This window comes from Planktothrix paucivesiculata PCC 9631 (assembly GCF_900009265.2).
GTDB lineage: Bacteria > Cyanobacteriota > Cyanobacteriia > Cyanobacteriales > Microcoleaceae > Planktothrix > Planktothrix paucivesiculata.
Genome location: NZ_LR735018.1, coordinates 398,387 through 491,403, shown reverse-complemented (window position 1 = coordinate 491,403; position 93,017 = coordinate 398,387). Strand labels below are relative to the sequence as shown.

Below are 93,017 nucleotides of genomic sequence, written 5' to 3'. Positions count from 1 at the left end.
CCTACGGCGTTATTCGCCATTTGCGACAGGTTTTTTCGCTCACTTTCTCCCAATAATCCCCCTAAATAGTTCCTAAATTCCCGTTTTTGGGCTTGATGGCCGAAAATATCGTCAAATCGACCACACCATCTATCGAAGCAAGGGGGCATCGCTGCCGGGGTTGTCTCTTTCATGGGTTATTCTTTAACGTTATTTGCTTGCTCTATAATCATTATCATCTATTTCCCTCCTTATTTTTGTTTAAGTCCCACTAATCTACTTGTTTTGAGATAGTTGAGAAACATTGGTAAACCGATTGAAGCTGAGATACCAATAATGACGATAACAACTAAAAGTTCAGTCAGAGATTTGCCGGATTCAGAAGATTTCATGGTAATTACAAATAAAACAACTGCCACTTCTGCGCGATAGCGTCTTACTCCTAAATCTTTAAATTCCTAAGTCTTTAAAAGTCAATAAAAAAAACCCCAGATTGCTCTAAGGTTTTTAGTTATTTAGTTATTTAGTTATTTAGTTAAAGTCAGAAAGGTTCGTCAGGTTCAGTGAAGAAGTCAACTGAATTAATATCGTCATTGTACGGTTCAATTACTTTTATAGAAACTGATTCAGATTCAATTTCAAATTCAAGAGGTTCGATAAGACTTGAATATCTTGAAATCAGCTTGCATTTTTCCCGAAATTCTATAACTTCTTTAGTGTCTTCAACATTTTCAATATCTTCAACATTTTCATCCCAAAGATAATCATAAGGAGATGGTGAATTATCAGGACAGAAACAGGGTTTTCCGCCACAATCTAGCCATTGACCATTGAGTTCATTCATGGTAATATTTATGTTAGTTAGAAAAAACGACAAAACACCTATCTTTAGCGGTAGCTACCTCACAAATAACTACAGCTAAAGATTTAATTAGATTTAATTAATTAAGACAACACGGCAACGTTTACCAAGTTGTTTGATATTTCGTTTAGTTCCAGGGCTTTTACCATCCCAAATAGCTAAACCAAAATCAGCTTGATAGTGCATTAATTTATCTCTAAGGCTATAACTTCCTTGGNTCAATTACTTTTATAGAAACTGATTCAGATTCAATTTCAAATTCAAGAGGTTCGATAAGACTTGAATATCTTGAAATCAGCTTGGATTTTTCCCCAAATTCTATAACTTCTTTAGTGTCTTCAATATCTTCAGTTTCTTCAGTATCTTCAATATCATCGTCCCAAAGATAATCATAAGGAGATGGTGAATTATCAGGACAGAAACAGGGTTTTCCGCCACAATCTAGCCATTGACCATTGAGTTCATTCATGGTAATATTTATGTTAGTTAGAAAAAACGACAAAACACCTATCTTTAGCGGTAGCTACCTCACAAATAACTACAGCTAAAGATTTAATTAGATTTAATTAATTAAGACAACACGACAACGTTTACCAAGTTGTTGAATATTTCGTTTAGTTCCTGGTGATTTACCATCCCAAATAGCTAAACCAAAATCAGCTTGTTGGTGCATTAATTTATCTCTAAGGCTATAACTTCCTTGAACTTTAACGGTTCCCCAATTACCAACATTATTTCTGAGGGTACTAAAGGCAAACCAAACTTGAACATTATCGTAATTCACTGAATCAAGATAAGTTTGAACTAATAAATCAACACCAGGAGCATCACCAATTAGAATCTCGTAATTAAGCTCAATTATTTTGTTGATTCTAGTTAGGGATTCAGGATTTAGAATTGTGATTGAACGTGAACCGGAAATTGCTACAGTGATTTTCATTGATTTAAAGTTAAGTGAATTAGAAAAACCCCTAATTAACTAGATTGGGAATCTAATTAATTAAGGGTTTATTGATTAGGGTTTAACGAGATTCAACTTAAAACCTAATTGCTTCAATAGTTCGTAGAAGGCTTCGGGTTGCATTTTGTCAGGGGAATCAATACCTCCTAATGGGGCTAGGGATTCAATACGATGAACAAAACTAACTGCTCGAATGATTATTTCTGCATAGGGCCGTTGCTCCTCATCCTTAATCAATAAAGCTATCTGCTTGTGATTCATTGCCATACTTCTCAAACACTTAAATTCTCGTGTTTGCTTTTCGTCTAATCGACTGTTCTGAATTTGATGCCAGAGATTCTCCCGAAAACTTTGGGGAGTATAGCCAAAAGTCTGAAATTCTTTCCCCATATCAACTAAATGTTTTCGGTTTTTACGGGAAACTATTTTGATGTCAAGGATTGGGAATTGGAAGCTAGTCATTTATTTAGTCCAAGAAACTTCACGGACTCTTTGCGATAGCATCCCCACTCTTTTGCTCTAATTCAAAAAAAGCCTTAATCTCACAAGGAGACTAAGACTTTAATTAGTTGGAGTTTAGAAATTAGAAAGGTTTGGGGNTTTACCAAGTTGTTTGATATTTCGTTTAGTTCCAGGGCTTTTACCATCCCAAATAGCTAAACCAAAATCAGCTTGATAGTGCATTAATTTATCTCTAAGGCTATAACTTCCTTGGACTTTAACGGTTCCCCAATTACCAACATTATTTCTGAGGGTACTAAAGGCAAACCAAACTTGAACATTATCGTAATTCACTGAATCAAGATAAGTTTGAACTAATAAATCAACACCAGGAGCATCACCAATTAGAATCTCATAATTGAGTTCAATGATTTTGTTGATTCTAGTTAGGGATTCTGTATTTAATGTTTCGATTGAACGTGAACCGGAAATTGCTACAGTGATTTTCATTGATTTAGTTGTAGTTGATAATTAAAGAAAAAACCCCAACTAACTAGATTNGTGATTTTCATTGGTTTAATTGATAAGTTAAATAGAGAAAACCCCCAACTAAATTGAATCTAATTAGGGGTTTATTTAGAAACTTAGGATTCGATGATACCGAAACTGGCTAGAAGCTCACGAAATTGTAGATAATCGAGTTCTTCCTGTTTGTTCATCAGGAAAGCTAGAAAGTTAGCCGCCTTAACAACAACTTCAGCATGGGGACGATAAGCCTCAGATTCAATTAGCAAGATAGGTGTAACGATACCCATACAAGGAATAGAAACCTTATTGTTGTTATCAATCCCTGCTCTTGTTAGATTCTGAATTGGATCACTAAAACTGGATTGGTCTTTCTTCCAAAAACAACGCTTGAAGTCAGCCCAGATATGTTGCCGTAAAGATTGGGAATCACCACGCCATTTCAGGGTAGTTGCAATAAGGTTTTTGGGCTTACGATTAGCACCGAAGTAAACTGGATTGTAGTAAATCTCAGAATCATAACCATCGTTATTATAAACTTTGAGGCTTTCGGGATTAAAAACTTCAATTTTGATGGTAATAATTTGTTTAATTGTAGTAGCCATTGATTTACTCCAAGAAACTTCATAAACTATTTGCGATAGCTCCCCCCAGCAAAGCCCCAATAAAAAAAGCCTTAATCCCACAAGGAGACTAAGACTTTAGTTGGAGTTTAGAAATTAGAAAGGTTTAGGTTCGTATTCAGAATCAGATTCTTGATATTTTGATTTCAGTTGACTGACTTTTGATTCAGTTGATTCAGTTGATTCAGTTGATTCGCGTTTGGATTGGTAATTGGCTTGTTGTTTCCGATAATCAGCTCGGATTTGCAGAAGTTCTTCTTCGGAGTAACCCATTTCCTCAATAAATTTTTGGATTTTAGCTACATCCATTTTGTGAATTTCATGCTTAACCCAATTGGCTTTAAAGATTTCATAGAGTTCTAAACCTTTAACTTCTTTACCTTCAATTTTCAAGCCTTTATTGGTACTCTTATAATGTTGCCAAGCAAGGATTCGGAAGCAATCAACGAGGGTTGAGGCTGTCTTTTGGGCTTTAGTTTGAATAACGATAGACATGATGTATTTAAGGAAAAGAAACAACGCCTATCTTTAGCGATAGCTACCCTATTCAGAAACTTTGAAATACTCGATACTCCAAATAGAATAAAGCAAAATTAGTTTTACTTTACGCTTCTTGGTTCGCCCCAAATAACAACCAGGGAATCTTACCCAAATCCCATTATTGGCAATGGCAAATATTATCCCAAATTTCCCGATAAGGTGAGGATATTCTCCTTCAGAATCTAAGCCTTTAATCTTGACTTTCTGGTTTCGTTTGAGTTTTGGAAATAAAGGTAGTTCTAGTTGAAGGAATTGAATAGATTTAAGGGGTGAACTTTTCATACAACGTCTTCTCCAGTTGTTGAATCAATTCATTGCTTCTTTCAATAAATTCTGCATGAGAAACTTTGGCAATTCTGTAAATCTTAATCATTGCCCATCTATCTTCAGAATCTATTTCAGGGCCGCATTCACCACAACTTTCGATAATCTCAACTGAAACATTCTTTGCCCATATCGTAACAGCAATATTGTATCGGTTAAAATCATCGTTATCAGGCATGATGAATTTAGAAAATCGAATAAACGGAATCTCTTTACCGTCTGGTGATTCCCAGGTATCTCGTTCTCCTTGCCAATCTAATGCTTGACAAATTTTGATTACTTTATCTCTCATTTGTGTTATCCTTAATTTGCACAGAATTGAACGCAATAGCAAAACCAATAACGTTATTCCCTTGAGTAACATTATTGATTTTGTTATTTGTTATTGAATTTATTGAAGTTCATTAAATAAGTTCAACAAACTATCAACAGAGAGTTCTTTAACTTTAAATTCAAGAGGAAAATGTTGATTACGTTTAGAATCACGGAACTCCTGAATGTGACCGCCATAGAATTGAATTTGGTCATAGAGGATTGATTGTTCTTCGGTTGTCGAACCAATATAAGCAATAAAACTGGTAAATCCCGAACTAAAATCAGGAGCCTCTGACCAATTAAATTGATTGTTTTTGGTTCCCACAATCGTAATGCGATCGCAAAGCTCGACAACCCAATAATTGCCATGTGGAGATGATTTAAGAACTTTACCTTTAATTCCTGCAAAAGTTATGGTATTCATTGATTTAGTTAAGAGAAACAGCAACAACTTTGAGCGGTAGCTAGAGCATCAATTCTAATTACCGCTTAATTGAATTAGATTTGAGCTAAGATTGCTCCAATTCTGTTGTAATCATCATCTCTGCCATTCTCATAGTTTCCATAACCTGCACCTGTATAGTAGAAAGTGTTCTCAGTCGGCATGAAGATAATGCAAGTGTGACGGTACAAAGGAAATAAATCTTTTAAATGGGGTTCAATATTTTCTCGTTCCCATTTAAGCTTTGCATTCAGTCTTTCAAAAACACTACCTTTGGATTTATCGGGTTCAGGTTTAGGAACTTTAGAACCGAATTTAGGTGGAATTCTAATCATTGATTTGGTTCAAAAAAACTTCATTAAATTCAAGCGGTAGCCAAGTCATTAACTTAATTAGCGCTTAAAGTATTATTTATTTAGATTCAGATTGGAATTTAGATTGAAATTCAGCTTAAAGCTCAAATAAACCCGCGTGTTCAAGGTTGAATTGTTTACGGTACTGGCGAACAATTTCAAGCTCAATGGAACGTAAATCTAAATCATTAGGTTCAGTAAAGAGATTGAAACAGTCAAGGGGTCGTTCATCACTTCCCATATTCAATGGTTCAATTCGATAATTAATCCCAGCCTCTTTGAGCGCCGATTCAATAGCCTCTTGTTCAAAGCAACAAAAACTTGAATACATTTCTAATTCAGTCTTTAATTCAGTCATGGTTTTAGATAAATAAACTTCATTAAATTTAAGCGGTAGCGTCTTATAAATTGAAATAAATATGCTATTATTATTCTGTTCTTATGATTGACGCAAAAAGGAGCCGACCTCATGGTAGCTCCTTCTTAACCTTTAGAATCTAAATTAATTAAATCTAAATAAACCTAGAAAAAACCGGATGTCGAATTGAATGAGTTTTAGTAAAACCAAGATGGATTACTTCAAGCTGTCGTCCCCGATAGTTTGATTGATTATTCCAAATCTCCAAACGTTCAGCATCCGTAAATCCACTTCCAACCCTAGCAGCTACAGGAACGCCAAGGATATTAGATTGAACAGATATTTTACCAAGGCTTTGAGAGTATTTGCCAGTACCTTTAAAGAAACCAGTACAAGTAAATATGTTTTTCTCAAAGTTCTTGACTTTCAATAAATCATTGCTTCTACCCTCGTAATAAGCAATATCAGGATGCCGGAGGATTGTGCCTTCATTGGATAGACCGTTATCTTTATTGAATTGATTCTGAGCTTGAATAGACGTGGGATTATTTTCAATTAAAGTATAGGGATTAGCGACAATAATTGATTGTTCTGTTGGTAAGTAGAGTCCCCGTACTCCATCAAGTTTCGGTGAACTCCACCAACTCGAAACCCCATAGTTTTTGGTGGGATAGTAGGTATTTGCCAGTTGACAAGATAGTGCCATTTTTGTTGTCCTAAAAATCAACTTTATGATACGATAATACTATCAAATTACCAGGTAAAATTATGGCTGCGGGGAAATTAAGTTTCACTCAAACTGAGTTTAGAATCCGAGAAGATGGAACTTATATTGGAGCTAAAGTTAGTGTTGAAAGAATTGAAGGAAATACAGGATTAGTTTCGGTAAAAGTAACAAATAGTTCGGCTTCTAGTCTGGGTCGCGGGACTCGAAAATTGGATTTTCTTCCAATTAACCCAACAACTTCTACTGGGAGTTCTCAATTATTAACTTGGGCTGATGGGGAAGATGGAATAAAAACCCTTGAGTTTCAAATCATTCAAGAAAATTTAGTTGAAGGAGACGAGTTTGTTCCTTTAAGTTTGGGAAGTTATAAAGGCGGTGCGGTTGCTGGTGCTATTCCTAAATGCAATCTAATTATTATTGATGATGATTCGGCTAAAGGAGAGAAAGGTGATAAGGGTGATAAGGGGGATATTGGTTTACCAGGGATTCAAGGGATTCAAGGAGAAAAAGGCGAAGCAGGGGCAGGATTGAAATGGAAAGGAAATTGGGTTTATGGGAACTATGAAGTCGGGGATTTAGTTAATTATTTTGATGCTGTGGAATGGGCCGTTTATATCTGCACTAATGGGACTTAAACAAAAATAAGGAGGGAAATAGATGATAATGATTATAGAGCAAGCAGATAACGTTAAAGAATAACCCATGAAAGAGACAACCCCGGCAGCGATGCCCCCTTGCTTCGATAGATGGTGTGGTCGATTTGACGATATTTTCGGCCATCAAGCCCAAAAACGGGAATTTAGGAACTATTTAGGGGGATTATTGGGAGAAAGTGAGCGAAAAAACCTGTCGCAAATGGCGAATAACGCCGTAGGGGTAACTTACCACCGATTACACCACTTTTTAACCGAAGCTCCTTGGTCAGCAATGAAACTGAATCAGCGTCGGCTGGAGGTAATGAATCAGTGTAGGCAAACCCAGATTAGTCGGGGATTTGCTCTAATTATTGATGATTCAGGACATCGAAAAAGCGGGAACTTTACCGAGGGAGTGGGACGGCAATACATCGGAGAAATCGGAAAAACCGACAATGGAATTGTAGCAGTAACGAGCCATCTATACGATGGTAAAAAAAACTTACCATTAGATATAGAATTATATCAAAAAGCCGAGTCATTACCCTTAGGAAAAGCTGACCCGGAATTTAAAAAGAAACCGGAAATAGCATTAGAATTAATACAGAGGAGCTTAGAAAGAGGATATCGACCGGGAATTGTGCTAACAGATGCCGGGTATGGAAATAACACAAGTTTTCTACAAGAGTTAGAGAAAAAAGGATTAAAATATATAGGGGGAGTCGCTAAGAATCGAAAGGTAATCCTCAAAAAAGGGGAAGATGAAACAGAGGAAACTCGATTAGATAATTTAGCTAAATCGTTGCCCCAAGGAGCTTTTAGTGAAATTCAACTCCCAGTAGAAAAAACCAAAACTGTGTGGGTAGCAACACAAGAAATTGAATTATCAAAGTATGCCGGGAAGAAAGTAATAGCCATCGTCATGAATGCTGCCACTTTCGACCAAGCCAGTGATATTGATTATTTAATGACTAATGTTGAGGTTTCAAAAGCCACAGGAGAATGGATAGTAACGACCTATTCACAAAGAAATTGGATAGAAGTTTTTTACAGGGAAGCTAAGGGCTGGTTGGGGCTGAAAGAATATCAAGTCCGAGATAAAAGAAGTTTAATCAGACATTGGATTTTGGTATTTTGTGCCTATACTTTTATTCTCTGGCATAGTTTAACTGGAGGGTTAAGACGTCGATGGGCGAACAAACCCTTAAACACATTTGTTGATGCCCTTGAAGCCTTTCGCACAGCGATTTCTTTTCGATTTGTGGAGTGGCTCCAACATAATAGGGATGTATTTGCAGCCTACAAAGCAAGTTTAGGCTTGATTTGGGCTTGATTTTTGTTTAAGTCCCACTAGAGGCTCAAAAAGTAGCGATAGAGGGCGTTTGAGGATTTTCGGAGATGTCTAATAGTCATCCGATCCTGATTAATGATGTGTAGCCAACATTTAGGGATTTCATATTATTAATTTCTCAACCATCGGAATAGGGGCAAAATGAAATAGTGAGTTATTCCCAAACAGAAAGCAGTTGTGCCACTAAGTAATGCCATAAATCCTAAATTGTCCCAAAATTGCGGTAAATTAAAGTCTTGCATTTGGGTGGGAAACTCTAACATTCCTTGAGGCAAAAATTGATTAAAACCAAAAAACACAGTAGTAACGGTTAATAAAACAAAGATTCCCTGAAAAAGTTGATCACTGCGTAATCCCAAACCTAAAGTGACTAACCCGGCGGCTATTCCGAAAGGGAGTTGCTTAAACAATTCTAATTCCCATTCCTGAAGACCTATATTCCCTAACTTATTGATCAGTTGTTCACTAGCTCCGCCCACAATATAGCCTAACATTCCCATGATCCCAGCTAACCAATAACGGCGACGTTGCCCGAAACCTCCCGCATCGGTTAATCCAATTCCGGCGCCTAATCCAGCTAATCCCCAAACCAATACTTCCGCGCCTAAACTTAGGGGAACATTCGGTAAAATCTGGGGTAATTCTTTGGCTAAAACCAGAGTGATTTTTTCGCCTAAACCGTAAAAATCAACTAATATTGATCCAATTACTGTTCCCACAATTGATCCCGTTCCGGCTAAGGCAATTTCCCAAGTTGTTTCTACTAAACCCCGCACAGAATGTATTGTTAATTTTCCTAGTCCAAAAATCAGTTGGATTAATCTTTGATTCCATTGAATTAACGTGGTTGTGAGACTATCTAATAACCGTTGATGGGTCGATATCATCCGTCGAGGATGTTTTTTCTCTCGAATAATTCTAAAAATATCCGTTTGAATGGCTTTAGCGGTTTGGGGACGTTGACGGGGATCAAGTTGCACCATTCGCTCTAATAAATGACCAAACCCAGGACTGACCCGGGTTTTTTCTCGCCAACGCAATTCCCCGGTATAAGCATCATCTAAATCTCCGGGAAATTGACCCGTTAATAAATGAATACAGGTGCGTCCCAAGGCGTAGAAATCTGATGGGGGCCCGACCATCACCCCCATGACCTGTTCTGGGGGACTGTATCCGGCGGAAATCAGGCGGGTACTACTGCGAGGACTGGTTTCGCGATCGCTATGGGCAACCGGGCCAATTTGTTTAGCCCCTCCAAAGTCGATCATTACCAATTGGGTGTCCCAAACTTGGGTCGTTTTCATCCCTAAGGGGGGGGTCATCCTTAACATCATGTTTGAGGGTTTGATGTCCCGATGAATAATTTGATAGCTATGCAATTCTCGTAAGATATCAAGGGCTTGGGAGAGCCAACTGATCACCCAGTCTTCGGGACAGCCTTGGGGGTATTGATCCAAAATTTCCTGTAGGGTGGGGCCATTAATTTTTTCCATCACCAAACAGGGAAGATGGCCCTCTGAGCGGTTGCCTTTTTTGAGATAAAAATAGCCATCGGCTTCCACCCGAGGTACTCCGGGATGGCGTAACTGACCTAAAACTGCCGCTTCTTGTTCAAAGAGTTCTAAGGCTTTGGGGGAGGGTTCCACCAGGACTTTTAGGACTTTTTCAGTTTGGGTTTTGAGATCCCAGACGGTATAAAGGCGGGAAAATCCCCCGGTTCCTAAATTGTGTAAGGGAATATAGCGTTGGTTCAGTTGTAGGGGAGCGCCACAACTCTGGCAAAATTTGTTCCCCCAAGGTTGATTTGAGGGATGGGAGCATTGAGGATTAATACAATGGATGGTGGGTGAAGTCACAATGGGCGGTGAACAGTCAGTGGTATTGGGCTAACAACCATCTTAACGAACAGTTCTACGCAAAACCCAGTTTTATTATGATTCACTTAAATCAATTGTTAATAAATTTACTATAGACTGTAGACTATCTATTAAAATCAGGGATAAAACTGTTACCGATCTGAAGGGGACAAGACTGAATTTCCCTAGTCTAACTTTAAATTTGAAATACGAAATTAGTGATAATGTTTTGCTTGACAACGGACTATGATTATGCAGTCTAAATTTTAGAAAATAGTTAAGTAAAACCACTTATTCTGTTAACCAGAATTTATTTCATAAGACTTAATATAAAAAAGTCATTTTAGTGGTATGTAAGGGGAAAAAACACGGGGATCTAAGGCAAATGTTCCAAAACAAGAAGAAATATAAACAAATGTTATAAAAATATTAAAAAGATTCAACGTTGCAATGACTCGTTTGTTGATACTATTTTAATCAATTGCCAATCAGTGCATAAAATAATCGATTCCTAAACAAAGGGAGCTTTAAGGGAGATATGTCTTACTCTCAAACACAAACGAAGTCCAAATCTGGCTATAAAGCTGGTGTACAGGACTATAAACTGACCTATTACACGCCTGACTATACACCAAAAGATACAGATCTTCTGGCGGCCTTTCGGATGACTCCTCAACCTGGAGTTCCCCCCGAAGAAGCGGGTGCTGCTGTTGCTGCTGAATCCTCCACTGGAACTTGGACAACGGTATGGACGGACTTGCTGACTGACCTCGACCGCTATAAAGGTCGTTGCTATGAAGTCGAACCCGTTCCCGGCGAAGATAACCAATATATTTGCTACATCGCCTATCCTCTGGATCTGTTTGAAGAAGGTTCTGTCACCAACTTACTGACCTCTTTAGTCGGTAACGTGTTTGGTTTCAAAGCTCTGCGGGCATTGCGTTTAGAAGATTTGCGCGTCCCCATCGCTTACCTGAAAACCTTCCAAGGCCCTCCTCACGGGATTACCGTTGAGCGGGATAAATTAAACAAATACGGTCGTCCTCTCCTCGGTTGTACGATTAAACCCAAACTCGGTCTGTCTGCGAAAAACTACGGTCGCGCCGTTTATGAAGTGCTGCGCGGTGGTTTAGATTTCACCAAAGACGACGAAAACATCAACTCTCAGCCTTTTATGCGCTGGCGCGATCGCTTCCTGTTCGTTCAAGAAGCCATCGAAAAAGCTCAAGCTGAAACTGGGGAAATCAAAGGCCACTACTTAAACGTGACCGCCCCCACCTGCGAAGAAATGATGGAACGGGCTGAATTCGCTAAGGAAATCAAAACCCCGATCATCATGCACGACTACCTGACCGGTGGTTTCACTGCTAATACCACCTTGGCAAAATGGTGTCGTCGTAATGGCGTGTTACTTCACATCCACCGTGCTATGCACGCTGTGATTGACCGTCAAAAAAATCACGGGATTCACTTCCGTGTGTTGGCCAAATGCTTACGGATGTCTGGTGGTGACCACCTGCACTCGGGTACTGTCGTCGGTAAACTCGAAGGCGAAAAAGGCATCACCATGGGCTTCGTTGACCTGATGCGCGAAGATCATATTGAAATTGATCGCTCCCGTGGGATCTACTTCACCCAAGATTGGGCTTCCATGCCTGGTGTGATGCCCGTGGCTTCCGGTGGGATTCACGTTTGGCACATGCCCGCCCTGGTGGAAATCTTTGGCGATGACTCCTGCTTACAGTTCGGTGGTGGAACCCTCGGACACCCCTGGGGTAATGCTCCTGGTGCTACCGCTAACCGTGTGGCCCTGGAAGCTTGTGTCCAAGCTCGTAACGAAGGTCGTAACCTGTTCCGTGAAGGCGGCGACGTCATCCGTGAAGCTTGCAAATGGTCTCCTGAACTGGCCGTTGCTTGCGAACTCTGGAAAGAAATCAAGTTTGAGTACGAGTCGATGGATACCGTCTAAATTGATTGGAGATTGAGGATTTTGGATTTTGGGTCAGACTTGACAAATCAGGTCAGTTGTGGTTACAACTCAATCCAAAATCTAAAATCTAAATCCATAATCAAGAGGGTTAGAGTCAGCCTATGGACATCAAAGAAGTTGCGAAACAGACCTCAAAAGTGCTGGCAAGTTACCTGACCTATCAGGCTGTAAGGATTATCACGGATCAACTATGGGAAACGAACCCTGGACAAGCTATCTGGCTGAGTGGGTTTTCCTCAACCGGGAAAATTCAGGACGGAGAAGCCTATCTGGGAGAAATGCTCCAAGAAAATCAGGAGATGGCGTTTCGGATTATGACGGTACGGGAACATCTCGTACAAGAAGTTGCCGATTATTTGCCAGAAATGGTTCGTGAAAATATTCAAAAAGCCAATATAGATTATCGACGTCAGTATTTAGAACGAATTACGCAACTGAGTAGTGTTGAATCTAACCCGGAGATAGAATTACAAGCGGACTCAGAACCAAACCCCGACCTGCGGTGAGTTCAAGCATGATGACCACCGCGATCGCCTATTAACCTTTAGTCGATTTAACTTCAGAAACAACAATGCGGACATTACCAAAAGAACGTCGTTTTGAAACGTTATCCTATCTTCCTCCCTTGACCGATGCCCAAATCGTCAAGCAAGTCCAATATATTCTGGATCAAGGATATATCCCCGGTGTGGAATTTAGTGAATCTTCTGAACCCACCCAACACTATTGGACTCTGTGGAAACTGCCTTTATTCAATGCCACTACTTCTCAAGAAGTGTTGAATGAAGTCCAAGCTTGCCGCCAAGAAAACTCCAAATGCTATATCCGAGTCATGGGTTTTGACAACGTGAAGCAGTGCCAAGTGTTAAGCTTCATCGTCCACAAACCCAGTAGCTCTTTATACTAAGCTAGAGTCTTGAGACTGCATGAGTTAGGGCGACATGAATCATCCCCTAAATCACTAATTTCTTAAAACGATTGAGAATTTGAGCCAAAGTTGAGCAGGGATTTTCCCTGCTTTTTTTAATCAAAAGTAACCCTATAGATAGGGGCAGTTCATGAATTGCCCCTACTCTCTATACAGGTGATCCGTAAGTCCTGTAAATTTTAGAATCTAACCTGATCCAACTTAATTTAAACGGATGTTATGCCCCGTCTCTGGAACTTTTTCAACAGAATTCGCCCTCAAGTTCTGAGGTTATTTTTAATAATTGTCATTATTATTGGTGTTGCTTTTCGATTTGTGGCTTTAGATGGAAAAATCTATTGGCATGATGAGGTTTATACTACCTTGCGGGCTGCTGGATATACGGGTCAAGAATTTACTCAGGAATTCTATCAGAATCGCATTGTTTCCCCCATTGATCTCCTCAAATATCAACAACTGAAACCGGGTAGTACCCCCCTAGATACCCTTAATTCTTTAGCCACAGAAGATCCTCAACATTCTCCGTTTTATTTTTTATTAGCACGGGTCTGGATGTTTTTGTTTGGTCATTCTATTATTGCTTCTCGGGTTTTACCCGCTTTAATTAGTTTAATTTCCCTGCCGTTTATGTATTTATTGGCTTGGGAATTATTTCAATCTTCCCAAACCGCTTTACTGGCTACGGCTTTTTTAGCCCTATCTCCCTTTGATATTTTATTTGCTCAAACTGCCCGACAATATAGTTTACTGACTTTACTGGTGATTGCTAGTGGTTATGCTCTACTCAAAGCAGTTCATTGGCGTCATCCTTTATTTTGGGCGGGTTATAGTTTAGCCTGTATTTTTGGACTCTATACCCATGTTTTATTCGGATTAACAATTATAGGTCATGGGGCTTATATTCTGTTACTGAGTATGGAGTCTTCACGATCTTTTAGAAATCGAAAACGCTTTCCTTTTTCTCCTTTATTATTGGAATTTTTAGCGGCTATTGCGATCGCAATTCTAGCTTTTAGTCCTTGGTTAATTATTTTAATCAGTAATTTACAACGGGCGATGGATGTTACCAATTGGTCAAGCAATTCCATCAGTTTACTGAATTTAAGCAAGTTTTGGATTTTGAGTTTTACCGCTTTATTTGTTGATATCAACTTCGATTTCAACAGTATTCAGATGTATTTACTCAGACTCCCCTTTATTTTATTAATTCTGTTGGCATTATTTCAAATTAGCCAACAAACAAACCGAAAAACTCGCCTATTTATTTGGACATCTATTTTAGTTCCCTTTTTCATGTTAGCCTTACCGGATATTCTTTTAGGGGGAGGGCGTTCCGGGGTAACACGCTTTTTGATTTCCTGTTTTCCCGCGATTCAATTAGCTGTGGCTTATCTGTTTTCTACACATATTAAAAGTAATAAAAATTCCTTAATTGATGGAGAAATAATTTGGCGATCGCTCCTAGCTATCGTTTTTACATTTAGCTTAATTTCTATTAGTATGAGTGCCAACTCTCAAAGCTGGTGGCATCAAATTCCCAGTTATGAAAATCCTCAAATTGCCCAAGAATTAAATAAAAATAAATCCGCCACTGTCATCGTTGATCACGGGAGTTATTATACAAATTTAGGGAATATTATTTCTCTGAGTTATGAATTAAACCCTGATATTAAACTACTGATGGTTAATTCCGAACCCAATCTATTATTACTCCCCATAGGGCCAAAGGTTTTTGTTCTTAACCCCTCTGAGGAATTACGCCAAACCATTAAAAATGAAAACTATCAATTAGAAAAAGTAGAAAAAGTTGATCAAAAATCACGACTCTGGGAACTCAAGTAACAAAATCTTGCAATTCTTCTCGAAACTGCTATCGGGTTAATCACCTGAACTAACATAGAGATATCGGGTTCAATAGGTTAGAGTTATGGTTGTATTGCATCACTCCCAGGAAAACACAATTCAACGGTTTCGAGAACTGCAAACTCAACTTCGGCAACGCTTTCAAAGTTTAAGCGATCAGGAATTAGAGGATCAAGATGTCGTAGTGATTCCGTCGTTGAGTTTAGATAGCCACCAATTAGAAAAAATTCCGGGTTCCCATCAGTATGAAGAACGATTACTGTTTTCTTTAATTCGATTACGCAATCCTAGAATGCGGTTAATTTATGTGTCTTCCCAACCCATTCACCCCACCGTAATTGATTATTATTTACACCTAATGCCTGGAATTCCTATTAGTCATATTCGGGATCGTTTATTGTTATTTTCAACCTATGATACTTCTCCCAAACCCTTAACCCAAAAAATTTTAGAACGTCCCCGTTTAATTTCTCGAATTCATCAAGTTTTAAGACCGAATCAATCCTACATGATTTGTTTTAATTCCACACCCCTAGAACGGGAATTATCTGTACAATTGGATATTCCGTTATTTGGGGTTGATCCTGACTTAAATTATTGGGGAACTAAAAGTGGCAGTCGGCAAATCTTTGCCGAAGCAGGTATTCCCCATCCCGACGGTAGTGGTTTAGTTTTTAATACTGAAGATTTAACTAAAGTAACCTTGGAGTTATGGAGTCGTCAACCGAACTTAAACCGAATTGTGGTTAAACTAAATCAGGGATTTTCTGGAGAAGGAAATGCCCTATTAGATTTAAGACCTTTGAAAGATTTAAACCCACAGGAAAGACCCAAACTTCTTGAAAACTACTGGAATAAATTAAGTTTTCAAGCACCGAATGAAACCTGGGAAACTTTTCGCGATCGCATTTCTCAATTAGGGGCAATTGTAGAGGTTTTTATTGAAGGGGAGATCAAAGAATCTCCTAGTGTTCAGTGTGAAATTACTCCCAATGGCAAGACTCAAATTATCTCCACCCATGATCAAATTTTAGGGGGCCCCGATGGTCAAATTTTCCAAGGTTGTCGATTTCCAGCCCAAGCCGCCTATCGATTAAAATTGCAAGAAATGGGAGAAAAAATTGGTCAAAATTTAGCGAATAAAGGGGCTTTAGAACGGTTTGGTGTAGATTTTATTGCGGTCTATCAACCGGACAGTTTAGATTGGGATTTACAGGCGATAGAAATTAACCTGCGTCGAGGGGGCACCACCCATCCATTTATGACTTTAAAGTTATTAACTAATGGGTATTATGATTTACAAACCGGGTTATTTTATAGTCGAAAATCTCAACCTAAATTTTATATTGCTTCGGATAATTTGCAACATAACAAGTATCAGGGTTTATTACCTAATGATTTAATGGATATTATTGTTAATCATCAATTGCATTTTGATAGTAGTACGGAAACAGGAACGGTTTTTCACTTAATGGGGTGTTTATCTCGTTATGGAAAGTTAGGATTAACTTGTATTGGTGATTCTCCTGAACAGGCGCAAGACATTTATGATCGTGTCGTGGATGTTCTCAATGAAGAAACGGAAATTCAACCCTTTAAGAGTTGGGAAAACTATTGTTTATCCACAGCTATCCCTCCAGTTTTTTGATGCTTAATTGTTGTAAGCGATCGCCTATTCTTAAGTTACGACCTAAAGAATGCAATCTCAACGCCAATTTCTCACCAAAAAGCCCAGTTTCTCCCGTGAATCATACCTTTTTCAGAACTTTAAATCGTGTATAATAAAACTGCATTAGATTATAAAAGGATAGTTCTATGACCGCCAACTTAATTCAAGCGTCATCTCCATCTATTGCTAAATTGACTTATCCTGTGTTAATTCAACAACAAGATCAAGAATATATAGTAACAGTATTAGGTTTAGATTGTAAAGCTAAGGGTGCAAGTCGAGAAGCAGCTTTAGAACAATTATTAGAACAAGTTAATGCCATTCTGAAACAGGGTGAAATTGTGCAACTAGAAATTCCTCTACCCAAACCGGAACATCCTTGGATGAAGTTTGCAGGAATGTATAAAGATAACCCGCTTTTTGATGAAGTACAAGATTATATAAAAGCTGATCGGGAGCAACTTGATGCTGAAATGGAAGAATATTATTGTCAACTTGAAGCAAAGGAGGAAGTAAAGTGAGTTTGTGGGTACTAGATACAGATCATATTACACTTTTTGAAAATCAGCATCCTGTAGTTATACAGCGTGTTATGGAAACTGATCCTGACGAGATTACTGTTACTATTATTACAGTAGAAGAACAAATGAAAGGATGGTTAAATGCGATCCAGCAATCTTCTCAATCTAATCGGTTAATCTGGGGTTATAAAGGTTTACAGGATGGATTAAAGTTCTTTCAAACAATTCAAGTATTAGATTTTGATCAGGATGCTTACAATTGCTACATAGAGTTAGTGCGTCAAAAAGTGAGAATTGGTACAAGAGATTTACGCATTGCTGCAACTGTAATTTCTAAAAATGGAATTTTAGTAACACGAAATCGACAGGATTTTGAACGAGTTCCTGGGTTGAGATTTGAAGATTGGAGTATTGAAAATATGGGTGTTTAAAGGGTGCGACCCATTGACTAATTTTTAATTCCGCTATCAATTAATAAACAGACTCTAATTTGGCTTCATTTATAATAATTTTAGGTTGATAATGGGATAATAATTCTTTATAAATTACCGCATTAAAGGGATAGGTAAATGAATAATTTGATTTTGATATTCTTCTTCAAAGGAACCAGCCGCTATTAGGATTAACTCCTCTATTGTTTCTCCAATTCCCATTTCAGAATTAAGAATAAAAATCCCTGGTATATGACGACCTAGCCGTAAATGATCCGCTAAATGTACAGGCATTGATGTACGGTTATTTGTGACAAGGACAAAGTTATAAACTTCACACCAAATCAAAATTTCTGGATCTAATGTTCCTGTTGGCGGAGTATTAGGTTCTCCCACAGAACGAATTACCAAGTCGGGTTCTCTCCGTCTTAGTTGATTAATATAAATTGGGTTAACATTTTCATCCATGAGATATTTAAGCATTTTTCAATTTTGTGGCTTCCTTTTCTGCTTTCAATTTCATTAATTTTTGAACAATAGGGGATGGATTTTGTCGTTGTTCTTCTCGCATTTTGTGTCCCCATTCCAACCCGTCAGTAATATACTGACTTACCCATTCTTGATGCTGTAAATAATATAAAATTGTGGCATAAACTTGATCTAAACTTAAAGAAGTGTAGATTTTAGCGATTTCCTCTGGAGTTCGATTTCGATAAATGTACTCATAAAGAATGGTTTCGATGCCAATGCGTGAACCTTTCAAACGAATATCATCAGGGGCTAAAAAGTTGAAATAGTCTTCCAGTTGCATTGTTAGACCTTAGAGAATTTACTGACTATAACTATGGTTATTATACCACAACACGGGCTTAAAGTTTAAACACGAATGGTGATGTTTGTTGATTAAACCTTGCTTTAATTCTAAGGTGATTATAACATTTTCTACTGATTGGGGTAAGTTGGGTAAGTGCGATCACATCTTTAAAAAAATAATACACTCAAAAGATTAGAAAGGATCATTAAGGATATTTTATGGCAAAATAAAGACTTATCATTCTAGTTTAATCCCCAATGCTGACTCCCCGAATTCATCCAGAGACAATAGAAGAAGTCAAAGAAAGGGCGGATATTTATGATATCGTGTCCGAGAAAGTTTCGTTGAAACGACGGGGGAAAGATTTTGTGGGGTTGTGTCCTTTTCATGATGAAAAAACCCCTAGTTTTACGGTGAGTCCCACGAAACAAATGTTTTATTGTTTTGGATGCGGGGCGGCGGGAAATGCGATTAAATTTATCATGGATTTGGATAAAAGTTCTTTTAGTGAGGTGGTTTTAGAGTTAGCTAAACGGTATCAAGTTTCAGTTAAGACTTTGGAACCTGAAAAACGTCAGGAATTACAAAGACAGATTTCTTTACGAGAACAATTATATGAGATTTTAGCGATCGCTACGGGTTTTTATCAATATACTTTAAGACAAGCGGAAGGACTGCAAGCTTTAGATTATTTAAAATTAAAACGAAATCTGAAAGAAAATACCATTCAATATTTTCAGTTAGGATATGCTCCCCAAGGATGGGAAACACTTTATGATTATTTGGTAGAACAAAAACATTTTCCGGCGGAATTAGTCGAACAAGCAGGGCTAATTGTACCTCGAAAAACTGGCAATGGATATTATGATCGGTTTAGAGATCGGTTAATGATTCCAATTCATGATAGTCAGGGAAAAATTATTGGATTTGGAGGCAGAAGCTTAGGGGATGAACTGCCCAAATATCTCAATTCTCCCGAAACCGAATTATTTGATAAAGGCAAGACTTTATTTGCCTTAGATAAAGCAAAAAATGCCATCGGTAAACAGGATCAAGCGATTGTTGTCGAAGGCTATTTTGATGTAATTGCGTTACATACCGCCGGAATAGAAAATGTTGTGGCTTCTTTAGGTACTGCATTAAGTTTAAATCAAGTTCGGCAGTTAGTTCGGTACACAGAATCTAAACAAATTATTCTCAATTTTGATGCAGATGCCGCAGGGAATAAAGCCGCCGAACGGGCGATCGGAGAAATTGAAGATCTGGCTTATCAAGGTTATATTAATTTACGGATTTTAAATATTCCTTCTGGTAAAGATCCCGATGAGTTTTTAATTCATAATTCTGCTGAAGATTATCAAAAATTATTGGTTAATGCGCCATTTTGGATTGATTGGCAAATTCAACGGTTATTAATTGGAAAAAACCTAGAAACCGTTTCCCAGTCGCAGCAAGTCTCAAAACAAATGGTGGAATTATTAAAAAAAATTGAGAATGGAATGCAACGCACCCACTATATTCAATATTGTGCTGAACTTCTGAGTCAAGGACAAAATAGGTTAGTTTCTTTATTAGCTAAAAATTTACAAACTCAAATCAATCAGCACCATTTAGAAACAGTAAAAAATAAACCATCTTCTGATAATTTACTTAGTATTAACTCCGAGCGTAGTTTATTAGAAGAAGCAGAAGTTAAACTCCTCAGAATTTATCTCCATTGTCCCGAATATCGTCTAAGTATTATGGATGGTTTAGAAGCGAGGGATTTACAGTTTAGTTTAGCTCATCATCGGTTTTTATGGCGAGAAATTGCCCAAATTGAGGAAAGATCTGAAAAGAGTTTAAATCCGGTGGATTTAATTCTGGAATTGCAACAAGTTTGTTTAGAAAAAAATCAACAAACCAAACAATTTTATCATCTATTTTATTTGGATGAACATACAGAAATTGATATTTGTCGCGCCCAATTAGTCATCCGCAGTTCTATTGCATCTATTGAAACCGTTATTTGTCAAAAAAGACGAGATATGGCTTTAAAATTATGGGGAGAAACCGATATTGCTCAACAGCAGAATTTAGCTCAAAAATATTATCAACAAATTGACGCAGAAACCAAATGGATGTGGGAGTTAAAACGAATTAGAGATACTCAATTTCATGATTTAATTTCTGTTCCTTTAGGGGGAATGAATATGAATTAAGGGTAATTACGAATTACGAATGGGTAATAAACTGGTAACTAATGACTAATGACTAATAACTGATAACTGATAACTGATATCCCCACCTCTTTTATTAATTATCAGTAGCAAATATTTAAGTATTTTATAAAAAAATTCATAGATAAATAAAAAGTATTCCTGATCTACAAATTTGTACTAGAAAAGTAGAGTGTTAAGACTGGAAAACTCAATTATTCATGAACTGGGTAGTTTAGGTTGAAGTCAATAACACCCCCACTTATTTTAGAGGAATAAAATCCGTTTATTAACCCCTTCTTAATTAAAATTTTAAGCCCGTTAAAACCCTTATTTGTGTGCAGTAATTCATGGGTTTAATAAGCGGATTTATTCTGTCATTGTACAAAAAGGAGTCTGATTATGTTACGCCAAAGTCTGATCTCTTTAACCCTAATCGGGTTATCGGTGATTACAGCAACTCAAGCAAAAGCTTCAGAGTTGACTATTTCCAATTCTATTGTTAAGTTTCCCTGTAGCATTCACAATAGTATTACTCTTTGTCCTCAAGCTAGGGAGGAAGGTCAAGAAATAATCAAAGATACGGGTAGACCTCCGCGAGATTAATATTATCTCTCCTTTGTCATTGCCAGGGAAAACTTTGATTTTCCCGAAGCTAAAAGAGATTAAATTTGTTAAAATCCCGCGACATGACAAAAGAGAGATTATACAATCTAAGACTAATAAACTAGAGTATCATAACCCATTATTCAGTCACTTTTAAGACAATATCCATGACAATTATAATTCTGACCCACCCCACAATAGAAAAATTAGAGATAATACAGAAAGAACAAAATTCTATTATTATCCTAAAAATCCATGAACCCCGTTGATTATCTTCGTATTAGTTTGATTGACCGTTGCAACTTCCAGTGTCAATATTGTATGCCCGAAGGCACAGAAATAGATTATATCCTACGAGAGAATTTATTAACCCTGGATGAACTTTTAACCCTGTTACAAGAGGTATTTATCCCCGTTGGATTTACTCGATTTCGCTTAACCGGAGGTGAACCTTTATTGCGTCCTGGGGTGGTAGAATTAGTTAAACAAATTAACGCTTTTCCTGAAACAAAAGATGTGGCAATGACCACCAATGGTTTTTTATTAGCAGAAATGGCAGAGGATTTATATAATGCTGGACTGCGACGAATTAATATTAGTTTAGATTCCCTTGATTCTGATATTTTTGATCAAATTATCGGCAACCGAGGGCGCAGCCGATGGCAACAGGTTTGGGCAGGAATACAAGCCGCTTATCAAGTCGGTTTTAACCCCTTAAAATTAAACGTGGTAGTCATTCCTGGGGTGAATGAGCATGAGGTGTTAGATTTGGCAAAACTAACCATAGAACGACAATGGCACGTTAGATTTATTGAATTTATGCCCATTGGAAATAACGATTTATTTGCCGATCGCGGTTGGATTTCCTCAGAACAATTAAGACAGCAAATTCGCGAAAAATGGGGTTTAGAAGCCTCACAGGTGAAGGGAAACGGCCCTGCGGATGTATTTCAAATACCGGGGGCGAAGGGAACATTAGGATTTATTAGTCAGATGTCTGAATGTTTTTGCGATCGCTGTAACCGCATGAGATTTTCTGCCGATGGTTGGTTACGACCCTGTTTACTCAATGAAACCGGACAAATAGACTTAAAAACTCCTCTGCGTCAGGGTGCGACGTTTGAGGAGTTAAGAGAAAAGGTAAGTAACCTATTAGGAATTAAACCCGATATTAATTTTAAACAACGGGACTCTGGTACAACGGGAAATTATGCCCGCACCATGTCCCAAATTGGAGGATAGCAGCCTGATTGATTTTGGATTTAGGGCTTAATAATAATTAGGTGGGGTACGTTATTTTTAGTCGATAACGCCCCACACAAAATAGAACGGTGAGGAACTCTTAGGCTTGACGTGAATAAAATTCAACGACTAACAGTTCATTAATTTGTAAAGCCACCCATTCCCGTTCAATGACGCTATTTACCTTTGCAGTCAGTTGTGCTTTATCTAACTCCAGATGGCTAGGAACGTTGGCTAAACCGGGATATTGTAAATTGGCTTTGACCAATTCACGGGATTTTTCCGTATTTCTGATCCCAATTATTTCACCGGGTCTGCACTGATAGCTAGGAATATTAACGCGATGACCATTCACAGTCACGTGACCATGGCTGACTAACTGACGAGCCGCTGGAATTGTGGGGGCCATTCCTAAACGGAAAATGGTGTTATCCAACCGCATTTCCAAGGTTTGCAGCAAGACTTGACCCGTGGAACCGGCGGCGCGACGAGCTTTACGGACATAACGCAATAACTGACGCTCGGAAACGCCGTAGTTATAGCGCAGTTTTTGTTTTTCTTCTAACCGGACTGCGTATTCTGAACGTTTACGACGGGCTTGGCCGTGTTGTCCAGGGGGATAGGCCTTTCTGGGGGATTTCCGAGTTAATCCAGGTAAATCGCCCAAACGACGAACGATTCTCAGACGGGGGCCTCTATATCGAGCCATCTAACTTTTTCTCCGCATAAAATTTTTTGCACCAACCTTTTATTATAGTATGTATCTAATCAATATTTCATAGCTAGTCTCGTGCTTCTAAAGAAACCGGGTTTTTTGAGCAAGTCTTGGTTAGGATGCAGAAACCAGCGCAGAAAAACGGTTTCTCGGTACTTGAACGAGGGCGATCGCTACTCTATGCAACGAAAACCTTTTTCTACTTTCAGCTTGCTATCAAAACTCACTGTTTCTGTACAACCTGCTTGACGGGCGATCGCTCCAATTAAATAATCAGAAAAATCGGCTCTACCTTGTTTATAAGGATATTAGTATCAAGTCCAATCATTGGCTCCCTCAGAGATAGCAATGTCCATTTCTTTGAGAGTAGCTTTTTTCATACCCGGTCGGTGTAGGATTCCTGATAGCTCTTGGACAGGAACATTCAGGGGAAAGAGTTTAACTTGTCCGTCTTCATCAATAATGAAGCTGATTTTACTGCCGTTAACCAGTTTCAGGCGATCGCGAATTTCTTGAGGAAGGGTAATTTGTCCGGTCTCGGTGACAGTTGCACTGAGCATGGTAGGAATTTTTTTGTAGGTATGGTTTTGGCGATATTTTAGCGCGAAAGTTGTATCGCGCAGAAACCGGGTTTCTTTGCACCAAACCCGGTTTCTGGGTTGATTTTAGAGGCAGGTAGCAAGAGCTTGTTGGAGGGGTTCTGATAACTCTATGGCCATAAAATAATGACTGGGGTATAGGTAGTCTTCTCCAGATTCATCAATGACGCGAATCATTTGATGATTGTTGGCTTGAGGGTCGAGTAAAACTTGATAAATTTTGCGAATTTCTCAGGAAGCTGAATAGTCTTTGTTATTGATGCAAACGACAAATTGCATAATCTTTACTCCAAAATATAAATGATTTTAATGTGATGAATTTCTCCTAAAATTTCAAAGTTCAATTGATTTTTACTCCCAATTTTTTACTCTTTTTGGATTTCTAGGTTGGCGAAGTGTTCTTGAACGAGGCGATGGATGAAGCGGTAGCGGTTGCCGACTCGTTGCAGGATTAGGCGTTCTGTACAGTAGTCGAGGAAGCGGGTTATATTCCAAGGCATATAGCCACTCAACCCAAGGATAAGGCGTAGTGCAAGGTATTCTATGCAACCCCACCATGCTAACGAACTGAAAATTAATCCTATAATAGTCCCATTGCCCAGTGCTGTAATAATCCCCATGTTTAAGCTGGGAATAAATCCTGAAAGCATTCCTACTGTAAAGAAAACAATAGAGCCGAGAAACGAGGTTAAAAATATATTGTTAGGTCTGCTTGTAATTTTATCTTCGTACAAAAATCCTACCAGAATTCCAAAACCAGTACCAAGCGAAATAATCCAGACTAACCAACTATTATTTCCTTGAACTACAAGAGCAAGCGAGTTTGGCAAAAAGAAGTTAAAAAACACAACAAAAACAACAGCAAATGCTGTCCAAAACCAAGCTAAAAGTAGACCTAATGGATTAAATTTTTTTAGCTGGAAGAAAAAAAGCTCCCCTTTCCAGTTAGAGTAGTTTCCTCCCCAGAAAACAAAAACTATCATTAGCAATACAAGAATAAATGCTTTCATTGTTACATTCCATCCTATACTCCAAAGTAAAGGATTTGTTTGATTCATCATCACCCATAAATTCCAAATAAAAGGAACAATTGCAAGCCATGATATTATGAAAAATAGAGTAATTATTAGAAAAATAATACTTGCTATTGACACAACAATAGCCCTCATAATAACATTTATTCCTTTTGCTAAGGAATTGACATACATGACGAGACGTACACCAAATATAATGAACCATATAGGACATACAAATGCGAATGCTCCTAGCATCCCAATTATCAAAAAAAGAATAAATCCTAGGGGAAATCCAATGAGGATATCATCAACCATTGGAATTGAAATCTGATAATCTCTAGGGGTAAATAAGACTACAGAGAAGAAAATTAAGAAGGAAAGAGAAAAAATTAACAATATATGAATATTTCTTTTTTTTTCTGGTAAAATGTATCCTTGTAATCCGTCTACTCTAAATTCTTTTTTGGGATTTTGCGTTTTATCCAGATATTGAGCTAATTGTATTAGAATATTTTGAGACTTCCAAGCCAAAGGTTGCTTTCTGGAGTACCATTTGCTTTTTGATGTTTTGCGAAGCCTTTCCACTCGATAAATACCAAGCAAATAATCAATAGCTTTTTCTTCTGTATTACAGTTTCTCCACTCCTCAACATCAATCTGCTGATAAGCAATACTTGTAATGGCCAAAAATAAAGGCTGACGAATAAAATTGACAATCTTCTCAGAATCCTTAATACTCTCCCAGAACTCCCCAAGATTGACACTGGCGAAATAATGACGCATTTGCTCTACACTCAAATCTTCCAAACAAATCGCACCATTTAAGTGCAGAACTTCCTCATATTCCTCATACTCCTCCTTGCGACTGTTTACCACCAAATGCAGAGGAGAAAATTCACTATCTAAAAACTTATTAATTGCCTGGACACACTTCGCCTGACGTTCCGATGGCAACTCATCCAAACCATCCAAAAGCAGCACTAACTCTTTATCCCGAATCCACTGCTCTCCGATTTCCTGACTAACTCCCTTACTCCAAAGCTGAGAGAGAATCCACTCCTTGATTGAAGGGTCGTATTTTTCTTTCTCTCCAAAAGGTAAAAACTTTCTTTTTGTAACTGTCTGCCATGCCGAAAGCTCTAAAATTACGGGGATGGGTGCATCGCTATCCGTCTGGGCACGCTCAACCAAGGCTTGAGCTAACTCTAACAACGTCGTGGTTTTCCCACCTCCCGGTTTTCCCAAAATCAGAAACTTGCCGTTAATGGCTGGATTCTCAAACACCTCCAGAATATTCGTCTGTGAGGGTAACTGAAACGATCGCGCTTCCCCCACCTTCACGGAAACATCCCAAGGGCGTTGCACTTGATGGGGTTGCTGTTCTTTGCCTAAATTCAGCAAAACCGCATGGTGTAACGACTGTGCTAAACGGCTTTCAACTTCAGTCCCCATCTGAGACAATAACACCTGACGGTTGCGATACTCATGTTTCGATAACTGCCGCCCCCTCGGTGCTTCCAGTCTCGTCAGCTTTTCATCTAAAGCATCTAGTCTTTTCTCTAAATTCTGTAACAATCCGGTGATATTGGTTTCCATCACTCCCAACTGTTGACAGACTTCGGCAAAACCAGAATCTATGTCCTGGGAAATTTGGCTAAAAAATGCCTGCTGCTGGGCGACGGTTCCCCGTAACTGGGTTTCTAACTGCTGGAACTGTTGGAGAATTTGCGTTAATTCGGTGGCATTCACCGCTAGATTGGTGTTTCGCAGTTGTGTCAGTTCCGCTTTCATTCCCGTGAGTAACTGCAAGGTTAATCCGGCAAAAGCTTTGCCATCGTTAGCAAAGTCTTCTTTGAGGGTTTCTCTTAAAGCTTTGGGGAAGGTGGTATGGAGTAATTCGGCTACTTGGGGATAGACTTCTGGCGGGAGTTTAAAGCCACCCCCTTTACAGGCTGCCATGTTTAAGCGGATGAAAATATCCTGCCATTCTTGGGGGGTGAGGTTGCCATCTTGGGTGAGGCTGTATTCTTCTGGGGTGAGGAATTGGTCGAGTTTGGCTTCTCTTAATTGGGGATAGCGTTGCTGGGTGAGTTCCTGTTGAGCAATTTTCACCCAATTATTTGTAGCTTGGCTGGCAATTTTTTCTAGGTTGTCGTGGGTTTTGCCTTGGTTTTGAAGGGCTGCTAGGGTGATGACGGCTGCGATCGCTTTTCCTACTGCTTTAGTTAAATCTTGATTCTGCAATGATATGCGATCGCCATCTTTCTTGTCGATTAAGGCATCAATGGCATTAGCAGTATTCCCAGCAGCAACACTGGCTAAAGCAGTCGCCAAGATTGTCCCCCAAACGATCCCATCGGCTGCCAGGAGTGGCGGAAATGCCAAGCCACCGACTATGCACCCAGTACCAATAGTTAATTTAAGGAGCGATCGCGTAACACCCATATACCCTTCATGCTGACATTGTTTGATTTCTAGGATAGACGATCTATAGAACGAGAAAAAAAATCACCCTGCATTCACGCCAGGGAGTGTTAAAGATGATGTTGAGCAACTATCAACGGTCAACTGCTAACCCATGATATCATTGTGCAAAACTTGAAACAGCTATGAATCTTTCTATTGTGATGTTTTCTGGATTAAAAAAAGCACTTCTGACCAACCTCCCACGCCATCAGCGTTGGTTATCCTTAGTGGCGACGGTGAGTTTGTTCCCCCTATTTGTTCCCGTGACTCCTGCTGAGGCGTTTCCTTCCTTTGTCTTAATTCGCCGACAGGACTATAGAAACTGCACCCAACAGTTAGTGGCGGCCGGGCTATCGGTGGAGTTAGCAACTCAAGGCTGTGGAATGGCATCACGGCCCCGGAATATGGGATATTGTGTCACCCAAATGCAAAGAAATGTAGCCGCCCTACCCGTAGAACAAATTCTATCCGGTTGTCTACAGGTTCGACGTCCCGATGAATTAGCGAATTGTGTAGTTAATATTAGCTTAAATACTAGCTCATCCGATCCGTTCAATGTTCTTGATAGCTGTCGTCGGAGTGTGTTACCCGAAACTTTCTCAAATTGCGTTGTGGGTATGAACCAAGCTAGTACAAATTTAGGAGTTGATCAACTCTTAAAAACCTGTTTAACTCCTCCTGAAAATGTTGTGAAATTGGAGCAGGAAAATTCTGTTGATTTGGAACTGAATACACCTAATCAGTAATTTAAAAACCCCGTAGAGACGTTGCATGCAAAGTCTCTACGGGGGGGGGGAGATCATATTAGAACAGGATTACATCATCAGGATTTAGGGTTGTTACACCCGTAACTCCTTCTAACTTAGCCAGAATTCGAGAATCATTCCCGGTTAAATTATTGCCATTGCCATCATAAATTAAGTAGGTATCCTTACCACTATCAAAGGCAAATAGACCTGGGCTATTTCCCGATAGAACATTTGTTGAAAGATTGGTTTGTACCGTCAGCAGAATATTAGTAGTACCCGCAATTAAACTGGTAGATAAACCAATTTGATCGCCTCCAACCTGACCGAAACCCTCAAAATTGTTAATAGAATCATAGAAACCACTACCAATTTGAGCATTAATTCCTGTTCCCACCGCATTAAATCCGATACCACCCCCATCTAGGGAGTCCGTATAAATAAACAGGTCTTTTTCTCCAAGACTACCACTTAAGCTATCCCGTCCTAAACCGCCCTGAAGTGTATCGTTTCCAGTTCCGCCCTGTAACAGATCGTTTCCACTTCCTCCCGATAAACTATCATTCCCAGCATCTCCTCGCAGGGTATCATTGCCATCCAAACCGCTTAGGGTATCATTGCCACCCAGACCATTGAGGTTATCGCTAAAACCACCTCCGGTGAAGGAGTTGGGGTTATTATCAGCAACGGGTAAGAGGTCAATTGTAATATTAGCCGTAGCCGTTCCCCCTTGACCATCACTAATAATATAGTTGAAAGTATCTGGCCCGGTCGCAGTTCCCAAACGGGTGTACTGAACTAAGGAACCCCCTCGAGTTACTAACCCCTGGGCGGTAGGTGGACTATCCACCGAGGTCAAGGTGAGAACCCCGCCATCGGGGTCACTATCATTATCTAGGGGAGAAATAGCGAATTGAATACTATTGTTCGTAAAAATTGGGCCATCATTAACCGCGATCGGAAGATCATTAATCTCCGTGATACTAATAGTTATAGTTTGACTCACCGCCGGATTTTGACCATCACTAACACTATAAAGGAAGACCCCCGCCGCCCCGCTAATATTGGGTTTAGGAACAAATTCTACCTGACTAATTTCAGCGCTGGTTAAGGTTTGACCAATAATAATCGAGTTAGTTTGACCCGTAATTCTGACGATACCCTTATTAATATCGGGAATACTATTAACCGTAATAATTAACGGATCATTATCGGGATCAATCGGAGGTACAATCCCTAAATTAGTGATCACATCTTCATTAATATTAACGGTTGTATTCCCGGGAACAATCGGAGAACGATTCAGTCCAGCAATTCCAGCAAAATCATTCACATCAAGGGTTGTAACTCCATTAACATTGTCTAATTTAGCTAAAATTCGGGAATCATTTCCCGTGATATTATCCCCATTTCCATCGTAAATCAGGTAAGTGCTACTACCATCATTAAAGGCAAATAGACCGGGATTTGTACCGGGAATCACATCCGCAGTAATATTAGTTTGTACGGCTGTTCCAATACTCACAAAAGAGGCAATGACCGTTGTAGCAAAACTAATTCGATCTCCAACCGGAGCCCCCAACCCTTCAAAGTCAGTAATTGTATCATATAAATTACTCCCAATTCGGGATTTAATCTCAGTATTAGAACTGGCATTAAACCCAGACCCGCCGCCGTCATCAGCGCTATCATAACGGAATTGGTCATTTCCGGCATTTCCCGTCATGCTATCGGCGGCTAAACCCCCGTTGAGGATATCGTCTCCAATTCCGCCCTGTAACAAGTCGGTTCCACTTCCCCCCAGGAGTAAATCATTCCCTGCATCTCCTCGGAGGGAATCCTTCCCATCCAAACCACTTAGGGTATCATTTCCGCCCAGACCATTGAGATTATCGCCAAAACTACCTCCGGTTACTGAGTTTGGGTTATCATCGGCAACGGGTAAAAGGTTAATGGTAATGGTGGAACTACTGGTACCTCCCTGACCATCACTCATACTGTAGTTGAAACTATCCAACCCCGTCGCAGTTCCTAAACGGGTGTACTGAACTAATGAACCCCCTTGAGTTACTAAACCTTGGGCGGTGGGCGGATTATCCACCGAGGTCAAAGTCAGAATATCTCCATCGAGGTCAGTATCATTATCTAGGGGAGAAATCGGGAATTGGATGCTATTGTTAGCAAAAATTGGGCCGTCGGGAACCGCCACCGGAGGCTGATTCAGAGCAATTACCGTAATCGTGCTGGCGGCTGTATTACTATTGTTGGTTCCGTCATTTACCTTCACCTCCACTGTGCGGGTAGCGGTATTGGGAGAATTAGCCGTATTGTTATAGATAATTTGTCCGATCGCGGTTTGATAAGCACTGATCGCAGCATTCCCGGTTAGAGTTAGAACCCCCGTGGTGCTGTTATAACTACTGGCGGTAATCCCCGCAGGTAACACACCGTTAACCGCTAAACTTTCTGAACTGCCATTCAAGGGGTTAGTTAAGGTAATAGTAGAGGACTCGGCGGTGGTATTGTCAGGATCGGTAATCACAATATTAGCGGCATTGGCGATCGCAACGGCCGGCTGTCTTTGCTCAAAGGTTGCTTGAGTATTATTTCCCGCTTGACTACCATCTAAGTCTAGGGTTGGGGGTTTATTGGGATTAACCGTCACATCCACCGTGGCGCTGCTGGTTCCCCCATTCCCATCACTAATAGTATAGAGGAAACTCGCTGGCCCAGTATGATTAGCGGCAGGAGTAAATAGAACATTACTATTATTCAGAGTCACTGTCCCATTAATCGGATCGCTTACTTGAGTAATGGTTAAGGGATCATTATCGGGATCGGTATCATTAGCCAGTAGAGTTGAGGAGGCGATCGTCAAGAGTACGTTTTGTGTTCCCACTACACTGTCATTTACTGCATTTGGTGGCAGGTTGGGTTGATTAATCGCAATTGTACTCGCCGTTTGTTGCGGGCCACCACTACCGGTATTTCCTTGATCGGTTGTTACCACTTGCAGGGTTGCTGAGGTGGTAAAGGCTGGGGGTGGGGTAAAGGTTAAACCATCCAGGGCTGTATTTATATTATCAATTCGACCAACTAAGGTAATAGTTGTGGTTCCATCCCCAGAAATTGTTACATTATTCGGTGTTGTACCTAAAGTCAAGGTTCCGGTACTAGCTGTTAAAGTAACCTGTACGGGATTAACGCCAGCATCAGGATCACTAATAGAAATTTGATTACCGTCCGCTTGACTAAATATAATGGGTTCGTTGCCGTTGGCGGCTTGCGACCCGGGAACCGTATTTACAGGAGGATCATTAACCGCATCAACTGTAATCGTGCTAGTCGGAATATTACTATCATCTTGGCGATCGCTAACAACAACATTAATGACCCGATTTTGAGGATTGGGATTTTGGGAACTATTGCTATAAACCACTTGAGAAAGTGCGGTTTCATAACTGGCAATTGGGGCAGTTCCAGTTAGGAGAATAATTCCGGTTGCTGGGTCATAGGCTCCAGCCGTAATCCCACTGGGCAGGGTTCCCAGGATAGATAAACCTTCTATTCCACCATCGGGAATATTGGTTAAAGTAATAGTAGCAGATGTCAGTTCCGTATCATCCGCATCAATAATACTGACACTTCCAGTAATGGCAATAGGAGTTGTCCCTTCAACAAAAACCGTGCTGTAATTATTCCCGGGTTGAGAACTGCTGAGATCCAAAATCGGAGGTTCATTAACCGATACCACATTCACCGTAACCGTTGCCGTTCCTGTTGCTCCGTTATCATCTCGGATCTGATATTCAAAAATATCAAAACCGGAAAAGTTTTTATCAGGAATATAAGTAATTGATCTTGCATTTCGATTTAAGCTGGCTTTCCCATTGGCAGGTTCCGTAATTCCGGTGATGGTGAGCAGCCCAACTCCGGTATCATTAACGATGATGGTACTATCGGGAATATCTAACAGAGTATTCTGTAAACCCGATACTGTGTCATTCTCCATCGCTAAAATTGCCGGAGTCGGCGGTTCCACCGGGGGACGAGTGGGTTGAGAGGGAATTGGTGGCGGTGGTGGCGGCGGTGTAGTTGGTGAGCTAGTTGGCGGAGTTGTGGTTGGTGGAGTTGTGGTTGGTGGAGTTGTGGTTGGTGGAGTTGTAGTTGGTGGAGTTGTGGTTGGTGGAGTTGTGGTTGGTGGAGTTGTGGTTGGTGGAGTTGTAGTTGGTGGCGTGGGTGTGGGTTCCGGTGTAGGTGTGGGTTCCGGTGTGGGTTCTGGTGTGGGTTCTGGTGTGGGTGTGGGTTCCGGTGTAGGTGTGGGTTCTGGTGTGGGGGGAAGGGGAACAGTGGGGTCAAGAACAAAACTATCTTCTGTTAAGACACTGGCACTAACCCCCTGTAACACCGCCAAAAATTCGCCTGTATTCTTATCTCTGATAATGGTATTACTGGCATTAGAGGCTTGACCTTGGGCAATTTCCAGATCTTGAAATGTCAGTCCTCCAGATAGCCCAATCTTGTCGTTGGTCGTAAAATCCGTAACAATATCTGCTAAATCAACGCTAGTACCGCCTGTAGTTCCCGTAATAAAACTACCACCATTAGGTGCTTGAGTAATCACATAACCGAGAACAAAAATATCATCTCCCGTACCTCCGGTCAGGGTATCTACCCCGGCTTCCCCGGCTAATAAATCATTCCCAGCATCACCGGAGAGGAAATCTCGACCTTTTCCAGCATTGAGGATATCTTCCCCCGCACCGCCATATAAACTATCGGCTCCATCATCGCCATTCAGAACATCATCCCCGGCATTCCCAAATAGTTGATCATTATCATCACCGCCCGAAAGGGTATCATTTCCTAAATCTCCATAGAGAATATCAACTCCTTGACCGCCCACTAAACTATCATCATCTCCGCCGCCAAAAAGTTGATCATTTCCAGCCCCTCCATTCAGGAAGTCCTGACCGGAATTACCATATAAAATATCGTCTCCGTCTGCACCAAAGACCGTATCGTTTCCAGTATCACCCGATACCATATCATTGCCTTTGTCGCCATAGAGGAGGTCATCGTCTCCCCCGCCTCGAATACTATCATTACCCTGGCCGCCATACATTGTGTCGGCCCCAGCGCCACCATTCAAGGTATCATTATCCCTATCCCCAAAAGCCAGATCATTCCCGGCGTCTCCGAAGATTAAATCATCTCCTTGTCCTCCCCGCAGACAATCATCCTCTGACCCTCCGACAATGGCATCATTGCCTTCATTCCCATTAATTTGATCCTGTCCAGCATCGCCTTGCAGGAGGTCATTCCCTCCTAATCCAAAGATGGTATCGTTCCCTTCTAATCCAGCAATCGTATCATTTTGACCACTACCAATAATGGTGTCATCTGATTCTGTTCCTGTCCCTGCCCCTTGAATTTGAATCGGTCGGGCTTGGGGTTCGGGACTAGGAGTAGCTGTGGGACTGGGGGTTTCCGTGGGACTAGGAGCATCCGTAGGACTAGGGGTAGCGGTGGGACTGGGGGTAGCGGTAGGACTGGGGGTTTCCGTGGGACTAGGGGCATCCGTAGGACTGGGAGTTGCCGTCGGTGCCGGGGTTTCCGGGCTAAATCCATCGGGAGTAAAAATAAAACTTCCGGCCGGCCCGGTTTGAACATCTCCGGTGATTTCACCATTTAAACTTTGAAATTGACCAGTTTCGGTTTCAGCTAAATAAATAGGTGTATTAGTTTCAATCGATATTGCTTCTAAAATCGGTTCCCTAGGTACAAAGATCACTCCCCCTGTCGCCCCAGGTAAAGTAGTTCCAATGCCATTAGAAAGGGGAACGAAAGACTGAACATCTGCGGGAAAAGTTTCAAATCTTCCTGGAATTGATGTGGCAAAAATTAAGACTGAACTTCCTGTATTGTACAGGTCATTACTCGGTAAAACTCTTAACGCTAAATTTGCCGGAGTTGTATTGATAACAGAACTGGTCATAATTCAGAATCCTTTGCTGGGAATAGGGATATCGAATATTCAATGTGTAGTAAGCCCTTTAGGGCTATCTTCAGACGACGCTGAAGGACTTACTACATAATCCTTAGATAATCACAAAATCACTAGGCCCGATTAGGGTACTAATATTATTAGTCTGTGGGTCAATAGAGGGTAGAATCCCTAAATCAAAAGCAGGTAAACTATCATCACTTAAATTCGGATCATAGCCTACAACATAAGCACCCGGAAAAGCTGAATAACTCAAGTTATTGCGATAAACAAAGAAGGCTGCACCATCAACCGATCCTTTTTGATTTTTCAAGGCGGCATTCACCGCTTGAACATTATCAAAGGTATCTTGGAAAATGATCACCTGTTTATTACTAATATCATCCCCTTCCGAACCCAGGTTAGAAATAATAATGCCCTGTAGGGGAACAACGGTTCCTTCTGCGGTGGTAAAACCGGGGAAACCTAAAGAACTAAATAGGAATCGATCATCACCATTAATATTAAATTCGGTGATCACATCAACACCTTCTGTCGGAGCTAAATAATAGTAGGAATTATTCCCCACATTTCCAATTAAACTATCCGCACCGCCGCCCCCGGCTAAGGTATCATCATCTTCACCCCCAAACAGGGTATCGTTGCCCTCATCTCCAAAGACTAAATCATTGCCAATTCCTCCAAATACCGTATCTAAACCATCGCCAGCAAAAATACTATCGTCCCCAAGATCAGCCACAATCGAGTCATTTCCAGCACCGCCAAAGACAGAATCATCTCCAATCCCGGCTAAGAGTGTATCGGCACCGTCGCCACTATTTACGATATCGTCCCCATCACCGCTAATAATAGAATCATTCCCCGTTCCACCAAATACGGTGTCATTATTTTCGGCCGCATCGATGCTATCGTTCCCCGGGCCACCGAGAACTAGGTCTCGACCGACTCCAGCAAAAATTAGGTCTTCTCCATCTTCCCCATAGAGGGAATCATCTCCGGCATTCCCGGTTAGAGAATCATTGCCACTTCCCCCTAACAGGGTGTCATTGCCAATGCCACTAATCAGGATGTCATCATTATTACCACCTGAAAGTAAATTACTATCGTCTCCAGCAACTAAGGTATCATTTCCATCTTCTCCTAACAAGGTATTGCGACCTGCACCGCCATCGAGAGAATCGTTTCCTTGACCCCCAAATAGGGAATCATTGCCGACTTGACCGAGGAGCGTATCATCTCCTTCTTCTCCTTGCAGGACATCATTTCCTTCTCCCCCATCGAGGGAATCATTTCCCGTTCCCCCTTCAATAATATCTCGGTTGCCCGCACCGGCGAGGACATCATTTCCGGCAAATCCTCGGATATTTTCACTTAAACCACTGCCAATAATCAGATCATCCCCATCCGTACCAGTGATAATATCATCTACAATAGTGATACTAAAAGAACTTTGAGCCGTCGTCCCAATATTATCAGTTAGGAGAAACAGGAATTGATCTCCTCCTGATACGTTACGAGCATTAAACTGAATCGAACCTGTATCAATATTTTGTTGAGTAAAAGCGCCCCCGGTATTAATTCGTTGGGGTGTAGATCCGACAATTTGTAAATTCCCTAAGTTGGGTTCTTGGGTAACGCGGTAAAAGATTTGATTGGGGGGATTATCCGGGTCTACCGCAAACAGATTGGCGGCAGTAATATTTTTTTGATCATTAAGTAAAACAATAATCCCATTATTGACTAATAAGGTTGGCGGAACATTAACAGCAATGATAATTTGGGCTGTGGACGTTAAGCCATAACTGTTTTGAATGGTATAGCTAAAGGTTTCTGGCCCGGTAAAACCCGGGTTAGGTATGAAGGTAATATTTCCGCCAGCCGTAATCGATGCACTCCCATTAGCGATTGTCCCCACACTAACTAACGTCAGTTGACTTCCTTGGGGGTCAGTATCATTTGTCAGTACGTTAAATGTCACCGAACCATCGGGAGTCCTTTTTACGGTGTCATTTTGGGCAATGGGTGGCTGTAAAGGTGGAGTCGTGGGTGTTGGTGGGGTGGTTGGTGTGGGTGGAGTTGTCGGTGTTGGTGTGGGGGGTTCGGGTGTTGTTGGTGTGGGTGGAGTTGTCGGTGTTGGTGTTGTTGGTGTGGGTGGAGTTGTCGGTGTGGGAGTTGTCGGTGTTGGTGTTGTTGGTGTGGGTGGAGTTGTGGGTGTGGGAGTTGTCGGTGTTGGGGTGGGAATTGGAATGATCGTACCGGAAATGGGAGTAAAACTATCGGCCGTGATGGTGTTACTATCCACACCAATTAGAACTGCAATATAATCTCCAGCACTACCGTTTCTAATAATAGTATCGCCCGCATTTTGGGCACTTTGACTAATAGATAAGTCACTAAATTGTAAACCGCCAGCTAAACCAATGCGATCGCCCAATTCAAAATCATTAACAACTTGAGCATCTTCTAAATTCGCACCGCCACTTTCTGAGGTCATCACAAAGGTGTCATTTCCTGACCCTCCGGTTAGGGTATCGAGACCCAGACCGCCAAAGAGAAAATCGTCCCCGGTTTCCCCGGAAAGTTGGTCATCTCCTTCGCCCCCAAATACTACATCGTTGCCAATACCACCAAAAATCGTATCGTTTCCTTGGTTTCCATAGAGGTTATCGGCGCCGTCATTACCAAAAATTAGGTCTTCTTCTCCACCACCATAGACGGTATCATTCCCGGCATCGCCCCAAAGAACATCACTGCCTTTATCGCCAAAAACAAGATCATTGCCTTCGCCGCCCCTAACACTATCTGCGCCTTGGCCTCCATAAAGGCTATCGTTGCCTATATTGCCAATAACGGTATCATTACCCAGTTGTCCAAATCCGGTATCGTCTCCAGCACTGGCATCGAGGATATCATTATCTTTACCCCCATTGAGTTCTTCGTTCCCTTCACCTCCGGTGAGGGTATCATTGCCTTCGTTGCCGTAGAGGGTATCATTGTCCTCATCCCCTCGCAGTTCGTCATTTCCTGCTAAACCAAAGATAGTATCGTTTCCGGCTAAACCATTGATCACATCATTGCCAGAGGAACCTGTAATATAGTCGCTGGTTTCTGTTCCTTTACCAATGCCTTCAATAATAATCGGTTGATTCCCCGCCAACACTTGAATAAAAACTTGAGCCGGGGCAGTTCCATTTGTGACAGTATAACTAAAACTATCTGTCCCAAAGAATTGGGGGTCGGGAGTGTAAGTAAAAATTCCTGCCCCATTAAATACTAAGGTTCCGTTTGCTGTCGAACCAAATTGATTAACGGTAATACTGGTGCCATTTCCACCAATAATAATATCGTTTTCTAGGACATTAAAAAATGTAGCTTGTCCTAAATTAGTTTGAAAAAAGTCATTATTAGCAATCGGAGCAGAACTTGTGCCTCCATTGTCTGAAGGAGTTGGAGGAGGGGGTGTGGTTGGGGCTTCTGTTGTGGGTGCGGGAGGCGTGGTTGGGGCCTCCGTCGTGGGAGTGGGAGGCGTGGTTGGGACTGCCGTTGTGGGTGTTGGTGCTGGGGAATTTTGAGGCACAAAAATGACTTCTCCGTTAGCGCCAGGAAGGGTTTCCCCCACTAGACCACCGAAGCTTTGAAACAGACCAGATTCCGTGGGAAATATTAATAGAATGTCCTGAGTATTAATTACTCTTGCCCTAACGGTATTAATTACTGAACTTGTCATTTTTTAGTTTCCTCATGAATGAACCCACACGATCAAATCAACGTTCGACACCCAGACCAAGGATTAATCTATAGTATTCCCAGAATAGCCGATGATATTAACATCTATCACTGGAAATTAATCAGATTAATTTTCTGATATTAAAAATAACAATAACTTGCTTTGTTTTTAATATCATTAGTATTGATTTTAAGTCCTTGATTTAATTTTTTATAAGTTAATTAAACCTTCTTTATGTATTTTTTTACAGACAATGATATGAAAGTTTGGTTAAAACTATTTCCTATATTATCTGATGGTTTCTGGGTTTTAATCTGGGTTTGAAGATCGCCCTCAAGGGCTGACTACGTGAACGAGAGGTAAAAGGGGGCCAAATTGTTCTTGACCATTGACCGCCAAATCACTGTGACAGAGAATTAAGCGATCGCTCACCCGACTTAATAAATCTACAATAATACGGTGCAATCGTTGTAGATCAGCCGACCTTGTATTTGCTTCTGTCCCCGGATACTCCGGTTGTTCCTGGAGAAACAGAGGCGCTCCCCACAGAATACTCGCTCCTCCACTCAACCACAAGGGAGATCCCACATCCAGCCAAAAGTGCCAAGGATGGGAAGCTCGACTGGCCCGATACTGAAAAATTGTCCCCAAAGTCACCGCCGCAGGTTTAATCCCTAAACTAGATACCGGATAAGGGTTAGCAGAAATCACCCCCTTTCGCAATAACTGAATAAACTGGCCTACTTGTTCGCAGATGATCCCATCGGTTGGCATCTGTAAACGATTCTGCACCTGCCAATAGTGGAGTGCGGTTTCCATCAACTCCCGCAGTGCCGATAGTTGGTCGTTTCTCAAGATGCTATATCCCAGGGTTTGACCCGTGCCATTACCCATAAAAAAATGCTGAATCCCTCGATCTAACAACACCGCCGGACTGGCTAATAACTGGTTTTGATAGTCTTCCCGTTGAACTTCCAGCCAGTTCAAAATCCGGTTATAGGCGACCGTCGCCTGACACCCTAACCGATCCCAACGGGGAAAAGCATTCACGGTCAGTAACCTAGGATTCTCTAAGTCAGGAACAAAACAATGATCGGCTAATAACCCAGCGCGTACGGGGTCGATGGAGGGAGGGGGGGTAGGGGAGGCAGGGGGAGCAGGGGAGGCAGAGGGAGAAATAATTGACTGTTGGTTTTGGGTGTTGTCTGGGGTGTGATGGGTGTAACGACTCAGTGTTACGAGCATTTCGGCGATCGCATCTCGATGAACTAGATGACCATTGCCCGGATAGACCAGTGCCATTAGGGTTAATAACCCTCGCACCAGGGGCGAACTGATTAGGGGGCGTTGTTCTTGCATCGACTCAACGGGGATTCCGGCATGGTTGAGGAGTTCTCGAAGGGTATAACGGGCGATCGCATCTAAACCAGGGCCAATCAGGGCAATTTCATCGGGCCTTACCTGACCAGTTTTAACCCCGGCGATAATCTGTTCGGCGGTTTGGCGGAGCAAATCAGCCCGCGATACGGTTTGAATCGATTGAATATGAGGGGAAAACAAGAGGGAGTCGGGAAAAGCAATGGCATTCTCAAGCACCAAATCTAAAATCGGTTGGGCCAGGTGTTTTCCTAAACCCCTGGGTCGGTCTAAGGTTTCGGTATGACATCGCTTTTCTAAATCCAAGAAAGCCATCGGGTCGGCCCCTAACCCCAAACGTACAGACCCATTAGGATTGTAGGTAAATGCAGCCATTTTTCCCTGCTCCAGAAAGAATTCAAACAAGTGACGGGCCAGGATGGGATATTCGTCCACGTCGTCAGCTAAAACTACCGGATATCGACGCAGTAGGTGTTTTTGATAGGTGGGATGATGCAGCAGGTGTTGACCATAGAGATCGGCAATAATCCCATAGGTGAGTAACCCCCGCTCTAAGCACCAGTCCCGCCATTGTTGCAGCCACTCTCCGATCTGGTTGTAGGGGGTTTCGATGTCGCCCGTGGGGAGAAATCCCTTTTCTAAAATCTGGGGAATGGCTTCTATGGGGGTAAGGCTCAGGGCCGCTAGTTGCAGAATATCCAGAATTTGCCGCACCATTCGGTTAAGGCTGACCCCTGGACGTCTGAGGTTACTGATTTCCAAATCTCGACTCCAAAGCCCTAGGGCAAGTTCCTGTTCGGTTTCGGGGCGTAAACCTAGGGGAAATTGGGCTTTTAACCCTAATTTTTCGACTAACAGGGGCCAAAACAGCATCACTTCATCTTGAAAAAACCCTAAAGGGGTTGTGGAGTAAAAGGCGTATTGTCCCTCGGGAGTGGTGGTTAAACGATTAACCAGGGCGATGCGGTTATCGCCATTGGCGGCAAAAATTAAGGTCGTAGTGCCGACGGACTCAGGATTTAACCTGGGTTGAGGTTGGGGGGGGTGGGGAAGGGTTCCCAGTAAGGGTGTCCACTCACAAAATAATTCGATCAGGCGAGTGGTTTTGCCACTTTGGGAACTTCCGGTAATCCAGATAGCAGGAGAGAGCACGGCAATCGGTCTAAAATTTGTTAAGATACCTCGTACATTGTACCGATGTTCCCCAAGAACGTCTTTAATTCATACTCACTCTGATTATTCTTAAGAGGTCTAAACCATGGCCGCTGCTGATTCCAGTCTATTTCAACAGTTATTTGGTAATGCTAATCAATGGTTTCGTGGTACACCGGAACGAGCTTTGGATCAAGCGTATGATGCTGCCTTAAAGATTCGTTCTCTTGAGAATGAGCATTTCCAAGGTGAGAAAATATCCCCAGAATCCCATCCTGAATATAGCGATCGCGCTCTTTCTTATTTTAATTCTGAACTAAAAAAATATCTCAAAATTATTCAGACTCGCTTAATAGTATTTAATGCCAGCCGTTCAGTTTTGGGATGGTCGGAACAAATCAATCCCTCCTCTGGGATTAACCTGGAGTTAGAACAAAAAGTTACCTCTAATGGATCATTACCTCACCCGAAAATAGTTTCTGCTATTTGTGAAAAACTCGATTATATTGATGCGGTAGTTAGCCGTTATCAATCGCCAGATTTTTCTGTCAATTCCTCCACCTATTCTCTCGAAAACTCTCTATCATCAACCGCGACTGAAAATCCTCGAAATTCAACCCTGAATCATGGCTCTGAAAACAAGAATTTTTTGAATAATAACCCTCCTCCTATTTCTAAAAAAAAGACAAAAATGGGTTTCAAAAATAAGAGTTCAACTCGGGTTTTACCCCGTTCTTTATTGAGAACTTTAAGTCGAATTAAACAGGAACTCAGACCTGGATCGGAGTCGGAAATTATTGAGAGTTATAAACAAACTCAAAAAAGAACCTTAGAGTCTGTCCGATTTATTCTATTGTTGATTTTAATTCCTTTACTCACTCAACAATTAGCTAAAAATTTTGTGGTTGGGCCGATTGTTGATCGGGTATTTACAAATAAAGAACAAACACCTATTTTTATTAATGTTGATATGGAGGAGGAAGCCTTTATTGAATTAAAACAATATGAAGAACGTCTTAGATTCAAGGCTTTAATTAGTAAAGCTCCTCCTTTGACTTCAGAGGAATTAGATGAAAAACTTAAGGAAAAAGCCCAAGAAATAGCGGAAGAATATAAGGGAGATAGTGGTGGTGCTATTAAGAATGTTTTCGCGGATATTATCTCGGTTTTGATGTTCGCTGGTATTTTAGTTTACAACCGCAGCGAGGTAGAGACTCTCAAATCATTTATGGGGGATTTAATTTATGGGCTCAGTGATAGTGCGAAAGCTTTTATTATTATTTTGTCTACGGATATGTTCGTCGGGTTTCACTCTCCCCACGGTTGGGAAGTGATTTTAGAAAGTACCGCCCGACATTTTGGACTTCCTGAAAATCGAGAATTTAACTTTTTGTTTATTGCGACCTTTCCAGTTATTTTAGATGCGGTGTTTAAATATTGGATTTTCCGTTATCTCAACCGCAGTTCTCCTTCTGCTGTTTCTACTTATAAAACTATGAATGAATAAAAGGTCTGTAGGGGAGGGTTCAAGTTAATTTTTGATATCCATAAATAATTTACCTAAACCCGCCCCGATCCTATCGCCAAATCCCCAATTAATTGAATATTCATGGTGAGAGTTGGGCGGGTTTATCAGGATGTTTTGTGGGAATCAGAAATTTTTACAGAACCCGCCCCTACAATGGGGATGATAAATTCATCTAATTGAATATTAATGGTTGGCTTGGTTTTCTTGGGGTAATAATTCTTTTAAGACTTTGACTTCCTCCTGTAATAATTTAACCTGTTCTAATAATTGTTGATTACTCTCGGTTAAAATTTTGGTTTGACTACTTAAATAGGGATCACTTTCCCACCAATTAATCCCAATTTCCCTAGCTTTATCGACAGAAGCAATTAACAAACGAATTCTAATATTCAGGAGTTCGGTGGAACCCACGGAAACGGAAATATCTCCGGCGATGACAATTCCCTTGTCTAAAACCCGTTCTAAAATATCCGCTAAACTCGATCCTTGGGTCGATGTGGGAACACCCCGTTGTATATTTGAGGGACGTTGCTGTGAGTTCATGGTTGAATTAATTCTCCTTGTTTGTGCACCGCAAAGAAACGATTATCCTGCTGTTTCAGATGTCCTTGTTTTAACAAAGATCTCAATATATTAGTGGTTTGGACTCGATTTAATCCTAACGCCACTTCAATTTCTGAAACCCTGGCGCTGGTGGTTTTCTGTAAGTATTGATAAACTTGTTCTTCAATCTCTAAGTGATTATTTTCAGTTAATCCCGTTTCTGAGGATGGCAAAAAACTGTTAGTTGATGTGTCACCATCGGTTAATACGGTTTTGATCACTTTTTCTAATTTATTTTGAGCTTCTGTTAGGGATAGGGCGGTACGCGATAATAAGATATCGGCACAAACTTCGATAAAGTCGTGATTATTTTCCTCGATAGAAATATCATGTTCATGACAGATTTTTGCAATAATCAATCCGGGTCTTAATCCCGAGGCTTTGTCAATATGGGGTCGGGCAGCTTTACCATTTTGAACGGGTTTAATTTCTTTTTTTTGGGTAGTTATTTCTAAATAAATTTTGACTATTTTAATAATGCTTTGGGCATCTTCGGGAGAAATTCCGATTTTTTGAATTAAAATTTCCTGCTGGGTTGCGTCGTCAGGTTCGGGCATATCAATCGTAATTAACCGATCTAATAACGCATCTTGAGTTCCATAAACCCCACAATATTCCTCGGGGTTGGAGGTGAAAATTGCTCTAAAATGGGGATTGACTCGAATATATTCTGAACGACTATTATTGGGAGGCAGCACTAATAATTTTTCTTCTAAGGCAGACAGTAAAACGTTATTAACTTCGGGACGGGAACGGTTAAACTCATCATAAACCAGGGTAAAGCCTTCTTTACACGCTAAGGTCAGACGAGAATCAATCCAATTTTGTCGTAATTCATCTTCTAATTTAACAACACTATGAATAAAATTATCAACGACTTTCTTCCGAGTATAGCCCAGTTGGTTGCCAATTAAATCGGAGGATTTGAGCTCATCATCGCCAAAAATTAAGACAATGGGACGGTTTAATAAATCGGCTAAGTGCATCGCCAGGGTGGTTTTTCCGGTTCCGGCGGGCCCCCTTAAATGCAGAGAAAAGCCACTCTGAAGATACCTCAAAGCTCTAACAGTAAGTTGTTCAATGGCTGGCGTATTAACAAAGCCTTTAGGACGAGCTTGAAGCACGGTAGTCATATTTTTAATGGCGTTATTCAGCTAAAATACTGCCGAGTTAGGGATGGACGGCAGGTTTAATTTAATCTTATAGCAGGGAACTATCCATGGGGGAGAAACCCTCAACCCTAGGGTTTTTTCGCGGGAATATAAACGCGATCGCGTTGAGTAATCTGTCCCTGTTGTAATAATACCCGAATTGCATCCACGGTTTGTACCCGATTAATGCTCAGAGCTTGCTCAATTTCGGCTAACCGAGCCCCGTTTTGATGGGTTTGGATATACTGGTAAACCCGTTGCTCCGGGGTAGCTGGTTGAGCAGGAGAGGGGGTAACGATGGGTTGAGGTTTAATTAAATGGGGGATAGCCTGGGGTTTCGCAGGAGTTTTGGGTTTTAAAGGAGGCTTAGACGAAGGGGCTGTTTTATGAGAAACGACGGGTTTTTTGGGAGAAATAGATCGGGGTGGGGTGACAGATTTTCGGGGTTGTCGATGGGAATTGCCCCAAACAGTTTGTTGAAGTTTCAGGTGATAATCTTGCAGTTCTGCACGAAATAGCCCTAAATCTTCAAATAAGGTTTGAACAGCGTCTTGTCGTTCCGTCCGACTCTGTTGGAGTTGTTGTTGCAATTGTGCAGCCATTTCCTGGTGCAAAAGATCTAACTCTACTAAATAGTCTTCTACTTCCCGAGAGAGGGTTTGGCGAAAAATAGCTAAGTTCTCAAGTAAGGATTCCCGGGCTTCTAGGCGCTGTTGCTGATAATTGGCTAACAAGTCTGTAACCTGATATTCCAGATCTTCTCGAAATTCGGATAATTGCTGATGCAGTTGGGTGGCGACCTGTGAGCGTTCTTCCGTGGTTTGTTGCAAAAACTCGCCCACTTCTTGGGACAACTGGCCGATAAAGTTTTCCAGTTGTTCTCGTTGTTCCTGGGCAACCCAGAGACGTTCGGTGCTGATGTTCGCCAATAAATCTTGGGTTTGTTGTTGTAAACTCGCGACAAACCCCTGTCGAGATTCTTGATCATCTAAGGCTTGATTTTGGCGCTCTTGTTGCCAAAGGGACAGGGTGGTTTGAACGTGCTGTTGACGTTCTTGAACGACCTGTTGGCGTCCGAGGCGCGACCGTTGCCACTCGTCTTTTAAGGCCATAATTTTTTTAAAACCCTCGTGTCGGTGGGTTGTGTATTAGTGTGCATTGGGTATGGGCTTTTAATTCCGTTGATTATACTTACACCCTGACCATCAATCGGTAAAACATTACACCCAGCAGCAATGACTTACCTGAGTCATTGTGCTTTTTCTGCTCCATACCCGTTGCCTATTCTGTCAAGTTTAGACCGAAGGAACAGCCGCCTGGGCGGTTAAACCAACGGCTTCTGCGTACTTGAGATAGGTTTCAACAGAAGCAATCACGATTCTGGCTTCTATGGATAAAAGTTCGATTCCGACGAGGGAAACCCGCACCCAAGCGTCAATCACAATGCCCTTATCTAAAATCCGATCAATTACTTCAGCCAGACTGGAGGATGAGTTCACTTTTTCAACGGCCATGAGTCTATTACTCCTTTTTGGTGGAAAGAACTGGGTATATGCTGATACAGTCCTTTAGGCTAATCATACCCCGAAAGTTGGTAATTTTGATTTTTGTTTGTTACTTATTTTTACAATTTCTGAAGATCGATTCATGCCTGGGAATGAATCTGTGAAATAATTTATTCCGACTTCAAGAATTGTTGCAAAAAAAACTTAAAAATGCTATAATACATTGCGCCGTTTTAGTTATCAGTTAAAAGTTGAAAATTTAAGAGTTAAAAGTAGAGATTTATATTTGATCTTTACTGTTTACTGATAACTGATCGCTGATTATGCCCAAATCACCAGATTAAATGATGCCCCGGATATTAGTCATAGATGATGACCCCGCAATTTCGGAACTGGTAGCCATAAACCTAGAAATGGCTGGTTATGAAGTCAGTCAAGCAGAAGATGGGATTAAAGGACAGGCTCTGGCGATGCAATTGTTGCCAGATTTAATTATTTTAGATTTGATGTTACCTAAAGTGGATGGGTTTACCATTTGCCAACGTTTACGCCGGGATGAACGCACGTCAGATATTCCTGTATTGATGTTAACTGCTTTGGGACAAACCCAACATAAAGTTGAAGGGTTTAATTCGGGGGCGGATGATTATTTAACTAAACCTTTTGAATTAGAGGAAATGCTGGCTAGGGTGAGGGCGCTGTTGCGAAGAACGGATCGAATTCCCCAGGCGGCTAAACATAGCGAAATTCTCAGCTATGGGGCTTTAACTTTGGTTCCTGAAAGGTTTGAGGCGATTTGGTTTGACACTACTGTTAAGTTAACCCACTTAGAATTTGAACTCTTACATTGCTTGCTGCAACGTCATGGCCAAACCGTTGCGCCCAGTGAAATTTTAAAAGAAGTTTGGGGTTATGATCCCAATGATGATATTGAGACGATCCGAGTTCATATTCGCCATTTACGCACAAAGATGGAACCCGATCCCCGTCATCCCCAATATATTAAAACAGTCTATGGTGCAGGATATTGTCTGGAACTCCCCACGGGTAAAGGAAAACTAGATGATCTTGCTATTCCTACAGAGTCTTCTATAGACGGAAATGGAGCTAAGGGGAAGAAGAAATAGGGGAGTAGGGGGAGCAGGGGGAGCAGGGGGAGCAGGGGGAGCAGGGGAGGTAGGGGAGAAATTATTAACTTTGGTTTTTTGTCCTCGGTTTTTTGTCCCCCGTCTTTTGTCCCCGGTCTTTTTGTCCCCGGTCGTCTGTCTCCTGTCCCTATCTTAAAGTTAGTCGCCTGTAACTTGTTCTTTGTAGGATTTGAATTCTTGAACTAATTCTTGACGGGTTGAGGCTTTGAGCAGGTAGCGGTAGACAAACCAAGCGGTATATCCCATACCAATTAACTCAAAGGTGGGAGCTAAAAGGGGAACATCATTCAGAGCATCGATTACCGCAAACAACACTTTTAGAGTCACAAGGGCGGATAAAATCAGAACGATGGTAATAATCGGTTTTTGGTAGGAGCCAAAAAAACTGGAGATGTAACCCGGAAGTTCGGATAAGACGACTACAACTTTTTCTTTAATTTCCTCAAACTGGGCATTGGTTGAAGGGGAGGTGATAGCACCGCCTGTTTCCACAGTTACCTCTATTTTTGCCTCGGTAGGTATGGATGTGTCTGTGATCTTCGTAGGTTCTTGCATTTTTCGTCTCCTTGTTTAAAAAAATATGCAGTACCAATCGATTTTAAGCTAGATAGAACAGGTTTTTGCCAGAATTAGACTATTTGACAGAAAAATTATCAGGAAGCGAGCCCCTGAATTGATTCTTATGGTAACTCTGAAGGGAAATAAATTCCCCTTCACTCATCTTTTTTTGGATATATTCAATTAACAAGCTTTAGGGATTGGAGGTTACTGCTTTACAATCACCTTCTCCAACCTGAGCAATATTGGATAAAATTTCAATTAATTTTTGATAATCAGCCTCGGATAATTTTTGTTTAAGGGTCGATAAATCTGCCACTAATTGTCCATTTTCAGCCATGGCTGCTAGGGGTTCAAAACCTAAAGCATTGCTATTGAGTTTTTCCGTAGCATTTTTATTTTCATCTCCAAATAAATAATCAAAATGGAAGGTTGCTTCTAAATTTGTGGTTCCCCCAGGTTGCAAAATACCCTTGGGTTCTTCTCCGACATAATCGCCACAAATAAACTGCATTTCCCGATCAAATTTGAGAACAAAAGGTACTTCTTTATCTCCTTTAGTTGCTACCCCTTCTATAACCATAACTTGATCAGCTATGGCTCCTTCTATTCCCTTTCTGAGATTCCATGAAATCGCATTATACTTTCCCGCAGGAGCCGGAACTTCATTCACAATAATTGGCTGTGCTGTGTCATCTCCTTCTGCTAAATCCACGATTTTTTTCACCACTAAACTAATACTGGTTTTAGCATTGGGTTGAGTTCCTGTTTCTGCATTATAAGGCGGATCAGCTTGATAAGCCATGGCATCAACAAAGTTGACATAAACATGATCAAATTTGATCGTCCAGCCGTCCTTAGAAACTAATCCTTTTCTTACAAAATCTTTTCCATTAGCTTGAAATTTTACTGTTCCAATTTCCCCGGTTTGTGCTATATTTGGAGTATTCTGAACTTGGGGAGTTTCAGGTTGAGAACAGCCCATCAGAGAGGCTATGATTAAACTGATTAGACTAATTTGTTGTTTTTTCATTTAAAATTGGGTCAATAAAATCCTTACTTCTATAGAAAACAAGTTTTTCGGTAAATTTGCAATCCCCTAGGGGGGGATTAAATCTAATATAAATATTCAGAATTTCTGATGGATACAGATAAAAATTTTAACTGATTATTCCCAAGAGGATAAACTATTGTCATAATAAGTAAAGTATGTTTTAGGTTAAAGACAAAGTATGAGAGATCTGAATCTACCAAAAGCGATTGAATTGCTAAACACGATTATGGAATTCGAGTTAGCCGGGGTGGTGCGTTACACCCATTATTCTTTGATGGTAACTGGGCCGAATCGTTTGCCCATTGTACAGTTTTTTAAAGCTCAAGCTACGGAATCTTTACTTCATGCTCAACAAGCGGGAGAAATTCTCACGGGTTTAGAAGGACATCCTAGCCAGAAAATAGCGCCGATTGAAGAAAGTTATCAGCATTCGGTCAGGGATCTTTTACAAGAAAGTCTAGCTCATGAACGTAAGGCTTTAGAATTGTATAAAGATTTGCTAGAAGTGGTGGAAAATGCGAGTATTTATTTAGAAGAATATTCTCGCACAATGATTGGTCAAGAGGAATTACACAATATTGAAATCAAGAAAATGTTACGAGATTTTAGTTAATTTCCGATAATTTTCAGGCTGGTTAATTCCAGCCCATTCACAAAAAATAAATTAACTCAGCATACAATTTTTATGAATATAACAGAAGCATTGCCTACGTTTTTTATTACTTTAAGAGAAGGGTTTGAAGCGGCTTTAGTCGTGGGAATTGTTCTAGCTTGTTTGAAAAAAGCCGAACAAAGTGATCTGAATCCTTGGGTGTTTTCTGGAGTGGGCGCGGGGATAATTGCCAGTGCTATTTTTGGTGTTTTATTCGGCTGGTTAATTCAAGGAATAGGAACTTCTGAACATCCCTACGCCCCGGTTTTTGGGGAATTTTTGGAGGCGGGAATTGGATTATTTGCGATCGCCATGTTAAGTTGGATGTTAATTTGGATGACCCAACAATCTAAATCCTTAAAATCGGAAGTGGAAGGGGCAGTTAAAGCGGCTATTAATCAAAATAAAACGGCAGCCGGATGGGGAATTTTCGGCTTAATTTTTATTGCGGTTTTACGGGAAGGTCTGGAAACCGTTGTGTTTATCTTAGCTACTTTTGAACAGGGAATTACGCCTGCTATTGGGGCGGTTTTAGGCTTATTAGTAGCTGCGGGTTTGGGAATATTGCTGTTTAAGTGGGGAGTGAAAATTAATATTCGATTGTTTTTTCAATTTATGGGGATTTTTCTGTTATTAATTGTAGCCGGGTTGGTAATTTCAGTTCTCAAACATTTGGATGCAGGAGTGGGAATATTAGCTCAAATTAATCCTGAATATACAAGATTATGTCTGACTCAACCGGCATCCTGTTTATTAGGAAATTTGGTATTAAATTCCCAAGGATTTTTACCCGATAAACAATTTCCTGGGATTGTTTTAAAAGCCTTATTTGGCTATCGCGATCAATTATATTTGGTTCAAGTTGTCAGTTATTTTCTGTTTTTGCTCACCGTGGGCGGATTCTATTTACAGGAAATTAATGGACAAGTGATCGCACCTCCAAAAACAGAAAAAGCGGCTTCTTGATATAATTTTAAATGGCGCGATTACCCATGGGGTTAAAAAATTGCTCGATTGTTTGATCCCTGGGTAATATTGGGTATACTAACAATAGTCATCAATTTATCAACCAAGAGTAAGTTATGCTAAAGTTTGTGATTGCAGCTTTAGTGGCTTTGCAAATAGTTTTGCTGAGTTCCTGGGTGATTCCTTCTGCTAATGCCACCTCCCCCGACTCAGTGGTGTACGTTTGGGATTATGCTGCCGTTGGAAGTAGCCAAGTCGTCTGTAAAAAAGTCGTTTTCCATCCCGAAAATCGCCCCCTCCCTGACGGTGTTGAAGTTCAACCCGCCCGGATTAATTCCACAATTGTGAATGATGCGGATTGTAGCCATTTAACAAAACCAATTTCATCATAAAATATTACGGGAAAGGAAGTTAAAATCATCCTCAAATTAGGAAGATTAAATTTCCTTTCTTTTTTAAATAGCGCTTTCAATTAAACCGAATAACCGTTTCTAATGCCGTCAGATGGGAGGTATCTCCATTGAGTTCTAACTTCCATTCCTCTCCATTTTTAACAATTTTAACTAAACAACAAAGGGAGGCTTTAATATCCATTTCTTGTAAGGTGGGAATCAATCCCATGGCTGTTCCTAATACCGAAGCACCATGTCCTACCAATAATAAATTATCTTCGGGAAACTTGTTAACTAAACGTTGGGAAGTTTCAGCCGTTCGTTGTAAACAATCTTTCCAAGTTTCAGGATAATTAGGAACTCCCAGAGGATGGGATAAATCAATTTTAGGGAATTTTTTAGCTAAAAATTCTGGGGATAATGTTTCGGGACAACTCATCCATTCTGGGTTTAACCATTCTCCTAAACCCCAATCTAATTTGAGGGGTAAATCTAATTTTTTAGCCACTGCATGGGCGGTTTGTACAGTTCTTAAAAAGGGAGAAGCAATAATTTGAGTAATTCCTTCCCCCACTAAACGATTTGCTAATTGTTGGGCTTGAATTTGACCATCCTCGGATAAATGGGGGTCGTAGGGTCGTTGGGCGGTATCAAACCAGGCGGGATTGACAAAATCGATCCGATTGCCATGGCGGGCTATCCATACAGTTCTAGGCATAGTTTAGGGTGATAGTATTGACCTAACTTACCTTAACCTAATTCGGGCAAAATTAATATTTTCCGATCCTACCAAGGACTACCAATTAATGTAAATGCCGCCCAATAATAGGGATGGGAAAGATTATCATTTCCCTGTTGTACAATTTCCGGTGGTAAAGCAAGTTCACCCCGGGATGATAATAATTCTCCCCGTTGTAAACGGACATTTCCTTTTAACATTTCAATTTGAGTTTGTTGTAGGGCTTGGGCTTTAGTAGCAGTGGTTTTTAATTGTTGATAAAACTCGGTCATTAAGGCTAAAGTTCCCGTGTCGCTAACATACCATAAACTTGCTAAAGCTGTTTTAACCCCGGACTGAAACGCTAATCCCGCAAATCCCAATTCCGCCTCCGTATCCCCAACGGCGGTTTTACAAGCACTTAAAACTAATAATTCAATCTGAGGATTTTTCCAGTTAAACTGACCCATTTGATCGAGTTTTAGCTGTTCATTCCAAAATTGAATATAGGAGTTTCCGGGTTTTCCGGGTTTAAATTCCGCATGGGTCGCTAGATGAATAATTCTATAGGGACTGAAGGATAATAGACTTCTTAAACGATCTACTGTAAACTTTTGATTCAGAAAAGATTGTCCTGGCCACTGTCCTGAATTATCCTGATTTCCAATCGGAAAGATGACCCCATTCATTCCATCGGAGTTAACAATTGTAGATAACTCAAAAGGAACCGCAGGTAAGGGATTTTTATCTTGAAATTCCGAGGCTCCCATGGCTAAAACTAGAGCATCTTTTAGGCTTTCATAATCGAGATTCATCAAATTAAAAGCCGGAATTCGAGTCAGGGCATATTTTTCAATTAAAAACCGTTCTCCATCATGTAAAACTGCGAGGGGGAGTGTTCTTAATCCCTGACCCAAACAAAACAAGATTGTATCAATTTTTGCGGCTTTTAATTCGGCTTCAAAGGGCTTAATAATCAGATCATAAAGTCGTTGAGATGATTCTAAATAAGATCGACTTTGTAAGTTTCGAGGATTGGTGATTTCCTGATATAAATTGATGGCTTCAGCTTTTAATGTTTCGGTTTTAACATTGGGTTGAATTAAACCTAAAGGTTCTTTTCCGGGGGTAATTAAAGCTAACACTAATCCTATGGGTTCGGGAACCACCCAGAGAACGGCGTGTTGGGTTTGGGTTTTTTGGCTAATTTCTGTTAAAATCTTGGCAATATCGGGAGCTTGAAGTTTACTATCGGTTAAATTCCGACTAAAATAGGTTTCATAGTCCAATTCCCATTTTTTTTCCATCGTGGTAATGGGATTATTGCCGTTAATACTGCGAATTAATTGTTCTTGGGAAAGTGGGACGGGTTCACTCAAAACCGGACGACCAAAGGACAATTTCTCCCAATTGACGAGACTCGACCCCCAAAGTCCAATCACAACTAAACTGAATAGAACTATCGGTAGGGTTCGTCCCAGGGGTTTGTAAATCCTAGGATTCGTCAAAGCAGAACCTAAATCCTTTAAAATATCTAAAAATAGCAGGCGATAACGTTGTATTCTTTTCATAAGATTGAAGATGACAAAACAATGGGGGAATTAATATCAATCCTTTTTTTATCTCGATTTGCGCCTGGTGGTTGTCCCATCTAATCTAACGTCTAAATCTTGAAGTAGAATAGATGTTGACTAAACATTGATCATGAGTTTTCAAAAATCCCGTCCCTTGAGAATGGGCGGTTTTTAACCCTAGTTTAACGCTTACTGGTAATTATGACGCCTCCCTCAAATTCGGAGACACCGGAATCTAACTCTAACTTAAACCCCGTTTTACCGGAAAATCCCGAACAAAATTCTCCTAACTCTCCCTCTGCTGTCTCTAATCTTGATGCTATTTCTCAGGATATTAACTCATCGGTGATTGATGGGGTTGAGTCGGTTTCTGAATCTTTGCAGTCAGATATTGAAGGTGAGGAAATTGGAAATTCCGCCGAATCTATCGCAGTAGATAATATTAATTTGATATCTTCGGACTCGATAACTGAATTGGAAGAAGAAAAGGAAAATCAGTTATCCTCTGAACCCCAAATCTCCCCACCTCAGTTTTATCTTCCTGTCCCTACAACTACAACAGATGAAGCGGATGAAATTCCCGATGAAGTTGAGATGGGGTTTTTCGACCATTTAGAGGAATTAAGACAACGAATTTTTTATTCTCTCATTGCGGTTTTTATTGGGATTATTGGTTGCTTTGCTTTTGTTAATCCGATTGTGCAGTTATTACAACGTCCCGCATCGGGGATTAAATTTGTTCAACTCGCCCCCGGAGAATATTTCTTTGTTTCCTTAAAAGTAGCGGGTTATAGTGGGTTAGTCGTCGCAACTCCGTTTATTTTATATCAAATTACCATGTTCGTTTTACCAGGATTAACGCGAAAAGAACGCCGTTTATTAGTCCCGACTTTATTGGGTTCAAGTGTATTATTTTTATTGGGTTTAGGCTTTGCTTATATTGCCTTAATTCCAGCCGCATTGAACTTTTTTGTTAGTTATGGCGCGGATGTAGTTGAACAATTCTTTTCCATTGAAAAATACTTTGAATTTGTTTTAGTCCTATTATTTTGTACGGGAATCGCCTTTCAAATTCCCGTGATTCAAGCCATTTTAGGCGGATTAAAAATCGTATCTTCCCAGCAAATGTTATCCGGTTGGCGATATGTTATTTTAGGAGGAGCCGTATTAGGGGCCGTGTTAACCCCATCTACTGACCCCCTCACCCAAAGTTTATTAGCTGGCGCTATATTAGGGCTTTATTTTGGCGGAATTGGGATTGTGAAAATGATTGAAAACACCTCAAAACCTTCTCCCAATAAATAAAAAATAAAGCCCCATTACCCTGTTACTGAGCGAAGTCGAAGTATTACCCATTCGTAATTCGTAATTCGTAATTCGTAATTCCATCTTATAAAGATTGACAAAGGGCAGCTTTCCGAGAATCAAATAATTGAACAATTCCATCGGTGACAGCGTTTTTAACATCCGTGTCAAAACCCGCCAAAAATTCTTCATGGCCAATTTTCTCTTGAAAAAATTCCTGGGCGCGGTTGCGTTGATGGATAATTTCATCAAACCCTAAACATTTGACCATATAAGTCGTTAAGGGTGAATTTTTAATATCATAGGATGAACTTTGGGTGCGTCCCTCATCTAATAACGTTAAAACCAGTTTTTCTAAGTCCGTTGTCGGTTGGTGTGGGTGGGGAATAGGGGGCAGAAAATCCACTAAAGAAACCGCAGAAAATCCTTCCGATGGCATTTCACCCATTAAAGTGGAAACCGGAATCACTCGCCCAAATCGTAAGGATAGCGCTTCTAAAAAGGCAATTGTAAATAATTTACTCACCAAATAAAGCCGCCCCACCTCAATATTTTTTCTCGCCATCAAGACTAGATTATTATAGGTGATATCATCGGGATATTCTCTAAATTGATGAAAGATAATTTCGGGTTTAATAAAATTCATAAACCCTTCCATTTTTTGCAAAGCTGTCCGATATTGATTAATGGTATAGGAACTAGAATTTTTGAGATAATGATTGGTTTCGGGTAATAAATTCCAGGTATTATCTAAAAATTTTGCTGCACTTTCATGGGCAAAACTTCCCACATCTCGATTAGAAAGTCTCACAGAACGTTTAATGGTTTCGATTAAATCCTCATCAGTTAATTTTAAATCAAACCGTTCACAAACATCCTTTAAGCGTTTATATAAAATATCACTATTAGTTCCTAATTGTGTTTTGGTTCTAAAGGGAATCGTCGCTTCAATACAAGCTACTACTTGTACTAATAATTCTAAAGATAACAAATCTTCTAATACTTTACCCGCGACTAATGCACTTAAAAACTCATTCTGTCCCGTCATCGGAGATAGGGTTTGACCGGGAACAAAATCAAAAATTTGTCTGACCATTTCAAAGATCTGATCCTGGGGTAATTCCTGAGCATCACGGATGACTAAATGTACCTCCACTTGTCGCACAAAAGGAGCAATATAATAGGTTAAATTAAAATTAACACTCTGATCCACCTGCACATAGACAACATCATGGAATAAGGCCGCTAAAACCTCAATCGGGTCATCTTCCCCCCCTACCTCAAAAATATGATTGGGGGTGTGAAAATAGCGCCAAGGCCCGGTCATTGTTTGTACAATCAGTTCTGCTATTTTAGGCAGTTCTGTATAATCCATATCAATATTGAGCTTTTGCATCGCCCAAATTAGCTTTTCTAAGCACTGTTGATTGTAATCGGTGTTCATACCCATTTTTACCAATAAACCTTATATACTAAACTTAAATTATTGATATCTTATTATGGCTTGACTTTTATGGGGAGTAGTTGGTTAACCCCCTCAATTTACTATATTAACTCCTGAACAGAATAGCACTGGTTAGGGACAATTCCCCTATAATATTTATACGACCGGAGGAAGGCGGTTTATCAAGCGTGATTGGGTCGGGTCAACGGCTCGATCAATATTGTCACCAAACTCAAACAAGTCGAAAAATATTCATCAAGCCGTGATCGCTATTTCCCAAGAACAAAATTTTGAATTTTGGCTTGTTGATGTTATATTAGTGAGATCATGAAAACAGCATTTTTAGGTTTAGGGGTCATGGGTGGCCCCATGAGTGCCAACCTCGCAGCATCGGGATATTCTGTTAAGGCTTGGAATCGAACGAGCGATCGCCCCGGTGTTAAAATAGCATCGGAAGCGGGTGCTAATATTGTTTCTTCTATTCAAAAAGCCGTTACGGATGTTGATATTATTTGTACCTGTGTGGGGGATATTCCTGACGTTAATGCCGTGATATTAGGCGAAAAAGGTGTGATTAATTTTGCTAAACCTGGGGCTATTGTGATTGATTTTAGTACCATTGGTTCAGAAGCTGCCCGTCGCATTTCCCAACAGCTTGAATCCCATGAAATTCAATTCTTAGATGCTCCGGTTTCCGGTGGTGATATTGGAGCCAAAAACGGCACATTAACTATTATGGTCGGAGGGGATCAAAACACCTTTGAAACGGTAAAACCCCTATTAGAAACCATGGGAAAAACAATTCGTTATTGTGGAAAAGTTGGCAGTGGTCAAGGGGTAAAATTATGTAATCAAGTTTTGGCTTCTTTAAATATGGTGGGTATTTGTGAAGCCCTATTATTAGCAAAAAAACAAGGTATTGATCCTAATTTAGTCGTAGAAATTTGCAGTACCGGAGCCGCCGGATCTTGGGCTTTATCGAATTTAGGATTAAAAGTTGCCGAGGGTGATTTTGAACCGGGCTTTATGATTAAACATATCCTCAAAGACCTCAGAATTGTTCAAGAAACCCTCAATTGTGATCCCGCTTTACCCGGGATAGAATTAGCGGATCAATTATTTAAAATGGTCAAAGAATTAGATCAAGGATTCGGTGAAAATCAAGGTACACAAGCCATGATTCGAGCCTATAAAGAAGCCGATAGTTAAAGGTTTTTTGACTTACAAAATTGAATCTTTAGATGAAGAAGTCAGTTGAATTATAGTTCTATTAACTCCCTAATTCTGGGACATAATTAACTGTAAAGGATAAACTTCTACCTGGGTTAAAACTTCAGAAATAATCGTTTTTACAAATTCAGATCTTAAGGGTAATTCTTCTAATTCCTTTAAGGTAAACCATTTCGCGCCTAGACTTTCTTGATCTGGTTGACTTTTGGGTTGAGTATTACCTTCAGGACGGGCCAAAAAAAAGACTCCCAGACGGGACTTTTCCCTCGGATGGGGAAGATGCTGAATTCTCAAAATCCCTTCCAGGATAATAGGAATTCCCGCTTCTTCTAGGGTTTCCCGTTGAGCCGCAGCAGTAAAGGTTTCATCCGGTTCCACTCGTCCGCCTGGAAAGTACCAGGGACTGTTTCTCTTGACCTCCTGAATCAATAAAAAGCGGTTGTCAGAACGCACGACAACCACCACAAACAACTCTGTTGAGATCAGATTAAGGGACATAGACAATGACAGTTTGAGGTCGATTCTCTTTATTCTAGCTTCCCTTGAAACCCAATTTTAAGGAGAAAATGGCTAAAAGCTCTATTTCTCACAAACCCGGTTTCTGGCGGCATAGTCTTTGAATTATAACCCTAAATCCAGTTTCCAGTATTTGAGAGTTCCCGTATTCTCAGGAATAGCATCGATAACTTTTAACTGCCAATTTCCTTGGGCGGAGACATTAATAAATTGTCTCAAATAGAGGGTGTTTTGTAAGTTATAGGTCGTTTTCAACTGAGTTTTAACCCCTAACGTTCGATTTTGGAGTAATACCTGATCTCCATCGGGTGCAACTAACCAAACCTCGATATCTCCTAAAAAACTATGTTCAATCTCAACCGTCACCTGAATATCCTGAATCGGACTGGTTTCTGTAATCGCAATTAAACTACTAACCCCATTCGGGTTATTATCAGGAATCGCCACACTTTGAGTATTTTCCTTGGAAATATTGCGAGAAATTTGTTGCTGAACCATGCGTCTATTCTGTGCCATTTGCACCGCTTTAAACGCATTTACTTTGCCATAGCCAAACCATTGAGAATAGCCATTTTTATCATAATTTCCCATCCGAATTCCCAACTGAGGATCGGGATCGGAATCCACTATTTTATCCGCACTTTGTTCAAGAATTCGACGAACTTCTTGAGCCGTTAAGGTCGGATTCACCGATAATACTAAAGCCGCCACCCCAGCCACCACTGGAGTCGCACTAGAAGTTCCTCCAAAATAGGCGGTAAACTCCGATTGATCATAACCCGCAGCCCCCATACGGTCAGTGGTAAACACCCCCAAACCGGGTAAGGTTCCCTTGAGGACTGGCGGCGTACCAATATAGCCCGTTTCCTGTAACCACATCCCCGGAGGAGCATTATTACTGGGAGCGCAGACCGAAACCCCAACTCCCCAGTTACTATAAGCAGATTTCTTGCCTAAACTATTAGAAGCAGAAACCGTAATCACATCGGGGTGAACCGCAAATCCTGCCAACCATTTCACCCGACCGCTAATAATATCATTTGGCCAACCGGATTCATCGAGCATTCCATTCACCGGACGGTTCGCGTTTCCAGCGGCAAAAACCACTACACAGCCTTTACCCTTACGGCCTTGGGTTACGGCTTTACTAATCGCTGCTTTTTGTCGGGCTGAGAGGGGAAAATAAATCGCACTAGCCCCCCAACTACAGGAAATTACCGATGCTCCCTTATTAATCGCCCAATTAAAAATCTGTTCCACCGATTCATCGTCTAAAAATCCCGTTGTCCGAATCGGCATTAGGGCACAACCGGGAGCCACTCCGACAATTCCAGCGCCGTTTTCTTCAGCTACTGCCACCCCCGCACAGGCCGTTCCATGATTATCGGTAGGCGCGTCTGGAAGGGGAATACTATCTCGACCTTTTAAGTCTAAAGGGGCAACAATTTTGCCGACGCCTTGGAAATCCGGGTGATTGATGTCTACAGAATCATCACTAATAGCCACCACCACAGAACGAACGCCCCGGGTAATATCCCAGGCTTTTTCACTAGAAATATGGGAACCGGGGGCGAGTTGGTTGCCCCCATTATGGTTGAGATACCATTGTTTACTATATAAAGAATCCCGAGGAACATAATAGGGCTGACTTCTAATCACAATATTGGGTTCAGCCAGTAAAACTTGAGGATTACGGGTTAAACGATTAGTGATTTTCAGAGGATTCTCAGAGGAGTTAGCCGTCATTTCATAAACAAACGCATTCGATAAACTATCGATGGGTTTTAACTCTTTTAATCCAAATTCTGAAGCAATGGACTCGCGGATTGAGGGTTCAATTTCTTCTTTAAACTGAATGGTAAGCTGATTAGTTAAATAGACAACGGAGCTAGGATCGTTATCGAGTTGGTAAACATGACTAGCAAAGGCAATATTGTCAGAATTCCGCGCTAATTTCATCGCTTCATCGAGTTGATTAGATGCAACTTGTACCTCCTCCAAAGAAGGAGGAACACTGCTGGCGTGTTGCATCGGAATCGGCGGTTGGGGTAAGTCTTTGATTTGGGTGTTAGGAGAGGATAGTTTGACGGTAAAGCGGTCAGGGACTTTATTGACGATTAATTCTTCGCCCCCCCGTTGCAAAACAAAGCCGATACTGCTGTCAGGAACGCCAATGCCCTGATAGTTTTGTTGGGGAACGTTTGATGAGTCAATTGATGATGTCATATTTAATCTATCCTTTCTCCTTAAAAGTTTAAATCTTGATTCAGAATGTTCAGATCTATTTATTCTCAACGGTGTGGGAGAAAATCCATCGATTCATGATCCCCACCCCTGACAAAAAATATAACCCGTATCGGTCTCGCGGTGGATCAGGTTATTCGTACACTATGGGATTGGTCAAGATCAATGATAAGATCCGTGAAGTTTAATGTTTTTTTTTATCGCGTTCGCGAAATTGAGTCATGGTATCCTCTGGAACTGTTAGCTTCCTTCGACTTACAGCTTATCTATCTATCCCCTTGATGGTGGCTTGGGGTGTCTTGTTGCCGTTTCGGATTAATGCTCAAGAATCTTCTCCAACTGTCGCCCAGGGGAATGTACAGATGGGGGATGAAACAGCAACACCAGATACCCAGCCATCGGGTGATTTGGCGCCTCTCAATCCTAATGATATTCGTCCTTTGTCCTTAGATAGCAGTTTTTTGAGTATTGAGGGCGGAAAACGGCTGATGCAAGAAGCTGATAGCGCCGTTGCCCGTGAAAATTATGCCGAGGCAGAAAAAAAATTCCAGGAAGCCCGTCAAGTTTTTAACCAGTTATCCAATTTTTATCAACAGTTAGCGGGTAGTTTTTCTGGCGTCGATAACCGAATTGCCGATGGTTTTCGGAATTCAGCCCGGGACACAGCACAAATGCGCGATACCGCCACCTATCAGTTAGCCCTACTCCACCGAGCCAAAAATCAACCGGAATTGGCTGTCCCTCTGTTGATTCAAATTATCCGCTCCCAAGCCCCCACCCGGGACTTAGGGAAAAAAGCTTATCAACAATTACTAGAATTAGGATTTGTGACTGACCCCTTCCCCCGGGCGGGTAGTGAAACGACTCCACCGACTGCGGCGCAATAAGAGAGCGGGGGGAGCAGGGGGAGTGGTGGAAATTATTAACTTCTGACTCCTGACTCCTGTTTCCTCTAAAATATTTACATCTACTAAGGTTTGGGAATGGCAATGATTACACTGAATCAAGTTGAAGCAATGATTAAGTCAGAATTACCGAATGCGGTGGTTCAAGTTCAAGATTTAGGTGGTGGCGACCATTTACAAGCGATTGTGGTATCGGCTGAATTTGAGGGTAAAACTTTAGTAAAACAACACCAAATGGTTTACAAAGCTGTTAAGGAAGCAATGGCAACGGAAGCCATTCACGCTTTAGCCCTGAAGACCTACACCCCCCAAGAGTGGGAACAAGCCAGCCCCGGTGCTTAACGCCTAAATTCTCAGAAATAGGTTAAACTCAAATCTGGGATTCTATGATCGTTTTGCCGATCAATTAACCTATCCAAACCTACCTCATTTTATTAATAAACCATGACGACAGACGCACAGGAAAAAATTAAAGATCTGATCACGAAAAACAAGATCTTTGTTTTTATGAAAGGAACAAAGCTCATGCCAATGTGCGGTTTTTCTAATAATGTTGTGCAGATTTTAAATAGTTTGGGGGTTCCTTTTGAAACCCTAGATGTTTTAGAAGATTATGAAATTCGCCAAGGGATTAAAGAGTATTCCAACTGGCCAACAATTCCCCAGGTCTATATCAACGGCGAGTTTATTGGCGGTTCGGATGTGCTGATTGAAATGTATCAAAAAGGTGACTTACAGCAACTTGTAGAAGTGGCTTTTGCCTCATAAAAGGGCTGTGGGGTTTTGGGTATGGGGTTGGGGTTGAAGTCGATTCCTCCCTAACCCTCTATCCCGTTTTCCCCTATTCCCAATCCTTTAGATGAATTTCTCAGTTAATAATAATCGACCTGACGTTGAGGCATTGGCATTTCAAAATTTGAGGGGTCGTAAATGTAGCGAGTCGCTTCTTCCTCCAAACGACTGATTAAATAGGGTTCTAAGTTATTCGTGTGTCTGAGGGCGGCTAGGTAACCGTCTAAATATAACCTGAGATCATCATAACGATAACCTCGGTTCCACATCTCGACGAGGGCGTCGGTGAGTTTCTGATAATGGCGAATCGTTAAGGTGTCCTGAAGCATGGTTTGAATGGGGGTTAAGGGGTGATTAATCGATGGACTTAGGAGGTCAGGCCGGATTACGGGAGTAATACTTGTCTATCTTTATGTTAACTCTTTCCATCTTAACTTTCAGATCGAAATTACCTCCGTTGGCTTTTATACTTTTAATAGAATCAGGTGATTAGTAAGTAACAGTAGCTACAAAATCAGAGAGATTACCCTGTTACGCTTGAACTCAACATTGAAGAAGGAAGCTCGCATTCGTGGGATCTGCTTGTATATCAATTATTGAGGGAAACCCGCATTTACGGTCGCTCTTGGGTTGGCATTTACAGCACGTCGGTTATTTGGTTCATCAGGCTGCTGATTTGCACAGTGCAAGAGATATCTTCTATGCTCATCAACCCAATTTAGTGATTCTGGATGCTGAATTACCAGAGGGAAATAGTTTAGAGTTTTGCCAATGGCTTCAGCAGCAACGACAATCTTTGATTTTGATGTTGTCGGCTCGCACTACGGAATCGGATATTGTCCGAGGCTTGAGAGCGGGAGCGGACGACTATTTAGCTAAACCTTTTGGAATGCAAGAGTTTTTGGCAAGGACAGAATCCTTGATGCGTCGCAGTCGCACCATTGTTCCGCCAACAACCTTAGATTATGGATCTCTCAAAATTGACTTAGTACAGCGTCGTGTGCGCTTACAGAGTCAATTGATTGAACTCACTCCCCAGGAATATAGTCTGCTCTATGTTCTCGCTCAAGCCTGTGGAGAACCTTTAACCCGTTCAGAACTATTGCGACGAGCTTGGCCAGATGCTATTGATAATCCTCGCACGATTGACACCCATGTTCTTTCGTTACGGAAAAAGTTAGAAACTGACCCCCGCCAACCGAATTTAATCCAAACAGTTCGGAATATTGGCTATCGTCTCAATTTAGAAATTCTGAAAGCGGAAACGGTTCGCACGGTTAGACTTAATGGTAAATATCCACCCATTCGAGGGGTGAAAACAGAGAGTAGTGCTTGATCTGATGGAGATCAGGGAATAATCAAAATCTAATCCTTTACTTTGATTATTCCCGATTCTCTGAGGATTATTTCAGAGTTATTTAAGGGTGAGGGCGGTGGAAATTGTCCAAATATCTACTAGGCCTAATAATAAACTACAGCCCAATAAAATAAAATACATCCAGGGTTGAGCCAACGGACGCACATCGGTTGTATCAATTCCGGTTTTTTCTTGGACAATTCCTACAAACTTGGCAAACCCAGCCATTCGCATAGGCAGTAAATAGCCTTCTCCCGTGTGACTGACGAAATAATAAACCAGTCCTCCTTGTCCGGTGGTTCTGGGTTTCAAGGCTTTGATCTGATTCCAAGGTAACGACCAACCCCGACGGAATACCAGGGTAAACCAAGAAACATAACTCACCTTAATCCCATTGTTATCTACTATTACCCTTTCTGTTAAAAGTGATAATAAAGCGATCGCTCCGATCCCAATTCCCAGCCAAAGTACCATCGGAGAAACGGGAGAATTGACAGCTTTTGACAAAAAAGGTAGGGGGATCATCAACACCGTATATAAACTTAACAGCGTGATTCTAATAATTGGAGACAGACGAAATATAACGGGACTGGATAACGCTACGGATTCTACTGTTTCAACATTCATTTTTAAACAGCTTTTAAAATTAACCTCCAGAAACCCCACCACGATATTTTAAGTCGTAGTGGAATCTCTCCGGTGAGTTTTGAGATGCTTTTATTATGGTTTTTTGGTAAATTAATCAACAGAAGTTAAAGCTGGAGTTGTTAAAGGTTCCGGTTTAACATTACGCTTACCGGCAAAATTTCTGGATTGAGAATTCAGAGTTAACGGTTTATCCTCGTAGCTGATAGACTGTTGATCGATCTGGAGCCGATCACAAGGAATATTATCAGCAATAATCGCACTCGCCATACTTCCGGTATGGATTTCCAAAGTTGCTTGTGGAATTGCTTCAAATACTAAGCGTTGCCCGGGGAAGACTACACGCTCAAAGTACCAATTGGGAACATTAGTAATGCGGGCGATCTGAATATGGCTGGTAGCATTGACATAGCAGCACAAAATTCGACCAGAACTATTTGACGGTAGGGGATCAAGAATTTGAGCCATATCTGAATCTAGGGGGCTTTGAGCTAAAGATTTCATTAACTACTTGTCAGGTTAACACTTACCGATCCCCATTGGTTGTAACCCCGACTACCAATCCGTTATTGTACTCATCCAGTTTATCAAAAATTAGAGATCCCAAAAGTTGCGATTGGTATTGTCGAGATGGGTCGGCCGTTGTCCCATCGACTTATTGAAACTTAACTAATTTCTCAGATCAGCGACCCTAAAGTGCGGAAAATTCGTTATAGTATTAAGGAATATTAAACAAAGTCGATATAACTTCACCGATTTTTACCTAAACCCCGCCTGACTCACAACAGCATCATGGAAGATAAAATCCTTTACGTCCGCCTTCCCTGTAACCCTATTTTCCCGATTGGGGTGGTTTACCTGTCTGACCACGTTCACAAGCTATTTCCCACCGTCCAACAGCGCATTTTTGATTTAGGTGCTGTTCCTCCCTTGGACTACGCCGCCGCCTTGGATGCTTGTGTTGATGAGTTTCAACCGACATTATTAGTATTTTCTTGGCGAGATATTCAAATTTATGCTCCCGTGGGGGGACGGGGTGGAAATCCGCTACAAAATGCTTTTGAATTTTATTATGCTAAAAACCCTTTAATTAAGTTACGAGGGGCTTTAGGAGGATTACGTTTAGCAACATCCTACTATACGGAACTTTGGCAGAATTTAGGATTAATTAAACGGGGATTATCCCGTTCTCAACGTTACAATTCCCAAGCGCGGGTCGTGGTTGGGGGCGGGGCGGTGAGTGTTTTTTATGAACAGTTAGGAAAGAGTTTACCCCAGGGAAGTATTGTTTCGGTTGGGGAAGGAGAAAGTTTATTAGAAAGGCTATTAAGAGGGGAAGATTTAGCCGATGAACGCTGTTATATTGTGGGAGAAACTAAACCTCGCGATCGCTTAATTCATGAACAACCCATGAATTTTGAAAAAACCGCCTGTGATTACAATTATATTGAAACCATTTGGCCAGAATTTCAATATTATTTTCAGGATCAAGACTTTTATATTGGAGTCCAAACAAAACGAGGTTGTCCCCATAATTGTTGTTATTGCATCTATACGGTTATTGAAGGAAAACAAGTTAGAATTAATCCCGCCGATGAAGTGGTGGCAGAAATGCAGCAACTGTATCAACGGGGAATTAGAAACTTTTGGTTTACCGATGCTCAATTTATTCCCGCCCGTAAGTTTATTAATGATGCGGTGGAATTATTGCAAAAAATCCTTGATTCCGGGATGACGGATATTCACTGGGCGGCCTATATTCGGGCGGATAATTTAACTCCAGAATTGTGTGATTTAATGGCTAAAACGGGGATGAATTATTTTGAAATTGGGATTACCAGTGGTTCCCAGGAATTAGTTAGAAAAATGCGAATGGGGTATAATTTGCGGGTAGTTTTAGAAAATTGTCGGGATTTAAAATCCGCCGGATTTAATGATTTGGTTTCCGTGAATTATTCGTTTAATGTGATTGATGAAACCTTTGAAACCATTCGTCAAACCATTGCTTACCATCGAGAACTAGAGGCGATTTTTGGGGCGGACAAAGTGGAACCGGCGATTTTCTTTATCGGGTTACAACCCCATACCCATTTAGAAGAATATGCCTTTGAGAAAGAAATGTTAAAACCCGGGTATGATCCCATGAGTTTAATGCCTTGGACGGCGAGAAAGTTACTCTGGAATCCCGAACCTTTGGGATCATTTTTTGGCGAAATCTGTTTAGAAGCCTGGAACCGTAACCCCAATGATTTCGGGCGGACGGTGATGGATATTTTAGAAGAAAAGTTAGGACGTGCGCCTTTAGAAGAAGCGCTAAGTGCACCGTTGGGTGGTGGAAAAGGTGGAAAAGAGTTAGCGGGTATTCGTTAATTTTGGGTTGAATTATGGGGTGTGGTTATGGCAGAGATCGCACTTTCCCCTATGATTAAATCCCTGAGAAACCGGGTTTCTAATTAAGTTAATTGCCACCAATCAAGATATATTGAGAAACCGGGTTTCTAATCTAATTTAAGATATATTGAGAAACCCGGTTTCTAATTAAGTTAGCCCCTAATTATTATTAGTCACTGGTTTAACCTGTTTATCTTCGGTTTTAGATTGGCTTTCTTTCTCGGGTTGGGCCGGGGCGATCGCTACATTCACCACCACCTGCCCGACTCCTTTAATCTCTTTGGCTAAGGGATCAATGCGGTCATATTGGGGTTGATTGGGTACGGTGCCAGATACCGTTACCACCCCATCTTTTGCCATAACGGTCAGTTGACTCGCAGGTAAATTCGCTTCTAATTTAGAGCGAACTTCACTTTCTAAATCACCATCGGCTCGCATAGCATCGCCACCGGTCACATTATTCCGTTGTTCCCGTGCTCGAATATCTTCATTAAGCTGACGTTTTCGCACCTCACTTTGGGCATCTTTCTGATTAGCTTGGGCATTTTCTACCGTTGGGGTTTCTGCGGTTTGGTTCGACCCACCCGGCGCGCTTGTGCTGGTTCTAGCGGCATTTTCGCAGGCGACGGTGCCCAGTAGTAAGAAACTACCCATGAGCAAAGCGGTTAATTTTTTCATGATGGAAACTCCTAAACAAAAATATAAAGTAGGGAACACCGGAACAATAAGAGTTCACCCCGTTCTGCTGTTCCCAATTCCGGCATTAATGGCTTTTAAACAGGGAAATTAGTGCGATCGCGACCAAGGGACGTTAATGGTTTTGTGGGGGTAGTTTCTATGGGCTCATAGATGTGCCATTCTTCAATTTTGTGATTGCGGAAAATTGGCGCCGCCCGTTGAACTTCATCTTTTGTACCACTGACAATCACAACGGAGTCACCCCGATCTAGGCGATCACTATAAATTTTGGTATGTTCCACCGGGATGCTATATCCAATACCATCAAAGCGATCGCGCATTTCAACATCTGTCACACTATGTCGTTGCGGTTGATGAGAGACTAAACGAATCCGACTCAAGGGGAAACCTGTATTTCTTAAATCCGTAATCGCCTGTTCGGTATCCTGTACATTGGAGAACACACCCATCGCCTGTTTATTTCCGTTGGCATTCAGGGAATGGTCTGGATCAGAGAAAGTAATATCTCGGTTCAGGTGTTCCGGGGTCATCGAAGCCATACCGGGGGCATCATAAACCCTGTATTCCCGAATATTATGGCTTTGTAGAATTTGATGGGCGCGGGCAATATCCGCCTCGTTGCCATCAACAATAACCAAATATTCACCGCGACCGATGCAGTCGTTATAGATTTTGGCATCTGCTTCGGGAATTCCCAGGCCAATCAATCCGCCTAACAACCCTCCGGTGGCAACCCCAATCGCTGTCCCCGCTAAGGTAGTTGCGATCGCTGTAGCAGCGGCTCCTGCTAACATAATCGGGCCAACTCCTGGGATGGCGATACTGCCTAAACCGACTAATAACCCGGTCAATCCACCTAAAACCCCCCCAGTGGTCACTCCTAAAGCTGCCCCTTCTTCGGCTTTATTATCGACTCGGTTGGCAACGTGATCCTTGGAAACAGAATCACTAACATCGGCTCCAGCAATGTTGTCATCATGAATCGCATCTTTTGTCATCACGGAAACCTGATTCATCGGAAAACCAGAGTCTCTTAGGGTATGGAGGGCTTCCTCAGCCGTGTTCCGGTTAGGAAACACACCTACGGCACGCCGATTTTTAGCCTCTACAGAATTAGACTGATTAATGACCATAATATTCTTCCTTGAAAATAGCTTATTTGTGTTTTTGGCTTCAATAAGATCGACTCAAATTGTTAGGTTTTAGTGCTAAAGTAAAATGAAAAATTTCGTCGTACTGATCAACACTATGATTTTTTTAAGTGACCTTATATCCTCAAAACGATCTGAGGTTTACAGATATTTACTTAAGAGTCTTAACTTCCATAATCACTACGTTAACGAGATTACAGATATTTGTCCTCTGTCTTTAGAGACAAGTTTTTTCAGTCATCAGTGATCAGTTATCAGTTATCAGTGTAAGAGTGATCAGTCATCAGTTATCAGTGTAAGAATGATCAGTTATCAGTGTAAGAGTTAGCGGTTAAGAGACTGTCTAGTATTCACTTCTTGACTGTTTACTGATAACTCCTTAACTGATAACTCCTTAACTGATAACTCCTTAACTGATAACTCCTTAACTGATAACTGATTATTAAGTTATGTCTAAAGAATGATGATTTTCCTGATTATTTGTTTTATGATGCGAAGGTGTGTATTGACCCCATTCAAACAAAACACCGAAAATCTTAGGTAATTCAAGCAAATGCAACACAATAAACTCCCTAACGATCCCCTGTGGTTTAAAGATGCCATTATTTATGAAGTTCCAGTTCGCGCCTTTGCTGATAGTAATGGGGATGGCATTGGAGACTTTATTGGATTAACCGAAAAATTAGATTATTTACAGGATTTAGGAGTAACGGCCCTTTGGATTCTTCCGTTTTTTCCGTCCCCCTTGCGAGATGATGGTTATGATATTGCCGACTATATTAATGTTAATGGAATTTATGGGAATTTAGAGGATTTTAAAACCTTTTTAAATGCCGCCCACGATCACGGAATTCGCGTGATTGTCGAATTAGTAATTAATCATACCTCTGATCAACATCCCTGGTTTCAACGGGCAAGATTAGCGCCCAAAGGAAGTAAAGAACGGGATTTTTATGTCTGGAGTGATACCCCGGAAAAATATCCAGAAGTCAGAATTATTTTCCAAGATTTTGAAACCTCAAATTGGACTTGGGATAGTGTGGCAAAAGCCTATTATTGGCATCGGTTTTATTCCCATCAACCGGATTTGAATTATGAAAACCCAGAAGTGATCACCGCCATTTTAGAAGTCTTAGATTTCTGGATGGAAATGGGGGTAGATGGAATGCGACTCGATGCCATTCCCTATATTTTTGAACGGGAGGGCACCAACTGTGAAAACCTACCCGAAACCCATCAACTATTAAAGCAATTACGCAGTTATTTAGATACTAACTATGCTAACCGAGTTTTCCTTGCTGAAGCCAACCAATGGCCGGAGGATGCGGCGGCTTATTATGGTGATGGGAATGAGTGTCACCTGAATTTTCATTTCCCCTTAATGCCTCGATTATTTATGGCATTACGGATGGAAGATAGTTTCCCAATTATTGATATTTTAAATCAAACCCCCGCAATTCCCGATAACTGTCAATGGGCATTATTTTTAAGGAATCATGATGAATTAACCTTAGAAATGGTAACGGATGAAGATCGGGATTATATGTATAAAGTTTATGCTCAAGATCCCCAAGCTAGAATTAATTTAGGTATTCGGCGTCGTCTTGCACCCTTACTCGGAAATGATCGCCGTCAAATTGAATTAATGAATAGTTTATTACTCTCCTTACCCGGAACTCCCGTACTTTATTATGGGGATGAAATTGGCATGGGAGATAATATTTATATTGGCGATCGCAACGGCGTTAGAACCCCCATGCAATGGAGTCCCGATCGCAATGCTGGATTTAGTCGGGCGAATCCGCAAAAACTCTATTTACCCTTAATTTTTGATTCTGAATACGATTATAAAGCCGTTAACGTTGAATCCCAAAGTAGTAATCCTAATTCCTTTTTATCTTGGATGAAACGGATTATTGCCATGCGAAAACGGTTTCAAGCCTTTGGACGAGGAACCTTTGAAATCTTACATTCAGAAAACCGCAAAGTTCTGGTTTTTGCTCGCACTTATCAGGGAGAACATCTTTTAATTGTTGCTAATTTATCTCGATTTGTACAATCGGTGAATTTAGATTTATCCGCCTTTAAAGGCATGGTTCCCGTGGAGATTTTTGGCCGGACAGAGTTTCCTAAAATTAGCGATTCTTCCTATTTTATTAGTTTATCTCCCCATGGATTTTACTGGTTTATGCTCCAGTTTGATCCAAAAGTAGCTTTATTGCCCCGACCTCAAGCCCAATTACCCACTTTTATTGTTCAAAATAATTGGCAAGAAATCCTCACCCAACCCAACTTAAAAACCCGCCTAGAGTCTATTTTACCCGCCTATATCTATCGCTGTCGCTGGTTTCTTTCTAAATCTCGCATTCTCCAATCTGTAAAGATTACAGAAGCCATTCCCATTCCCTATCAAGACAGTCAAGCCATTATTGTTTTATTGCAAGTGGAATATACAGAAGGATTCCCAGAAATCTATCTTGTTCCTTTAGCTTATGCGACGGATAAATTAGCAGAAACTCTGAAAATAGAAACCCCCCAATTTATCTTAGCAACGGTACAACAGAATACAGAAACCGGAATTTTATGGGAAGTCGGACAAAATCTTGACTTTTTAAGTTTACCCTTAAAAATGATTATCAATTCTGACCGTTATGCGGGTCGGTCTGGTAATTTAATTGCCACCACAACAGCAGCCTTAAAACAACAGAATTTAGAGCAAAAATTAGATCCTCATTTATTAAAAGAGGAGTATGATAATTCCTTTGTAATTTATGGCGATCGCTTTCTCTTTAAACTATTCCGTCGAGTAGAAGAAGGTATCCATCCCGAGTTAGAAGTGCGTAAATTTTTGGAACAAAAACAACACTTAGGATATACAACGCCATTATTAGGGGGATTAGAATATCGTCGTCACCGAGGAGAATCCCTCAGTTTAGGAGTTCTTCAAGGGTATATTCCTAATGCTATTAATGGTTGGAATTATACCTTAGATAGTTTACGGGATTACTTTGATCGAGTCATCCTACAACCCAGTCAAGATTTAGAGATTTTATCTACATCCGGTTCTTTTTTTGACCTCTATCAACACCCCATTCCTGAAGAAGTTTTACTTCTAATTGGTTCCTATTTAACCAGTGCCGAACTCTTAGGAAAACGCACCGCCGAGTTTCATATTGTTCTAGCGAGTGATCCCCATAATTCTAGTTTTGCCCCCGAACCATTTTCCACCTTTTATCAACGCTCAATTTATCAATATTCTCGCAATTTAACCGGGCAAGTCTTGTTGAAATTCAGGAAACAACTGGACACCTTACCCTTGGAACTTCAACCCCTAGCCCAACATATTTTGAGCAATCAAAACTATATTTTAGGTCGGTTTCAAAGCCTATTAAATTTAAAGATTACCGCCCTAAGAACCCGATGTCATGGCAACTATTCTTTATACGATGTCTTGTATACCGGAAAAGAGTTTCTGATCATTGATTTTGAGGGAGAATCCTATCGGTCACTTAGTGAAAGACGGATGAAACGTTCCCCCCTGCGAGATGTTGCGGGAATGTTACAGTCCTTTGATTTTGCTACCCGTTTCGCCCTGCGAGAAGAAGTGAAAAATGGCATGATTCGCCCGGAAAATTTAGCCCAGATGGAACAGTGGAGCAAATTATGGTCAAACTGGGTCAGTGCGGCTTTCTTGAATAGTTATTTAGAAACCGCATCCCAAGATCGTTTTTTACCCCAAGGAAAACAAGAACTGAATGTCTTGTTAGATTGTTATTTGTTAGAAAGAATCATTCAGGAATTGGGCTATCATTTAGATTATCGCCCGGAATTATTAGATATTTCTCTCAAGCGATTAGTCTCTAGTCTTCACTAAGTTATAGGAGGGAATAGGCAAAGCCAAAGAAACCGGGTTTCTGATGAGGGACTGTTGGTAAAAACTAGATATTGATAGAAACCCGGTTTCTGACTTTTGGGGCGATAGCAACTAAAAATGAAAGTCAAGAATATAGGAGATAAACCAATGGAATCAGAATACGATTATAATCCTCTAGCTTCTAAATCTATGTTACAATAAAAAAATAATCTGGAGATGCAAAATGGCTAATTCTGTTGAATTTAAGGCAAAAATAAAACAGGGTATCATTTTTTTTGATTCCAATATATGGTTATTGCGAGCCTAAAACATAACTATGAGGCAAATGAATAATTTGGTCTTGATATTCACCTTCAAAAGATACCTGTGCTAAAAAAATCAATTCATCAACATTTTGCCCCACAGTTAACTTAACATTGAGAAGAAAAATTCCTGGTATGTGACGACTTTTGTTGATGTGTTCAACCAAGTGGGCAGGCATAGATTTACGGTTATTTGTAACCAGGATAAAATTATTTTCCTCGCACCAAAGTAAAATTTCTGGATCTAAAGTACCTCTAGGGGGACAGTGAGGTTCACCCACAGCCCAAACGATTAGATCAGACTCAATTTTACTTAATCCCACTTTGTAGATCGGATCTACATTTTCATCCAGTAGATATTTTAAAGGCATTATGCTTTCTGAATAGCCTCTCTTTCGGCTCTTAGTTTTCTCAAGCGAATAGCAGAAGGGGATGGATTAAGTTCTTGTGCTTTTAGTTGCTGATGACTCCACTCCAACCAATCAGCAATGTAGTTACTAACGGCCTCTTTATTGTGCAGATAATAAAGGATAGTAGCATAAACTTGTTCCAAGTTAAGAGATGGATAAGTTTGAGCAATTTGTTCGGGAGTGCGAGCGCGATGAATGAAATCATATAGGATAGTTTCAATGCCGATTCGTGTCCCTTTAACCCGAATATCATCAGGTCGCTGAAAGTCAAAATATTCTTCCAGTTGCATCGGTGAATACTCCTATTTTACAGTTGGTGGAAATTTACTCGCTAATATTATATCCTGTCAAAAGGAGAACAGCTATCTATTACCCATTATTGAGTGTTTTGAGTGGGTTGATGTTGGGGAAAACTGGGAATTTTGACCTGACTCCAATCCACCGTAAATGCTAAAATAATTGCTGTAGCCGTTACCATTCCTGCAATCATAGAGGCAGCAATTTTTAACTGACTATAGGGACGTGCTCCTTGTACTTCTCCCGTGCGAGCATTCACTAAAACTTGATATTTTTGATTTCGATAATGATAGGAACAAAGCCAAACCGGAAGCAAAATGGGTTTAAAAGCAATATCTTCATATCGAGTTGAAATATGATCAACTTTTTGTTCATCGCCACCAATATTACAGCACACATCTCGATGAATTTGACCCGCCATAATCTGCTTGGCTTGTTCAAATCCCTCCTTTAAACCTATTTGGGGACGTTGGGCTTCAAATCCTGCTAAATAAGAAGAATTATAGGGTTTCAAAGATTGTTGTAAATCCCAAGGTTCTAAGCCGTTTAAATAGGCTGTATCCACTGATTTTGTAGCCGCCACTAAAACATCATCAAACCAGCGATTGACCCGCCCAGATGCCGGACACCATCGGGTATGTCTGACCTCCCTGGTTCGTTCTTCCTCCTGTTGTTTTCCCTCCGAATCTGTTACCGTAACCCTGTAGGTTTCCGTGACATAATAATAGTCTCCCCGTTCCCCCCGATAATCACTGGTGGTGTCAGCATCGTAAGTCCAAAAGGGCAAATAAATCCCATGAATTTTTTCCTGTTGTGCCAAGTATTTCAAAGCAGATGGAGCAAACCAGCGACTTTTAATCCACTTTTGAATTTCATTTCGCGCCTGTTTTCCCGTGATTTGAAATGGAATAATTCCCTCGGGAATCACGATGGGATTCGCTTCTTGCGGCTGGGTAATTAAAGCGGTATTGCAAAACGGACAATTCTTGGCTACCGAGGAGGGTTCAAACAAAATATTAGCCCCACACCCGGTACATTTGACCTCTAAGGCCGTTTCCGATAGGCCCGCAACGGGGGTAGAGTCCCAATCCAAAGAATCGTTATAGGAGCGTTCTTGCACCCCTGTTTCCGTCTCTGGAATTTCCTCCATCGACCCACAATAACTACATTTGAGTTTTCCCCCCGTCGGGTTAAACTCCATCGGCGCACCACAACTCGGACAGGGAAAATTTTGGATTGATGCCGGGGTTTTCATAAACTGTTCTAGGTCACAACGCTGGCGGGGGCGGAGGCGGCAAGATTGCGACTAATTCTGGAATTTGGGCCGCGGCTGTCCAACCGGGGAGTCCCGAGTGCCAAACTAGGGTATCGCGTGTTAGTCCCTGCTGGCGCAGTTGGTCTGGGGTCAATGGCCCGACGGGTTGACCATTCTGGGCAATAAACCATTGAATGATGGGGGGAGGAGGGGCCGAAGCCGGGGTATTAAAGGTATTATTTAACTTTTGTGCCATTGCCATTCCCACCCCAAATTCTAAACCCATGTTACCCGAACCTGGATTTTTAGCCGATTCCTCAATGGCATTGGCGGCTTGATATTGGGCATAGTCTTGAAGATTGCCTAAAATTCCCATCGAAGACCGTTTATCAATGGCTTCTTCAACACTAGGAGGAACCGAAACATTTTCAATATATAATCCGGTGAGTTCGACCCCGATTTCTTGCATTTGGGGTTGAATTCCTTGGCGTACTTGTTCCCCAAAATCTGCATAATGGGAAGCAAAATTTAACAGGGGAATTTGAGCTTTTCCTAACCAAGATGCAAACTCGGTTATGATAATATTACGGAGATGATCTTGAACTTCATCGACTTGGAATAACCCATCTGTACTTACTAGGGTTTTTAATAAATTTCCCGGTTCATTAATCCGAATACTATAGTTTCCATAGGCACGAATCCGCACAACCCCAAAGTCTGCATCTCTCATGGGAATGGGGTTAGACGTTCCCCATTTTAAGTTAGTGAAGGTTTTGGTATTGACAAAATAAACTTCCGCTTTATAGGGAGAATTAAACCCATAGGGCCATGCTTTGAGGGTACTTAAAATGGGTAGGTTTTTCGTGTAAAGTTCGTAGGTTCCGGGTTGAAAAATATCGGCTATTTGCCCTTCATTCACAAAAATAGCTTGTTGTCCCGGTCGGACAATTAGTTTCGCTCCCTGTTTGATTTCGTTATTATAGCGCTGAAAACGGTAGATTATTGTGTCATTTGTAGAGTCAAGCCATTCGATAACGTCAATAAATTGACCTAAAATATTATCAAATAATCCCATGGATTTACCTCAAATTCGTCAGTGCAAACTGCTGATTATTCTATTATATAGCAATCCTCAATAGGTTGTAACACCTTAATACTGATATGAAAAAATCAGTATTATTACCCCTGTTCCCTATTCCCTCAATTATCTGTACATGAAGTTGCTAATAAAGCCACGGGAAATACTGTTAAAATATCTCCGATATTCAAGGAATGATTGCCTTTAATCCGTTGGTTTGTAATCATTTCTTTCCAATCATTTGTCCAATCTTTCGGTAATTTAATTGCCGTATCTTTCCAAATATTATTTCCTAAAGGAAACTGTTTGGGTTCGACTAAATTCGTTAAAAATCGAGGAACAATGGTAATCATAATCGTCTGACCATAGGTACGACCAAAGGCTAAAATATGTTCTCCATAGTCTCCCGTTACCTCTAAAGGAATGTAAGTACCCTGTTGATAAACTTCCAGATATTGTTGACGGATGGCTAACGCTTGAGTCGTTAAAAATAACTTAATCCTTCCATCTTCCGGCGTCTGTTTTAACTCCTCAATTAAAGATAAAATATTCTTTTGAGAACGGGTTTTAATTTCCTTGAGATATTTTATCCGTTTTTGATAATCAACCGGACGACGATTATCCGGGTCAACTAAACTAAAATCCCAAAGTTCTGTTCCTTGGTAAAAATCTGGTAAACCCGGGCTGGTAATTTTAATTAAGGTTTGGGAGAGAGAATTAAAGATTCCATAAAAGGCTATTTTTTGTTGAAAAGTTCTGAACTGTTGTAAAAACTTATTGTTCTCATAAGGATTCAAAATTTTATCAATAAAAGCTAGATAACCTTCCTCATAAACCGAGTCAGGACGTAACCAAGCCGTATGAAATTTTGCTTCTCGGACGGCTTTAATTGCAAACTGTTTAACCCGTTCTACAAATTCGGGATATTCAATTTCATCAAAGGGGTAAGAACCAATTAAATTTTGATACAAGAAATATTCATCATTCCCGTCAGGAATAATTCTTCCATCGGTTTCGGTTTTCTGTTCTCGGTTTAACGCCATCCAAGTTCTAACTTGGGCTTCCCATTCATCAGGAATTTCAGAAATAACGTTTAACCTGGCGCGTAAATCTTCACTGCGTTTTGTATCATGGGTTGAGGTGGTATTCAGGGTATGGGGCCAACTTTTTGCCCGTTTTTTATTAAATTGATGCAGGGTATCGGGACTAATTCCAAAGTGATTTGGTGCGCCACCGACTTCATTTAAAGAAACAAAACGGTTATAAACATAAAATAGGGTATCTTCCACTCCTTTTGCAGTTAATGGCCCGGAAAACTGTTGGAATTTCATCACAAAATGCAGCCATAACCGTTTGTTTTCATCACTTAAATAGGGGTCATATTCTAGTAAGAGAAACTTTTCAATTAAATTCAGTTCGTTAATCAGTTCAGGGTGTTTTCCTTTAGCTTCTTGAATCGCAAATTGCACATAATATCGATCGGCTTCGCTAACTTGTCCTTCATTAATATAGGTTCGATAGACTGGAAACCGGACTAATACTTCTAAAATAGCGGTTTGTAATCCATGTAAGGTTAAGTCTCGTCCGTAACGATATTGACCTGCGATTTGCTTGAGTAATTGGGCTAAATTATCGGCATCTCCGGCTAAGTTACGATTAGCAATTAAGCGTTTTTTGTTAATTAATAGTTGTTTAAAGGATACGGCTAAACCCGTTGCATCTCGATAAATTTGGCTAAACCGATCTTCATTTTTGGTTTGACAAAATAAACTATTAACATAAATTAAAAATTCATAACCGGAGGTTCCTTCAATTGGCCAAGGACTCAGTAAGTCTTCCTCAATTTCTAAAATTTTCTCGACGGTTAGATAAATATTTCCGACCTTTTCTCGAATAGATTGTAAGTATTGCAGGGGGTTATAGAGTCCATCAATATGATCAATTCTAAGTCCGGTAAATTTTCCCGATCTGACTAATTTAAAAATTAGATCATGGGTTTTATTAAATACTTTTTCATCTTCTACCTTGACACTAATTAATTCATTGACGGTAAAGAAGCGTCGATAGTTCAATTCTTCCGCGCCCACTTTCCAATAGGATAATCGAAAAATTTGTTCAGATAATAGTTTATCTAAAAAGTTAAAACTTTCAGCATCTCCGGTTTCCCCATTCAAATATTGAATATTTTCATCAATAATTTTTTTAATATCAGCGTTTTCTTGATACAATCCCCAGAGTAATCCTTTAGCAAATAGGGCTTGCGATCGCCGATCTTGACTGGAGGTTTCATTGGGAATATTTTTAAGAACATAAAGCACCCCTAAAAGTTTAATGACATTCGGGTGTCTTCGTCCTAATCTTTCTTCTAATTCTTTCAGGCGATGACTGACTAAATAAGTATAGGATTCAATTTTTAAGGGGAATTTTAGGTTATAATAATTTACACATAATTCTTCTTCTTCGTAGCTAATACTTAACTGTCTATTCTCTAAACAATTACCATAAAAATCCCCTAATAAGGGAGCTAAAACACGACCTTTAAAGTCAGCATGGGAATGTTTCCAGTCAATATCAAAAAAATCTAAATAATCGGAATCATAACCATATTGAAAAATATCAGTTAAATATTTATTTTGGCTATCATAGGCCATGTGATTAGGAACAATATCCTGTAACCATCCCATCCCCTGATTTTTAATTTCTTCCATTAATTGATCAAAATCTTCCGGGGTTCCTAATTCGGGGTTAAGTTGATTTTGATCAACAATATCATAGCCATGGGTACTTCCAATTCTGGCTTTAAAAATTGGAGACGCATACAGGTCGGAAATTCCCAATTCATGCAAATAATTAATAATTGCTTGAGCATGATTAAATGGGAAATCGCTATTAAACTGAATTCGATAGGTCGCTAGAGGAATTCGCATAATAATTTTGAGATAAAACTTTAGACAACACTTTAATTTTAACCTGGATTTTTGATTGGTGTTATCTATCTAAAGATTGAAGATGTTGTTTGGGCTGATAAATCTCAAATATTATGGGATTTTTTCAGGCTTGTCATATTAGAGATAATCTCAGCACTAATTGGGTTATATTCTAATCAGGGAATATCCGCATAGTTATTACTCGTAACTTGGGTTAACCAATAACCTGAAGTTATTAATCAATTTATAGCCAGACAAGTGGAGCCAAATGTTACTAAAATCATCTAGTTGGTCTTCGTTGGTGCAAATTTCGCCAGAATTAGAAATATTGCTAATTTGTGCTAACACTCAGGTAGACACCGAAAGCAGACAGCGACTGAAAAATCTACTACAAGAAAATATAGATTGGGCTGAGTTGATACAAATGGCAAATCAACATAAGGTGATGCCACTTTTATACTCGAATCTGAACGCGATTTGTCCTGAAATGGTTCCCAAACTAACTTTAAAAAAGTTAAAAATAGAGTTTCAGTTTAATACCCGTAAAAGCCTATTATTGAGTGGTGAACTGGTCAGATTGTTGAATTTGTTTGAAATACAAGGAATCCCAATTCTTCCTTTTAAGGGGCCTGTTTTAGCTGCTTCTGCCTATGGTAATTTGCTGCTGCGACAGTTCAGCGATTTAGATATTCTCATTCATTCTCAAGATATTGAACGGTCAAAGGCGCTGTTTTTATCTGAGGGATATGGGATGAAAATTGAGCGTGTTGAGTTAACACCGGAACAGGAAAAAGTGTTTTTGCAATCGGATCAAATCTATCAATTTGTCCGCGAAGCTGCCTATCCATTTCTTCACCCCCAGAAAGAAATATTGGTAGAACTTCACTGGGGAATTATGCCGAAGTATTTTTCTTTTCCTATTGATGATCAGGGGTTATGGGAAAACTTAGATTCTGTTGTTATTGCTGGAAAAACTATACCGAATTTAGCACCAGAAAATGCAGTATTAGCAATTACAGGACACGGAACTAAAGAGTGTTGGACACAACTGGCTCGCATCTGTGATTTAGCTGAATATATTCGCTCTCATCCCCAATTAGATTGGTCAAAATTAATTGAGAAAGCGACTCAGAAAGGCGGTCAACGAATGCTATTTTTAGGTCTAATACTTGCCCATAATCTTTTAGGAACAATTCTACCCCAGGATATTCTGCAAAAAATACAAGCCGATCCAGAGGTTGAATCCCTAGCTGATCAAGTATACAAGCAGCTTTGTTCTCAAGTCGATAGTTCGTTTAAAGATGGTTCAACGACCCGCTTTCATCTCAAAGTAAGAGAACAATTTCAAGATCGGGTGCGATACTTTTTGAAGGTTGCAATGACACCAACAACGACCGATTGGTTGGTACTTCCCTTAGCAAAATTTCCCGCTTTTATTTACTATCTACTGCGACCCCTGCGGTTAATAATAGAGCAGGTCGTCAAAAGAGTTAAGAAATAACTGAACATTGCTTCAATTTCCTAAAAGCTATTTGTGTATCATCTACCAACTTCTTAAAATAGGAATTTTGCTCCTTTAACTATTTAAAGGAGGGTAAGCATTTGGCTTTTTTAAATTCAGTCAAAATAAACAATATTTTTTTGCGAATCGAATCTAAAATTTACCTTAAATGAACTTGACATCTATCTAAGGAAAGACTATGATTAAGATAGTTAAATATCAATGAGTTAATCCACCTAAAAACCAGATCAGAAATGATAAATCCAGGCGAAAAATTTAATGCCAATACTCCGAAAGTTGTTCATGAAAGCATTGATGGTGAAGTTGTCGTCGTCAACTTGGAGCAGGGAGATTATTTTAGTTTAGTTAAAGTCGGTGCAGATATTTGGGACGGTTTGATTAGAGGTCTTTCGAGAGGCGATATTGTATCAGAAATCATTCAGCACTATGAGGGTGAGCACACCGTTATTGAAAATGCTGTTAACAATTTTATCGAACAATTACAGCAGGAAGAACTGATTGTTGTCAATACAAAAGATGCGGTAGAAAGCCAAAACAACGATAAAACTCAAACCATTCCTAATGAAGAAAAGTTGAACTTTGAACTTCCCAGCTTACAAAAATACACAGATATGGAAGAACTACTGGCTTTAGATCCCATTCATGAAGTTGACGAGCAAATCGGTTGGCCGAGTGCTAAAGTTGAAGCTTAATTCTTTCAAAAAAGGGAGGGGTTTTTCCTCCCAATTTTTTTATAATTATCGCTGAATCCCAAAAATCAGATGCTTACAAATACATTTGAAAATCCCGATCATTCTGCTCAAACTGCTCAGAAAGACCCTTTAGATTTTTTCAATACTGTTTATGAATTATATGAAAAAGCTGAGGTTTCTGCTGAGGGTTGTATTGACCGTTTTTACTGCATAGCAGGGTTTAAAATTCGGTTGCGGTTTGCAGGGGAAGCGTTAATTCCATACATGACCCCCGCTTTAGGACACTTAGAAACAGAACCCTTTTCAGATCCAGCACTTACAGTTTGTTTGTGGGATAGCGCCTCGACAAATACCGTAATGCCACCTCCACCTTGGCAGAGGAATCAACATCATCCCAAGCGCGGAGAAATTCACGGTTACAATAGCGATCGCATTCATACCAGTTTCCAATGGGGTGCTTTTGCGCTTAGTCTGTTAGATAGCGATCGCAATCTAGGAATTTATTGGGTTGAAACAACCGAACAAATTCCTTATTGGGAAAAAGGTTCGCCGCTACGGACAATTTTAAACGTCTGGATGAGTAAGCGCGGCATCCAGCTAGTTCATGCTGGTGCTGTCGGACTCCCATCAGGTGGCGTACTGCTAGTCGGAAAAGGAGGTTCTGGTAAATCGACAACAGCGTTAACTTGCCTGAATTCTCAGCTTTTTTATGCCAGCGACGATTACAGTCTCATCTCCCCCGAACCAACCCCGACGGTATTTAGCATCTACAACACGGGCAAAAAAAATGCCGATGATCTGGATAGATTACCATTTCTGGCCCAGGCTATTAGTAATAGCGATCGCCTTTCCGACGAAAAAGCACTTTATTTCATCCATGAACATTTCCCCGAAAAAATATTGATAAAATTCCCCATCCGTGCAGTTTTAATTCCCCGCATTACTGGTAAAACAGATACCTCCTTAACAGCTACCTCTGCTGCTGCTGCTTTAGCTTCACTCGTACCGAGTACCATGATTCAACTACCAGGTTCTGGTAAAGAATCTTGTCAAATTATGATGCAAGTTTTGCAAAAAGTTCCTGGTTATTATCTAGAACTCGGTACTGATTTAGAACAAATTTCTCAAGTAATTTTCGATCTCATTACAAAGCCATAAACAATGGAGAATCAACCATTATTCGTTAGCGTTATTATCCCCGTTTACAATGGAGAAAAATATCTATCCGAAGCAATTCAAAATGTCAAAAATCAGGATTATCAACCATTAGAAATCATTGTAATTGATGATGGTTCGACAGATAAAACTGCGGAAATAGCTGCCCAATTAAAAGACAGTATCCGCTATATTTATCAGGAAAATAGCGGGCCAGCAGCAGCGCGAAACCGTGGAATAAGTATGGCAAATGGGGATGTAATTGCCTTCTTGGATGTTGACGATTTATGGTCAGATGATAAACTGAAACTGCAAGTAAATTACTTAGTAGATAATCCCTCAGTAGAAATTGTCCAAGGATTAATCCAAAACCTGAAAAATTATCACTTGACAAATGACAATATAGCGATATTTGAAAAAGAGTATCATCCCTATAATTACATTAACTTAGGGAGCGGATTGTATCGTAAATTAGTTTTTGATAAAATTGGCTTATTTGATGAATCTCTACGCTACGCAGAAGATGTTGATTGGTTTATCAGAGCCTGGGAAAATAGTATATCTAAGGTTGTCTTAAAGCAGGTAACGCTGTTTTATCGAAAGCACCGGGAAAATATGACCGTGGGGAAAACTTTAACTGAGTTGGGGTTCGTTAGGATATTCAAAAAACATCTTGATAGGTGCAGAAAAAAAGGAACGTCTCCCAGTAGTTTATTGCCAGGAATGCCAACTATTAATGAATACTTGGGTGCGCCTCCTAACACTCCAAAAATATCTTAAAAAAAGCCAAATTTCCCCGACAAATTTTAACAATTAAGTGACAGGATATCTGCGAATGGAAAATAATTTTTTAGTCAGTGTCATTATTCCAGTTTATAACTGTGAAAAGTATCTAGCTGAAGCGATCGAAAGCGTACTAGCTCAAACCTATCAACCACTAGAAATTATTGTTGTAGACGATGGTTCAACTGATGGCAGTGCAGAAATAGCAAAGCGCTTTGGTACTACAGTGCAATACTGTTTTCAAGCCAATAGCGGTACGGCGGCGGCTCGTAATCGAGGCATAGAATTAGCCAAAGGCGATTTTTTTGCCTTTCTCGATGCAGATGACTTTTGGGTAGAAGATAAATTAACCAACCAAATGGCAGCATTTACAAATAACCCCAATCTTGATGTCGTATACGGACAGGTTCAACAGTTTATTAGTCCAGACTTGGCCGAGAATCTGAAAGCCAAACTACAGGTTTCTCCTAAATTAGTACCGGGACATATTCCTTCAGCATTGCTAATCAAACGGGATTCTTTTTTTCAAGTTGGCTTATTTGAAACTCAGTGGAAATTAGCCGAATTCGCTAGTTGGCAGGTGCGTGTTACAGAGCTAGGACTCCAGACGATGATGTTACCCGAATTAGTAGCCAAGCGGCGACTGCACGAAACCAATAAGGGAATTAAACAACGCGAATACCAAACTGAATATCTTCAGATTTTGAAAGTATCACTAGACCGCCGCCGCGCTAAAGGTCAAGATATTTAAACAGATGGCTAATATTAACATGAACTTCAAAACTCGACTAAACAACATCAAAACTCGTTTCAAAGCTGCATCTAAAGCCTTCCTTAATCCGATGCCTACTCTCAAACCAAAAGTTTTTGTCAAAACAGTAGAGCCTTTGGTAGTTTTAGATAATCAGCTTTTAGCCGGAAAAAATGTCTTGATTACCGGAGCAGCAAGAAATATTGGCAGAAGTATTGCTATTGAAATGGCTAAACAAGGCGCAAATATTTTTTTTACCGATATTGTGGAGGAAGAATGTTTAAACTTGGAAAAAGAATTAAATACCTATCCAGTTAAGGTGAAAAGCTTTGTTTCAGACATATCAAAGCCTGAAGATATTGATTATTTATATAGCATTTTGGACGAAAATAAAATCATAATTGATATTCTTGTCAATAATGTAGGCATTCAATTTGAAACAATTGGGATCAATAACTTGAATTTGGGAGAATGGCAAAAAACTTTTCAAACCAATATATTTGGGCCGATGTACCTCACCAAACTTATCGCCAAAATGATGGTAAGTAATTCTATTCAGGGTGCTATTATTTTTCTGACTTCTATACACCAAGAAATACTTGTTCGCTGGCCTAGTTATAGTTCTTCAAAAGCAGCATTAGGAATGATTATTAAAGAATTAGCGGTAGAATTTTCTCCCTACGGAATCAGAGTAAATGGAATTGCTCCCGGTTGGGTGGCAGAGGACGAGAAAGGAAACCCTTTAGATCATGAATATACCCTATTACATAAGTGTTCGATCGCTCCTTGTTATATTGGTAGAGCGGCTGTTTATCTAGCTTCTGACTATTTTTCCCAGTTTACTACTGGAAGCATCATTAAAATTGATGGGGGATTGTCATTGTACAATTATCGTGTATTTCAGCATCCACCTAAATAAAAACACTGTTTATTTGCCTAAAATATCATGTTAAGTATCGCCAAATGGGTCAAAAAACAGATAAAACGACTCGGTTCGACTTTTCCCAAAAAATCTGCATCGGGTCGATTAGAAGCCAAATCTCAAGCGTTTAGAAATCTCTTTCCTCAGAAAGTAAAGATCGATCGCGTAGCAACCGGATTTCAATTTACTGAAGGGCCAGTTTGGTTCGCAGCAGAAAACTATCTTCTATTTAGCGATATTCCTGCTAACAAAATTTTCCAACTGACTACTGATGGTAAGTTAACTATCTTCAGAGAACCTAGTAATAATTCCAACGGTTTGACTAGAGATAAACAGGGACGATTAATTGCTTGCGAACACGGTACACGCCGAGTTACCCGCACCGAAAAAGACGGTACAATTACTATTTTAGCCGATCAATTTCAAGGCAAAAAACTTAATAGTCCTAATGATGTTATTGTTAAAAGTAACGGTGCAATTTATTTTACCGATCCTCCCTATGGAATTAAACCAGAACAACAGGAACAACCCATCCAAGGAGTTTATTTAATTACGCCGGATCATAATCAAATAATTCTCCTAGCCGATGATTTTTATAAACCCAATGGTCTAGCATTTTCACCCGATGAAAAACAGCTTTATATTGATGATTCCCAATGCCGTCATATCCGAGTTTTTGATGTCGAAATTGATGGTACATTGGCTAATAGTCGTGTTTTTCACGATATGAATATCGAGGAACCTGGTTCACCGGATGGGATGAAAATTGATGTGCAGGGAAACATCTATTGTACCGGAGCCGGGGGCGTGTGGGTGTTTGATTGTCAAGGCAATCATTTAGGAACAATTGTCACTCCAGAACGACCCGCAAATTGTGCTTGGGGAGATGAAGATGGGCAAAGTCTTTATATCACGGCTAAGACTTCAATTTACAGGATTAGAGTTAATATTCCCGGTATTCAAGTGCCTTAATTAATCAGACATAAAACCATGAATTTTAATCCCAGTCAAGAGCAACAATTACTTTTGCAAGTCGCACTTTTACAAGGTGAAGCAGCAATTAATCCCTGGCAAAAATGGAAAACATTAGTCAATATTGACGATGTAGATCAAGAATCCTATCAGTTATTACCGTTACTCTATCGCAATTTATCGGCTCATAATATCACCGATCCATATATTGGTAGACTCAAGGGGGTTTCCCGTCGTAGCTGGGTTGAAAATCAAGTTTGGTTTCAAAAAATTCGCTCTATTTTAGGTTCTTTTCAAGAGTCGGATATTAAAATAATGATGCTTAAAGATCCCGCTTTAAATTTGCATTACTATCAAAATTATAGTCTAAGATCAATCAATCATCTCGATTTTTTGATTAAGTCAAAAGATGTTTTAACTGCAACAAAATTATTACAAAAATTGGGTTGGACAGCCCTAGGAAAAATGTATGATCCTACTGTGCCTTTTAGTCATTATATTGGATTTGAAAATGAATCTAAGCAATATTTAAGTCTGCGCTGGCATCTTTTCGCTGATGGCTTTAATGAAAATGCGGAAACCGAGTTTTGGCAAAGTGCAATATTAACTCAAGTCAGCGATTTTCCTGTTTATTTGTTATGTGCAACTGACCAATTATTTTATTCCTGTGTGTTTGGAGGATTAACTAATTCAATTTCGCCTATTAGTCGGTTAGCTGATGCGGCGATCACTATTCAGTCATACCCATCTGAAATTGATAGAAACCGACTACTAAGATTAGCTGAAAAATACCGCTTTATTTTACTTTTAAAAATGAGAATAATGCAGTTACGGGAAATTCTCAATTTACCGATCTCCTCCTCAATTTTATCCGATCTCGAAAATTTGTCAATTTCTAAATTTGAAGATCAAGAATATCAGATGATAATAGGTGAAAAAAATACAGGATTAGATCGTTTAAAAATCAGATATTTCCAGTATTCCAGAACAGTCAATACGGATGATTTTAACCTATTAAATTTTATCAGTTATCTCCAATATATTTGGGGTTTAGAAAGTTTATGGCAAGTGCCAATACAAGCTATTATTCGAGGAATTAATAGACAGATATCTCGTTAGAATTGCTCAAACTAACCATTAAGTTTTATATAAAACAAAACTTTCGGGAACTAAGGTTAATGCTTCAGAATTAGTTAAATTTTGGGGTAAATTTGATCCTGAACCCAGCCATTTTTGATCGTTAGAATCAAAGCATTTTTCCCAATTTTTTCCCACTAAATCAGGACTATAGGAAACTGAATTTTTACTAAAATTCATCACACAGAAAACCTGATGATCTTCAAACCAACGGCGGAAATATAATAATTTATTTTCCTCTATGCACTTGACTTCTTGATGGGTGCGATCGCGTAATTTCAAAGCCGGAATATTCCGCCGTAATCTAATCAATTTTTGATATAATTCCCATAATACTTGATGTTTGCCTTCCCGTTTTAATTGCCAATTTAACTTACATTGCTCAAAGGTTTCTCGACTTTGAGGATCGGGGGCTTCTCCCTCCAGATGAAACGCTTCAAATTCCTGCTTTCTTCCCTTTCGGACAGCAGCAATTAAATCTGGATCAGAGTGACTAATAAAATATTGAAAATATGCAGGTTCTCCATATTCTTCCCCCATAAATAATAGGGGAATATAGGGCGATAACAACACCGTTGCAGCCGCTAATTTCAGGGCATTATAGGAGACTAAAGCCGTTAATCTTTCCCCTAATAAACGATTACCAATTTGGTCATGATTTTGACTAAAAACTAAAAAATGATCGGGAGGACAATCTACGGCTGACTGTCCATGTAAACGTTTACGGTTAGGGGAATAATCCCAAGTATAAATAAAGCTTTCTCGGTAAGATTTTGCTAACTGTTCACAGAGCCCATAATCCTGATAGTATCCGATATTTTCACCCGTTAAAAGCGTATGAACAGCATGGTGAAAATCATCACACCAATGCACATCCAAACCATAGCCTCCTACGGCTTTTGAACGGATTAATTTAGCATCGTTTAAATCCGTTTCAGCCATTAAATAAAACTGCCTTCCTTGCTGTTGAGAAAGTTGATTTACTTGTTCAGCTAATTCCTGTAAAATATGTTTAGCACCAAGATCAAAAATATTATCAGCCGCATCCAATCGTAGGGCATCAATATGAAACTCTCTTAACCAATAGAGGGCATTTTCAATAATAAAATTCCTCACGCCCTGACAATAGGCTTGGTCATAATTAATCGCTGAACCCCAAGGAGTTCGATAGAAGTCTGTAAAATAGGGGCCGAATTGTGCGATATAATTTCCTTCTGGGCCAAAGTGATTATAAACCACATCTAAAATCACCGCCATGCCCTGTTGATGGCAAGCATTTACTAACTGTTTTAACCCTTCTACTCCCCCATAGGAATTTTGAGGAGCATAGAGATAGGTGCCATCATAACCCCAATTGCGCTCGCCCGGAAACTGACCAATGGGCATTAATTCAATCGCATTAATTCCTAACTCTAATAACTCCGAAATTCGGGGAATAATTTCGGTAAATGTTCCCTCTGGGGTAAAGGTTCCAACGTGCAGTTCATAAACAATTAATTCATCTAAGGAAATACTTTTCCAGTCGTGATCCTGCCAAACAAACCTATTTTGATCAATCACTTCTGAGGCTTGATGAACTCCATCAGGTTGAGAATAGGAAGCGGGATCAGGATGGGTAGCATTGCCATCTAATTGATAAAAATAACGGCTTCCTGGAGGGATATTATCAACCGTTGTACTCCAATATCCTTGTTCATCAGGTTCTAAATCAATTAACCGTTCTTCGGGGGATAGAATCTTAACAGCAACCCTTTGACGCAAAGGCGACCACACGCGAAATTCACAGCAGTTGTTGCCTAAATAATTTGCACCGATTGTCATGAGAAATTTTGGGGTTAACTACATCTTGGGGTGTAGAGAGGCGCTTTGGCTAGTCTCTACCTCATGAATTTCTACAGATAACTCAAGGGAATTTGCCTGGGTGGGTTCGGATGGAGTGAAATCCTGAGAACCTTTTAATTTAAACTTTTCGGCTAAGGTTTCCCGTTGATTCACCAAATAGATACTCACTAATGTCAAACAGACACCCAATGATTGTAACGGACTGAGGACTTCTTGTAAAAAGAAATTTCCAAATAAGAGGGCAAAAACGGGGGTGAGAAACGTCAGAGAACTAAGGCTAGTCAGGCTTCCACTAGATGCAAAATAGAAAAATAATCCGTAGGAGATGGCACTGCCAAACACCGTAGAATAGCCCATGGCGACCCAACCGGAAAGATCAATATTTTGCCATTGTTGAGTTTCTGAAATAGCCGATAACCCGAATAGGGGTAAACCCCCAATAATCATGTGCCATCCCGTTCCCACCACCGGATCAGCATAGCGACAAACCCACCGCACTAATACTGTGCCGACGGCCATAGAAAGGGCGGCTAATAACATTAATAATTGCCCACTATTAAACAGTTGAGAAATATCAATAGAAGTGGTTAATAATTCCGAATTAAGTAACCCTAAAATCCAATCATCGGGTAAACCAATAAAACTAATTCCAATAATCCCAATAGCTAACCCTAACCAGCCCCAAAATCCAATGGTTTCTTGAAATAACCATAAGGATAAAATTGCCACGGCTAGGGGTTGGGAGTCGATCATCACCGATCCTAACCCGGCCCCAGTCCTGACTAACCCCTGGGCTAAAAATCCTTGAAATAGGGTCGCATCCACTAACCCAAAAATTGAGATCCACAGCCAAGCCTGCCAGCCTTTGGGTTGGGGACGTCCCGACAATATCCCCGCCAAGATGACCAAAACCCCTGCGGGAACTAACCGGACTCCCGCCATAAAAAACGGTGTGGTTTGGGGTAGGAGTCCCTTCATCGCCACCATCGCCGTCCCCCAAAAGAAGAAGGGAGCAATTAATAATAGGGGTTGAAAGGGCAATTTTGCTGGGGTTTGGGGTTGCTGCATTCGCTTCTCCATTGAGGTTGAGTTAGGAGGGATGAAAATTATGTACTTTTATTAAGTCGTTTATATCATATTATTAATTTTATACAGTTCTGTCATTACCCATGATTTGGCCATTTAAACCTCGATATCGCAAACAAATCGCCCGCATAGAAATTAATGGCGCCATTGGGTCAGAGACCCGCAAACGGGTGTTAGAAGACCTAAAAACCGTGGAAGAACGGAAATTTCCCGCCCTATTATTGAGAATTGATAGCCCCGGGGGAACCGTTGGCGACTCCCAAGAGATTTATAGTGCCCTGAAACGGTTACAGAAAAAAGTCAAAATTGTGGCGAGTTTTGGTAATATTTCTGCCTCCGGGGGTGTTTATATTGGCATGGGAGCCGAACATATTGTGGCTAACCCAGGTACAATTACCGGAAGTATTGGAGTAATTTTAAGAGGTAATAATATAGAGCGCTTATTAGAAAAAATTGGTGTCTCTTTTAAGGTAATTAAGTCAGGGCCCTATAAAGATATTTTGTCTTTTGATCGAGAATTAACTGAACCCGAACAACATATTTTACAAGAATTAATTGATACCAGTTATCAACAATTTGTGCAAACCGTGGCTGAGTCTCGGAACTTGAGTCATGACACCGTGAGGAGTTTTGCGGATGGTCGGATTTTTACCGGACAACAGGCGGTGGAATTGGGAATAGTAGACCGTTTAGGAACGGAAGAAGATGCTCGCTGTTGGGCGGCAGAATTAGTTAAACTAGATCCCAAGAAAACCGAGTGTTTCACCTTTGAAAAACCCAAACCTTTTCTAAGTAGATTAACCGGGAGTAATTTAACTCCAAATAGCATTATTGCGGCTAACCGTTGGCTAGAATTTGAGTTATCTACCAGTGGTTTACCCCTGTGGATGTACCGACCATAATCAGTCATCAGTTAACAGTTATCAGTTAACAGTTATTAGTTAATATTTGTAGGGCTGGGTTCATCAAGATTTAGGTGATTAAAAAGATCTAAAACAACCCGCCTGTACCATATCGGGTTATCCATTCAGACCCCATCTACTATATCAAAATCAAAACTTGATGGGGTCTAATTAATCATCCGATATTAAATCAAATTAAATCAAATTTTCAGGTGATTCTTTGACCTGTATTTGCTGGGAAATTTCTTTCCCTTTCAAAATAGCTGCCATTAAAAACGCATAGGATATGGCTCCAACAGTTGCTAAAATAACTAAACTGTCTGCGGTTGAATTCCACAGCGCGTGTAAGGTAGCAGAGGTGAGATAACCCACGCCTAAAATTTGCCAGCGAGAGCGGGGATAGATAACACTTAAACCAATAAAATAACCGAAGTAACCACTGTAGGCAATATGTCCGGCAATGGAACCTAAAATCCGGGGAATTAATAATTGTAACCCCGCTAAATAACCCACCCCTAAACCCAGTAATCCTTCCCCCAAAAGTTCAGTCACATTTTCTACCGTTCCCGGTACATATTGAGCTAGGGTTTCAAATAAAGTAAAACCCACACCCGATGCTGTTCCTAATAAAATTCCATCCAAAGGTTCCCAAACTCCCACTTGTTGTCGTTTAGGAGAACGTAATTTATATCCTAACCAAAGACAACCAAATACAGGTAATGCTTTGAGTAATTCTTCCATTAATCCAGCACCAAAAAACATTTTGATAAATAGATTAATAAAACCAATTGATTCTGATTCGGGAATTTGACCGGGAAGAATTCCTCGAAATACAAAAATAAATAGGCTGAGAATCGGAGTTGTTAAAATGATGCAAGTTGTTAAGCCCGAAGCGAATAATACCCACCAAGGTTTGGGTTTTCCACATAACCGATAGATAAAATAAAATGCAGCCCCCGATATATAAACTGCTACCAGCCATTCATATAAATTAGGGATGCCAACGGACGTAAACATTAACACAACAAATACCACCGTGATAATACCCGGAATTAAATAGGCTTCCTGTACTAAATAGGGTTTCATTGAAGTAATCGGAATCAGTTCTCCTTGATTTGGAGAACGACGATTAGATGAAGAACTTAAATTCTCATTTGGAACTGGGTTAGTCATAGGTTATCTAGGATGTAAACCGATAGAACATCCCAGAGAATACAACAAAAACACACATTTATCTATGTTCCTAATAAAAAGGGAACAGGGAACAGGGAACAGGGAACAGGGAACAGGGAACAGGGAATAGGGAATAGAAATAATACTTATGGCTGTTTCATATTAGTATTAAAATACTACAACCTATTTAGGATTGCTATAGTTAATAGATAGTTGATAGTTAATGGTGATCAACATTTAAATCATAAGATACCTGTAATAATCCAGAAGGATAGGTTTTTACCTGTTTTAATTCTAGGGAAATTTCTAAATTTGGATCGGAAATTATTAACGGAATTCCACTCCCTAAAATCAGGGGGTGAATGGACAAAATTAATTCATCAATCCAACCTTGTCGGAGAAATTCATGGATTAATTGACCTCCTCCTACAATCCAAATATCTTGACCTGGAGATTGACGGAGGGATTCAATAAAATTTTTACAATCTCCGCTAATGAATTCTACATGATTAGTTTTTGTCCCTTGCTCAGATTTGGAAAAGACAAACCCCTTTTTTTCGGGATAGGGATATTCTCCAAAGGTTAGAACTTGCTGATATGTTTTACGACCCATCAAAACCGTATCAATTTGATCATAAAATTCCGTATAACCATAATCCGCATCGGTGAATAACCAATCGATTTCGCCCGAAGTTCTGGCAATATATCCATCTAAACTCGATGCAATAAACAAGCGTATTTTTCTCATGATTGCTTCAAATAATTTAAACCCAAAAATAGAGCCACCACCGAACCCGCCACACAAATTTCTCCAGCTTGAATTTTTTCTAACACCCCATCTATCGGAATCAAAACTACTTGAATATCTTCCGTAATATCTAAAGAAGTTTGAGTTAATAGTTTAACCGGATTGGCTAAAAATAAATGCACAGAATTAGTATCTTTAACCGGATTATCATATAAGGTTGCGAGTTTAACTATCGACTCCGCAACATAACCCGTTTCTTCGGTTAATTCTCTTAACGCTGCGGCTTCTGGAGTTTCCTGTTCGGGATTAAAAGCCCCGGCGGGTAATTCTAATAAAATTTGTTCCACTCCATGACGATATTGACGGACAAAGACAATTTCCTGTTGTTCGGTAATGGGTAAAACCAAAGCAATATCCGGTCGAATGTGAATAAAGAAATCATCAATAATTGTTCCATTGGGTAACTCAACCCTATCCTGTCTAATTCTGCACCAAAGATGATCAAAAACAAAATAGGATTTGAGTCGTTTCCATTTTTGCATCAGTTTAATTTGGGTTGGGGTGGAAATCCTGCACCGCTTAATCTTAAATTAAACAAAAATTTTCCCAGATTAAAGACGATCAATAGTAAAAATTATTTTAATAATCGGGAAATATTTTTGGCCAACCCAATGGGATAAACGTGCTACTTTATCCCTAGAGTCCACCAAAAAGATAAGTGAGCGAAAGCTAATAGGAACAGACATGGTAACACTGATTGAAAATCCCTTGCGGGTAGGACTGCAACAAGATCGAATTCCCGAAGCCCAGATTTTAGTAATTTTTGGTGCATCGGGAGACTTAACCCAACGGAAATTGGTTCCAGCCCTCTATCAGATGAAATTAGAGCGCAAACTTCCCCCTGAAATCAGCATTGTCGGGGTTGCCCGTCGGGAATGGAGCCACGAATTCTTCCGTGAACATCTGCGGGAAGGAGTCGAAGAATTTGGCGGCGGTTTATATTCCCAAGCCCTTTGGGACGACTTCGCCCAGGGGATTTTTTATTGTTCGGGGAATATGGATGAACCCGAAAGTTACCAAAAACTCAAAGCCTTTTTAGAGGAAGTTGATGAACAGCGCCGCACCCGGGGAAACCGAGTCTTTTATTTATCCGTAGCCCCGCGTTTTTTTGCAGAAGCCATTCAACAATTGGGTGGAGCCGGAATGCTCCCAGACCCGAAAAAACAGCGTTTAGTCATCGAAAAACCCTTTGGTCGAGATTTAGGTTCGGCCCAAATTCTCAACCGGGTGGTGCGTCAAGTTTGTTCGGAAGAACAGGTCTATCGGATTGACCATTATTTGGGGAAAGAAACCGTCCAAAACCTGATGGTATTTCGGTTTGGTAATGCGATTTTTGAGCCGCTGTGGAACCGTCAATTTGTCGATCACGTCCAAATTACCGTGGCCGAAACCGTGGGTTTAGAAGGACGGGCGGGCTATTACGAAACCTCCGGGGCGCTGCGGGATATGGTGCAAAACCACCTGATGCAGTTATTTTCCCTGACGGCGATGGAACCCCCCAACTCCCTGGACGCCGATAGTATTCGCAACGAAAAAGTTAAGGTGGTGCAAGCAACCCACCTGGCTGATACTAATTTTTTAGAATATTCTGCGGTACGGGGACAATATACCCCCGGTTGGATGAATGGCCAACAGGTTCCGGGGTATCGTTCGGAGGACGGAGCGGCCCTGGAGTCCATCACCCCAACCTATGCCGCCTTAAAATTTTATATTGATAACTGGCGATGGAAAGGCGTTCCGTTCTATCTGAGAACCGGAAAACGAATGCCGAAAAAAGTTACCGAAATTGCCATTCAATTTAAAGAAGTACCCTTTTTAATGTTCCAGTCGGCGGCAAAACAGGCTAACCCGAACGTTTTGGTTTTGAGAATTCAACCGAATGAGGGAATTTCCATGCGCTTTGAGGTGAAAACCCCCGGAAATTCTCTGCGGACTCGTTCCGTTGATATGGATTTTCGTTATGATACGGCTTTTGGTAAACCTAATACAGATGCCTACGCCCGTTTGTTGATTGACTGTATGTTAGGAGATCAAACCCTGTTTACCCGAGGGGATGAAGTCGAAGCCTCTTGGCAAGCCCTCACCCCGGTTTTAGACGTTTGGGACGCTCCAGCCCCAGCCGAGTCCATCCCGCTCTATGAAGCCGGAACTTGGGGGCCAGTGGAATCGGAAATTCTGCTAAACAGGGATGGCCGCCGTTGGAGAAGATTGTAGGGGAGTAGGGGAGCAGGGGGAGCAGGGG

At 40.5% G+C, this 93,017-nt stretch carries 81 protein-coding genes and 1 pseudogene; 36 read left to right on the top strand and 46 right to left on the bottom strand.

The window, feature by feature from the left end:
- The 11 genes and pseudogenes from PL9631_RS27405 to PL9631_RS16310 form a co-directional block, all read right to left on the bottom strand.
- Nucleotides 1-173: pseudogene (locus PL9631_RS27405) on the bottom strand (IS701 family transposase); the annotation flags it as partial.
- Between the two features lie 347 nt (nucleotides 174-520).
- Nucleotides 521-823 (bottom strand): hypothetical protein, encoded by a 303-nt coding sequence (locus PL9631_RS16365; protein ID WP_083615996.1) that lies wholly within the window; start codon nucleotides 821-823, stop codon nucleotides 521-523.
- Nucleotides 824-1,403: 580 nt separating this feature from the next.
- Nucleotides 1,404-1,781: a hypothetical protein gene (locus PL9631_RS16355; RefSeq protein ID WP_083616417.1), complete on the bottom strand. Its 378-nt coding sequence runs from the start codon at nucleotides 1,779-1,781 to the stop codon at nucleotides 1,404-1,406.
- Nucleotides 1,782-1,856: 75 nt separating this feature from the next.
- Nucleotides 1,857-2,264: a hypothetical protein gene (locus tag PL9631_RS16350; protein ID WP_083621923.1), complete on the bottom strand. Its 408-nt coding sequence runs from the start codon at nucleotides 2,262-2,264 to the stop codon at nucleotides 1,857-1,859.
- A gap of 623 nt (nucleotides 2,265-2,887) precedes the next feature.
- Nucleotides 2,888-3,373 carry a hypothetical protein gene (locus PL9631_RS16340; protein ID WP_083621920.1) on the bottom strand — a complete coding sequence of 162 codons (486 nt, stop codon included), beginning with the start codon at nucleotides 3,371-3,373 and terminating at the stop codon, nucleotides 2,888-2,890.
- Nucleotides 3,374-3,487: 114 nt separating this feature from the next.
- Complete coding sequence (locus PL9631_RS16335) at nucleotides 3,488-3,886, bottom strand: hypothetical protein (protein ID WP_083621918.1); 399 nt, start codon at nucleotides 3,884-3,886, stop codon at nucleotides 3,488-3,490.
- Between the two features lie 307 nt (nucleotides 3,887-4,193).
- Nucleotides 4,194-4,547: a hypothetical protein gene (locus tag PL9631_RS16330; protein WP_083621916.1), complete on the bottom strand. Its 354-nt coding sequence runs from the start codon at nucleotides 4,545-4,547 to the stop codon at nucleotides 4,194-4,196.
- A gap of 99 nt (nucleotides 4,548-4,646) precedes the next feature.
- Nucleotides 4,647-4,994: a hypothetical protein gene (locus PL9631_RS16325; protein ID WP_083621914.1), complete on the bottom strand. Its 348-nt coding sequence runs from the start codon at nucleotides 4,992-4,994 to the stop codon at nucleotides 4,647-4,649.
- Between the two features lie 74 nt (nucleotides 4,995-5,068).
- Nucleotides 5,069-5,347 (bottom strand): hypothetical protein, encoded by a 279-nt coding sequence (locus PL9631_RS16320; RefSeq protein WP_083621912.1) that lies wholly within the window; start codon nucleotides 5,345-5,347, stop codon nucleotides 5,069-5,071.
- Nucleotides 5,348-5,462: 115 nt separating this feature from the next.
- Nucleotides 5,463-5,723 carry a hypothetical protein gene (locus PL9631_RS16315; protein ID WP_083621911.1) on the bottom strand — a complete coding sequence of 87 codons (261 nt, stop codon included), beginning with the start codon at nucleotides 5,721-5,723 and terminating at the stop codon, nucleotides 5,463-5,465.
- A gap of 154 nt (nucleotides 5,724-5,877) precedes the next feature.
- Nucleotides 5,878-6,429, bottom strand: a complete 552-nt coding sequence (locus PL9631_RS16310) for a hypothetical protein (RefSeq protein ID WP_083621910.1) — start codon at nucleotides 6,427-6,429, stop codon at nucleotides 5,878-5,880.
- Between the two features lie 62 nt (nucleotides 6,430-6,491).
- On the opposite strand from PL9631_RS16310, the gene PL9631_RS16305 reads away from it, so the two are divergent.
- Both PL9631_RS16305 and PL9631_RS16300 read left to right on the top strand, forming a co-directional pair.
- Nucleotides 6,492-7,085 (top strand): collagen-like triple helix repeat-containing protein, encoded by a 594-nt coding sequence (locus PL9631_RS16305; protein WP_083621908.1) that lies wholly within the window; start codon nucleotides 6,492-6,494, stop codon nucleotides 7,083-7,085.
- Between the two features lie 67 nt (nucleotides 7,086-7,152).
- Complete coding sequence (locus tag PL9631_RS16300; RefSeq protein WP_083621907.1) at nucleotides 7,153-8,418, top strand: IS701 family transposase; 1,266 nt, start codon at nucleotides 7,153-7,155, stop codon at nucleotides 8,416-8,418.
- Between the two features lie 128 nt (nucleotides 8,419-8,546).
- On the opposite strand, the gene PL9631_RS16295 is transcribed toward PL9631_RS16300, so the two are convergent.
- Nucleotides 8,547-10,292 (bottom strand): serine/threonine-protein kinase, encoded by a 1,746-nt coding sequence (locus PL9631_RS16295; protein ID WP_231516753.1) that lies wholly within the window; start codon nucleotides 10,290-10,292, stop codon nucleotides 8,547-8,549.
- Between the two features lie 538 nt (nucleotides 10,293-10,830).
- On the opposite strand from PL9631_RS16295, the gene PL9631_RS16290 reads away from it, so the two are divergent.
- The 7 genes from PL9631_RS16290 to PL9631_RS16260 all read left to right on the top strand — a co-directional run bounded on the left by PL9631_RS16290 (nucleotide 10,831) and on the right by PL9631_RS16260 (nucleotide 17,694).
- Entirely contained in the window at nucleotides 10,831-12,261 is a 1,431-nt protein-coding gene (locus PL9631_RS16290; RefSeq protein WP_083621904.1) for a form I ribulose bisphosphate carboxylase large subunit, read from the top strand.
- A 122-nt stretch (nucleotides 12,262-12,383) separates the two neighbouring features.
- Nucleotides 12,384-12,788: a RuBisCO chaperone RbcX gene (gene rcbX / locus PL9631_RS16285; protein ID WP_083621902.1), complete on the top strand. Its 405-nt coding sequence runs from the start codon at nucleotides 12,384-12,386 to the stop codon at nucleotides 12,786-12,788.
- A gap of 65 nt (nucleotides 12,789-12,853) precedes the next feature.
- Nucleotides 12,854-13,189, top strand: coding sequence for a ribulose bisphosphate carboxylase small subunit (locus tag PL9631_RS16280; protein ID WP_083621900.1), 336 nt, complete (start codon nucleotides 12,854-12,856; stop codon nucleotides 13,187-13,189).
- A gap of 240 nt (nucleotides 13,190-13,429) precedes the next feature.
- On the top strand, nucleotides 13,430-15,052 hold the full coding sequence (locus tag PL9631_RS16275) for a glycosyltransferase family 39 protein (RefSeq protein ID WP_083621898.1): 1,623 nt from the start codon (nucleotides 13,430-13,432) through the stop codon (nucleotides 15,050-15,052).
- 85 nt (nucleotides 15,053-15,137) lie between these two features.
- Nucleotides 15,138-16,721 (top strand): peptide ligase PGM1-related protein, encoded by a 1,584-nt coding sequence (locus PL9631_RS16270; protein ID WP_083621896.1) that lies wholly within the window; start codon nucleotides 15,138-15,140, stop codon nucleotides 16,719-16,721.
- 167 nt (nucleotides 16,722-16,888) lie between these two features.
- Nucleotides 16,889-17,263, top strand: coding sequence for a hypothetical protein (locus tag PL9631_RS16265; RefSeq protein ID WP_083621894.1), 375 nt, complete (start codon nucleotides 16,889-16,891; stop codon nucleotides 17,261-17,263).
- Nucleotides 17,260-17,694, top strand: a complete 435-nt coding sequence (locus PL9631_RS16260) for a type II toxin-antitoxin system VapC family toxin (RefSeq protein ID WP_083621892.1) — start codon at nucleotides 17,260-17,262, stop codon at nucleotides 17,692-17,694. The genes PL9631_RS16265 and PL9631_RS16260 overlap by 4 nt, the downstream gene beginning before the upstream one ends.
- 114 nt (nucleotides 17,695-17,808) lie before the next feature.
- Here PL9631_RS16260 and PL9631_RS16255 read toward each other — a convergent pair whose 3' ends face one another.
- Together PL9631_RS16255 and PL9631_RS16250 are read right to left on the bottom strand one after the other, a co-directional pair.
- Nucleotides 17,809-18,177 carry a DUF5615 family PIN-like protein gene (locus PL9631_RS16255; RefSeq protein ID WP_083621891.1) on the bottom strand — a complete coding sequence of 123 codons (369 nt, stop codon included), beginning with the start codon at nucleotides 18,175-18,177 and terminating at the stop codon, nucleotides 17,809-17,811.
- Nucleotides 18,170-18,505, bottom strand: a complete 336-nt coding sequence (locus PL9631_RS16250) for a DUF433 domain-containing protein (RefSeq protein ID WP_083621889.1) — start codon at nucleotides 18,503-18,505, stop codon at nucleotides 18,170-18,172. The genes PL9631_RS16255 and PL9631_RS16250 overlap by 8 nt, the downstream gene beginning before the upstream one ends.
- 260 nt (nucleotides 18,506-18,765) lie before the next feature.
- On the opposite strand from PL9631_RS16250, the gene dnaG reads away from it, so the two are divergent.
- From dnaG to moaA, 3 genes are all read left to right on the top strand, one after another.
- The gene (gene dnaG / locus PL9631_RS16245; RefSeq protein WP_083621888.1) at nucleotides 18,766-20,709 is read left to right on the top strand and encodes a DNA primase; all 1,944 of its coding nucleotides are present in this window, start codon (nucleotides 18,766-18,768) and stop codon (nucleotides 20,707-20,709) included.
- Between the two features lie 399 nt (nucleotides 20,710-21,108).
- Complete coding sequence (locus tag PL9631_RS16240) at nucleotides 21,109-21,312, top strand: hypothetical protein (protein WP_083621887.1); 204 nt, start codon at nucleotides 21,109-21,111, stop codon at nucleotides 21,310-21,312.
- Nucleotides 21,313-21,567: 255 nt separating this feature from the next.
- A complete protein-coding gene (gene moaA / locus PL9631_RS16235; RefSeq protein ID WP_083621886.1) occupies nucleotides 21,568-22,554 on the top strand; it encodes a GTP 3',8-cyclase MoaA in 987 nt (328 codons plus the stop codon).
- A 100-nt stretch (nucleotides 22,555-22,654) separates the two neighbouring features.
- Here the strand turns inward: moaA and rpsD are convergent, their stop codons facing one another.
- The 3 genes from rpsD to PL9631_RS16220 form a co-directional block, all read right to left on the bottom strand.
- Nucleotides 22,655-23,263, bottom strand: coding sequence for a 30S ribosomal protein S4 (gene rpsD, locus PL9631_RS16230; protein ID WP_083621884.1), 609 nt, complete (start codon nucleotides 23,261-23,263; stop codon nucleotides 22,655-22,657).
- A 320-nt stretch (nucleotides 23,264-23,583) separates the two neighbouring features.
- Nucleotides 23,584-23,829 (bottom strand): AbrB/MazE/SpoVT family DNA-binding domain-containing protein, encoded by a 246-nt coding sequence (locus PL9631_RS16225; protein ID WP_079680970.1) that lies wholly within the window; start codon nucleotides 23,827-23,829, stop codon nucleotides 23,584-23,586.
- A 404-nt stretch (nucleotides 23,830-24,233) separates the two neighbouring features.
- Nucleotides 24,234-27,329, bottom strand: coding sequence for an NACHT domain-containing protein (locus tag PL9631_RS16220; RefSeq protein ID WP_083621882.1), 3,096 nt, complete (start codon nucleotides 27,327-27,329; stop codon nucleotides 24,234-24,236).
- Between the two features lie 164 nt (nucleotides 27,330-27,493).
- Between PL9631_RS16220 and PL9631_RS16215 the strand changes: the two genes are divergently transcribed.
- Nucleotides 27,494-28,096, top strand: coding sequence for a hypothetical protein (locus PL9631_RS16215; RefSeq protein WP_083621880.1), 603 nt, complete (start codon nucleotides 27,494-27,496; stop codon nucleotides 28,094-28,096).
- A 58-nt stretch (nucleotides 28,097-28,154) separates the two neighbouring features.
- Here the strand turns inward: PL9631_RS16215 and PL9631_RS16210 are convergent, their stop codons facing one another.
- The 3 genes from PL9631_RS16210 to PL9631_RS16200 all read right to left on the bottom strand — a co-directional run bounded on the left by PL9631_RS16210 (nucleotide 28,155) and on the right by PL9631_RS16200 (nucleotide 40,359).
- Nucleotides 28,155-34,094, bottom strand: a complete 5,940-nt coding sequence (locus PL9631_RS16210; RefSeq protein WP_156090588.1) for a tandem-95 repeat protein — start codon at nucleotides 34,092-34,094, stop codon at nucleotides 28,155-28,157.
- A 103-nt stretch (nucleotides 34,095-34,197) separates the two neighbouring features.
- Nucleotides 34,198-37,830 (bottom strand): Ig-like domain-containing protein, encoded by a 3,633-nt coding sequence (locus tag PL9631_RS16205; RefSeq protein WP_083621879.1) that lies wholly within the window; start codon nucleotides 37,828-37,830, stop codon nucleotides 34,198-34,200.
- Between the two features lie 333 nt (nucleotides 37,831-38,163).
- A complete protein-coding gene (locus PL9631_RS16200) occupies nucleotides 38,164-40,359 on the bottom strand; it encodes a PD-(D/E)XK nuclease family protein (RefSeq protein ID WP_331281269.1) in 2,196 nt (731 codons plus the stop codon).
- A gap of 106 nt (nucleotides 40,360-40,465) precedes the next feature.
- Here PL9631_RS16200 and PL9631_RS16195 point away from each other — a divergent pair, with 106 nt between their 5' ends.
- Complete coding sequence (locus tag PL9631_RS16195; RefSeq protein ID WP_083621875.1) at nucleotides 40,466-41,866, top strand: proton extrusion protein PcxA; 1,401 nt, start codon at nucleotides 40,466-40,468, stop codon at nucleotides 41,864-41,866.
- 204 nt (nucleotides 41,867-42,070) lie between these two features.
- Here the strand turns inward: PL9631_RS16195 and PL9631_RS16190 are convergent, their stop codons facing one another.
- From PL9631_RS16190 to gvpA, 4 genes are all read right to left on the bottom strand, one after another.
- A complete protein-coding gene (locus PL9631_RS16190; protein WP_083621874.1) occupies nucleotides 42,071-42,430 on the bottom strand; it encodes a gas vesicle protein in 360 nt (119 codons plus the stop codon).
- On the bottom strand, nucleotides 42,427-43,623 hold the full coding sequence (gene gvpN, locus PL9631_RS16185; protein WP_083621872.1) for a gas vesicle protein GvpN: 1,197 nt from the start codon (nucleotides 43,621-43,623) through the stop codon (nucleotides 42,427-42,429). The genes PL9631_RS16190 and gvpN overlap by 4 nt, the downstream gene beginning before the upstream one ends.
- Nucleotides 43,624-43,730: 107 nt before the next feature.
- Complete coding sequence (gene gvpC, locus PL9631_RS16180; RefSeq protein WP_083621870.1) at nucleotides 43,731-44,753, bottom strand: gas vesicle protein GvpC; 1,023 nt, start codon at nucleotides 44,751-44,753, stop codon at nucleotides 43,731-43,733.
- A gap of 183 nt (nucleotides 44,754-44,936) precedes the next feature.
- A complete protein-coding gene (gene gvpA, locus PL9631_RS16175; protein WP_026789190.1) occupies nucleotides 44,937-45,155 on the bottom strand; it encodes a gas vesicle structural protein GvpA in 219 nt (72 codons plus the stop codon).
- Between the two features lie 338 nt (nucleotides 45,156-45,493).
- On the opposite strand from gvpA, the gene PL9631_RS16170 reads away from it, so the two are divergent.
- On the top strand, nucleotides 45,494-46,273 hold the full coding sequence (locus tag PL9631_RS16170) for a response regulator transcription factor (RefSeq protein WP_083621868.1): 780 nt from the start codon (nucleotides 45,494-45,496) through the stop codon (nucleotides 46,271-46,273).
- Nucleotides 46,274-46,432: 159 nt separating this feature from the next.
- On the opposite strand, the gene PL9631_RS16165 is transcribed toward PL9631_RS16170, so the two are convergent.
- On the bottom strand, nucleotides 46,433-46,849 hold the full coding sequence (locus tag PL9631_RS16165; protein ID WP_083621865.1) for a CAAD domain-containing protein: 417 nt from the start codon (nucleotides 46,847-46,849) through the stop codon (nucleotides 46,433-46,435).
- A gap of 196 nt (nucleotides 46,850-47,045) precedes the next feature.
- Nucleotides 47,046-47,885 (bottom strand): DUF4382 domain-containing protein, encoded by an 840-nt coding sequence (locus PL9631_RS16160; RefSeq protein ID WP_083621863.1) that lies wholly within the window; start codon nucleotides 47,883-47,885, stop codon nucleotides 47,046-47,048.
- A gap of 199 nt (nucleotides 47,886-48,084) precedes the next feature.
- Here PL9631_RS16160 and PL9631_RS16155 point away from each other — a divergent pair, with 199 nt between their 5' ends.
- From PL9631_RS16155 to PL9631_RS16145, 3 genes are all read left to right on the top strand, one after another.
- A complete protein-coding gene (locus PL9631_RS16155; protein ID WP_083621862.1) occupies nucleotides 48,085-48,519 on the top strand; it encodes a ferritin-like domain-containing protein in 435 nt (144 codons plus the stop codon).
- 72 nt (nucleotides 48,520-48,591) lie between these two features.
- The gene (locus PL9631_RS16150) at nucleotides 48,592-49,524 is read left to right on the top strand and encodes an FTR1 family iron permease (RefSeq protein WP_083621860.1); all 933 of its coding nucleotides are present in this window, start codon (nucleotides 48,592-48,594) and stop codon (nucleotides 49,522-49,524) included.
- 116 nt (nucleotides 49,525-49,640) lie between these two features.
- On the top strand, nucleotides 49,641-49,916 hold the full coding sequence (locus PL9631_RS16145; protein WP_083621858.1) for a hypothetical protein: 276 nt from the start codon (nucleotides 49,641-49,643) through the stop codon (nucleotides 49,914-49,916).
- A gap of 76 nt (nucleotides 49,917-49,992) precedes the next feature.
- On the opposite strand, the gene PL9631_RS16140 is transcribed toward PL9631_RS16145, so the two are convergent.
- Together PL9631_RS16140 and PL9631_RS16135 are read right to left on the bottom strand one after the other, a co-directional pair.
- On the bottom strand, nucleotides 49,993-50,634 hold the full coding sequence (locus tag PL9631_RS16140) for a histidine phosphatase family protein (RefSeq protein WP_083621856.1): 642 nt from the start codon (nucleotides 50,632-50,634) through the stop codon (nucleotides 49,993-49,995).
- A gap of 68 nt (nucleotides 50,635-50,702) precedes the next feature.
- Complete coding sequence (locus tag PL9631_RS16135; protein ID WP_083621854.1) at nucleotides 50,703-52,205, bottom strand: CHAT domain-containing protein; 1,503 nt, start codon at nucleotides 52,203-52,205, stop codon at nucleotides 50,703-50,705.
- Between the two features lie 597 nt (nucleotides 52,206-52,802).
- Here PL9631_RS16135 and tatC point away from each other — a divergent pair.
- Complete coding sequence (gene tatC, locus PL9631_RS26190) at nucleotides 52,803-53,513, top strand: twin-arginine translocase subunit TatC (RefSeq protein WP_156090601.1); 711 nt, start codon at nucleotides 52,803-52,805, stop codon at nucleotides 53,511-53,513.
- A gap of 85 nt (nucleotides 53,514-53,598) precedes the next feature.
- On the opposite strand, the gene PL9631_RS16125 is transcribed toward tatC, so the two are convergent.
- Complete coding sequence (locus PL9631_RS16125) at nucleotides 53,599-54,963, bottom strand: hypothetical protein (RefSeq protein WP_083621850.1); 1,365 nt, start codon at nucleotides 54,961-54,963, stop codon at nucleotides 53,599-53,601.
- 321 nt (nucleotides 54,964-55,284) lie between these two features.
- Between PL9631_RS16125 and PL9631_RS16120 the strand changes: the two genes are divergently transcribed.
- On the top strand, nucleotides 55,285-56,166 hold the full coding sequence (locus tag PL9631_RS16120) for an NAD(P)-dependent oxidoreductase (RefSeq protein WP_197046387.1): 882 nt from the start codon (nucleotides 55,285-55,287) through the stop codon (nucleotides 56,164-56,166).
- A 69-nt stretch (nucleotides 56,167-56,235) separates the two neighbouring features.
- Here the strand turns inward: PL9631_RS16120 and PL9631_RS16115 are convergent, their stop codons facing one another.
- A complete protein-coding gene (locus PL9631_RS16115) occupies nucleotides 56,236-56,685 on the bottom strand; it encodes an NUDIX hydrolase (RefSeq protein ID WP_083621847.1) in 450 nt (149 codons plus the stop codon).
- 123 nt (nucleotides 56,686-56,808) lie between these two features.
- Nucleotides 56,809-58,929: a S8 family serine peptidase gene (locus PL9631_RS16110; protein WP_083621846.1), complete on the bottom strand. Its 2,121-nt coding sequence runs from the start codon at nucleotides 58,927-58,929 to the stop codon at nucleotides 56,809-56,811.
- 239 nt (nucleotides 58,930-59,168) lie between these two features.
- On the opposite strand from PL9631_RS16110, the gene PL9631_RS16105 reads away from it, so the two are divergent.
- The 3 genes from PL9631_RS16105 (at nucleotide 59,169) to grxD (ending at nucleotide 60,620) form a co-directional block, all read left to right on the top strand.
- Nucleotides 59,169-59,834 carry a hypothetical protein gene (locus tag PL9631_RS16105; RefSeq protein WP_083621844.1) on the top strand — a complete coding sequence of 222 codons (666 nt, stop codon included), beginning with the start codon at nucleotides 59,169-59,171 and terminating at the stop codon, nucleotides 59,832-59,834.
- Nucleotides 59,835-59,936: 102 nt separating this feature from the next.
- Nucleotides 59,937-60,194 carry a BolA family protein gene (locus tag PL9631_RS16100; protein WP_083621843.1) on the top strand — a complete coding sequence of 86 codons (258 nt, stop codon included), beginning with the start codon at nucleotides 59,937-59,939 and terminating at the stop codon, nucleotides 60,192-60,194.
- 102 nt (nucleotides 60,195-60,296) lie between these two features.
- The gene (grxD, locus tag PL9631_RS16095) at nucleotides 60,297-60,620 is read left to right on the top strand and encodes a Grx4 family monothiol glutaredoxin (protein ID WP_083621841.1); all 324 of its coding nucleotides are present in this window, start codon (nucleotides 60,297-60,299) and stop codon (nucleotides 60,618-60,620) included.
- Nucleotides 60,621-60,724: 104 nt separating this feature from the next.
- On the opposite strand, the gene PL9631_RS16090 is transcribed toward grxD, so the two are convergent.
- Nucleotides 60,725-60,973, bottom strand: a complete 249-nt coding sequence (locus PL9631_RS16090) for a DUF6761 family protein (protein WP_083621839.1) — start codon at nucleotides 60,971-60,973, stop codon at nucleotides 60,725-60,727.
- A gap of 242 nt (nucleotides 60,974-61,215) precedes the next feature.
- Here PL9631_RS16090 and PL9631_RS16085 point away from each other — a divergent pair, with 242 nt between their 5' ends.
- On the top strand, nucleotides 61,216-61,980 hold the full coding sequence (locus PL9631_RS16085) for a response regulator transcription factor (RefSeq protein WP_083621838.1): 765 nt from the start codon (nucleotides 61,216-61,218) through the stop codon (nucleotides 61,978-61,980).
- A gap of 78 nt (nucleotides 61,981-62,058) precedes the next feature.
- On the opposite strand, the gene PL9631_RS16080 is transcribed toward PL9631_RS16085, so the two are convergent.
- Both PL9631_RS16080 and PL9631_RS16075 read right to left on the bottom strand, forming a co-directional pair.
- Nucleotides 62,059-62,628 carry a hypothetical protein gene (locus tag PL9631_RS16080; RefSeq protein ID WP_083622137.1) on the bottom strand — a complete coding sequence of 190 codons (570 nt, stop codon included), beginning with the start codon at nucleotides 62,626-62,628 and terminating at the stop codon, nucleotides 62,059-62,061.
- Between the two features lie 111 nt (nucleotides 62,629-62,739).
- Nucleotides 62,740-63,114 (bottom strand): DUF1830 domain-containing protein, encoded by a 375-nt coding sequence (locus PL9631_RS16075; protein ID WP_083622135.1) that lies wholly within the window; start codon nucleotides 63,112-63,114, stop codon nucleotides 62,740-62,742.
- A 324-nt stretch (nucleotides 63,115-63,438) separates the two neighbouring features.
- On the opposite strand from PL9631_RS16075, the gene PL9631_RS16070 reads away from it, so the two are divergent.
- Complete coding sequence (locus PL9631_RS16070) at nucleotides 63,439-65,016, top strand: photosystem II high light acclimation radical SAM protein (RefSeq protein ID WP_083621836.1); 1,578 nt, start codon at nucleotides 63,439-63,441, stop codon at nucleotides 65,014-65,016.
- 180 nt (nucleotides 65,017-65,196) lie between these two features.
- On the opposite strand, the gene PL9631_RS16065 is transcribed toward PL9631_RS16070, so the two are convergent.
- Together PL9631_RS16065 and PL9631_RS16060 are read right to left on the bottom strand one after the other, a co-directional pair.
- Entirely contained in the window at nucleotides 65,197-65,715 is a 519-nt protein-coding gene (locus PL9631_RS16065) for a BON domain-containing protein (RefSeq protein ID WP_083621834.1), read from the bottom strand.
- Nucleotides 65,716-65,810: 95 nt separating this feature from the next.
- On the bottom strand, nucleotides 65,811-66,869 hold the full coding sequence (locus tag PL9631_RS16060; protein ID WP_083621832.1) for a hypothetical protein: 1,059 nt from the start codon (nucleotides 66,867-66,869) through the stop codon (nucleotides 65,811-65,813).
- Nucleotides 66,870-67,440: 571 nt separating this feature from the next.
- On the opposite strand from PL9631_RS16060, the gene treS reads away from it, so the two are divergent.
- Nucleotides 67,441-70,761 carry a maltose alpha-D-glucosyltransferase gene (gene treS, locus PL9631_RS16055; RefSeq protein ID WP_083621830.1) on the top strand — a complete coding sequence of 1,107 codons (3,321 nt, stop codon included), beginning with the start codon at nucleotides 67,441-67,443 and terminating at the stop codon, nucleotides 70,759-70,761.
- Nucleotides 70,762-71,053: 292 nt separating this feature from the next.
- On the opposite strand, the gene PL9631_RS16050 is transcribed toward treS, so the two are convergent.
- The 5 genes from PL9631_RS16050 to treY all read right to left on the bottom strand — a co-directional run bounded on the left by PL9631_RS16050 (nucleotide 71,054) and on the right by treY (nucleotide 77,030).
- Entirely contained in the window at nucleotides 71,054-71,434 is a 381-nt protein-coding gene (locus PL9631_RS16050; RefSeq protein WP_083621828.1) for a DUF5615 family PIN-like protein, read from the bottom strand.
- Nucleotides 71,434-71,763 (bottom strand): DUF433 domain-containing protein, encoded by a 330-nt coding sequence (locus tag PL9631_RS16045; protein WP_083621827.1) that lies wholly within the window; start codon nucleotides 71,761-71,763, stop codon nucleotides 71,434-71,436. The genes PL9631_RS16050 and PL9631_RS16045 overlap by 1 nt, the downstream gene beginning before the upstream one ends.
- Nucleotides 71,764-71,849: 86 nt before the next feature.
- Entirely contained in the window at nucleotides 71,850-73,025 is a 1,176-nt protein-coding gene (locus tag PL9631_RS16040) for a hypothetical protein (protein WP_083621825.1), read from the bottom strand.
- 13 nt (nucleotides 73,026-73,038) lie between these two features.
- Nucleotides 73,039-74,100 (bottom strand): SPFH domain-containing protein, encoded by a 1,062-nt coding sequence (locus PL9631_RS16035; RefSeq protein ID WP_083621824.1) that lies wholly within the window; start codon nucleotides 74,098-74,100, stop codon nucleotides 73,039-73,041.
- 125 nt (nucleotides 74,101-74,225) lie between these two features.
- Nucleotides 74,226-77,030: a malto-oligosyltrehalose synthase gene (treY, locus tag PL9631_RS16030; protein ID WP_083621822.1), complete on the bottom strand. Its 2,805-nt coding sequence runs from the start codon at nucleotides 77,028-77,030 to the stop codon at nucleotides 74,226-74,228.
- 268 nt (nucleotides 77,031-77,298) lie between these two features.
- Between treY and PL9631_RS16025 the strand changes: the two genes are divergently transcribed.
- From PL9631_RS16025 to PL9631_RS15990, 8 genes are all read left to right on the top strand, one after another.
- Nucleotides 77,299-78,531: a nucleotidyltransferase domain-containing protein gene (locus PL9631_RS16025; RefSeq protein WP_083621821.1), complete on the top strand. Its 1,233-nt coding sequence runs from the start codon at nucleotides 77,299-77,301 to the stop codon at nucleotides 78,529-78,531.
- Nucleotides 78,532-78,785: 254 nt separating this feature from the next.
- Nucleotides 78,786-79,244, top strand: a complete 459-nt coding sequence (locus PL9631_RS16020) for a PqqD family protein (RefSeq protein ID WP_083621819.1) — start codon at nucleotides 78,786-78,788, stop codon at nucleotides 79,242-79,244.
- Nucleotides 79,245-79,313: 69 nt separating this feature from the next.
- Nucleotides 79,314-80,402 carry a hypothetical protein gene (locus PL9631_RS16015; protein ID WP_083621817.1) on the top strand — a complete coding sequence of 363 codons (1,089 nt, stop codon included), beginning with the start codon at nucleotides 79,314-79,316 and terminating at the stop codon, nucleotides 80,400-80,402.
- 3 nt (nucleotides 80,403-80,405) lie between these two features.
- Nucleotides 80,406-81,179, top strand: a complete 774-nt coding sequence (locus PL9631_RS16010; RefSeq protein WP_083621815.1) for a glycosyltransferase family 2 protein — start codon at nucleotides 80,406-80,408, stop codon at nucleotides 81,177-81,179.
- A gap of 55 nt (nucleotides 81,180-81,234) precedes the next feature.
- Entirely contained in the window at nucleotides 81,235-81,933 is a 699-nt protein-coding gene (locus tag PL9631_RS16005; protein WP_083621813.1) for a glycosyltransferase family 2 protein, read from the top strand.
- Nucleotides 81,934-81,937: 4 nt separating this feature from the next.
- Nucleotides 81,938-82,852 carry an SDR family NAD(P)-dependent oxidoreductase gene (locus PL9631_RS16000; protein ID WP_083621811.1) on the top strand — a complete coding sequence of 305 codons (915 nt, stop codon included), beginning with the start codon at nucleotides 81,938-81,940 and terminating at the stop codon, nucleotides 82,850-82,852.
- 27 nt (nucleotides 82,853-82,879) lie between these two features.
- Complete coding sequence (locus PL9631_RS15995; protein ID WP_083621810.1) at nucleotides 82,880-83,827, top strand: SMP-30/gluconolactonase/LRE family protein; 948 nt, start codon at nucleotides 82,880-82,882, stop codon at nucleotides 83,825-83,827.
- An 18-nt stretch (nucleotides 83,828-83,845) separates the two neighbouring features.
- The gene (locus tag PL9631_RS15990; protein WP_083621808.1) at nucleotides 83,846-84,946 is read left to right on the top strand and encodes a nucleotidyltransferase family protein; all 1,101 of its coding nucleotides are present in this window, start codon (nucleotides 83,846-83,848) and stop codon (nucleotides 84,944-84,946) included.
- Between the two features lie 18 nt (nucleotides 84,947-84,964).
- Here the strand turns inward: PL9631_RS15990 and treZ are convergent, their stop codons facing one another.
- Both treZ and PL9631_RS15980 read right to left on the bottom strand, forming a co-directional pair.
- Nucleotides 84,965-86,785 (bottom strand): malto-oligosyltrehalose trehalohydrolase, encoded by a 1,821-nt coding sequence (treZ, locus tag PL9631_RS15985; protein WP_083621806.1) that lies wholly within the window; start codon nucleotides 86,783-86,785, stop codon nucleotides 84,965-84,967.
- An 18-nt stretch (nucleotides 86,786-86,803) separates the two neighbouring features.
- On the bottom strand, nucleotides 86,804-87,874 hold the full coding sequence (locus PL9631_RS15980) for a DMT family transporter (RefSeq protein ID WP_083621804.1): 1,071 nt from the start codon (nucleotides 87,872-87,874) through the stop codon (nucleotides 86,804-86,806).
- A gap of 101 nt (nucleotides 87,875-87,975) precedes the next feature.
- Between PL9631_RS15980 and sppA the strand changes: the two genes are divergently transcribed.
- A complete protein-coding gene (gene sppA, locus PL9631_RS15975) occupies nucleotides 87,976-88,794 on the top strand; it encodes a signal peptide peptidase SppA (protein WP_083621802.1) in 819 nt (272 codons plus the stop codon).
- A gap of 195 nt (nucleotides 88,795-88,989) precedes the next feature.
- Here the strand turns inward: sppA and PL9631_RS15970 are convergent, their stop codons facing one another.
- From PL9631_RS15970 to PL9631_RS15960, 3 genes are all read right to left on the bottom strand, one after another.
- Nucleotides 88,990-89,967: a PrsW family intramembrane metalloprotease gene (locus PL9631_RS15970; RefSeq protein ID WP_083621800.1), complete on the bottom strand. Its 978-nt coding sequence runs from the start codon at nucleotides 89,965-89,967 to the stop codon at nucleotides 88,990-88,992.
- Between the two features lie 220 nt (nucleotides 89,968-90,187).
- Nucleotides 90,188-90,715 (bottom strand): dihydrofolate reductase family protein, encoded by a 528-nt coding sequence (locus PL9631_RS15965; RefSeq protein ID WP_083621798.1) that lies wholly within the window; start codon nucleotides 90,713-90,715, stop codon nucleotides 90,188-90,190.
- Nucleotides 90,712-91,257, bottom strand: coding sequence for an NUDIX hydrolase (locus tag PL9631_RS15960; RefSeq protein ID WP_083621796.1), 546 nt, complete (start codon nucleotides 91,255-91,257; stop codon nucleotides 90,712-90,714). The genes PL9631_RS15965 and PL9631_RS15960 overlap by 4 nt, the downstream gene beginning before the upstream one ends.
- Before the next feature lie 202 nt (nucleotides 91,258-91,459).
- On the opposite strand from PL9631_RS15960, the gene zwf reads away from it, so the two are divergent.
- On the top strand, nucleotides 91,460-92,989 hold the full coding sequence (gene zwf, locus PL9631_RS15955) for a glucose-6-phosphate dehydrogenase (protein WP_083621794.1): 1,530 nt from the start codon (nucleotides 91,460-91,462) through the stop codon (nucleotides 92,987-92,989).
- Nucleotides 92,990-93,017: the final 28 nt, after the last annotated feature.

Coding starts and splice junctions, on each gene's coding strand:
- PL9631_RS16115 (WP_083621847.1), bottom strand. CDS start 56,685: ATGTCCCTTAATCTGATCTCAACAGAGTTGTTTGTGGTGGTTGTCGTG.
- PL9631_RS16330 (WP_083621916.1), bottom strand. CDS start 4,547: ATGAGAGATAAAGTAATCAAAATTTGTCAAGCATTAGATTGGCAAGGA.
- PL9631_RS16080 (WP_083622137.1), bottom strand. CDS start 62,628: ATGAATGTTGAAACAGTAGAATCCGTAGCGTTATCCAGTCCCGTTATA.
- PL9631_RS15980 (WP_083621804.1), bottom strand. CDS start 87,874: ATGCAGCAACCCCAAACCCCAGCAAAATTGCCCTTTCAACCCCTATTA.
- PL9631_RS16045 (WP_083621827.1), bottom strand. CDS start 71,763: ATGCAACTGGAAGAATATTTTGACTTTCAGCGACCTGATGATATTCGG.
- treY (WP_083621822.1), bottom strand. CDS start 77,030: ATGCGAATTCCTCTAGCGACCTATCGAATTCAGTTTAATAGCGATTTC.
- PL9631_RS16125 (WP_083621850.1), bottom strand. CDS start 54,963: ATGGGTATGAACACCGATTACAATCAACAGTGCTTAGAAAAGCTAATT.
- PL9631_RS15960 (WP_083621796.1), bottom strand. CDS start 91,257: ATGCAAAAATGGAAACGACTCAAATCCTATTTTGTTTTTGATCATCTT.
- PL9631_RS16310 (WP_083621910.1), bottom strand. CDS start 6,429: ATGGCACTATCTTGTCAACTGGCAAATACCTACTATCCCACCAAAAAC.
- PL9631_RS16195 (WP_083621875.1), top strand. CDS start 40,466: ATGGCCGCTGCTGATTCCAGTCTATTTCAACAGTTATTTGGTAATGCT.
- PL9631_RS16325 (WP_083621914.1), bottom strand. CDS start 4,994: ATGAATACCATAACTTTTGCAGGAATTAAAGGTAAAGTTCTTAAATCA.
- PL9631_RS16090 (WP_083621839.1), bottom strand. CDS start 60,973: ATGCTTCAGGACACCTTAACGATTCGCCATTATCAGAAACTCACCGAC.
- PL9631_RS16065 (WP_083621834.1), bottom strand. CDS start 65,715: ATGAAAAAATTAACCGCTTTGCTCATGGGTAGTTTCTTACTACTGGGC.
- PL9631_RS16160 (WP_083621863.1), bottom strand. CDS start 47,885: ATGAAAAAACAACAAATTAGTCTAATCAGTTTAATCATAGCCTCTCTG.
- PL9631_RS16305 (WP_083621908.1), top strand. CDS start 6,492: ATGGCTGCGGGGAAATTAAGTTTCACTCAAACTGAGTTTAGAATCCGA.
- PL9631_RS16100 (WP_083621843.1), top strand. CDS start 59,937: ATGATTACACTGAATCAAGTTGAAGCAATGATTAAGTCAGAATTACCG.
- rcbX (WP_083621902.1), top strand. CDS start 12,384: ATGGACATCAAAGAAGTTGCGAAACAGACCTCAAAAGTGCTGGCAAGT.
- moaA (WP_083621886.1), top strand. CDS start 21,568: ATGAACCCCGTTGATTATCTTCGTATTAGTTTGATTGACCGTTGCAAC.
- gvpC (WP_083621870.1), bottom strand. CDS start 44,753: ATGGCCTTAAAAGACGAGTGGCAACGGTCGCGCCTCGGACGCCAACAG.
- PL9631_RS16155 (WP_083621862.1), top strand. CDS start 48,085: ATGAGAGATCTGAATCTACCAAAAGCGATTGAATTGCTAAACACGATT.
- PL9631_RS16225 (WP_079680970.1), bottom strand. CDS start 23,829: ATGCTCAGTGCAACTGTCACCGAGACCGGACAAATTACCCTTCCTCAA.
- PL9631_RS16340 (WP_083621920.1), bottom strand. CDS start 3,373: ATGGCTACTACAATTAAACAAATTATTACCATCAAAATTGAAGTTTTT.
- PL9631_RS16020 (WP_083621819.1), top strand. CDS start 78,786: ATGATAAATCCAGGCGAAAAATTTAATGCCAATACTCCGAAAGTTGTT.
- PL9631_RS16315 (WP_083621911.1), bottom strand. CDS start 5,723: ATGACTGAATTAAAGACTGAATTAGAAATGTATTCAAGTTTTTGTTGC.
- PL9631_RS16205 (WP_083621879.1), bottom strand. CDS start 37,830: ATGACAAGTTCAGTAATTAATACCGTTAGGGCAAGAGTAATTAATACT.
- PL9631_RS16335 (WP_083621918.1), bottom strand. CDS start 3,886: ATGTCTATCGTTATTCAAACTAAAGCCCAAAAGACAGCCTCAACCCTC.
- treS (WP_083621830.1), top strand. CDS start 67,441: ATGCAACACAATAAACTCCCTAACGATCCCCTGTGGTTTAAAGATGCC.
- PL9631_RS16275 (WP_083621898.1), top strand. CDS start 13,430: ATGCCCCGTCTCTGGAACTTTTTCAACAGAATTCGCCCTCAAGTTCTG.
- PL9631_RS15995 (WP_083621810.1), top strand. CDS start 82,880: ATGTTAAGTATCGCCAAATGGGTCAAAAAACAGATAAAACGACTCGGT.
- PL9631_RS15990 (WP_083621808.1), top strand. CDS start 83,846: ATGAATTTTAATCCCAGTCAAGAGCAACAATTACTTTTGCAAGTCGCA.
- PL9631_RS16320 (WP_083621912.1), bottom strand. CDS start 5,347: ATGATTAGAATTCCACCTAAATTCGGTTCTAAAGTTCCTAAACCTGAA.
- sppA (WP_083621802.1), top strand. CDS start 87,976: ATGATTTGGCCATTTAAACCTCGATATCGCAAACAAATCGCCCGCATA.
- PL9631_RS16210 (WP_156090588.1), bottom strand. CDS start 34,094: ATGACCAGTTCTGTTATCAATACAACTCCGGCAAATTTAGCGTTAAGA.
- PL9631_RS16025 (WP_083621821.1), top strand. CDS start 77,299: ATGTTACTAAAATCATCTAGTTGGTCTTCGTTGGTGCAAATTTCGCCA.
- PL9631_RS15970 (WP_083621800.1), bottom strand. CDS start 89,967: ATGACTAACCCAGTTCCAAATGAGAATTTAAGTTCTTCATCTAATCGT.
- PL9631_RS16040 (WP_083621825.1), bottom strand. CDS start 73,025: ATGAAAACCCCGGCATCAATCCAAAATTTTCCCTGTCCGAGTTGTGGT.
- gvpN (WP_083621872.1), bottom strand. CDS start 43,623: ATGACTACCGTGCTTCAAGCTCGTCCTAAAGGCTTTGTTAATACGCCA.
- PL9631_RS16265 (WP_083621894.1), top strand. CDS start 16,889: ATGACCGCCAACTTAATTCAAGCGTCATCTCCATCTATTGCTAAATTG.
- PL9631_RS16050 (WP_083621828.1), bottom strand. CDS start 71,434: ATGCCTTTAAAATATCTACTGGATGAAAATGTAGATCCGATCTACAAA.
- PL9631_RS16035 (WP_083621824.1), bottom strand. CDS start 74,100: ATGGGATTATTTGATAATATTTTAGGTCAATTTATTGACGTTATCGAA.
- PL9631_RS16350 (WP_083621923.1), bottom strand. CDS start 2,264: ATGACTAGCTTCCAATTCCCAATCCTTGACATCAAAATAGTTTCCCGT.
- PL9631_RS16010 (WP_083621815.1), top strand. CDS start 80,406: ATGGAGAATCAACCATTATTCGTTAGCGTTATTATCCCCGTTTACAAT.
- PL9631_RS16215 (WP_083621880.1), top strand. CDS start 27,494: ATGAATCTTTCTATTGTGATGTTTTCTGGATTAAAAAAAGCACTTCTG.
- PL9631_RS16060 (WP_083621832.1), bottom strand. CDS start 66,869: ATGGTCATTAATCAGTCTAATTCTGTAGAGGCTAAAAATCGGCGTGCC.
- dnaG (WP_083621888.1), top strand. CDS start 18,766: ATGCTGACTCCCCGAATTCATCCAGAGACAATAGAAGAAGTCAAAGAA.
- PL9631_RS16270 (WP_083621896.1), top strand. CDS start 15,138: ATGGTTGTATTGCATCACTCCCAGGAAAACACAATTCAACGGTTTCGA.
- PL9631_RS16165 (WP_083621865.1), bottom strand. CDS start 46,849: ATGCAAGAACCTACGAAGATCACAGACACATCCATACCTACCGAGGCA.
- PL9631_RS16070 (WP_083621836.1), top strand. CDS start 63,439: ATGGAAGATAAAATCCTTTACGTCCGCCTTCCCTGTAACCCTATTTTC.
- PL9631_RS16075 (WP_083622135.1), bottom strand. CDS start 63,114: ATGGCTCAAATTCTTGATCCCCTACCGTCAAATAGTTCTGGTCGAATT.
- grxD (WP_083621841.1), top strand. CDS start 60,297: ATGACGACAGACGCACAGGAAAAAATTAAAGATCTGATCACGAAAAAC.
- PL9631_RS15965 (WP_083621798.1), bottom strand. CDS start 90,715: ATGAGAAAAATACGCTTGTTTATTGCATCGAGTTTAGATGGATATATT.
- PL9631_RS16150 (WP_083621860.1), top strand. CDS start 48,592: ATGAATATAACAGAAGCATTGCCTACGTTTTTTATTACTTTAAGAGAA.
- gvpA (WP_026789190.1), bottom strand. CDS start 45,155: ATGGCCGTTGAAAAAGTGAACTCATCCTCCAGTCTGGCTGAAGTAATT.
- PL9631_RS16365 (WP_083615996.1), bottom strand. CDS start 823: ATGAATGAACTCAATGGTCAATGGCTAGATTGTGGCGGAAAACCCTGT.
- PL9631_RS16280 (WP_083621900.1), top strand. CDS start 12,854: ATGCGGACATTACCAAAAGAACGTCGTTTTGAAACGTTATCCTATCTT.
- PL9631_RS16240 (WP_083621887.1), top strand. CDS start 21,109: ATGTTACGCCAAAGTCTGATCTCTTTAACCCTAATCGGGTTATCGGTG.
- PL9631_RS16135 (WP_083621854.1), bottom strand. CDS start 52,205: ATGAAAAGAATACAACGTTATCGCCTGCTATTTTTAGATATTTTAAAG.
- treZ (WP_083621806.1), bottom strand. CDS start 86,785: ATGACAATCGGTGCAAATTATTTAGGCAACAACTGCTGTGAATTTCGC.
- zwf (WP_083621794.1), top strand. CDS start 91,460: ATGGTAACACTGATTGAAAATCCCTTGCGGGTAGGACTGCAACAAGAT.
- PL9631_RS16110 (WP_083621846.1), bottom strand. CDS start 58,929: ATGACATCATCAATTGACTCATCAAACGTTCCCCAACAAAACTATCAG.
- PL9631_RS16250 (WP_083621889.1), bottom strand. CDS start 18,505: ATGCAACTGGAAGACTATTTCAACTTTTTAGCCCCTGATGATATTCGT.
- PL9631_RS16005 (WP_083621813.1), top strand. CDS start 81,235: ATGGAAAATAATTTTTTAGTCAGTGTCATTATTCCAGTTTATAACTGT.
- PL9631_RS16220 (WP_083621882.1), bottom strand. CDS start 27,329: ATGGGTGTTACGCGATCGCTCCTTAAATTAACTATTGGTACTGGGTGC.
- rpsD (WP_083621884.1), bottom strand. CDS start 23,263: ATGGCTCGATATAGAGGCCCCCGTCTGAGAATCGTTCGTCGTTTGGGC.
- PL9631_RS16000 (WP_083621811.1), top strand. CDS start 81,938: ATGGCTAATATTAACATGAACTTCAAAACTCGACTAAACAACATCAAA.
- PL9631_RS16120 (WP_197046387.1), top strand. CDS start 55,285: ATGAAAACAGCATTTTTAGGTTTAGGGGTCATGGGTGGCCCCATGAGT.
- PL9631_RS16140 (WP_083621856.1), bottom strand. CDS start 50,634: ATGCCTAGAACTGTATGGATAGCCCGCCATGGCAATCGGATCGATTTT.
- PL9631_RS16190 (WP_083621874.1), bottom strand. CDS start 42,430: ATGAACTCACAGCAACGTCCCTCAAATATACAACGGGGTGTTCCCACA.
- PL9631_RS16255 (WP_083621891.1), bottom strand. CDS start 18,177: ATGCTTAAATATCTCATGGATGAAAATGTTAACCCAATTTATATTAAT.
- PL9631_RS16290 (WP_083621904.1), top strand. CDS start 10,831: ATGTCTTACTCTCAAACACAAACGAAGTCCAAATCTGGCTATAAAGCT.
- PL9631_RS16105 (WP_083621844.1), top strand. CDS start 59,169: ATGGTATCCTCTGGAACTGTTAGCTTCCTTCGACTTACAGCTTATCTA.
- PL9631_RS16015 (WP_083621817.1), top strand. CDS start 79,314: ATGCTTACAAATACATTTGAAAATCCCGATCATTCTGCTCAAACTGCT.
- PL9631_RS16170 (WP_083621868.1), top strand. CDS start 45,494: ATGCCCCGGATATTAGTCATAGATGATGACCCCGCAATTTCGGAACTG.
- PL9631_RS16300 (WP_083621907.1), top strand. CDS start 7,153: ATGAAAGAGACAACCCCGGCAGCGATGCCCCCTTGCTTCGATAGATGG.
- PL9631_RS16355 (WP_083616417.1), bottom strand. CDS start 1,781: ATGAAAATCACTGTAGCAATTTCCGGTTCACGTTCAATCACAATTCTA.
- tatC (WP_156090601.1), top strand. CDS start 52,803: ATGGGGTTTTTCGACCATTTAGAGGAATTAAGACAACGAATTTTTTAT.
- PL9631_RS16145 (WP_083621858.1), top strand. CDS start 49,641: ATGCTAAAGTTTGTGATTGCAGCTTTAGTGGCTTTGCAAATAGTTTTG.